Source organism: Enterococcus sp. DIV1083b, from assembly GCF_051713705.1.
Taxonomy (GTDB): domain Bacteria; phylum Bacillota; class Bacilli; order Lactobacillales; family Enterococcaceae; genus Enterococcus_D; species Enterococcus_D casseliflavus.
In genome coordinates this window covers 3302516-3417858 of the sequence record NZ_JBIOQJ010000001.1, presented here as the reverse complement: position 1 = coordinate 3417858, position 115343 = coordinate 3302516, and the positions used below count along the sequence as shown (strand labels likewise).

Genomic DNA, 115343 nt, shown 5'->3' with positions numbered 1-115343 from the left:
GAGAATTACGTGCTAAAAATTCTCGTCGTTTGATCGAAACTTCTGTAAAAGGCATGCTTCCTAAAAACACTTTAGGCCGTAAACAAGGAATGAAACTTCATGTTTATGCTGGCGCTGAACACCCACATGCTGCACAACAACCAGAAGTATTGGACATTACAAACTTAATCTAATAGGAGGGAATTTCATTGGCACAAGCTCAATATATCGGCACTGGCCGTCGTAAAAATGCAGTAGCCCGCGTACGTTTAGTACCAGGTACTGGTAAAATTACTGTTAACAAAAAAGATGTTGAAGAATACATCCCACACGCAGACTTGCGTGAAGTAATCAACCAACCATTCGGTGTTACAGAAACTAAAGGTTCATACGATGTTTTTGTAAACGTAAATGGTGGTGGATACGCTGGACAATCAGGTGCAATCCGTCACGGTATCGCACGTGCATTGTTACAAGTTGATCCTGATTTCCGTTTAGCTCTTAAACGTGCTGGCTTACTTACTCGTGACGCACGTATGGTTGAACGTAAAAAACCAGGTCTTAAGAAAGCTCGTAAAGCTTCTCAATTTTCAAAACGTTAATATATTCTATATATCAACATTTCAAGACATTTTCCATTTATTTGGGAATGTCTTTTTTTTGTTTTGTGGTAACATATAGTATAAAAAATAGAAGGAAGTTAAACAAATGAGGTGAGTTCGTTTAATTTTGAAGAAATGGAAATTATGGATAACAGTGATTTCGAAAACTATTTAATACCTTTGGGACTTCCATCAGAAAATATACTAACTACAAAGTCGTAAAAGAATCAAATATCAGGCAGCTTTTAAACAATAATCCAAAGCATAAATCTCAAAATTCAAAAAATGCAATATAACTTTCGAAATTTAATTGGAAGATTTGTCTCAGCGTTAGATGACTTATGGAATGAGGTTGCTATTAATTTATATAACAAAAATAATAGTGTGTTGTATGAAAATTTTTTTGTGATTCAGCAGTAGGAGATAATTTAAGAGAAGATTATGTTGATATAAATGACTTAATTGATATTAAAGATAGAGTTTTATTAGATAATTGTTTAAAGATTGAGATAAAAACTGATATTGTTCATCAAAAATTAGTTCATATGTTGAATAAGAGGAATAATATTAGTAGCGCTCATCCAAACGATGGACAAATCAAACTTTTTGAATTATTTGGATGGCTTTAAACATGTACCGTGAAAGTAAGATAATTTCAAAAATGCTGACTTGGTTAACAAGTTCTTAAGAAAGCTCGTAAAGTTTCGCAGCTTTCAAAATGCCAATATAGCAACATTTTCAGACGCTTCGCAATTTAGTTTGGTAAATGCTTTTTTGAACTGACAAAAAGCATAATGATCTCAACCTGAAGACTATATGGTTAAGAGATAATTGTAGACAGTTTAGTGAATGACCAAAATATATGAGGAAATTATAGTTTGCATACGCAGTAAATCAATACTCCAAGAAGTCTGGGAAAATATAAATGAGTCAGACCTCAATTATATGAAAATTCACGCTGAATGGTGTTACATATAAAGTAAAGATGGGGTAAAAATGCATCAAGAACTGTAATACTGATCCAAACAAGTTTACTATACCAAAACGCATATTCACGTTAAATTCATATATTCGTAATATATACTTATAGAGTTATTTCGCTAGGATAAGTAGAAAATGGAATAAGACAATACTATATATAAATATATATATAAATGATTGAAGTATTATTTTTAACAAAACTTGATTTTTAGGTTATAAGAAATGCCATAACCTTGTATAATTGGTTAAAAGGAAAGCTATTTTCTATACTAAATAAGAACGGAGTGATTTCATGGGAACAAACAAAGCTAGAGTTGATAAATCTATTAGAAAAATTCTCGCAGGAAAGTCTATTGACGAGGCCAAATCGAGTTTGCCACAAATAACTAGTACGATAAAAAGTAATTTTATTGGCAAAGAAGTTTCTGAAGAAACTTATCAGAGTATTGTAGGTGTTGTAGGTGGAAAGCTTTCAAAACTTTATGCATTGGAAGAAGATGAGTGTGAAGAAATAGCACATAATTTGTTAAAAAGAGAACAATGGATAAACGAGGTAATGGAGCTTGTTGAAGATAATCTGAATGTGGAAATGTCTGAAATATTACTAAAATCATTGCGAATAGCTTTAGCAGAAACTATTAATGAAGAAAAAGATGAAAGGTATTTTATAGAGAAATTGTTATACCGAATTGTGTTCCTGTCATTAGAAAATACAATGCAAGGAGCATTAGAAGGTTTAGATGAAGGATTAACTATCCCGCAAATTAGAAAGGAATTCATTGAACCTCTTGCTGATAAGTTATTTGAAGATGATGTGAGAGAAAATATTTCGAACTTGATTGATGGTAAAATAACGTTGGCTACAGTAAATGAACAGATTGCTGATAAACTTAAAAATTTTGGTGGATTCTAATGGAAACAAATTCTTACTTTCAAGATTTTATTGATGAAGCTACAGATTACTATTATATGAGTGAACATGAACGATGTAATGCCTGTGACATAGTTAACGTAATGCTTGCAGCTTTTGATGGAGATATTTCTACAGGTGGAGATTCAAATAATAAAGCCCCTAGAAAAATAGCTGTTTCAGCAAAAGTATATAATATTGAAAGATGGGAAAGTTCAAAGGATCAATTGATTGAACTTCTTAATTGGGTATCTGGAGATCTGTTTAATGTGATGTTTGAAAAAAACACAAAAATATTTAATATTTTACCATTAGAAATTCCTAGTTCTCAAAAAAAGTGTATAACTCTTTTTTCAGGAGGACTAGATTCTCTAGCAGGAGCATATCATAATTTTTCAAGTAATATTCTAAGTGATTACGTGGGATACGTCAATAAGTCAGAAGAGCAAACACACCAAGTATTATTACAATCTTTTTATAATAAGATTTTTTCTGTCCACGGAAGTGAGATTGATATTAGGAATAAATATCAAAAAGCAAAAACATTTCACTTTCAGTCTACACGATCTTTATTGTATCTTTCATTAGCGATATCGAAAGCAATATCTAACTCTACAAGAGAGATTAGAATGTATGAGAATGGCATCCTATCTTTGAATCCAGAATTTGGAAGATTTACTACAAAAACCACTCATCCTAAAACAATATTTCTTTACAATGAACTTCTTACTGCTCTTGGCTATGATATTCGAATTTTAAACAAGTTTGAGTATAAAACTAAAGGAGAAGTTATTGCAAATATGAATTTTGAATTTAAATCACAAATAAAAAATACTTTTACATGTGGTAAAAGCAGAGCTGGAAGACATTACAAACATAAAGGGCAATGTGGTACTTGTATTCCATGTATACTTAGAAAAATATCTTTAGCTTCGCATGATAATGAGACTTTTGATACTGAATATTTTGTTGGGTATGAAAATATCACTTCTGCGCCAAAGAATTATTTGAAAGATTACAATAACAATGTGGGATATTTTGAAGCATATGTCGAAGCTATTAAAAATGATACAATCTTTGGTGAAATATCTAACAATAAACCGAAATTTCATGAGGATGAAAGTTACTTACAAAAACAAAAAATAATGTTTGATAAATTTGTCTCTGAATACGAAAGGTTTATTGAAAAATATGGGATATATTGATTTGCATGTTCACATTGATTTTTATTCAAAACCATTAGAGTTAGCTAAAGAGTATGAAGAATTGAAGATATACGCTATTTTTGTCACTTACTTGCCGGAAATATTTTTGAAAACTCGATATGAATATGAGAACTATAAGTATGTACGAATGGCATTAGGGTTTCATCCAGATATGGTAGGAGAGTATATTTTTAGTAGGAATGAGTTTGAAAAAGGATTGAAGTATACTAGATATATTGGAGAAGTAGGACTTGATTTTTCTGGATCAAATCAACGATTAAAAAAAGAGCAAGTTGAAATATTTCAACAAATAACTAATCCTAAGTACAACAAAGGTAATATTTATTCAATTCATTCTAGAAAAGCAGAAGTGGAAGTTCTTGAGATACTCAAAAAAAATAATGTGAGAAATGCAATTTTTCATTGGTATACTGGTGGAAAAAAAACGTTGAAAGATATTGCTGAATCGGGTTATTTTTTTTCTGTAAATCATAAAATGCTTTCTTCAAAGAATGGGTTGGAAATCATTCAAAGCATTCCTAAATCACAACTATTGTTTGAAACGGATGGACCATTTGCAAGAAAGGATAAAAAGATTGTTTATCCCCGAGACTTAAAAGAAATTTATGATGATTTTGAGAAGGTAATCCCAGGTTTTGAAAAGATAGTTTTTTCTAATTTTAAAAGGCTGTTATTTCAGAAAGATATTGATCGAATTAACTAAGTCAAAAATTTAAGTATAGTGAAACTTTAGAGTGTTGATTTAAAGTTATTTATTGATAATAAATATTTCATGTTGAACATATTGTAAAAAACAATATATAGGTTTGTGTAATTATAAAATGGAAAAATTCATTTAAAGGAATTGCCAAGATATTTTTTTCTGAGGAAATTTAAGGAGGGAAACTGATGAATTATATAGAATTTAGAGATTATTTTTGTGAGTTCTTTAGATTTGATATAGTGGAAAAAGGAAATGAGACATATTTTACAATACCAAGATTTTCTGATGCTAAGAATTGGTTCTCTGAAAAAAATATGAGAGAAATATATGATAAATTAGAAAATTTTTCTTTTGATCAGGCGACTATGTATAATAGTAAATATATGGAAGTGATCCTAGAGAATGATTCACGTAATTCTTTATTATTCAATTTCAGAAATGATCAAGATGATGAATGTCTAAAATTGAATGATGACCAAAATGGGATTTTATACGAGATATCTACCATTTCTCCCGAATTACTAGTATATCTGATAAAAAGAACTATTGAGAAAATCTTTTTAAAAAAAAGCAAAAAAAAAATGGATTCTCGTTTTTTCAATAGTTTAAGATATATGAGCATACATTCTTCTTATAGCGAAAGAAATAGTGAAGAATTTGAAAATTTATCAATAATTGATTTTCTTTTTAAATCTTTAAGAGGGAGATTTGTTTCGCTCAAAATTGCTTCTGATAAAAATAAATCTTTTGAGTCTTTTGTTAATTTAAAAAATGGTTATATCTTCAATACGATGTATTCAACAGATAAAGCATTGAATGACTGTGTAGAATTTGACTTAGTTCTCTTTTATTCTAGGACAAAAATTGATAGGACAATACAACAATTAGAAGTTGCCCCACTGAAAACATACAATGGGGATATTATTAATTATTATAAAAAAGCTATGTCATCAATAGATCCATATATTCAATATATTTCTTTTTACCATGTTCTAGAGTATTTTTATGATGAAACTTATTTTCGATATCTTGTAAAAGACATGAGAGAGAAAATAACACATCCTGATTTTTCCTACAAGAGTGATGAAGAATTACTTAAACTTGCTAAATTCGCACAGAACAGGCTACGTCAATTTGGTGAAGATGGTCAGGGAAATGAATTAGAATCTTTGAAATATGTATTAAAAGAATTTATAGATATTTCAGATTTAAAGAATAAATTAAGTGTGGACGATGTTAATTACTATTCATGCAGTAAAGTAACATTTTCTGATGGTCCTGTAGTAACTTTTGAAAATGAGAACGGATTTGGACCTATTGCAAAACGAATATACTTTACTAGAAATTCTTTAGTTCATAGTAAAAGTGGAAAAAAAGATTTGACATATCATCCTTATAATCATGAGGTGATATTGAAAAAAGAAGTTCCATTAATAAAAAAAATAGCAGAGATGACTATCATAAATTCTGCTAGTTTGATTTAAAAATAAACAACTATTTAAAAGATTTTATAGAAAAAGCTGCTCAAACTAGACTATAGAAAGAAGTAAAGTATTTAATGGACTATACAAAAGTTGTTAAGACTATTTCAGAACTTCATAACGTTCCAAAAATGGACAAAGAATATGAACTTTACTATGATGAGACTAATAACTCACGTGTTTTTCGTTTAACAGATGATGGTTTTAATTTTAATGAGAAAGCATATTTCATATTAGGAGGACTTGCATTTGAGAAAGGAAAGTATCCAAGTGAGGATAGTTTAAAGAATCTCGTAGAAAAGTTGAAAGTTCAGCAGAATTCCATGGAAATAAAATTTAAGCATATTCAGCAGAAAGCTAAAGTATTTTTGGAATTGATTTCTAAAAAACGTGTTAGAGATTTTATTGAGTGGCTGTATGATAATAAATGCTGGATTCATTATTCCTATAGAGATAATTTTTATTATAGTATAGTTGATATTGTAGATTCACTTGAAGAATCTTCTTTTGGAGGTTTCGAGTTTAATAGAGGGCTAAAAAGTACTTTATATGACTGTATTACTAAAGATAAAGATTGGTTTATTCATTTGATGATTTACTTTGACTATCCTAATATAAAAGATCATAACCAATTTATTGATGAAATATTGAATTGGTTTGAGAGAATAAACCCCGATGGAAATAATTTTGATATTGAATATTTGAGGCAAAGTATGAAAAGTCATAGAAAGGATATTCTGATATTTTTAGAAGGTAATACTGACAGGGTTTTGATTGAAAATTACGCAGATATCTATAGAAATTCAATCCTTATTTTTTATAATTCTATTCATGTGTTCGATGAGGAATTAGAAATACAAAAAATTTTGGATAAAAACACAATTGAAGTGTTTGGAAAAAAAGTTTCATACGAATTTGTTAAATCAGACAATTCAATATTTGTTCAATTATCAGATTTAACTGTAGGAATTCTAAGGATGTGGATGGGATTTTTAGAGAGTCACAGTATTTCTGAGTTAAACGAATTATTCTTAAATTTACCAGTTGCACAAAAACAAACCATAATTCAGTTTCAGAGCTTAATGTACAATTCGCTTTTAGAAAGTTTTGGTTTCAAACATGGCTCTGGTAGCAATCAATTTGAAGAGAAAATAAATTATTTTATGGAATATAATTTCTGATATTTAGAAAATATTTATAGTATCTGTTTCGGCTCGCATATTTTTGTTTAAAAAGTTGACACCATTGATTTCAAATTTCTTGAAACCCACTGAAATTTTCAAATATGAATCACGCTGTATCCATTGATGCTAAAGGGTTTTGAAACTCATTCAAATTCCAATAATCGAACCAGGTCTTAAGAAAGCTCGTAAAGCTTAACAGTTTTCAAAACGTTAATATTCGCTTTATATCAACATTACAAACGCCTTTTGGTTACCACCATCTGGCGTTTTTTTGTTGATTACGAGAAAAGTTGACCCTATAATTCACTCCATTTCCACACAAATCGTTTTTTTTATTTCGATAGGCGATTTCGCCAACAGTTATTGGAACGACATTAGAGACGTTTACATAGGTTTTAGTAGTGCTTGTAACGCTATGTGTCAGAGCTTCTGACATCTTTTCAAGTGACACACCTGATTGACGTGCTAGTGTCGCTACAGTGTGTCTCAATTTGTGTGGAGTCGCATGTTTCAGCTCTGGATGTCTATTTCTAACAGCCTTCATTATACTGTTTAAATAGTCAGCATGTAAACGACTTTTAACATTTTTTTTGGTATCAATATAGGTAAATACATATTGTTTGTTCGTTTGAATGATATTAACATGTGCTAGTTCTTTTGGCTGTTGCAATTTCTAAGAGTGAAGCAGAGTAATCAATTCATTTGGGACTGAGAAGACGGTTTTTTCATTTCCTTATTTTCAATAGTTACATCAGAAGGAGGCTTATCAGTCGAAGTAGTTTGACCAGCTTTATAAGCTTCCCACCAAACATTTTTGTAAAAGTCAGAGAAAAGAATATCTGTATCCACCTCATGAACAGATAGATAACCACCATTTAAGATTTTGTCTATTTTATTACGTGTCTCAAGCTCGAATTTTTTTCATCTCCACTTATTTTAAAACGTTTTTCTAAAGTCTTTGAAACAACCCCAAAAGAAGCTCAGGCTTCTTCGGAAAGATACACTCTAAGTCTGTATATTTCATTTTTGTTTTAGTTATTGTCATGATAAAGCTCTCCTTTGCTTCTGAGCTAGAATGTTATCATATACTAATTATAAAATAACCAGGCATGCTTCTCTAATCCTTTAATCCATTTATGGATTTCGTGTCTATCGAATATAGCAGTTTTGCTAATTTTAATCACAAGCTTGTTCTTTATTTAAGTAAGGCCCTTATAATCCGCCATTGTGTAATTGGTTGTTTAGCTCTTGTTTTATAAGTTCAGTTAGCAACAGTTGAATTTCCTTTATTTGTTCAGCTGGTAGGATTACTTTCATATGAATTACCTCTTGATCCATTTATTGTATTTTAAAATAATAGAATTGAAGAATAGTTTATTATTACTACTTCTTTGATTTCATAGACTTTTTTCCATTGCTTTGGCCGGTGCTAGAAGCAAGTCTTTTGTCATTTTCCATTTCATATTTGTTTTAAATATATCCATGATTTTAACGGGATCATCTTTTTTTGAACAGTAGATTAATAATTATTGTGATTTTATTATATGAAAAAAAAGAATTATTGGGTAAGAATAGCCACGATAGAGTTACAAAAAGCGAATCAAATTTTTAATCAAGAGGTAAATAATTCAGAGTATATCAATGGAAAAATGGTTTTCCAGAAAAATTTTATAACTATTCTGATGTTTATCGTCTTTGGAGACTAATTGATGAAGGCAGTGGCAAGACTCTAAAAGAGGTATACAACCTTCTAGAACAACAGCAATTTTATGAAGATCAATTATCAATTCAAGAAGAAATAAAATATCTACAATAAGATATTGCTTCATCTGCACGAATGTCTGCGATAGCATCTACATCTGTTAATACAGCAAAAATGTATTCAAGGGTAAAATAGAGGAGTATAGTGGAATTATAGTCTGAAAAACTAGCTTACGATTTTCGTGAGCTTTTTTGATTATTAGGTTTAAAATAATGCTATCTAAAGGCATATTCTATGATAAAATCAAATCAGATAATATAAAGTGAATGGTGAATATTTATGGATAGACAAACAAAATATATTTGTAGATTACGGTTTCAGAACTTAATTTACTCATCTGATGCCCAAGCCTTTGAAGATTTATTTGTAAAGATAATGAGCAAAACGTATCCAAATTTTCATTCTGTAAAGCCGCAAGGTTCTCATGGAGACATGAAAAATGATGGTTATATCGGAGAAGAAGGCATTTATTTTCAGGTTTATGGACCAGAGAATATAGAAAAGAGTATATCTGATGCTAGAAAAAAAATAGAAACTGATTTTACAGGTTTAATTAAACAGTGGGATGGTGTCAAAGAATTTTATTTTGTAGTAAATGATAAATATAAAGGTGTAGGCGCAAAGATACACAAAGAGCTTCAAGGATTGAAAGATATTCTAAAAGAAATAGGTCAAGATAATGATATCAAAACAAATTTAATGGGGCCAAGAGATCTTGAGAATTTGATTTTAGAATTGGATTTAGATACAGTGTTTTCAATAATTGGCTATTTACCAGAAAGCATTGACGGAATTGATCTTGATTATGCAGCTTTAACAGAAGTGATAGATTTCATTTTGAAGCTTCCTGTCAGTAGTGGAAAAGATAAGTTAGCTGTTCCAGATTTCAATGACAAAATACTATTTAACTTTGGCAATAACGATGGTAAAATAATTAGTTCAGCAGTCGCTGATAGAATAAGAAGATATAGCGAAAATTATGGAGACATAGAAATTTTCTTTATGAACCAAGGAAATCTTATTCGATCTGAGCTCCAAAAAAGATTTTCAGAATTATATTCTGAGTCCAAAAAAATAATTTTAGATGATAGTGATAATTATCCTGATTTAAGGTATATGTATATGTTAGAGGAATGCCTTCCTTCAGAAGATAAAACTTTTGGAAACATGGTAGCTGTAGAGTCGCTATTTGCATACTTTTTTGAGACTTGCGATATATTTGAGGAACCTAAATGAATTTTACATAAAAAATATAGGGGGGTGAAAGGATTGATTTTACCAGAGAAACATATTTATTTATCTGAAACATTATATGGGTTAGGTGGTCTAATTCTTTCATCATTTAGAAGCTCAGATACTCACTTAACTGTCGATGAACTTTGGGTAAAGCTTGAAAAAAAAAATAAAACAAAAAATTTAATTGTAGATTTAACATTTGATAAGTTTATTTTAAGTATAGATTTTTTATTTTTAATGGGAGCATTAGATTTAAAGGAAGGAGGTAAGCTGAATTTATGCACTTAGTATGGTTGTCTGCTAATAAGTATTCATTTCATGATATTAAATTTAAAAAAGGTATTAACTATATAGTTGGGAAAAAATTTGATAACGAAGTTTTTGATAAAAAATCCACTTACAATGGGGTTGGCAAGTCCTTAATTATCGAATTAATTCATTTTTGCTTAGGGAGTAATAAGATTACTTCTTTTGAAGAGAATCTGAATGAATGGGAGTTTATTTTACAATTTGAAGCTAAGGGTAGTCAGCATACTGTTATTAGGAGCTGTAAAAATCAAAATGATATTTATTTAGATGGTGAAATATATGGATTGAATAAATTTAAATTGAAAGTCATGGAACTAATTTTTGATTTTTCATCGGAGACAGCTATTAGTGAAATTACTTTTAGAACATTAATTTCAAGATTTATTAGAAGAAATAGAGCATCGTACACTTCATACAAAAGTTATGTAAAAAACGAATCGGAATATAGCTCTTTAATAAATAACAGTTATTTATTAGGATTAGATGTAGGATTGATAGAAGCTAAAAAAGATAATAGAAAAAAAGAAGAAGCTCTGAGAAAGACGCAAGCGACTTTGGAGCAGGACTCCATAGTCAAACAATATTTTCAAAACAATGATGATACTGATTTGCAAATATTAGAGATCAAAGACAAAATTGCTGAATATGAACAAACGATTAAAGAATATAGAATTGCTGAAAATTACAATGATTTAGAAGAAGAAGCTACGCAGCTTCAAACTAAGAGAAGAGAACTAGAGAATAAAAGAGTTTTACTTCAAAAGAGATTAAATTCAATAAAAAAAGGACTTAAGTTATCACCTAATTTAACTTTAAATGAAGTTAGTAAGATGTATGAAGAAGCTAATGTTTTATTTCCAAGTAATGTGCTAAAGCGATTGGAAGAAGTGACTACGTTTCATGATCAACTTATATCTGTTCGTAAAAATAGATTGTTACAACAACAAAAGGAAACCTCTGAAAAGATAGAAATTTTAACTAAAGAGATAACGTCAAAAGGTCATCAGTATGATGAAATATTGAAAACTTTAGATACTCATGGTGCATTAGATGAGTATAACGCTGTTATCCAACGTAAGGGAGAACTAGAAAGACAGTATCAAAAATTGTCAGAATATCGTGAAATGTTATCAGAAATTGAATTGGAGCTTTCCAAAACTAAAGAAATTTTTGAAAAAGAGAATACAGATACTTTAAAATATATTCATGATAATCAAAACCTTATTGATAATATTAGAGGGACTTTCAGAGGATTGGCTAAACAATTTTATAATGACAAGCCAAGTGGTATAGAGATAAAGCTAAACAATGGTGATAATCAAAAAAGATTTAATATTGAAGCCAAGATTGTAGGAGATTCGTCTGATGGTATTAATGAGGTTACGATTTTCTGTTTTGATTTAACTCTATTATTACTACGTAATACAGAAATAAGAATGATTTTTCATGATAGTAGATTATTAGCTAATATGGACCCTCGTCAAAGACTAGCTTTATTAGAAGTATTGGAAAATGAAATTGGTTATTCAGATAATAGTGAGTTTCAATATATAGTATCACTTAATCAAGATATGATTACAAGTTTAAAAGAGGTTATTAAAGAAGAAGAATATGAAGTTGTCTCACAGTTGATAGCTGATAATACTATTCTTGAGTTAACGGATGAATCTAGTGAAACTAAACTTTTAGGTATGGATATAGATTTAAAATATGATTAAAAATGATAAATTTTTAACAAGAGATATTTATATAACAAAGTCGAATGACGGTGTGAATTTTTGGTAATTTCTAGCTCAGAATTATATTTTTATGTTAAAGTTTACACTATTCACATGAAAGGGATTCAAACTAGTTGAAATATTAGACTTTGAAAGTTCCGAAAAGCACTGTTTTTAAAGCTTTTTGATGTTCATTCAAACAACCGTTGTTTGAACCAGGTATTAAGAAAGCTCGTAAAGCTTCACATTTTTCGAAACGTCAATTGCCGGATGCGTTGCGAATTTATTCGCTTATAAATCCAGTAAAACTAGCAAAGAGTAATAGAAATCTAAACATATAAAAAGAAGTACTCAAAAATGATTTATTTTGAGTACTTCTTTTTTATGTATTGATATCTTGCTTCTCTCGCAGCTTTTCAACTAGAAATACGCAACCATACCACTATTCTATTTTCGAGATAACTGTTCACTAATCAAACGACTTGTCACTTCAAACGCCGTAGTGATGTTCTTTCGCTCTTCACTAGAAAGCACCTTTCCTGAGAAGGTTAAGTTAGGTTCTTTTTTTAGAAAATCAAGAAACTTTACCATTTGTTTAGAAATATCTTTTTGACTGCTATTTCGATAGTCTAAGAAATTCTTTTGTAAATCAGGGATAGCTTCGGTTTGATTATCAAGAATTAAATCTGTAGACACATGAAATATTTCTGCTAGTTTTAAAATCTCGGTATCTCTTAACGGTCGCTCGCCTCGTTCAATTCTGCCGAGAACATTTTTATTAAGGTTCATTAGCTTTGCTAGATGCGCTTGAGAATAATTTTTACTTTCTCTGAGATTAACCACATTTTCCCCTATTCTTGAGGGTTCGTATAAGTTCTCTTGTTGGGACATAAGTTCTGCACCTCTCATACCTGTTTTATAAAAGCGTATCACAGAATACAAAATAGGTATGTTTTGTATATAAAATAGATTTTACTGTTTAAATATCTATTTTGTTGTGATAAGATGAGTTGTATACAAAATAGATACGGTTTTAATTAAAACTGTTATAGGTTGAAAAATGGAAATGAGACTATGTGCTGGGAAATACATTCGTTCAATCTATTTCCATGGGAATCAGCTGTTGCCAGTTACTTTTTTATCATGAGTTGTCAAATCAATCAGATAATGCAAGTCCATATACAACACTAATTTTTAAACTTACCAAGGAACTTCATGATTAAGGTAAAGTTCAATAGAATATGCTCATAGTCACGAACTGGAGAAGAGTTTCATCACACACCTAAGACTTTCCTAACAGCACCAATGATAAAACTTTGATCGATCATAGTAAGTGAAAGAGAAAGGAGGAATTTTATAAACGTTACCACTTGATTTCCAGACAAAGTTTGCGAGAAAGGCTTAGGCTTTAGTTGATTTTCAACCAAACAATTATAAGGAGGAATTTATGTGAGAAAAAGATTGTGTTTGCTAGGGATAGTTTGTTTTGTTAGTATCCTGTTTCTATCGGCTTGTTCCAATGAATCAAATCATAGTGAGTCTGGCAGCAATGAAGGAAAAGTTTCGCTAACCATGACAGCCTGGGGAAATCCCGCAGAACAAGAAGTATATCAGCGAGCGATTGATGCCTATATGAAACAAAATGAAAACGTATCCATCGAACTTATTCCTGCTCCTGGGGATACGTATGCGCAGCAATTACTCACGCAGTTGCAAGGAAGTCAAGCTCCTGACTTATTTTATGTAGGGGAGGTACAAATGGCGCAACTGATTGCGACTGGACGATTGATTGAATTAACAGATTTCTTGGAATCAGAGGATAGCTATGTCAAAGTTGATGACTTTGCCTCAGGAATCTGGGGACCTGCTCGAAGAGGGGAGCAAATCTACGGTGTTTCTGTCGATTCCAATCCAATGTTGTTGTATTACAACAAAAAAGTGCTAGAAGAAGCAGGACTTGATCCTAACGAACCGCAAAAATTATATGAATCTGGAAATTGGACTTGGGATAATTTCCAAAAGATAAATGAGACGGTCACTGCTAATGGAAAATATGGTCATGTCCTAGAAAATGGTGCACATCACTACTTCAGTTGGTTGTGGTCAAATGGTGGAGAAATGTATGGGGACGATGGTTCGTTTATTTTACCTGAAAATGAACGAGGAATAGAAACCTTTGCTTATTAGACGAAAAATGTAATTGACGGGAATTTCACCTATGCCGGGGCTTTGCCAGAGGGGCAAGGTGGGGATGCCATGTTTATGTCCAACCAAACAGCCTTTGTGTCAGCGGGGCGGTGGTTTACACCAATGTTCAGCGAAAATGAGGCATTAGAGTTTGATTACATTCCATATCCTACTAATACAGGTGAACAAATCGAGCCTAGCTTTATTGCAACCGCGTATTTAGCAGTAGGTGATCATTCAAAAAATAAAGAAGAAGCGTTGCGCTTTCTATCCTACTATACTTCGGAGCAAGGACAACGGGATCGGTTAGAAGATGAGGGGAATGCTGTTCCTTCTGTGACGGCAGCAGATGACATCATTGAAAATGCCACGATACCTGAGCATGCCAACTATTTAATCGATGCAAGAGATATCGGTAAAGTAGAAGACAAACAGGCATTGGTTCCAGGACTAAGTGATCAATTAGAAAGTATTCTGGATCTACTCTTCTTAGGGCAGTTAGAGCTTGATGAAGCTGTAGTACGCTTGGAAAAAACAGCCAATGAATTGATCGAAGCCAATCAACCGTAGCAATACTTATTAGATGAGGAGGTGGTAGGATGAGGAAAAGCACAACAAAATGGGCCTGGTTATTTCTAACGCCACAATTAGTAGGGCTCATCATTTTTTCTCTGATTCCAGTGGCAATAGCAATTGGCTTGAGCTTCATGTCATGGGATGGATTTGGTGCTCGGACGTTTGTAGGGATTCAGAATTATATCAATCAATTTGCCAATCCTGATTTTTGGACAGCAACATACAATACATTGCTCTATACCTTATTCACTGTTCCGATCGGTCTGAGTTTGGCGCTGGTATTAGCGGTCGTTTTGAATAAACGTACTGGAAAAAATGTGTATCGATTGTTCTTTTTCATGCCGGTTGTGACAAGCTCAGTCTCTGTGTCCGTCATGTGGATGTGGATTTTAAATGGTGATATTGGGATATTGAATCAGGTATTGGGGATGATCGGTATCCAAGGACCTAATTGGCTGACGGACACTCGGATCGTGATGCTATCTATCGCTATGTTAAGCATCTGGTGGCAACTAGGGTACAACATGGTAATTTTTTTAGCAGGTATTCAAAATATCTCCAAATCCTATTATGAAGCCGCGGAAATGGATGGTGCCAGTAAGTTGCAGCAATTTTTTAAAATCACCTTACCGATGCTTTCACCAACGACATTCTTTCTATCCATTATGGCGATCATTAGTTCGTTTCAAGTGTTTGACCAAGCGTTTGTTCTTACTCGAGGTGGTCCGGGGAAAGCCAGTTATACACTTGTTTATCACATTTATCAGCAGGCCTTTATTGATTTTCGCTTTGGGTCAAGTGCAGCAGGCGCGGTTATCCTGTTTGTAGCGATTTTGGTTCTTACATTGATTCAATTTTATGCGCAAAAAAGGTGGGTTCATTATGAAGAATAAGAAAATTAGCGTAGGCAAATTGTGCTTACACGGATTACTAGCAATCGGTTCTTTTTTGATGGTCTTTCCTTTTCTCTGGACGATCGGCAGTTCCTTAAAAAATATGACACAGATTTTTGCAATACCACCTGTTTGGTTCCCGAATCCGATTGTCTGGCAAAATTACCTCGATTCATTGCAAGCGATGCCTTTTGGTCGCGCCTATTGGAACAGCTTCTACATTACGATCATCGTCGTTGTTAGTCAGCTTTTCACTGGATCGATGGCTGCTTATGCTTTTGCAAAATTGAAATTCAAAGGTTCCGAGGCTCTGTTTCTGCTATTTTTAGCGACAATGATGATTCCTAAGCAAGTCACCATGATTCCATTGTATTTGATTATGGACAAGCTCGGCTGGTTAAACACGCATTTGCCGTTGATCATTCCTGGTGCTTTATTTAACGCCTTTGCAGTTTTTTTATTGAGACAATTTATTCGAGGAATCCCCAAAGAATTAGAAGAGGCGGCAGTGATGGATGGTGCGAGCATCCCGCGTATTTATTGGAGTGTCATATTACCATTGATCAAACCGGCGCTTGCAGCCATGACGATCTTTATCTTTATGGGCACGTACAATAACTTCATGGATGCATTGATTTATCTTTCAACGCCTGAAAAATTCACGGTTCCTTTGTTGCTAAATAACTTTAAAGGACTCTATGTGACAAATTGGTCTTACATGATGGCAGGTGCCACGATTTCGGTAATTCCAATTATTCTGGTCTATTTGTTTGCCCAACGCTATATTATCGAAGGAATCACATTGACAGGGATCAAGGGATAGATAAAAAAGGATGATTAATAAGTGAAAATCAATCAACTGGCACAGTATCTAGAGTGGGTAATGAAATTTGCGTACCTCAACATTCTCTGGTTAGGGTTTACCCTTTTAGGGGTTGGTCTCTTTGGATTTTTTCCAGCTACGATGACTAGCTTCATTCTGTTAAAGAGCTTCATCGTTGATGGTGAAACCGAATGGACAGCGCAGGACTTCTTTATTTGCTATAAAAAAGTATTTTTTCGTAGTAATAAATTAGGATGCATCTGTTGGTTGATTCTCGGCAGCTTAGGGATCAATTTTCACATAGTTTTAACCTCCGAAGAGCCGCTGTTTATCGGTTTACGCATTCCCATACTATTAGCGATTATTGGTACTTTATCCATGCTTGTCTATGTGTTTCCTATCAGTGTTTATTGGGGAAGATCGATGTATCAGACCTTTTTTTCAGCAGGATGCTTTGCACTGGCATTTCCAGTTCAAACAGCTAAGGTCTTGGCTTTGCTTATTCTCATAGCGTGTATAGGGTTTCTTTTTCCGATGTTTCTGTTGTTCTTTTCTGGAAGTGTATCAATGTATCTAGTGTTGAAAAATTATGTCTTGCTACAGATAAAAATAGACAAACAATCGATGGAGTAAATGTTGCCAATAGGAAAATAGAAGATTGATTTTTCGAGAAAATATGGAAGAGATTGAGAGGAGCAAGTACATGGTTAAAATTACATTTATTGGTGCAGGAAGTACGATATTTGCAAAAAATGTGTTGGGGGATGCGATGCTGACCCCAAGTTTATCTGAGGCTGATATTGCATTATACGATATCAATGAACAGCGGCTTAGAGAATCGGAGCTAATGTTGAGAACGATCAATAAAAATGCCAATCATGATCGGGCAAAAATCCGAACCTATCAGAATCGCAAAGAAGCTTTAACCGACGCAGATTTTGTCATCAATGCAATCCAAGTAGGCGGCTACCAGCCATCTACAGTGATTGATTTTGAGATTCCCAAAAAATACGGTCTAAGACAAACCATTGGTGATACCATGGGGATCGGTGGGATTTTCCGCACCCTACGGACATTGCCAGTGATGCTAGAGTTTGCAAGAGAAATGGAGGAAGTCTGCCCTCAAGCTTGGTTATTAAATTACACCAATCCAATGGCGATGTTGACGATGGGGATTTTGAAAGGAACGAAAATTAAAACTGTTGGACTCTGTCATAGTGTGCAAGTTTGTGTGTCAGAGTTGTTTAAGCAACTTGGGATTTCAGAACAATATAATGCTGATGAATTTCAGTGGAAGATCGCCGGGATCAACCATATGGCTTTTTTACTGGAATTGACAAAAGACGGGAAAGATTTTTATCCAAAAATCAGAGAACTAGCAGCAGCCAAACCACATCCTCATCAAGATTCGGTGCGTTTTGAACTGATGAAACGTTTTGGCTATTACATCACAGAATCCAGTGAACACAATGCAGAATATCATCCTTACTTTATTAAAAATTTGTACCCAGAATTAATCGATAGTTTCGATATTCCGCTAGATGAGTATTTGCGCCGCTGTGAAAATCAAATTAGTGACTGGAATCAGATGAGGGAAAGTATTGTTATGAATGGGGAATTAACCCATACTCGCAGTAATGAATATGCGTCATACATTATGGATTCAATTGTAACTGGTACTCCTTCTGTTATAGCAGGGAATGTTTTGAATAAAGGCCTCATAACCAATCTTCCTGAAGACTGCTGTGTTGAAGTCCCCTGTTTAGTGGACAAGAACGGCATTCAACCAACCTATGTAGGTCAACTGCCTACCCAGTTAGCAGCGTTAAATCGAACAAACATCAACGTACAAGAATTAACAGTCGAAGCTGCATTGACATTGAACCGGTCGAAAATCTATCAAGCAGCTTACCTAGATCCGCATCTCTCTTCAGAACTCTCGCTAGAAGCAATTACTTGCCTAGTGGATGAATTAATTGAAGCCCATGCAGGTTATTTGCCAGAGTACAAATAGAAAAAGTTCGGCTTTAGTCTATTGTTATGGTGCTGGAAGTAGGGCTACATTAAAGCATAGATACAAATTAAAAAAGATGTAGTGGCGGCTTTTTCATCATTCATTTCGAGAATCTATTAAAAGAAGCGAACCAAAAAATTGTAAAATGATTTTTTAGTTCGCTTCTTTTTTGTTTTTGCGTAGAAAATGATCCAACACAAAAAGTCCGTTCGACAGAAGACCTGAGAAAATTTGGACCGAATCTTTCTTTTAATACAAATCGGAAAAGATCCGAAAACAAGTGTGGTGGTATCGTTAGTCCAAAATTGATGACAGAATGCTTTAAATGATTCGTCTGTCGATGTCGAATAACTCAAATTTCCCCTAGTTACGACAGATGACGAAAAGTACTTAGAATATAAGCTTCTTTTGATATATAATGTTATCTAAGGGGATGAATCACTCCTAATTTTTGACATCGACAGAAAGAGGACTATAAAGCCTATTATTTCAATGTGTAGTAGATGCGGGGTTCAAATCTAAAATAGTGGAATGTAAATAAAAGAGATCAAGCTTTTGATATTTATAGAAAAGCGGTTCAAATCTAAAAGAGTGGAATGTAAATCGAAGACATACCAAAACAACTTATGGGAGATCCTAGTTCAAATCTAAAATAATGGAATTTAAAGCTACTTGTTGACCGCTAGTAACAACCGTGTGATCTTATCTAAATCTAAAATAATGGAGCATCAACAGCATTCAATTAACGATCGACTGAATCATCACAACATCACCCTCCAAAAAAGATGGAGGGGCTAGTCACTTTCTCAGCTCAAAACAAACTTTCATCACCAATTCCCTCATTATAAACAATGCAATCCTCCAATAAACCTGCTATCAACCCAAAAACTGTCGTCCCTCCTTCTCAATCAACTCACAAGTCCATTTATCTTCAAATAACGATGCCATCTGTCTTGCTTGCTCAAACAAATCCGTATCTCCGATCGCAAAACTTTTTCGAGCAGTGGCTAACGAGTAGTAATCATAGCGCTTGCTCTTTTTTGCCAATAGCAGGGCTTGATCCGCGGCTTCTTTCGCCTCTTGGTGTTGCTGCTCTTGCAGATAAAGCAAGGCGACATTCAAATGAATCGCACACTGTAAAGACATAGTGTTTTCTAGTGCTTCGTATTTTTTTAGTTGTTGGATCAATTGGCGGGCGATGGCGTGGGCGATTTCAACTGGAAAGAGGTATAAAAGACAATTGATCAGCTTAATATCATCAAGGGTCCAGTCGGAATAAGCTTGAAGTGCATCCCAGGGAACCGTCAAAAGAACTTTGGGCAGGCAAGGAATTTCTTTTTCTGCATTCGTTGAGAGCGCTGTGAGAGAGTCGATTACATACAACAATAAGTCAATGGTTTTACTGACGGATGTTCTTTGGAAAAGTAAACATTGTTCTTTCAAAGCAAGCAATGCTTTTAGATCCTGGTTGGAAAACAAAGAGAAAAATTGATGCAAGATTTGTTGTTTTTCATTTAAACGGTATCCTTGGGCGATGTAAAAAAATTCCTCAAAACCGCAATCGATTCGCGCTAAAAGTGCGATAAAAAGGGTAACGGAGGGCGTTAATTTTTCATTCTCAAATTTAGATAAGGTGGTTCTTGAAAGCAGGTCTTTACAAACTTGCGCTTGCGTGATGCCACGGCTTTTTCTGATTTTACGATACGTGGTTCCTAAATTATTCATAGGCACCTCCTTGAGCAATGTGATTATAGTGTACATAAGATAATTTTACCCGTCAATCTGGTATAGTAGAACTATTAGACAGCTAGGCAACACCAGATAGAGGAGGCCCACAAATGAATCATACAAAATAAAATCCTTTACTTAGCAAATGGCGATCAATAACTAGAAAAACGAGCAATCGTTATTTCTAAGTAAAGGTGGAAAACAAATGAAGAAGAATCAGGGATTTACTCAATTGATCATTGGCCAAACAGTGGCGAATGTCGGGGATACCATTTATATTGTGGCAATTATCAGTTCTATTTTTAGCTGGACGGACTCTGCTTTGGCAGCGGCGCTTGTCCCAGTGCTAGTAACAGGAGGTGGTGTCATTTCCGGCTTTCTCTCACCGGTCATCACGAGTTATTTTCGCTTAGAACAAGTGCTGAAGGTCAGCCAGATGTGCAAAACAGCCTTACTCTTTTTTATGACCGCGTATCTCTATCTGAAAGCTGAAACGATGAATCTATTGGTTTTATATTGCCTTGTCGCATTGATTTCGTTTTTGGACGGCTGTTCAGAACCAATTAGTCGTGCCTTGATCCCGAAATATGTGGAAAAGCATCGCCTCGTCAAAGCCAATGGAATATTCAATTCGATGCTTCAAACAGTCAACATCGGCAGCTGGGCGATCGGAACCTCCTTGCTGCTAGTATTTTCTGTTCATCAGTTGGTTTTATTAGACAGCTTTCTGTTTCTAAGTTCCTCGATAGTATTAGCGTTTTTGCCTAGAACGACTCGAGAAAAAAACGAAAAGCAGCCATTAGGACACCAGTTGTTTATTGGCTGGCGCTGGATTATGAAAGATCCTCTGGTTCGGGTGATCGTTGGTATGGACATGCTGGAAAGTATCGCCAATACAGCCTGGGTGTCCGCGATTGTGTTAGTATTCGTCCGAGAAGTGATGCAGGCACCTGATGCTTGGTGGGGCTATATCAACGCCACTTATTTTGTTGGTGCGTTGCTAGGAAGTGCGCTGGTGATGCGATTTTCCGAGCGGTTTGATAAAAACAAACGAACAGCGATTGTAATGGGCGCTGTCTTGGGCGGACTGATCACCGTTGCCGTTGCCCTATCAAGCGACCGCTTTTTGATTCTAGGACTATCCGTTTTAATCGGGCTCTTTTCCCAGATCAAAAATATTCCACAAGCCTCATTAATCCAACAAAAAGTAGCAGCCGATCGATTGGTTGCCATCTACGCTGCCTCAGGCATCTTAAATTCCGGTGTTTTTGCTTTATTCACCTTGTTGATGGGACAGGTAGCAGATGTTTTTGATGTACGGTGGGTGTTTGTTCTTTCCGGCAGTTTATTGCTTCTAGTGGGGCTGATTGCAGGGAAGCTTAAAGTTAGTTAAAAGTAAGAGAGATAGTAGTCAAGAGAAACTCTTTTTTACTAAGTTCTATAAGATAAAACTAGCTTTAACGGTTAGCTTAGGTAAAGGCACGTACAGGAAGATGAAAAAGTAATCACAGCTAGTTAGGAACAGTCCCTGACTAGCTTTTTGCGTAGTGATCTAAACGCTCTTACATCGAGAATACAATGATTATTGTAGATTTGATCAGTAGCTGATCACAGATCATTCATATGCAAAAGCATTTCGTAGCTGAATGTTGAGATTGACTAAGTATGGGACTGCTATAGGAGGAAAGCGCAAGCGTCTCTATAGAAAACTTGATTACTTGAAAGAAAAGCTTTGTATTGATTTGGAGTAAACTCACAATTTTTTTGAATATCTTTAGTTTTCCGAGATTCCCCTAAAAAGCTCATCTAACAGCTCTTAACCTTATATACATTTACAAATTTAACTCTTATCTTTTCGCTTTTAGTTAGTTAAAAAGCAAAAAATAAATGTGAATCCGAGCTATTTTTAAATAATTAACTAGATAATCTTCCGATTGGAACGGTTAAACAGTGAATGATTGTTAGAAAATAGATTAGGGAATGCAAGTTGTGATAAGTAAACTCATAAAAGAAGAATGCTAGAAAAGTAGAGAAAAAATAGGATTAATGAAATAATCGAGATCCTTAATTTTTAACAATTTTCGTAAACCATAAATGAATTGAAGGAAGCTTAGTGTGAGTGAAAGAATAATTACAAAAAAATATTGACTTAAAAAAATGGCTATGGTAATCTATAAACGAAAATAGTGGGAACGTTTCCAAAAAAGCATCTTCGTTAAATTTTTATTTTTTTAAACAAAAATGGAAACGTTTCTAAAATGTATTGGGAGGAGATTGAATTGGAAAAGACATTGGGACCAGGTGGTGAGATAAGGACGGTACAACGGGATAAAAAAAATATCTCGAAGTGGAAAAAATTAAAGAAACAGTTGCGGCGTGATAAGTGGATGTACTTGTTGCTCTTACCAGGTATCATCATGACGTTTATCTTTAAGTATGTGCCAATGTACGGTGCTGTGATTGCATTTAAAGACTATAATCCTATGCTAGGAATTTTGGAAAGTCCTTGGGTAGGACTAGATCACTTTAGGGAATTTATCAGTTCACCAAATTTTACGCTTTTGCTGAGCAACACATTAAAAATTAGCATTTATGGTTTATTGTTAGGTTTTTTTCCACCAATTATTTTAGCACTGAGCTTGAATCAAATTATCAATAAAAAAATAAAACAGAAAATCCAGTTGATTCTATATGCGCCGAATTTTATCTCAGTAGTTATTATCGTGGGGATGCTGTTTTTGTTCCTATCCGCAAATGGACCTATTAATGGGTTAGTAGAAAAGGTTACGGGGCAACCAATTATGTTCATGTCTAATCCAGCTTATTTCAGAACGATTTATATTTTATCGGGAATTTGGCAAGGAATCGGCTGGTCATCCATTCTTTACACCGCGACGCTGGCGGGAGTCAGTACCGATTTATATGAGGCAGCAAATATCGATGGGGCAAATATTTTACAAAAGATTTGGCATATCGATTTGCCGGCATTGAGGCCTGTAATGGTGATCAGCTTCATCTTGGCCGCCGGCGGTATTATGAATGTAGGATATGAAAAAGCCTACTTGATGCAAACTTCAATGAACATCCCTGCCTCAGAAATCATTTCCACTTATGTATACAAAGTCGGCTTGCAATCAGGTGATTATGCCTACTCTGCTGCTGTTGGTCTGTTCAATATGATTATTAATGTCGTTTTATTACTGATTGTCAACAATATAACCAAGCGGCTAAACGATGGTCAAGGCTTGTAATGAAAGGAGAAAATTATGAATAGTGCTTTATCAAAAATCGACCGTCAAATCTTATGGTTGAATCGAGTGATTGTAACTTTTTTAGTCGTCATCACCATTGTTCCGCTGATTTATGTACTGGTAGCTTCTTTTATGGACCCAGCTACTTTGATCAATAAAGGTATAAGCTTCAATCCGAAAGATTGGACAATACAAGGATATCAACGGGTATTTGCAGATGATTCCATTTTACGCGGTTTTGTAAATTCGTTGTTTTACTCTTTTAGCTTCAGCTTATTGACTGTATTTATTACGATGATCACTGCGTATCCTTTATCTCGACCTAACTTGGCTGGGAAAAAGATTATTATGACTTTTTTTGTCATTACAATGTTCGTTGGTGGCGGCTTGATACCTACCTATTTATTGGTAAAGAACTTGGGCATGTTAGATAGTGTATGGGCGATTATCATACCAGGTGCTATAAATGTGTGGAATATTATCTTAGCGCGTACCTATTTTAGTGCTTTGCCAAAAGAACTTTCTGAAGCTGCTACTATCGATGGCGCCAATGACTTGCAAATACTGTTCAAAGTCATGCTTCCATTAGCTAAACCAATTATGTTCGTATTGTTTTTATATGCCTTTGTTGGGCAATGGAACTCATATTTTGATGCCATGATCTATATCAAAGATCCCGACTTACAGCCGTTGCAACTCGTATTAAGAAATATTTTGATCCAAAACCAACCCTCACAAGACATGGTGGGAGCCAATACAGCCATGGCAGAAATGAAACAAATTGCTGAGTTGATCAAATACGCAACGATCGTCATTTCTAGTCTGCCATTAATCATAATGTATCCTTTCTTCCAAAAATATTTTGATAAAGGTGTTTTAGTTGGTTCTGTTAAAGGATAAGTATTGTTCACTATTTGTATGAATAAAAATTATAAAGGAGATTTTAAGATGAAAGCAAAATGGATGCTGCCAATCGTTTTTACTTCCGTACTAATTTTGGGGGCTTGTGGAGGCTCAAAAGAAAAGAGTACATCAAGCCCTGATTATGAACTAGAAAATGTCTCTTTTCCATTGAAAGAAAAAGTATCTTTAAAAATGATGTCTCAAAGTGCCCCTTTGGCTCCCAATGATCCTAATGACAAATTGATTTTCCAACGGTTAGAAGAAGAGACCAATCTCCATATTGATTGGACAAACTACAGTAGTGATTTTGCCGAAAAAAGAAATTTGGATATCGCTAGTGGGGATTTACCAGATGCCATCTTCAACGCCGCTGCAGGTGACTATGATTTATTAAACTGGGCGGAAAGTGGCGTTATTGTACCGATTGAAGATTTGATCGAAGATTATATGCCAAATCTGAAGAAAATTTTTGATGAAAACCCCGAATACCGACAAATGTCTACTGCACCTGATGGTCACATTTACTCTATGCCTTGGATTGAAGAATTAGGCGAAGGAAAAGAGTCGATTCATACAGTAAATGGGATGGCTTGGATCAACAAGGAGTGGTTGGATAATTTGGGTCTTGAAATGCCGCAAACCACTGATCAGTTGATGACTGTGTTGGAGGCTTTCAAGACGCAAGATCCAAATGGTAATGGTGAAGCAGATGAAATTCCTTTTAGCTTTATTAACAATGGAGGAAACGAAGACTTAAAATTTTTAATGGGGGCATTCGGTCTAGGTGATAATGATGACCACTTAGTCGTTGATAACGATGGCCAGGTACAATTTACTGCTAACAAAGAAGGGTATAAAGAAGCCATCAAATATTTCAATGAAATGAATAATAAAGGTCTTATTGATAAAGAGGCTTTCGAACAAGATTGGAATACGTATGTTGCCAAAGGGAAAGAACATAAGTATGGCGTGTATTTTACTTGGGATAAAGCAAATATCACGGGTGCAGATGATAGTTATGACGTCTTGCCAGTCTTAGCGGGACCAGATGGAACGAAACACGTTACTCGTACGAATGGCATGGGTTTCTCAAGAGATCGTTTCGTAATTACTAGTGCGAATAAAAACTTGGAACTTACAGCTAGGTGGATAGATAAAATGTATGAACCGTTACAGTCTGTCCAAAATAACTGGGGAACCTACGGTGATGAAGCACAGGCGAATATTTTTGAATTAAAGGATGGTATGTTAAAACATTTGCCTTTAGAGGGGACAGCACCGGGGGAACTAAGACAAAAAACCGAAGCTGGAGGACCATTAGCAGTTCTTGATTCTTATTACGGCACAGTCACGACAATGCCAGATGATGCGAAGTGGCGTTTAGATTTGATGCATGACACGTATTTGCCATATATTACAGAAGACAATATCTATCCACGTGTCTTTTTAGAAAAAGAAGAAACAGATCGATTAGCAAAAATTGAAACAGATATGTGGGATTACATCTATCGCAAAAGAGCAGAGTGGATCACCGGCGGTAAAATCGATGAAGAATGGGAAGAATACCTTGCTGAATTGGAACGTGTAGGTTTGGAAGAATGGATTCAAATAAAACAAACTGGCTATGATAATTTTTTGAAGGGAGCACAATAAGTGTTAGTAGAAGAAACGGCGATTTTGGATAAAGCAAATCGATTTATTGAAATGATGCGAGGAAAAGTTAACCCTCAGTATCGACAAAACTATCATTTTTCCGCACCCATCGGGTGGATAAATGACCCCAATGGATTTATATATTACAAAGGGCATTACCATCTCTTCTATCAATACTATCCTTACGATAGTCGATGGGGGCCCATGCATTGGGGGCATGCGCGCAGTAGTGATTTGGTCCATTGGGAAGATCTACCAGTAGCGTTAGCCCCAGATCAACCTTATGACAGCGGCGGGTGTTTCTCAGGAAGTGCAATTGAAAGAGACGGAAAACTATATTTATTTTATACAGGCTGTCAAGAAATTGATGGTATTAGCCATCAGCATCAATGTTTGGCGGTCTCTGAAGATGGTATTCATTTTAGCAAATACAGTGGTAATCCTGTGGTAGCAGAAAAACAGCTAGGTGAGAATGGGCTGATACAAGAATTTCGTGATCCTAAAGTAATTGTTCACAACGATGCTTACTATATGGTAGTAGCTACTAAATCTACACAGTCTACTGGTAGAATAGTGATGTTTCAATCGTCAGATTTGTATACTTGGCACTTTTACTCTGTGTTGCTAGAAGGGACTTCAGAGCAAGGAATAATGTGGGAATGTCCTGATTTATTCCATTTAGACGGACGAGATGTCTTAATCATGTCACCGATACAAATCAAGAAGAACGGACTGGAATATCATAATATCAGTTCTACCATGGCTTGTATTGGTGAGGTAGACTGGGAAACAGGTCAGATGATAGTTGATAATTTCCATGAAATGGATTTTGGAATGGATTTTTATGCACCACAAACAACAACAGATCCTAATGGTGGACGGGTGATGATTGCTTGGATGCAGATGTGGGATCGTACATTGCCTACACATGAGTTAGGCCATCTTTGGGCAGGCTCTATGAGTTTGCCCCGAGAGTTAAGAGTGAAAAAAAATCGATTGGTACAAAAACCCATCTCAACTGTATATAGTCATTTAGTTTATCAACAAGGCAGTGAAAATATCGCAGTGACTGACACATCAGTCGTATTTCGAAACGCACTGTCGGATTCTTCATATTTACATCTAGTCGCAGATTTGGAGAAAGCAGAAGTTTTTACAATTGAATTACTGCGGTCTAAGACGGATTGTCTCAAACTAACTTATGACACTGCTAAACAGGTTTTTGAATTGGATCGTCAGAAACTAGGAAGAGAGCTTACAGGGGCGGAAGAAGAATCTCTGAATGTCCGAAAAGTTGAAGTACCTTTGATTGATAATCAGCTCGTTCTTGAGATTTTTAGAGATACCTCATCAGTTGAAGTCTTTATTAATGGTTTAGAAGTTATGACGGCTACTTTCTATGAGCTGGAAAAAGCTCGAGATATCTTGTTTCATTCGATTGGAGAAAGTCGTATTCAAGCTTTTGAAACAGCGAGTGTGAAATAAATGTTTGATTGCTTAGGCGGTGTATCAATTATTTAATAGGTTTTGAAGGATAATATTTTTAGAAAAGAACAGATAGCTAGATTTCCCATGACTTTGCTATTAGTATTTTGAAAAAATTAGTAATTTATGACAAAATTCATTATACTAAACTTGTGCAGAAATGTGAGGGATCAACTATGAAAGCAACAATGAAAGATGTCGCAAAATTAGCAGGTGTCGGAGTAGGAACTGTTTCCCGGGTATTGAATAACGGTTCTGTTAAAGCTTCTACTAGAGAAAAAGTTGAAGCAGCAATGACAGAGTTAAACTATCAACCAGATTTTTATGCCCGGGGGTTAAAGATGAAGCATACGAATACGGTTGCTTTGATTCTACCCACTGTATGGCATCCATTTTTTGGCGAATTTGCCTACCATGTAGAAACAGCATTAGAAAGACAAAACTACAAGCTTTATTTGTGTAACTCCAGTGGTAATAGTGAAAAAGAACAAGAATATATCCAGATGGTCAGCCAAAATAAAGTAGACGGCATCATTGGAATTACTTATTCAGATATCGATGAATACATTTCGAGTAATCTGCCTTTTGTTAGTATTGACCGTTATTTCACTGAAGAGGTGATTTATGTGACCGCTGACAATGCGGCCGGTGGACGTTTGGCTGCAAATGAACTTTATCGCCGAGGATGTCAGAATGTAGCATATATCGGTGGGTACCAAGAAACACCGAATGAAACGAAGAGTCGTCGAAAATATTTTGAGATCGAGTGCCGTCAACTGGGGATTTCCTATAAAGCGTTAGATATGTTAGAACCTTTAGACCATCTCTCAGAACGTGTAACAAATTTTTTGTTAGAGAATCCCGATATCGATGGGATTTTTACGATCAACGATCCGATGGCATTAGCTGTCATTGGTATGCTTGAAAAAATAGGGAAAAACGTACCAGAGGATGTCCAAGTTATTGGATTTGATGGTCAAAAGATGACAGAAGGAGATCCTTATTTAGTCTCAACGATTGCCCAACCTACAAAGCAAATGGCGGAAGTGGCAGTGGCAAAATTAATTGCTGTCATTAATGGAGAGACAGTAGAAAAACGTACCGTATTGCCGATTGAATTTGGCGAAGGTGGCACAACGAAACCTTTAGTGAGAAACGATTTTGCTTAGTGCAAATACGTTTCTTTTTTTGAAAATGAGTGAATGAAAGGTGTAGATAAAATGTTATATGGCGGGATAGAAGCTGGTGGAACAAAGTTTGTCTGTGGGATTGGTAATGAACAATTACAAGTGATAGAACGGAAAAGTTTTCCTACCACAACACCAGAAGAAACGATGAAGCAAGTGTTTGATTTCTTTGATAAGTACAAAGGAAATATCGCATCAATTGGTGTAGGAGCATTTGGTCCTATTGATATTCAAATCGAATCAAGAACTTACGGATATATCACCAACACACCGAAGTTAGCTTGGCAAAATTATCATTTTGTAGGAGCTTTGGAAAACGCCTTGTCGGTTCCCATCTATTGGACTACCGATGTAAATGCTGCTTGTTATGGAGAATATATGGCAGGTTATGGAAAAGGTAAAAATAGTGTTCTGTATTACACCGTTGGTACTGGTGTTGGTGGTGGAGCTGTAGTGGGTGGGAAAATAGTCGCAGGTTTCAGTCATCCTGAAATGGGACATATGCTCCTACAACGTCATAATGAAGATCAATTTGAAGGAATCTGTCCTTTTCATCATGATTGTTTGGAAGGGTTAGCCTCAGGACCCGCGATTGAAAAGCGCTTTGGAAGAAAAGCCCAAACCATTTCATTTGATCATCCTTATTGGGCGATTGAGGCAGATTATCTTGCTCAGTGTGTGTATAACACAACGTTACTATATGCACCGGAAGTAATAATTTTAGGCGGGGGTGTAATGAAACAGCCGCAACTACTCGAGTTGATTCGCCAAGCGTTTAAAGAAAAAATGGGTTCCTATGTGGATACCCCTACTCTCGAAGAATACCTACTAACTCCAATGCTTGCTGACGATGCAGGATTGATCGGCTGCTTAGCTTTAGCAATAAAGAAGTTGGAACAATAACAGCATGTCAAAGAACGTGTGTAATAGTTTTTAAAACAGTTAGGATAGATAAAAAAGGTTAACTATAATGAGAGCTAGAAAAAAGGATAGCTAATAATAGATGTTCATATGTATCTTTTGCGTAATCGAATGTTGCAAATAAGAATTTTTTCTTTCGTTCTATACTATTGTCTAGTTGACTCAAATTGCTTCTTAATGCTTGATTTTTGTTTTATCATAGATATTCAGTATAGAAATAAACGATGTGAAAATCTATTATTCTTCTCGGTAGTTTATTGCTTCTAGTCGGGATGATTGCGTAGAAACTTAACGTCAATTAAAGCGCATCACGAATAGTAGTAACGAGAACTAATTAGACATTAGAATGTTATAAGAAAACCGTCAGGAGAGTCTACCTGACGGTTTTTATAATTATTAGAAGGCTTGCTATTCCTCACATCTCCGCAATCTTCCGCACCGTATTGATAGTCCGAATCGTAATCTGTTTGCCGACGCTGGTGCTGGCTGTTTTTTTCCACCAATTGGTTTTTTGATAGTCTTTGCGGATGTAGGACCAGAAGACGACGTCTTTGTAAGGGAAAACCTGTTCAAGGTCGGCATTTGGAGCCCCGAGTTTTTCAGATAACACCTCGTAGGTCAGTGAAGGCATCAAAAAGATCAGGTTGTCATAGATGGTTTTATCTTCCGTTCCTGACCAGTCAGGTATATGGGTCAAGCGTTCCTGCAGGTCTCTTTGGCGAATGATATAAATAGCGATATCAAAGGAAAAGTACCGTTTGATCATTGCTTTAATCATTTCGGCAAGGGCTTGTGGATCATCATCTTCGCTAGAAAAAATCACATTGCCGCTATTCAAATAAGTGACCACATTGCTAAACCCCAGTTCTTCAAAACCGGCTTTCAATTCTTTCATAGAAATTTTGTTATTCCCACCGACATTGATGCCTCTTAATAAAGCGATGTATCGTTGCATGGCTAGACCCTCCTTTAAAACGCTTCTTTTAGCTGATTATAGAATGGATGGAGAAGAAGCACAATCCTGGCTTCTCAGCTACCCAAAATACGTGAGCGAGAAGCGATTAATGCAAGCTTATTGGTGGAGTGGCTGTGGCGTACGTATTTTTGCACTGCAGATTAGTAAAAACGAAGAAACAACCTATAGATGGTAATACCCCTCACAAATTTGCTAAAGCAAGCGAATTTGTGAGGGGCACTTTAAGTTGTTTTCTCTATTTCTGGCTTCATTGTTAATCCACCGCAATCCTCACAGACACTGTCTGTACGGGGACATCATAAAAGGGATCTTCTCGTCGGCCTAAAAAGTCTTGGGCTTGCTGAGGGAAGAGGGCGTACATCAGCACGTCTTCTTCGCTTTTGGCATACTCAGCGATTTCTTCCCGAAAGGCTGGCAGTTGTGGTGCCAGTAGATCAGCTGGTCTGACAGTGATCACTTCAGCATCTCCGATAATTGTTTCTTTGATTTCTTCGCTGATGGGTGCTGGCGATTGTCCATAAAATCCTTTGACGTAATCTTTGATCTCACTTGGGACAAGTTTGTAGCGTTCTCCTGAAATCACATTCATCAAGGCTTGAGTGCCGACCATTTGCGACAATGGGGTCACTAGCGGTGGATAGCCCAAGTCCGCTCTGACTTTTGGTACCTCTGCTAGAACTTCTTCATACTTGTCTTGCAATCCTTGTTCCGTCAATTGGCTGAGTAGGTTCGACAACATGCCGCCAGGTACTTGATAGATCAAGGTTTTGGGTTCGATGTCTTTGACTTTCGGGTTCAGTAGTCCTTCTTCGCGGAAACGATCACGAACGGGATTGAAGTGTTCCGCGATCTCAGCGACTTTCTGCAAATCAAGTCCCGTAGCAAAGCCGCAATCTTCTAAGGCGATTGCCACAGATTCGGTTGCTGGCTGACTGGTGCCGCCAGCAAAAGAGGAAATGGCGGTATCAATGATGTCTGCACCGGCTTCCGCAACTTTTAAGTAAGTCATCTCAGCAATGCCGCTGGTGGCATGGGTATGGACTTCCAGCGGCAGATCGACCGCGTCTTTGATTCGGCTGACCAACTCGTAGCCGGTTTGCGGCGTCAAAACGCCTGCCATATCTTTGATACAGATAGAATCTGCGCCGAGGTCTGCCATTTTGTTGGCAAGGTCAACGAAGTAATCCACGGTATGGATCTGGCTAGTAGTATAAGAGATTGCCGTTTGACAGTGTCCACCGGCTGCTTTTGTGGCGCGGATGGCGGTTTCTAAATTGCGGACATCATTTAAAGCATCAAACAAACGAAGAATGTCGATGCCGTTTTCGACCGATTTGGTCACAAAGTCGGTGACGACGTCATCGGCATAGTTTTTGTAGCCTAAGAGATTTTGTCCCCGTAAGAGCATTTGCAGTTTGGTCTTTTTCACTTCTTTGCGGATCGCCCGCAATCTTTCCCATGGGTCTTCATTTAAAAAACGCAGACAAGCATCGAAGGTCGCGCCGCCCCACATTTCCAGGGCATGATAGCCTGCTTGGTCCATGGTTTTTAGAATCGGCAGCATATCGCTGGTAGGCATTCGCGTGGCGATCAGACTTTGTTGGCCGTCCCGCAAGACGGTTTCGGTAAATTGGATTTTTTTCATTCTTTCACTCTTTCCTGAATGATTTTACGGATCTGCTGCTGCATGTCTGCTACGCTATGAGTTCTAGAACGGCCACAAACTTTGGCTTCTTGTTCACAGACGTAGCAGCTTCTTGCAGGCAGTCCAATTTCGGTGCGGCTGATAGGTAAAAGCTGGTCTTGGGTTTTGGTTAAGACATCAAGATCCACCAACCGGCCGTAAGGATGATTGGTCTCAATCTGAACCATCATTCGTTTTAGTTCATAAGGATCTGTGGGCAGTACGAGATAATATTCTGGTCCGGTCTCCAAACTGCGGTAGAGGTTTGCCAGTGGAATTAGTTCCTTGACGACCTCTTCGATTTCCGTAATGAGTTCTTCAAAAACTGCGGTCAATGAGGCAGAATTTTTCACGGGACCAGGAATATTCATGGTGGCAACAAGTAATGCCGCTTTTTCATCCGCAGCGAGAAGCTCCCGTTGAAGGGAGCTTCTATTTTCTCGCGCCTGCAGCATGTCGGTTAGCGTCACAGGGGTTCCTGAAAATAGGGCATCAGACATTTTTGACCACATCAATGATCGTGCCATCGCGGTATTCGATCAAAGCGACGGTTTTTTCCCCGTACTTGATTGGTTCGGGTTGACCGACAATGCTGTAGGCTTTTTCTTTTAATTCTTCAATGGTGTATTGGGGAATATCCAATGCTTCAAAATGGCTGATCAGGTCTTTGCGAGCAGGATTGATGGCGATCCCGATTTCCGTGACGACGACATCAATGCTGGCGCCTGGCGTGACGATCGTGTTGACGGTATCGACGATCGTTGGGATCCGTCCCCGCACGAGAGGAGCGATCACTAAGCTCATTTTGCACGCCATACTGGTATCTGAGTGGCCGCCAGAAGCACCGCGGATCACACCGTCAGAACCGGTGATGACATTGATGTTGAAATTCGTATCAACTTCCAGTGCGGAAAGAATGGCGGTATCTAATTGATTGATAAACGCCCCTTTGCTTAACGGTGAGGCATACATATTGGCATCGATCTCATAATGATTGGCGTTTTTTCCTAACGATTGTGCAGAAGGGTGATCGAAGTCTTGGACATCGATCAGTTTTTCTACTAATCCTTCTTCTAACAGTTCCACCATGGCATTGGTGATGCCGCCAAGGGCAAAGCTGGCTTTGATCTCATCTTGGATCATTGCTTCGCGTAAAAAACGAGAAACGGCTAATGCGGCACCGCCCGTTCCAGTTTGGAAGGAGAAGCCATGTTGGTAGTAAGGCGAGCTGGTGATGACCTTGGCTGCATACTCAGCAATCAGCAATTCTTTTGGATTTTTGGTAAAGCGGGTCGCACCTTTTGCGATCCCTGCAGGATCACCGATGGCGTCGACTTCCACAACATAATCGACATCCGTTTGGGGAATGCTGATTGGGGTATTTGGAAACGGCACCAGGGTGTCGGTGATGATCACGACTTGGTCGGCGTATTTTGCATCGACCATCGCATAGCCCAATGAGCCGCAGGTTGCTTTTCCGACGGTGCCATTAGCGTTGCCATACGCATCTGAGCTAGGCGCTCCTAAGAAAGCGACATCGATGTGGATATCGCCGGCGGCAATCGCACGAGCCCGACCGCCATGAGAACGGATAATGACTGGGGCATCCATAATGCCTTCGGAGATTGCGGCACCGACTTTGTCCCGCAGACCGCTGGAGGTGATATTGGTCACGACCCCAGATTTGATATGTCCGATCAATGGTTCATGGACATTCGCGATGGAACTAGGGGCAATCGCAAGATTCTTGATGCCCATTTTTGCGATCTCGTCCAAAACGAGATTCATGATAAAGTCCCCTTCGCGAAAATGATGGTGGAAGGAGATCGTCATGCCGTCCGTTAGCCCTGTTTTTTCAATGGCTTCACGTATGCTGCCTAAGACCTTGCTTTTGCCTGGCAGGACTGGCTCGATCTTGCGACTCGCTTCTTTGTAGGCATGGATATTGGCCGTTTCATTTTCAAAGACCCCGTATTGGTTGGCATAGCATTCAGGGATGTCTTTTCCTGCTTTGTTTAACACCATAATTACACTTCCTCCTCGGTAATCAATTTCGCTGCTTTGGCAAGGGCGATCACGCGTTCCGCTCGCTCAACGATTGGTTTATCGACCATTTTGCCATTCAAGGAGATCACACCAGAACCTTTGCTTTCGGCTTCGCGAATGGCCCAGATCACTTCTTTGGCCTGTTGGATCTCGGCTTTTGAAGGCGCATAGATCCCATTGACTAGGGGAATCTGCCGTGGATTGATCACTGATTTTCCGTCAAAACCAAGCTGCTTGATGCGAGTCGTTTCAGCGATAAAGCCATCGGTGTCATTGATATCAGAAAAGACGGTATCGATGGCGGCGATCCCTGCAGCTCTAGCTGCATGCAAGATCATACTGCGGGCAAACAACAATTCTTGCCCATCTGGGTAGCGACGAGTCTTCATATTGGTGACATAATCTTCTGCCCCTAAAGCGATCCCGATCAAACGATCGGAAGCTGTAGCGATGTCTCGGGCATTTAAAACGCCTTCGGCAGACTCGATGGCAGCCATCATTTTGGTGGTTCCTACAGGCAGATCGTTTTCTTCTTCTACTTGTGTGATCACAGCGGCAACGTCAATGATATCTTGGGCGGTTTCGGTTTTCGGTAGGCGAATGACGTTGACCCCCGCTAGGACCATCGCTTCGATATCAAGGGCACCCACCGTGTCGAGGCCGTTGATGCGTACGACGGTTTCGATGGCAGAATAGTCAAAGGTTTTTAAGGCAAAATGCACCAGTGTCCGAGCGGAGTCTTTTTCATTCAAGGAGACCGCATCTTCTAAATCAAACATAACGGAATCGGCGCCATACAATGGTGCATCCCGTAGCATGGCAGCATTGGCTCCTGGTACAAACATCATCGTTCTTCTTAAACGTTCCATGTGTCGATCTCCTTCCAAGCATACTGTTCTTGTTCGGCGGCCCGATGAACGGCGGTCAGAGTTCGGGCTTTGATGGTACAGTCCAAGGCGCCTTTATCGGTGGCGGTGATTTTGGCCTGTGTCACGCCTAGATGGTTCAGCGTCTCAAGGATGACGGCGCGAATTTGTTTGCCGAATTGTTTTTCGACACTGCTATCGAGGGTCAGCTCGATGGTTTGGGTTGTGGTAGGCTCGATCGCGATCAAGATATCACTGGATTCAACAGAGCCAGCAACCGCACTTTTTTTGATTTCCACTTATTATCACCTCTAAATATAGTTATGCTGCATTAAAAATGAGAACGTTGTTTCTGGTAAAAATTGCTGCAAAGAAAGTAAATCTTTTTCTGCAATCGCTTTCCGAACGTTTGTAGCCGAAACGGTTGATTGGTTGATCTTCAGACGGTCGATCACGATCAGTTCAAGCTCGGGAGAAAAAACGGCAGCCATGGCCTCGTTGTAGAGTTGGGTCACGGGCGAGTAAGGCTCTGAGCCTACAAAACGCGTAGTGATCGCCAACAGCGGGGCAATTTTTTCTTTGAAGAGGGTTGCATCAAAGGCGGCTTGTTTTTTGGCGATCGCCTCAGGTGCTTGCTCTTTCAAGAAATAACTGGGAAAGACCGCCGAAGAGACGAGATAGTTGTTGGTCGGCAGCACCGTTACATTTGGCAGATGAGCCACACCATCCGTCACCATCTGCAGCCGTTCGCTGGCAGAAAATTGCGAGCGGTCTTCTGATAAAACGAACACATAAACCTGTTCTTTTTGACTCGCAGCCGTTTCGACTAAGTACAAATGTCCTTTAGTAAAAGGATTAGCGTTCATGACGATCGCGCCGTTGTTTTGTCCAATTCGCTGCCGTTGCAGCTGTTGGGCATAGCTTTCAAAAGAAGGAACGCCTTGTTCCATGAACAAGATGTCTTGTGCTGCCAGCACTTCACGAAACCCGAGGGATTCAAAAAACAGGCGGTTTTTCGGTGCTGTATAGACGAAGGACTTGGTGAAGCCTTCGTCTTTGATATGATCGCTAAGGTGTGAAATCAATTGCGTCAACAGCTGTTCGGAGCGTCTTTTTTCACAGACCACCACATACTTGATGATATTGGCATAGCAAGAAGCAGTAGCAATCAAGGTTTGCTGGTCAAAAATGCCGACGGTATAGGCTACTTCTTCACCGACGGCTAAGCCAGCACGGGTGATCAATTTTTGCCATTGCAAAAAGACTTCTGGATCTTTTTGCAGCCAGATTCTTTTTAGGGTATACATACAATGCCTTCTTTATTTTTTTACTGGGAAGAGCTTCGACAAAAGCAAGGATGCGAAGTAGATGATCAGGATCACGACAAAGACGCCGCCCCAACCGAATAACAACAATTCAAATGAAGTCAGTAAATCTTGACTCATAGTTTTCCTCTCCTTTCTAGTGACCTAAGCAATCAGTGCCAGCAGTAAGCCACCGGCGATGACCGAAGCAATCTGTCCTGAAACGTTGGCACTGGCTGCATGCATCAAAATAAAGTTTTGCGGATCTTCATCTGTCGCCATTTTTTGGATGACCCGACTAGACATTGGAAACGCAGAGATACCAGCGGCACCGATCATTGGATTGATTTTTTCTTTACGGAACAAGTTCAGCACTTTCGCAAACAACACGCCGCCGACCGAGTCCATAATGAAGGCAACCAGCCCTAAACCAATAACCATCAATGTATCGACTTGTAAGAATTCTTCATATTGCATTTTCACAGAAATTGATAAACCTAGGAGGATACTAATGATATTCACTAGTTCGTTTTGAGCAGTGATGGACAAACGATCCAAGACACCACATTCCCGTAAGAGATTTCCAAACATCAAAAATCCAACCAGTGGCAATGAAACAGGTGCAATTAACCCTGCTACGATCGAGATCACGATCGGGAACAAAATTTTGGCCGTTTGCGAAACTTCGCCGGCACGATACGACATACGAATTTTTCGTTCATGCTTGGTCGTCACTGCTTTGATGGCAACCGGTTGAATGATCGGTACTAGCGCCATGTAAGAGTAAGCTGCTACCATGATCGCACCCATATATTTCGAGTTCAGCGTATTTGCGACAAAAATCGAAGTCGGACCGTCAGCAGCGCCGATGATCCCGATGGAAGCTGCGTCGTTTAAATCAAAACCAAGCAACACGGCAACGATGATCGTAAAGAAGATCCCGAATTGCGCAGCAGCGCCAAACAACAAAAGAAATGGATTTTGCAGCAAGGGACCAAAATCGATCATCGCGCCAATCCCGATAAACAAAAGCAAGGGGAACAATTCAGTTGAGATCCCCATATCAAACAATACTTGGAACGGGCCAGCTTCTCCGCCAGCACTTAACACACCTGAGTTCGGGAAGTTCACTAACAACGTGCCCAATCCCATGGGTACTAATAAGGTCGGTTCATATTCTTTCTTGATTCCCAAATACATCAATAGACCACCGATGAACATCATAACGATCCGTCCCGGCTCCGATCCTAACCCGACTACACCTTCAATTAACGTTTCCACTACGTCACTTCCTTTTCAATAAATTAGCCGATCGTAATCAGCAGTTCTCCTGGGTTGACCATGTCGCCCGCATTGACTGCAATGGCAACCACGGTTCCTGCTTTTGGTGCCACGATCTCATTTTCCATCTTCATGGCTTCTAAAATCATCAACGACTGGTTTTCTTGTACAGTATCACCTACATTGACCAAGAGACGTAAAATCGTTCCCGGCATCGGAGAATGAATCGGCTCGCCATCAGCAGGAAGCGTAGCTGGCGCTGGCTGTGGTGCTACTTCTGGTTCTGGTGTGCTGACTGCCTCTGGTTGAGCAGGTACCGCTGTGGGAGCCGGTGTTGGCACTGCTGGAGCAGGAGCGGTAGGTTGCGGCGCACCGATTTCTTCCATTTCGACAAGGTATTCTTGCCCATCGATCGCTATTTTAAATTTACGTAACATGTTTTTCCCTCACTTGTTTTCATTTTTTTTGGCTATTTTTTTGATTGTGAACTGAGAATCAGGCAGCTCTCCTGCGGCAATACTGGCAGCAATCAGGGCGACTCGCTTAAATTCAGGATTGCGTTTCTCAATTCTTCGAATGATAAACTGACTTTCAGGGTAACATTCAGCCCCTAGTGCGGCGGCTATCAGACTGACTAATGGATAATCTTCTGCAGGCGCTGGCTGATAGCTCAACACTTCTTGCCAATCAGACGCGGGTGGATCCGTTATCATTTCCTCGGGCTTCAAAGGGGAGCTGACAGGCGCATCAGGTTCATCATGCGTTTTTTTGAACAATCTTTTAATAAGATTCATGGGTTTCTCCTTTCTCAATGATTCGTTCCCTTTCATTATAGAAATTCCCGTTCAATCAGCGAGATTTATTTCGGCTAAAAATTGTTTTTTCAGTGTTCCTTTTTTGAAAAAAGAGCGAAAAACCTTGGTAAACGTTGATTTATCAAAGTTTTTCTTGCGTTAATATTCTATTAAGAACTTTTTAAACGAAAAATAAGATTTGAAAAGAGAAATTGTTTTTTTGCTGTTCTTTTTTTAAACGGGTCTTTTTTTCTATTTCTTGATTGTTTATTCTTAGACGTGTAAAGCATTCAATAACATTATTTCCTTTAAGAAAAGAAAAATATTCACAAACTAGTGACGCTTGTCGCTAACAAATTACGGGCCTGTAATTTTTTAAAATGTTTTTTGATAACGCTTACACATTTCGATGCATGAAAGGAAGAAGAAAATGTTCTTAACGATTTTATCCTATGCTATGATTATTGTCTTCATGTTCGTCATCATGAAGAAAAAAATGTCACCCTTTACATCCTTAGTAATTATCCCATTACTATTTACCCTCGTTGCGATGGTTGCTGGTGTTTCAGAAAAAGGCAATATCGGTGATTTTGTCCTTGAGGGAATCTCCACCACAGCCAACACAGGGATCATGTTGCTGTTTGCGATTTTGTACTTTTCCATTATGTTGGATGCGGGATTGTTTGATCCAATCACGAAAAAAATGATTTATTTTGCTAAAGGCGATCCGATGAAAGTCTTGATGGCAACGGCAGTCGTTGCCGCTGCAGTCTCTTTGAACGGTGATGGAACGACCACGACCTTGATCTGTTGTTCTGCGTTTATTCCCATTTATAAGAAGTTGAATATGAAAATGATGAACCTTGGTGTCTTGATCATTTTGCAAAACACCATCATGAACTTGTTGCCATGGGGCGGACCGACTGCTCGGGCAATGGCCGTGCTGGAAGTCGATGCGGATATTCTTTCTTATCTGCTGCCAGGAATGATTTTGTCTCTGCTCTATGTGGTTTTCTTTGTAGCTCGCAGAATGGGGATCCAAGAACGGAAACGTTTAGGAGTTACCGAGCTGACGAATGATGAGATTTTAGAAATGACAACTGTGACTGATCCTGATACATTAGCGATCCGCCGTCCGAAAAACTTTGTCTTCAACGGTATCTTAACGATCGTCTTGATTGGCTGGTTAGTAGCAAGTTCCTTTATCTCTAGTATCGCTTTACCACCAATCTTGTTATTCCTAGTAGGTACGTGTATCGCATTGATGGTCAACTACCCAATCTTGAAAGACCAGTCGTCACGGATCGGTGCCAACGGCGGCGACGCTGTGCAAGTCGTAATTTTAGTTTTTGCAGCAGGCGTCTTCATGGGCTTGTTCCAAGGCTCAGGGATGGCAACGGCTTTGGCGAATAGCTTCACGCAAATCATCCCTAAACAATTGGCTGGTTTCTGGGGCTTAGTCATCGCCCTGATTTCTGCACCTGGGACCTTCTTTATTTCCAATGACGGGTTTTACTTTGGGGTCCTGCCAGTCTTAGCAGAAGCAGGTCGTTCGTATGGCTTCACCAATATGCAGATGGCCTTAGCCTCTTTAATGGGCCAAGCGTTCCACTTGCTAAGTCCATTGGTTGCCTTTATCTACTTGCTGTTGCGCTTGACGGGCTTAGATATGGGACAATGGCAAAAAGAAGCTGCGAAATACGCACTGGGGATTTTCGTGATCTTCGTCGTTACGATCGTGCTATTAGGTCACATGCCGTTTTATATTCCACAGTAATTTCATACAGAAACTATCGAGCAGGCTGCCATTTTGCTCGGTAGTTTTCCTTGTTTATCGATAAGCTTATTTTTTCCCAAAAATCTCATTTGTTTTTAGTATGATAGGAGTAAATCATGAATCCAATTATTGATGCAGTAAATAAAAATCTGGATCTGACCAAAAATAAACCATTAAAAGATCTGATCTATGAAGCATTCAAAAAAACCATCATTTTAGGAGATATTCCCGCAGGCTCTCGCATCAATGAGAAAGAATTTTCCGATACGCTAAATATCAGCCGAACCCCGATTCGTTACGCCATGACTCAGCTCGTGGCTGAAAAACTGGTGGAGCATGTGCCAAAAATCGGCATCGTCGTAAAAGGGATCAGTATCAAAGATGCTTATGAGATTTACGATATCCGCAAATCATTGGATACGTTAGCGACCATCAAAGCGATGGACTTGATGACTGAGGAAGATTTCCAGGAGATGCGCTGCTTGTTAGAACATGGCGAACAGCTGAATCGTGAGGATGATGTGGATGGGGTCTTGAAAAACTTTTCGGACTTCAATGCGTTTATTTACGAAAAAAGTCAAATGCTGCGGTTAAAAAGTATCGTGCTAGATCTGCAAGCGTACCTCGTGTATTTTCGTGACATTGCGATTCGCTCTTCTAGAAGAAGGGATGCGGCATTGGCGGAACATTGGCTGATTTATCGCGGCATGAGAACCAATGACACGGAACAGATCACGTTGTTGACTCATGAACATTTGGATCACTCCCTGCAATTTATTCTTGCTGAAATGGAGCGAAGAAAAATTGACTGATTCCCGTCTTTTTACCGCCAGCAGCTATGCAGTCAATGCGCTGCATTATGAGGTAGCGTTAGCACCCAAGCCTGGTTTAGTAGATCCTTGCTCCTCTGGTGCGCATCAGGACATGAATGTGTTTACCTTTATCAACAGTATCACTTGTTTGGCGCCTTTTTTTCAGCGCTATAGCCAAGCGGGCTTTGCCCATACAGGCTCGCTGATCCAGCTGTTTGACCAGTTACGAGGGATCGGTCAAGAAGCAGAAGAAGCGATGCTTCGGGCAACCAAAGGCATCAATACCCACAAAGGGGCAAATTTTTCCTTTGCAGTTTTGTTGGGGGCGACAGGAGTCTATTATCAACAAAATGGCAAGGCGGAGCTGACGGCTGAAGATACCAATCAGATCCTGCAGCTTGCCGCTGATATCTGCCAGCATTTGGTCAAGCAAGACCTGCAGCAAATCACCCACAAAGACCAATTGTCTTATGGAGAAAAAAATTATTTGACCTACGGCACGATGGGGATTCGTGGAGAAGCTGCAGCTGGGTATCCAACGGTCAAAAAACTGCTGGAGTACTTGCGGCAGCAACCGCAAAAAACCTCCGTTTCCTTGTTGCGCGGGTTAGTCTATCTAATGAGTGAAACCGAAGACAGCAACCTCGTCCATCGAGGAGGTTACGATGCGATGAAGACCGTGCAGCAGGAGATGCAAAAAATTCACCAAGCCAATCTGTCAGATACAGACTTGCTTCGTGAATTAACGATCTATGATCAAGTATTGATCGCGCGCCATTTGAGTCCCGGCGGATCGGCGGATCTTTTAGCATTGGCGCTTTATTTCTTGCAGCTAGAAGGCGTCTCCTTCTGGTAAAAAGGTATAGCCGATCCCCCAAACGGTTTTTAAAAAGCGGGCGTGCTTCGGCTCATCTTCAATTTTGTTTCGCAGATGATTGATAAAAACCATCACGGTATTGGCATCGAATTGGCCATCTTGCCAGACATTGCTGTAAATCTGTTCTTTCGAGAACACTTGATCTGGATTTTCCATGAAAAAGCGCATTAGCATGATTTCTTTTGAAGACAACTTGATGGGCTGATCATTTTTGAAAAACTGATAGCGTTTTTGGTCAAAACGAAACATGCCGCTGCACAGATCGCCTTCCGGTTTGGCGATCCCTTTTTCTCGCAGCACGTTGCGGCGATCAAGAATCGAAACGATTTGTGCTTTTAAGAGTGCCGGTGAAAAAGGCTTCGTAATGTAGTGATCGGCGCCAATCTCATAGCCGTTGATCATGTCTTTTTCGTCACTTTTTCCGCTCAAAAAAACGATCGGCACCGTGGGGTTTTCTTCCCGAATCAGTTGTGCCAAATGATAGCCGTCATTTTCATGCTCTAAACTGATATCCAGTAAAAAAAGATCAAAGCTGACACGAGAGTTGATCGCAATCGTTTTTTCAACGGAATCGGTCTGGTAGATCAAAATACCCGTCGACTGTAAAGATTTCCAAATCAGCCGCCGAATGGCAGGGTCATCATCAACGATTAAAATTTTTTCATCTCGCAAAATATCCGCCTCCTGTATCAATAGTATTATAGTAAATATGAAAGGGGTTTACAATGAAACCGCCATCAAAGTTTTGGCTGTATTTAAGTGTGGTCGCTACCTTATTCATTACACTGATTGGGCTTATTTTTACCTTTACAAGTTATAAAAGCGCACAAAGACAAGCTGAAACCGTCGGGTTGCGGCAGTTGGAAACGGTCAATCAAGCGGCGATCAAGCTGATCAGCCGCAGTATCGAATCGTACCACATGGCTCTTACCAATTATGCCGATGACCGCCTCGAAGGCGCCGCCTTAGCTGATTTGCAGCGCCCCTTAACGTTACCAGTGATCAATTCTGCGAACAATGCCATGGTCGGATTGTTTTTGATCGACCAACAAGGTCAGGTCATCGCTCAAAATACTGCAACGGCGGTCAATAAACCAGAAGACCCGCCGGTGCAAGAATTGTTATTCAAAGACCCATCCTTAGACAAGGTATTGGCAGGACGGCAGGTACAAAATGGGCAAGTCTATTTTGATGGCAAGCAGGCCTATCTAAATGTGTATCAGTCCTTAACCCTTGACGACAAAGAAGCGATTCTTGTGATGCCTTTGAATCTACAGCGCATGTATCAACATGAATTTACCACCGATCGCAATGTCTCCGGCTATACGATGGTCAAAAACGCCGAGATGCGGATCGTTATGCACCCATCGGACGAACAAATTGGTTTTTCCATCGTTGAAAGCCGCAAAAAAGAATTTCCAGAGCTGGATTTCACCGATCTTGAGCGCTTGGAGCAAGAACAAAGCGACAATGAAGAGGGCACCTCCGTCTATTATTCTTATTGGTGGAACGAAGAAACACTGCAAAAAGTGCTGAAATTGGCTGCTTATCAATGGATCACCATCGGCGACAGTCGCCTGATCGTCGCCAGCAATGCTGATTTTTTGGAGCAAAGCGGTCTCTTTTTACAAGACAACTTGATTTTGATCGGCCTACTAGGTTTGTTGTTTGTCATTATGATTTTATTGACGGTCCTGATCAAAAACTACATGAAACGCAATCAAGCCTATGTCGAAAACCAAGCATTGAAAGAACGACAACGGCTGTTAAAAGAAAAGCACGAAATCGAAAAAAACATTTTGCAAGAATCAAAACTGGAAACCATTGGCTTATTAACGACCTCGATCGTTCATGACCTAAACAACTTTTTGACGCCCATGATTGGTCATCTGCAATTGCTGATTGAGGAAAACCAACACGATGAAGTCTTGATGGAGGACTTGCAAGAAGTCTGCAAAGCAGCAGAAAAAGGCAAAGAGTTATCTAGCAATGTGCTGCGTTTTTCAAAACTCGAAAGTGCCGATAAAACTGTGCAGTCGATCGCCGCCACCTTGACAGAGGCCATCGCTACTATGCGCGCACTGTTGCCAAAAGCCTTTTCCCTTACGTATGATATCCAAGAAGTAGGATATGCTGTCTACGAGAAGATCGATCTGCAAGTCATTATTTACAACTTGTTGATGAATGTATACCAAGCAAATGCCGACTGCAGCATTCGATTGAGCCGCACTTCGACAGAAAGCGCCACCTTTCTGTTTCGTAAGCAAGCTTTCTCCGCGCAACAGGAGTTTGCTTTGATCGAAATCGCCGACAACGGTCCAGGCATACCAGAAGCGATCCAAGAAAAAATCTTTACCCGCTTTTTCACGACCAAGAGTGCCACTGGCGGTACTGGTCTAGGACTCTTCACTGTCTCTTCGATCGTGGAAAAAAACGATTGGCTGATTGATGTTACAAGTACGCCTAAAGGAACCACCTTCTATATTGGTATCCCTCTAACTGATCCCGAAAAAGCCGCTGAAACCAACTGATCCAATGGGGTGGTTTCAGTGGTCTTTTTCTTGGGTATGTTGGAAGGCATTGATTTTTTGCAGGACTAGCAAGACGAGTACCAAAACAAAGATCGCTAAAGCAAAAAATAGGGCATCGTTCGCCATACCTTGCGTCAACAATAACTCGCGCAAAATCGCAGTAATGCTGATCAGAATCAAGTAACGGACGGGAATATGGTGTCCGTCCTTCATATACCGCAGCAACATCAAAATGATTTCTAATAAAATGAATAACGTGGCAATTTCTTCAATCAAAAAGGACAGGTGGGGCGCTTCACTTAAGGGAAAGAGCGTCGTGCTGATCATAAAAATCGCTTTTCCCATAAAAATCAAGACGACAACGACTAAGATCGCCAACATGCTATCAATGCAAATACTGATCACTCGCTCGAACATTCGGGTCAATTTTTCCATTCGCCACTCCATTTCTGCTTTTTCTTTTATTATACAAAAGAAGACGCAGAACAAAGGTAAAAGAACAGAGAAAGAACAATCGCGGCCATATCTTTTTGACCACAAGCTTAACGGTCCTTCTATGAGCGTGTCTTTTGTGATAGCTTTCAATAGCAGAAAGTAGCGAGAAAAATATATTATCTTTTTTCGAAAAAATTAGAATAAGATGAGAATGGATAGTTAAAATATACACAAATTATTACGAGACACTTAGTTTCTTTTTTTGTTACAATGGTTAAATAAAATAGAACGCTGTTGGAATGTTGCTTAAACAATGTTTTTATCGCTATCGAATAGAAAAATAGTCCGATCGCAAGATGTTTATCATTGTTAATAAAGTAACAAGTTGGGCGGAGTTCGCAAGAAAAATGCTGCTTTTCTTATCGTATATGACGGGGATCAGTGAGGAGAAAAGAGCAAGAAAAACGGAGGGAAACAAATGAAAAAAAGTGGATGGTCAAAATGGGTGATTGGGGCAGCCTCATTATTGTTGCTTAGTGCATGTGGTGCCGATGGCGGAACAAAAGCCAGCAGCAGTGCGGCAAGCTCTTCTTCAGAAAGTGAAGTCACTTCAGGTGCTTCCCAACAAGAGTATACCGATCCAGCAGAGTTAAAAGATCAATATGATATCGTCATCGTTGGTGCTGGCGGTGCAGGGATGGCAGCAGCCTTGTCGGCTAAAGATGCTGGAATGAATCCAGTCATTTTAGAAAAAATGCCGATCGCAGGCGGAAATACCTTGAAATCTTCTGGCGGAATGAACGCATCAGAAACCAAGTTCCAAGAAGCCCAAGGCATTGAAGATTCCAATGAACTATTTTTTGAAGATACCCTAAAAGGCGGTAAAGGAACCAACGATCAAGAATTGCTGCATTATTTAGTAGATAACTCTGCTTCAGCGATTGATTGGTTGGATTCAATGGGGATCACTTTAGACAATATCAGCTATAGCGGTGGTGCCAGTGTAAAACGGATCCATCGTCCTCACGACGGTTCAGCAGTCGGTACGTACTTGGTGGATGGTTTGTTGAGAAACATTCATGAGCAAGAAATTCCTTTGTTTGTAAATGCTGATGTGACAAAAATCAATGAAACAGACGGCAAAGTCACTGGCGTCAACGTGAAAATCAATGGCGAAGAAAAAGAAATCGCTGGTGATGCGGTGGTTGTTACTACGGGTGGTTTTGGCTCCAACAAAGAACTGATCGAAAAATACCGTCCAGATCTGAAAGGCTATGTCAGCACGACTTCTGAAGGAAGTACAGGCGATGGCATCAAGATGATCGAAGAATTAGGCGGCGCAACGGTTGATATGGATCAAATCCAAGTCCATCCAACCGTGGTTCAAGATACAGGCATGTTGATCAGTGAAACCGTTCGTGGAGAAGGCGCCATCTTGGTGAACCAACAAGGGGAACGTTTCTACAATGAATTAGAAACCCGCGACAATGTTTCAGCTGCTATCACGGATCTGCCAGAAAGCTATGCCTATTTGATTTTTGACAATGCGTTAGCAGGCAGAGCCAAACAAGTCGATTACTACAAAGAACAAGGCGTAGTTGTAGAAGCCGACACCATCGAAGCCTTAGCTGAAAAAATCGATGTCGATCCAGCAACCTTGAAGAAAACCTTAGATACATGGAACCAAGCAGTGGCAGACAAAGCCGACAAAGATTTCGGTCGTGAAACGGCGATGGACTATGATCTGACGGAAGGGCCATTCTATGCGATTCAAATCGCACCTGGGATCCACCACACAATGGGCGGCGTCAAAATCAATACGAAGACCCAAGTATTGAAAGAAGATGGCACACCAATCACTGGCTTGTATGCAGCAGGTGAAGTGACCGGCGGTATCCACGGACAAAATCGAATCGGCGGCAATGCTGTAGCCGACATTATGGTCTTTGGTCGCCAAGCAGGCGCGCAATCCTCTGACTATGTGAAAGAAAACGGGAAATAAGCGGCTGTTTTTTCCTAAAAAAGACCGTATATAAAGAAAGAAACTTGGAACGAATCCTCTTAAGCGATTAGGAGGAGAATCGTTTCAAGTTTTTTTGTATTTCTCACTGAAAGGACGGGAAACTAGTCATTATAATCTTATAATGATTTGATAATTTATAATTCACATATAAACAAAATGTTTTTGTCAGTAGGGTTTGCTTTTCAATGAATCGGAATCAAGGAATAAACGGATAAGATTGGTTTATTCGATGATAAAAAATTTTAGGAGGCAGAGTATGAAAAACGCATTGGTAAAATGGTCGGTCGGGGTGGCAATCTTACTTGGAGGGACCTTGTTCTTCACGGGAAAACAAGTATTTGCTCATGGTTATGTGGAATCACCTGTCAGTCGGGGCTATCAAGGGTCTTTGGATCGCAATACGTTAGGGTGGAGCGCTGCGTTTGAAAAATATGGCAATGTCATTTCAAACCCACAATCATTGGAAACCAAAAAAGGCTTTCCAGAAGCAGGACCAGTAGATGGTCGTATCGCTTCAGCAGATGGTGGACTCGGACAAATCGGGGACTTTGTTCTTGATGAACAAGGAACCAGTCGTTGGACCAAACAAGACATCAATCAAGGACCATTGCGGGTCAACTGGCATTATACAGCGCCGCATAAGACCACAAAATGGCATTACTATATCACGAAACCAGGATGGGATCAAAACGCGCCACTTTCAAGAGATAGCTTGGAATTGATCGCCACTGTAAATCACGATGGTTCGGCTGCCAGCAATAGTCCAAGCCATACCATTACCATTCCAGAAAATCGTCTTGGTTACCATGTCATTTTAGCGGTCTGGGATGTTGCCGATACGCCAAATGCCTTTTATAACGTGATCGACGTTAACGTTTCTGGTTCAACGGTCATTCCTGAAAAACCAGCAGCACCAGCAAATGTCCGCTCAGAACGAGTGACTAGCAGCACGGTGGCTTTAGCATGGAACGGTCAAACCGATGCGAAAGAATACAACGTGTATCGTGATGGTGCCTTAGTGGCAACGACTACTGAGCCAACCTTTACCGACACGCAATTAAAAGCCAACACAACCTATAACTATCAAGTAGAAGCAGTCGGCTTTACGGCGTTAGTTTCAGAAAAAAGTGCTGCAGTGAAAGTGACTACCTCAGCAGACAATCAAGTCGAAACCCCTTCGACACCAGGCAACCTACACCAAATGAGCGTGACAGACAGCAGCGTGTCCTTAATGTGGCAAGCATCGACTCATACAAATGGGATCGCTGGATATGACGTTTACCGCAATGGCGTCAAAATCGCTACAGCCAAAGGAACAACCTATGAAGACACGAATCTAGCAGCGGATACAACCTACAATTACCAAATCAAAGCAATCAGTAAAACGGGCGAACAATCCGCCTTTAGTAACCAGCTGAGCGTGAAAACCAATGCCAAAGAAGAAACGGAAACACCTGGAGGCGGGGAGTCAGAATACCGTGTGTGGAAACTAGGAACTTTCTCTGCACCAGAAGTGTATACAAGCGGTGAAATCGTGAGCCATAAAGGCAGCAACTATGTCGTGATCAACACCCACTCAAATTACGGGGACACAACATGGTCTCCTGATCAAGCACCAACCTTGTTTCAGAAGCTGTAACCCTTGAATGAATCAGTAACGCAAGAGCAGTGCGGTGGCACTGCTCTTTTTGACTCTTTTATGAGGAGGAAATGATTGAACCTTTGTTTGATTCGTGCAACCAATTGGACGAATTCGTTTGAGGAATGCAAAAAAGTGCTGCTATGCGTCATGCGCAGCAGCACCTGTTTTTTTGTTTTAGATCAAGAATAGAAGAAACGGATCAAGATCCCACCTAAAATCAGCACGATCGCACCACATAAACGGTTGGCCATTTGGGCAAAAGCAATCATTTCCATTCTATCAGAGGCAGACAATACAGCGATATTGCCTGTTCCCCCCATGGAGTTGTTGATCATACCGGCGCCAATTGCGGTTTCAACGGGGTACATCCCCAATACCATCCCGAAGAACCAGCTGGCAGCCCCCATAGATACGACACTGGTTAGGCAAAGCACGACAAATTGCCAAGTAAAGGCAGATGCCAATGTTGACAGATCAATCAATGCCAAACCAATCCCCGCTAAGACCGCATGGGTCAAATTCGTCATCACAACATTGTTGAACATCACCACAGAATCTTCGAGTTTCTTAGGGACAATGTTCAAGGCTTTCAGAATAAAGACAATCACGATCATAAAGGCATACTCGTGAATTTTAGGGAAAAAGTCACTTAAAATCGCACCAACGACCAACAGTGAGAAGGAAAAGAGCATCCCGACCCCGATTTGTTGGGCATCAAGCGTAATTTTTGGTTTTTCTAATTCTTCTTTCGTGGCATTGATCAAGGTGCCATGGCCATTGTATTTGGTTTTAGCAAAAGCTTTGGCGATAAATAAAGCACCAATAATGGCAAGAATATTCCCGAAAGTAACTGCTGGCGCTAATTGAGAAAAGATGGCAGCTTGATTGCCGTTTGCCAAGCCATCGGCATAAATTTGTGAAAGTGGGGTGATTCCCGCTCCCATCCCGCCAGACATCATTGGTAGAGAGACATACATCACCGAATCAGCAAAGCCATTGCCTAGCAGCATACCGACAAGGCCGACGGAGAAAAAGCCTACTACCATAGTGATCAAAGCAACGGGAATGAATTTCGTAGAAGCTTTCACCAACAAATTACGGTTCATACCTAAAATCGAGCCGCAAATCAAAGCGGCAATATAGAAATCAAGAAAGCCAAAACCGCCCCCCATGAAGTCACTGACCGCGTCAATGACTTTCGTGGGTACGAGATGGAAGGAGGCTAAAAGGGTGGCACCAAGCAGGGTAAAAACTGACCCGCCGCCAAGATAAGAATTCATGATCGGGAGTTTTTCCCCAATGAAATACAGCAGGTGTCCTAAGGCAACCAGTAAAATGGTGATCCCAACCATATTTAATGGTAATTTGTCTAAGGCAATCGCACTGAATATGACAACCATGAAAAAGAGATACAAGGGAAGACTAATTCCCGAAATCGTCATCGTTTTTAATTTATTCATTTTTCAGACCTTCCTAGTATGTTGGATACCATTTAAGATTTTGGACAGCTTTTGCCATATCGGTTTCTTGCGCTTGGGCTAACCCTTGTTCTTTGGCTTTGTTGGCAACTGCTTCAGCCACTTTGATAGAAACGTCCGCAACGTATTCAAATGGTGGAAGAACTGGTGCACCAGGTTGGCTCAAATCAACCAAACCACTTAATGAGTGAGCAGCGGCACCAATCATTTCGTCGGTCAAGAGAGAGGCTTCTGAAGCCAACATACCTAATCCTAGACCAGGATAGATCAAGGCGTTGTTTGCTTGACCGATTTGGTAGTCGACCCCTTTGTATTGGATCGTTCCTGAAGGGACACCGGTTGCTACAAAGGCTTTTCCATCAGACCATTCGATTACTTGTTCAGCCGTTGCTTCTAATTTTTTGGTTGGATTCGAGATAGGGAAAATCACTGGACGAGCAGTGTTTTCACACATCGCTTCCACAACTTCTTTGGTAAAGGCACCCGCATTGGTTGAAGTACCGACCAAAATCGTTGGTTTTGCGACTTTAATGACATTGATCAATTGTGTCATATCGCCAGCATTGGCAAAGTCAGCTCGTTTTTTGGCAAATGGTTTTTGTGCAGGAGTCAAATCGGACATATCATCGAACAAAAGCCCTTGTTTGTCAACCATAAAGAAATGATTGTAGGCTTCTTCTTCTGAAAGACCTTCGCTGACCATTTCCGCATGGACACGGCTGGCAATCCCGGCACCAGCGGAACCACCGCCATAACATAAGTAGACTTGATCCGTTAATTTTTCACCTGTAATATCCAGTGCACCGAAGATACCGCCCAGCACAACGATTCCCGTTCCTTGGATGTCATCGTTAAAAGTTGGAATTGTTTGTTTGTATTTGTCCAAAATCGTTGCAGCATTTGAACGGCCAAAGTCTTCCCAATGCAAGTAAAGTTTAGGGAACAATGATTCTGCCGTTTGAACAAATTGATCGATGAATTGGTAGTAGGCATCACCGTAGACACGTTCTTGACGATTGCCTAGATACAAATGATCCTCTAACAATTCTTTACGGTTGGTACCGGCATCGATCACGATTGGTAAAACAGAAGCAGGGTCGATCCCAGCAGCAGCTGTATAAATCATCAATTTACCGACAGAAATATCGACACCTTGGACACCCCAGTCACCAATCCCAAGAATCCCTTCAGCGTCAGTGGCTACGATCAAGCGAATGTCCCGATCGCCAGCGGCATTTTTCAACGTTTCTTCGATATTCTCTGGATGATTGATATCTAAGTACGCTGCATATTGAGGATCCACAAATAGGCGGCTGTAATTTTCAATGGTGTCAGCAATCGTTGGATCATAGACGATCGGATTGAATTCAACGATATGTTGGTTGAACAAATAGTAGAACAATGTCCGATTGGTATTAAAGATCTCCATTAAAAAGTGACGTTTTTCAATGTCGGATTCTTTGGTGACATATTGTAAATAGGCTTGTTCTGCTTGTTCTTCGATCGTTTGTACGTGAGGGGGCAATAAACCGATCAACCCTAGTTCTTTTCGTTCTTCTTGCGTAAACGCGGTTCCTTTGTTTAAAAATGGGTTATTTAAAATGTCATGTGCTTTCATTATGTTCCTCCAATGGATATATTTTGAGTACTCGTTCATTTCCATTAGCTACTTTAATCCTCGGACAGAATTATAGTCAACTATCGGTGGTATAATAAAAATTATTTATAACAAAACCGCTGCTAGTTTAAACCGGTTAAGGGAGGAATCAGACGATGAATATACGAGATTTAGAATACTTTAACGCTTTGGCAGATATGCTTTCTTTTACGCAAGTGGCGCATAAATTTGCGGTCAGTCAACCAACCGTCAGCTACGCTGTCAAACGCTTGGAAGAGCATTATGGCTGTGATTTGATCGCTCGAGAAGCCTCTCATCGCTCCATTTCATTGACCACGGAGGGGGAAATTTTGAAGGCTCATGCACAGTATATCTTAGATGAATTTGTGACCTTGGACCGAGCCATCGACCATGCTAAAAACAATCGGACCCACATCGGTTTGCCGCCAATCATTCGTTCCAAAGTCTTTTCGAAACTCTTAGATGAAAAAGAGATCATCCGCTTTATTTCGAAGTTTCACTTAGTATCTGGGGGATCCAATGAATTGCTTTCAAAACTATTATCAGGAAAAATCGATTTTAGCTTGCTGGGCAGCGTCAATCCCCTCGTCCACCCGAATCTACAGGTGAAGTTGCTGCATCAGCAAGAGTTTTTTATCTTTGTGTCAAAAGAAAACCCATTGGCAGGAAAAAAGGAAATCTCGTTTGAAGAAGCTGCCGAATATCCCTTTATCTTACTGGAGAAAGGCTATACCCATATGCGCGCCTTTCAGAATTTAAGTGAGAAATCAAAGAAGAAGCCAGAAGTCCCCTTTTATTTTTCAGACGTCCAGACGATTGGTCAGCTGGTCAGTTCCAATATCGGCATTACCTTGATGACGGAATTTCCCGTGTTTCAAGAAATGGAAGGCTTAATGAAAATACCGCTAGTCCCTGAAGATAAGGAAATTTTTTATATTCAATATGCCTATCTAAAGAGTGCGTTGTTGAATCAAGAGGTCCAAAAGTTGATTAGGATCTTGGATGAGCTGTCTTGGGAGGAGGAAGGGTGAGGAATGGGGATTTCTGGCGGTAAGGTCAGAGAAAAATGGTGTCGGCATGTGTTCTTGAGGTAAGAAAAATCTTTCAAAGTAGATAAAACGAGTGAATGGTTCCTTTAAACGATGAAACGAGAAAAATCTTCATTTATTTTAGCCCTTTTTATCGCATGAAAAACGCTAAAAACCTTGATAAATATCGGTTTTTAGCGTGGATTTTTGGTATAATAGTAGGACAGTAAAGTTTGTGACGGTGGCGCTTTTTTTGAAAGTGAGGTGGTGCATTATGAATGTACTATCGAAATCTGAAGAAAGGAGCAGTCTTTTGCAAGGTGTAGATATAATCGGCATTTTGTTAGCAATAGCGCCTGTTTTATTAGCCTTTATTGGTTTAATCGAAGCATGTGTGAAACTAGCAGATACGATTATAAACACTCGTTCTTCTAAGCGTAAAAGCAAGAAGAAACGAAAAAAGAGTGCAAAAAAATAACCGTCCTCTTTGGCCAGGCGACGATTATTTTTTAACAATTAATTAAAACTGGCCACCGTTTTAAACGGTGCTGTAGGGGAGTTGTTGACGCAACTCCTCTTTACATAGTAATTATAGCAAGATTTCGGTAAGATATCAAACATTGACGCTACAGACGTGCCTTGCACGTCTTATTTTTTGCCCTCCTAAGTCGTGGAGGGCAAAAAAGATCGCTTTTCTTTCTTAAAAAAGGTCTAAGTACCACCATTGTTCCGAAATTTAACCATCCATTTTCTCGGTATTCTTAATCCATCAGGTACTTGAAATACCTTTCATGCGCATGAAGAAACTGAGTGAACAATGGAAAATGCTGAGACATGAAATAGAGTTACTGTTAAATAATGAATTATATTTTGTCTATCTGAATTTTGTTTTTTGAAATTTCCAAAAAATAATTATCAATATAAACCTTGATTTTCTCAAAGTTTCTCTCTAAAAATAAAATTGTAGGTACCTTAATAACAGGTAGATTACGTTCATTAATGAATGCGCCAAAGGAATCTGGGATAACAAGTATATCGACAGTATCTTTATCTTCTGGGTAATTTGCTGTTACATTATAATAATTAGAAAAATAAGCTAATAAATCATCTATATTACGTTTAGCGTGGGTAGCAAATATTGTAGTCGTTCCTATACCAGAATTGGAAGTTAGCATAAAACATATTTTCGTCATAGTTTAATCTCCTTTTTTTATAGTATAACGCTAAATTTAAATTAACGAAAGAGATTTCAATATCATGAGGATGAATCAATTTACACAGTGAGATAAAAACGGATATTGCTTCTTTAGGTAAATACTAAGTGTCATGAAAATAGTGTTTGAAGCAAAATTAATACGTTTTTCAATAATAAAAATGATGTATACAATTAAAATAAAACGTTTTATTAGAACGACCTGTTAAACATTAAATTATTTATAACCAATGAATTAAGTTGACAAAAGGTAGTCTAAGACCTTCTCAAAATCGATAGAGGTGAGAACGTATGTGTTAAAAAAAGAGGAAATGAAGAACATCCCCAATATCGACTGCAGCAGTGACTGATACCTCAGAAAAAACAGTCATAAATTATAAAGAATTGCTAAGGATTTGAACTGAATCTATAGATTTTTAATACCTAAGTCACGATAAATTCGTATTGTTTTCTATATGAATCACTTGCATAAATGCATTTTATAGCATAATGTGTTAGGTAACGTGCATGAATGTTTGAAGAGATTCTAGAATGACTACTTGGGGAAGTATTTCAGACTCTATCATAAAAATAGTGTCAGTAACAATATCGAGTTTAGTTTCTAACTAAATTCACAACTAAAAAAGGGACTTTACGACAGTTTAGACATGCATATCTAATGTGTGCTAAATGATTGTAATTCCTTTTTTTAGTTTACATAACATAAACTATTCAAATATGTTTTTTCAAAAATTGAAGAAGACAACTTGAGTCTTAGTTTCATCTCCCTGAGGCACGTCTATATCATAAAAATGACAAAAGAAGAAAAAGTATAAATCTTATCGATTATTTTATTGATTTAATATACAAAATTATGATATTCATGCGTATTCATTCATTTATAATTTAGTTCCCCTTGCAAAAGTAAACCGCTTTCTATAAACTAGAAGGCGAATAGAAATCAAAAAAATAGGCACTTCGTATCGGTGTTGGTAGCACCAATACGAAGCCCTGATCAGTCACAATCTTTACACGGATGACCAATCAAGTTGCCATAGTTGATACCCGTAGGCATCAACGTGTTTATTGTACCGAAAAAACGCCTTCATTTCTAGTAGGAGTATGCATTTTTTTCGATAAAAACACAAGAAGCCTAACGCTTATTTAGCTATCTCACAGGCATTGGACAAATCCGTCCAATGCCTTTTTGCTGTGAATCACTACGATTGACTCACGGAGTGAGACAGAGTAGATGATGAACAGTACTAGGCGAGCGCAAGGGAGCGTATTCCTAAAAACTATCGGTTCCACAAAATGGTACCTGCGCAGTACCATTTCCGCTCCCTAAGTCTAAGTATCTAGCTAATACGAGGACAACGACCAGAAGTTGGCAGAAAAATAGGCAGTCATAGTTGATTCTTTAGGCGAAGAACGACGTTGAATGGAGAAAAAGAAATACCATTGCCAATAATGGTCAAAATAAGCGTTCATGGGTCAGCCTTTTATTCTAGATAAAAAAGGAAATTTTTGATTTCTATTCGTAAGTGTGAACAATCTTCTCACAAAAAAGTCAAAACAGCTAAAGGAGAGAATATGGATAACTACGAAGTGAGTTTTACCCTGATTCTACACGCGGGAAATGCAAAATCAGCTGCCATGATGGCGATTGAGGCAGCACGCGAAGGAACCTTTGAAGAAGCACAACGTTTATTAGAAGAAGCCAAAAATGAGCTTCAGCAAGCCCATCAATGTCAAACCGATTTGGTGCAAGCGGAAGCTAGAGGAGAAAAAACGGAATTATCTATTATATTGATACATGCTCAAGATCATTTAGCAATGGCAATGACTGCCACAGAACAAGCAGCAGAATGGCTTTACTTATACCAAAAAATTTCTGAATTGCAAGGAGGAGTTTCATCATGAGAATTATGTTAGCTTGTGCAGCGGGAATGTCCACTAGTATTTTAGTTGCCAAAATGGAGGAAGCCGCAAAAGAACAAGGAAAAGACTACAAAATTTGGGCGATTGATCAAAGTTTGATTGAACGAGAATTAGGTAACTTCGATGTCTTGCTTTTAGGACCACAAGTACAACATACGATGCGTAAAGTGAAAAAGATCGTCAATGATACAGTGCCAGTAGCAGTCATCAAAGCAGTCGACTACGGTCGGGGCAATGGAGCAGCTGTCTTGAAGCATGCGGAAGAGTTGGTAAACGGAGGACAAGGATGAGTGCTTTCGACAAATTCGCTGACGGGGTCAGTATCATTGCAGAAAAAGTAGATGATAACAAATATTTAGGTGTCGTAAAAAATACCTTTACAGTTTTGATGCCCTTCATTATCGTAGGCTCTTTTGCAACATTGGGTAATTCATTGTTAACGAGCGAAACCACAGGGCTGGCACAGTTTTCTGCCCTAAGCTTTTTAGCCGTTATGGAACCAGCCTTTACCGCCATCAACTTTGCGACGATGAATACCATGACATTAGCCGTGATCGTCATTTTGGGGTGGATTTTAGGTGAGCGAAACAATGAGAACGGTATCATGTGTGCGGTGGTCTCCTTGAGTGCCTATGTTTCAGTCGTACCCCAAGGGCTTGAAACGGTCGTTGATGGAGTGGCAGGAATGGCTGCAGGTCTGCCAGTAGATACTTTGAATGCTGGCGGACTGTTCATTGGTATGATTTTGACGATGGTTACCGTAGAATTCTTTTGCAAGCTGAATAAGATCGAGCGTCTGCAAATCAAAATGCCACCGAGTGTTCCTAGCGCCATCAGTAAGTCTTTTAGTGTGCTGATACCAATTTTCATCACGCTGTTTGTCATCGCTATTGCTGGAAGATTGTTTGAATTGGCGTCAGGTCTCTATATCAACGAAGCATTGTACCGCTTCTTGCAAGCCCCGTTGGAAGGGATTTTGCAGCATCCAGCTGGGATTATTGGTTTAGTGATTATTTCCCAAGTTTTTTGGTTAGTCGGAATCCATGGCGGACTCGTTATTTCTCCGATTCGAAACCCAATTTTGATTGCAGCACTAGCCGCCAATATTGCTGCCTTTGAATCAGGACAAACGCCAGATCAAGTCATCACGATGGGCTCTTGGGTAACATTCTTAGTAGCCGGCGGTGCGGGATTGATTCTTTCTCTCAATATCGGATTACTGATGTTTTCGAAAAAAGATGACCTGCGAGCCGTCGCCAAAATTGGCTTAGTTCCTTCTTTATTTGGTATCAGTGAACCCGTTGTGTTCGGTTTGCCGCTAGTATTGAACCCGATTTTTGCGATTCCCTTTGTTCTAGGAAGTGGACTCCCGGCGGCGATGTTATTAGCTGCCAATCAGTTTGGACTAATTGGCTCGAACATTGTGGATGTACCTTTCGGCTTACCGATCATTGTCGGTGCCTTTCTTGGATGGGGAATCAATGGAGTCATTTTACAATTGCTGATTATTGTAGTCGGGGTGTTCATTTATTTACCATTTATTTTCTTGAGCAATCGCCAAAGTGAGTTAGCTGAATAGTAAGAGGATTCTCAAGATGAGTCTGTTTAAGAATACAAGGGAATAGAACGAAGGAGGAGTTTCATGACAAAAAGTTATTTTCCAGAAGGATTTCTATGGGGCGGTGCGATCGCAGCCAATCAAGCAGAAGGGGCATGGGATGTTGACGGCAAAGGCATGTCAGTTGCAGATGTAGCACTATACAAGCCTGACGTTTCTGTAGAAGACTATAAGAAGCAGTGGCATGTCGATGAACAAGCCATTGCTGAAGCGATTGCCGAAAAAGGAACCGGTAATTATGCAAAACGTCGGGGCATTGATTTTTATCACCGATATAAAGAAGATATCGCACTGTTTAAAGAAATGGGCTTTAAGGTACTGCGAGTGTCGATCGCATGGACGCGGATTTTTCCTCGGGGCGACGAAGCAAAACCAAATCAAGTAGGATTAGCATACTATCGAGACCTTTTAACTGAGCTGAAAGAGAATGGTATTGAACCATTAGTGACGCTTTCTCACTATGAAATGCCGCTGCATCTAGTCACCGATTATCAAGGGTGGGTCTCTCGAGAAGTCGTTGATTTCTTTGTCAAATTTTGCAAGGTCGTTTTTGCCGAATACAAAGATCTAGTGACCTATTGGTTGACATTCAATGAGATCGATAGTGTTTTTCGTCATCCGTTTACGACCGTGGGCGTAGTCGAAGAGCGTTATGAAACAAAACAAGCCGCAGAAGCCGCCATCTACCAAGCCTTGCATCATCAATTTGTGGCAAGTTCGTTGGCAACTAAGTATGGGCGTTTATCAAACCCACAAGCAAAAATCGGGGCGATGGTTACCAAGCTCATGACCTATCCAGAAGATTGTCATCCCGAGAATATCGCTTTAGCAGAAAAAGCCAACCGAGAAAATCATCTGTATTCTGATGTACAAGTCTGGGGAGAATATCCGAAATGGCTTTTGCGAGAATGGCAGGAAAAAGGCATTGAAGTGGCGATGGAAAACTGGGATTTGGCAACAATCAAGGAATACACAGTAGATTTTCTTTCCTTCAGTTATTACATGTCCCTAGTAGTTTCAAAAGATGCCGAACAGCGAGAAAAAGTCAGTGGCAACATTGCGACAGGGGTGAAAAATCCCTACTTACCGATGACAGAATGGGGCTGGCAAATTGACCCAGTCGGACTCCGAATCTCATTGCTTTCTCTCTATGATCGCTATCGGATCCCTTTGTTTATTGTAGAAAACGGCGTGGGCGCAGCAGATGAAATCGATGAAAAGGGAGAAATCAATGATCAATATCGCATTGATTATTTCAAAGCCCACTTTGAACAAATCAATTTAGCTCTAAAAGAAGGCGTTGAACTGATGGGTTATACCTCATGGGGCTGCATTGATATCGTCAGTGCCTCGACTTCGCAAATGAGTAAACGCTATGGCTTTATCTATGTTGATGCTGATGATGAAGGAAATGGCACCTACGATCGGAAGAAAAAGAAATCCTTTGATTGGTATAAAAAGGTGATTGCGTCAAATGGGAGTGATTTGGCATAGGGGGTTAAGACGAATTTCGCAGGCTAGGAAACCTTCCTTTCTTTCTCTGTTGGTCTAAGCAATCAGTCTTTATGAATTTGGTTTTGAAATTAGGAGAAATTCGGATAGTATTTCTACTTGGAATGATTGTAAAAGGAGAGTACAGAGAAGTTTTTCTCGGTATTCTCCTGCTTTTTTTGAGAACAGAAACAACAAGCTTATGCCATGCACCCATTTTCTAAGAGTGAGTAAAAAAGTAAATCAAGCCCATTATTGTTGCATATGCAACAATAATGGGCTATTATAGTGCTAGATAGGGAGGGGATAGTTCGTGGAGGATATACTTCGTGAGATAGGTTCGATCAGTAGAATGTTGGAATCAATTGCTAATATTGAATTTAAAGAGCTTCAACTCAGTAAAGGGCAATACATTTACTTAGTTCGTATATTTGAAAATGAAGGAATTATTCCTGAACGATTAGCCGAACGGATCAAAGTTGATCGCACAACTTTGTCACGGGCGGTAAAAAAGTTAGAGGAAAATGGTTTTATCCTAAAAGAGTCAGATAAAGAAAATAAAAAAATCAAACACTTATACACAACTTCCAAAGGAAAACAGGCAGTTCAATTAATCATAAGAGAAAATAACTATTCAAATAAAGTAGCGATTCAACAGTTATCTGCTTTAGAAAGAAAAAATCTTGCGGAAATGCTGGCAAAAATAAAATCTTCGGTAGAAGTTGATTGGGTCAACGTCAAGAATGGGATCAAAAGAGACTATTGAAGGGAGAAGGCAGATGGAAAGCTTACACTTGGTTGAATGCACAGAACGTGACATTGATATTCTGAAACAGGTAAGTATTGAAACGTTTACGGATACATTTAAAGATCAAAATAAAGAAGAAAATTTGATGGACTACATCAATTCAAGCTATACAACAGAAAAGTTAAGGGAAGAGATCACTGAGGATGAAAGCCATTTTTATTTGATAGAAAAATCGGAAGAAACCATTGGCTATTTAAAGCTAAACGTGGGCAATGCTCAAACAGAAAGCATGAAAGAGAACGCTATGGAAGTTGAGCGGATTTACATTCGATCGAAATTCCAAAGAAGCGGATATGGAAAATACCTCATCCAGTTAGCTGAATCTATAGGAAAAAAATGGAACAAATCATACATATGGTTAGGTGTGTGGGAAAAGAACTTCAACGCACGTTCTTTTTACGAGCACATGGGCTTTCACAAAGTAGGGCAACATTCATTCTACATGGGAAAAGAAGCACAGGTAGATGATATTTTGTTAAAAAGGATATAGCGATGATGGCTGCTGAAAAAACAGATATCCTGAAAAATAAAGGACATGAATTTGTTCAAATAAACTAAGTAGGAGTGTAGAGAAAGTGAAGAAAATAATGATCGATCAAGAATTTTGGGCGCTATTTCCAGAAGCCCAAATCAACTGCCTTGTTGTAAAAAATATAAACAATGTTGCCGATGCCGCACAAGAGACGTTTTTTACTAACTTGCTAAAAAGTAGTAAAGAGCAAGCAAAGCGCTACTTAACGACCGACACCTTCAGTGAAAACCAGGTGATCCAAGAATGGCGAAGTGCTTTTCAGCAATTTAAAACGAAAAAAGGGGTACGCTCTTCCATCGAAGCACTGTTGAAACGGGTGAATCAAGAGAGAGAATTTTATCCCATCAATCCCTTAGTAGATATCTATAATAGTATTTCCTTGAAATATGGTGTCCCTTTAGGCGGAGAAGACCTCGATACAATCGTTGGCGACCTTCATTTAGGCGTTGCAAAAGGTGGCGAATCTTTCTTTCCCTTAGGTGCAGATACTGATTCCCCAGCTTTAGAAAATGAAGTCATTTACTATGATGAGAAAGGTGCAATTTGTCGATGCTTGAATTGGCGGGAAGCCCAACGTACGATGCTAACAGAAGAGACCACCCGTGCTGTTTTATTCATCGAGTCGATCAATGAAACGCAACGGGCTCGTGCAAATGAAGCAATCAAAGAGTTAAGTCTGTTGATTCAAGAATATTTTAACGTAACAGGTGATGATTATGTGCTAAGTAAAGAAAGTCCTGAAATCATTTTGTAGAGGCGAGCTTCTTGTCTCTTGGATCAGGATGTGCACCTACTTTTTCTCGATTTTGCATACGATTCTCTCATTTTGATTGCTCGGTCATCGTGAAAATCTTGACCCAAATACTCGGATGTGCAATAATTAGGTGGAATTTAAATAATGACATTAGATTTGTTCGCCGGAATAAATCTTATTGAAGTCAGAAAAACTAACCTTAGGCTTTTATGGTTAGTTTGTCTGACTTCTTTTTTGTTTTAGGAGGTATAGGCAGATGTTAAAAGAACAATTGAAAGAATACGGAAAGGGCCCTAACCAGTCGGGACTTTCCAGTAAAGAAGCAGAAATGAAGCTAGAAAAATATGGATTTAATTCTATAGAAAGCAAAGATGAGAAGCACTTTTATGACTATTTGAAAGAGTCGATGAAGGATATTACCATCTTGATTTTAATCGTTGCAACGCTCTTATCTTGTTATGTTGCTTTTCAAAACCATCCGGATGATTTTACGGAACCGATAGTCATCTTTTCAATTGTCATTCTTAATCTATATTTGTCGATTCGACAGCAAAAAAATGCGGAAAAATCAATGAGTGAATTAAATAAGATGAGTGTTCCCGTAAGTAAAGTATTCAGAGATGGGGTGTTAAAAGAGATTGAAAGTTTGAACATTGTTCCTGGTGATATTGTTCAGTTGGCGTTAGGGGACCGTATTCCAGCAGATGCTACGCTTTTAACGAGTAGTAATTTCTTTGTTGATGAATCGTTTCTAACTGGTGAAAGTGAACCAAGTGAAAAAGATCCCACCTATATTTCTTCTAGTGAAGATTCTTTAGGGGACAGAAAAGACTTGGTTTTTTCTGGCTCATTGGTCGTCACAGGAAAAGCAAACGTTCGAGTTGAAAAGACAGGAATGAATACGGAAATTGGTAAAATATCGAGCTTATTAAGCAAGGAAGAAACAACCGTAGCACCTCTACAAATAAAAATGCAAAAACTTGGGAAAGTTCTAGGACTAATCGCTATTCTCTCTGGCTTTCTAGCGATTGCTATAGGAATCAGCAAAGGATTGTCTTTAGAGACCAGTATCATGACCGCAATATCCATGGCTGTTGCTGCTATTCCAGAGGTTTTGCCAGTCGTAGTAACAATCTCTCTAGCAGTTGGGATGAGGAATACGGCACTGAAGAAAACCATCGTTAGGACTCCTTCAACAGTGGAAACCGTTGGAGGTGTTTCAATCATCTGCTCAGATAAAACTGGAACGATTACGGAAAATAAGATGACCGTGAAAGAAGTTGCCACGATGAAGGATAAACTGACTTCTTGCTTAGAAATAACAGAAGAGAAGGAAAAAAATCTCTTATTTCTCTTCTATCTTGCTAGTTCGATGGAAGAAAATACAACAGTAACTAGTAATCCAACAGAGTTGGCGATCAGAAAAAAACTGGCATCGATCTTCACTAAAGAGGAACTAGGTAAAATCGCTTCAACCTTTGAACAGATTCATGAAGTTCCCTTTGATTCAAAACGAAAAAGAATGACTGTCTTATATAAAGTAAACAACCAGTATGTTTCTGTCACAAAAGGGGCTTTTGATCGCTTGGATCTCATTGATGCGAACAACCCCACCTACGTGAACAAGCATGATGAGTTGGCCAATCAAGCATACCGTGTTTTGGGCGTTGCTTATAAAAGATACGATGAAAAACCTACACGTCTTACTGAAGAAATTCTTGAAAGTCAGCTAGAGTTTGCAGGATTTGTCGGGATTATCGACCCGGCTCGACCCGAAAGCTATACGGCTGTTTCTATTGCAAAACAAGCAGGGATTCAAACCGTAATGATCACAGGGGATCACTTACTGACAGCAAAGAAAATCGCAGAGGATGTAGGAATTCTCACCGATGGGAAAAAAGCAATGACCGGAGCGGATTTACATGAAATGAGCGATGAAAAATTAGCTCGTGTGATTGATGACTATCGAGTCTTTGCTCGTACTTCCCCAGAAGATAAAATTCGAATCGTAAAAGCATTCCAAAAAAACGATGAGATTGTCGCTATGACTGGCGATGGTGTCAATGATGCACCTGCATTAAAAGCAGCTGATGTAGGGATCGCAATGGGAGGTGGCACAGAAGTAGCAAAGGAAGCCTCTGATATGGTTTTAGTAGACGATAATTTTGCGACGATTGTGCAGGCGGTTGAAGAAGGACGACGGGTATACAGCAATATCAGAAAATCATTATATGCGATGCTTGGTTGCAATATTTCTGCACTGACGATCGTTTTAATTTCCTTGCTCGTTGGGTGGGGAGCACCTGTTACAGCGGTTCAATTGTTAATCATAAAAGTAGTTGCAGATGGAATCCCAGGAATGAGTCTTAGCATTGAACCAGTCGACAAAAAAGCAATGAAGGAAGCCCCTATCACTAAATACACAAGCATTTTTGCGCAAGGATTATTGGTAAAAATTGTAGAAATCTCAATTGTTTTTACAGTCGTCACATTAGGCGCGATTCTAATTGGACGTCTAGAATCGATAGAGGTTTCGCAGACAATGACATTTATTGTATTGGGATTATCAACTATTGTGCACATGTTTAATTGTAGAAGTAAAGAATCTATCCTGAAGCTGCGTTTTTTGAGCAATCCGTTGTTAGTAATGACAACCTTCATAGGTGCATTGATCATTATCTTGTTAGTAACGATTCCATTCACGCAAACCATTTTTGGCTTTGTCTCTCTTCGTGCAGTTGACTGGCTATGGGTAATCGGATTATCCATTTTTCCTTTAGTGTATATTGAAGTGAAAAAATACTTTGGTTTCTTCTAATAAGAATGATAGATAGAAAATCTTCTATTAACAAATTTTCTTGAGAAATGAGGGAGGGCAAAAACTCGGAAATTTTTGCTGCTCCTTTAATTATTTACAGATGCTTATAATTTCTGGCTTGATAGTATTTAGAAGATATCAGAATGCACAGCAACTATTGTTGTAAGGAAGGATTCGGTAGTATGTTTCAGGCAAATCGCCAGAAATAGCCATAAAATCCCCTCTATTCTACTCTCTTTTTCAAGAATTCCTGTTAAATGATAGGTTTTATGTCAAAATGAAGGGTAGAAATGGATGAGGAGTGGTTGGAATGAAAGAAACGATATTAGCAATGAAGCTGAAAGAATATAGAGAAAAAAACAAGCTAACGCAAAGTATGCTCGCAGAATTATTAGAAGTAAGTGACAAGACGATCTCAAAATGGGAGTTAGGTGCTACGTACCCTAGCAAAAAAAATATGATCAAAATAGCCGAAGAATTGGATATCTCATTAGAAACATTACTTTTGGAAGAAACTAAGAAAGACAATGATGATTTAAAAGTAAGTATCAAGTATGGGGTGATTAGTTTTTGCTTGATCTTTTTTGCCACGATGATCATAACTTCGTTCAATCAAGACTTCAGCACGATTATGAATCTTTCTATTCAAGAAAAATTTGGTGTATTGTTAACCACCGCTTTAAAACTATTGAGTATCTCTGTGCCGCCAGCGATTATCATTGGCTCCGTGTTTTATTTTTATATCTTCCCTAAAAATAAAAAAGAGAACGAACCATTTCCTCGATTTCGACGGAAATGGTAGATTAGATTATAGGAATCAAGTCATGGACAGAAAAACAGCATTTTAGATAAAAAAGAGTACTCAGTCTGGCTGGTGTGAAAAGCGCATAAATTTTACAAGAAGGAGAGAGCAGGATGGGACTATTTGGTAAAAAGAAAGAAGTCAGAAATTTAACGAAGGAAGAAGAAGCAGAAATCAAAGAAGAAATGGCACGACAAATGCTTTCAAAAAACGAAAATGATATTGGCATGGTCAAGAAAATCAAAGATCTGACAAACATGAGCACAGGACAAGCGAAAGAGCTATTCCTGAAATTCAGGGATGAGTTAACCGAGAGATAGCGGATAGGTGATCAGCCAACAACAGCCTTTCAAATGCGAGGCAGATTCGCTTCATTGACAGCTTATGCGGTTGAAAAGGATGTTGTAATCTGGTCAGTTAGTTTTATAAAACTCGGTTACGCCGTAGCACTTCTATTACAATCAAGATTTTTTTCTTCTACTGGAGGGCACAACGATGTCGAAAGATTTAAAAAAGGTTTACAGTATTACGGTTATTCAGGTAGTGATTTACGTGATTGCATTCGCCATGGCTTTTCTTAATCGCGGGATCTCACCGAACTGGCCCTTCTACTTGGTCCTAGTAGGAATATTAGTAGGATTTTTTATCCCCCAAAAATATCGCTCCCAATTTTCTTCGACTGCTCCGGGTATTTTTTTAAAGAACCGTACGAGACGTACAGAAAATATAATCGAACTGACCGTCACTTGTTTCGTCATTTTTCTGGTTATTTATTTAAATCTTGTCTAGAGGGGGTGTGACTATGAATACTATCAAAAAGAAGCGGCGGTTAGGATTGGTGGGTCTTTATTTACTTTTGGCTATAGTGTCCTCACTTATACGACAAGTGAAGTACTATGGCATAACGGCGATACTTATGATCATTCTCACTTTCCTCGTACTGGTCATTTTATGGGGGTCTTTGCTTCGTCACAACGTTATTGGTGTCACTTGGACAAGTATGACTTATGAACCAAATCTTCATAAAAGTGAACGGGTGTTTTTGTTTAGCCTCGTTACTTTGGTAGCGCCGGTTCTTAGATTTCATGACTTGACTGTCTATGATTTAATCGTTTCTGTTGTAGCTATATTGCTAGGGATAGTTGGTTTTGTAGTAAATGAGCATCGTTTAAATCGGAAAAAACAAAAGGCTTAGTAGAATTTTTCATTTGACCTCAGAAGTGACCGTTTTTATGCGGTCGCTTTTTTAATGAAATAAATGATCTTTTAAGCGCAATGAAAATAAATCAGATCACGGTGATCCGCACCGTGCTTTCTTTATTTTGAACCGCTTTTTATAGAAACATACAGAATTCTCTAGTCTTCAACAACAACGGCTGTTCCGCTGGCTGTCACCACAATTAACATAATATCTGAATTTACAAATTGATTGTAGCTGATACGCGTATTGACTATGGCGTTTGCCGATAAGCGATGCGCTTGTTCTTTCAATTCCACGAGAGCTAACTTTCTTCCTTTAGAATATTCATCAGAATAGGTAGTAGATTTTCCACCAAATATCCCTTTTATCCCACTTATGGCATCCATTACGATGTTCACGGAAATCACTTGTTCATTAAAAATAGCTCCTTTTACTTCACTGATTTTTTGGTCTGCAATGGTCTCGGTTGTTACTAAATACATAATAGATTCCTTCTTTCACAATTTCATTTCTACAGTAAAAATAGTGGTGTTGTTATAGGCTAATGAGCAATAGACGTTTTCAAAAAATAAGAGTTGATTTTGAGAAATATCTCTGACAGACAGCAGTTTGTCCGTTAAAAAAAGGTCGATATTTTGTTTGATACAATCTTCCGTCTCCACGATAAAACTCATACTTGCATAAGTCCCTTTAGTAAAAGCAAATTCCCCTTCTTCCTTTTTACTTTCAAGACAAGGGATATCTTCATTTTCACGATGAACATAAAAAATTTGATCGAGAGAGGATAGATTCATATTATTGGCTTTTATCAAATCCACCTCGCCATTTTCCACAACTGATTCTGGAAAAGAATGAAAATAACGATCGGACCTCTCGAAGAAACTTATTTCGTTTAACTTGTAGGAATTTTGGGCTTCGATAACGGCGTGTACGGTATTTTTTATAGCCAGCAATTCATCGATCTTTTTTTGGATCGTTTGTTCGGCTTCAGTAAAAAAAGGTGCCATGTTTGATTGGGTCAAAATGGTTTTGATGGAACGAAGCGAGTAACCAATATTTTTAAAAACGAGAATCTGATAGAGTTTGTAGACATTTTCTTCATCAAAGAAAAAATACCCGTTTTCATTCCGTTCCTTTGGTGTGAGCAATTCGATATCAATATAGTGTCGAATGGTGTGTTTCGAAATAGAAAACAATGATGCTAGTTCACTTGTTGTAAGTAATTTCATAAGTAGCCTCCTGAGGATAAGTATATCGTGTCGGGTAACCACACAGTCAATAGCTTATGAAAAAATATGGAATATATCTTCTTCTAAAACACAATTCTCGTACACTGTTATACCAAAATGTCAGTTCTCTAGTGAGAAGCATCCAAAGTCTGCAGTTCTAATATTTTAGTTCCATGAAAAAAATAGAAATTCCTATGCACAAAAAAAAAGGATAATAGAAAAAGTACGTTTATAGTTTTGGATTATATAATTATAAGGATGAGATGGTTAAGATGAAGAAATAATAGATAGTAAGCCTCCCTTGAATTGTAGGTTACGCACTTGTGATATAGACATTATAAATCATAGCATTTAGCAAATAATTTTATGTAATAACCGTTGTTAGGTGCTTTTTTTTAATAAATTAAAATGCCGTAGTTTAATGCTAAGATGCCGTTTGTTAAATCGAAATGAGGAGAAAAAATGAAAAATAAACATATGCACCTTTTTTTAGTTGGATTATTGTTTGGGTCAATTGTAATGAATCCAGTACAAGCATTGACAGATACGCTCGGAATAGCACCCGCTCAGGAACAAGAAGCTGCCAATCTTTTATCGGAACCTTTGAACAGCTTTGAAAAAAGTGAAAATCAGGAACCGTCGCCTGATAACAAAGATGTATTTTCTGAAAGTGAAGCTAATGAAAACCTTTTGGAGAATGAAACGTCAAGCAGTCTAGAAGATGATGCTGCTATGAATGAGGAGCAATCGGATAACAGTAAAGAACTATCTGAAAGCCAGTCATCTGAATCCAATACGAGTGAAAGTATGAAAGATAATGCTGACCAGAATCAAATACATAAAAAAGACTCAAAGATGCTTATGGCTCCAATGGAAGCTTCAGAAACGTTCACTTATGATTTAACAGTCGAATATGATCCTCTTAAGTTTAAATCTTTGGTAATCGATTTACCCATTCCTGAAAAATATATACAGGATGAACTATATTTTCGTCTTCTGTTAGGTGGAGATGACGGAAATTTTTACGAGTACAAATCGGATCAGCAATATTTCATGACAGGTTCATCACATAGCAATCCAGTAATAGGAGTGAACACTTTACAAATGTCATGGAGTAATTTCACTCAAGGTTGGAGCCCTGATGATTATGAATATTTTGGGTTTACTGTGGTTATTCCTTACAAAGATGCTAACGGGAATGACCTATTTACAGCTGCATACAATATCCGTTTTACAAACAGCCACTTAACTATTCAGTATGTAGATGAATCAGGTCATGAAATCTACCCTTCACGTCGAATTGATGATAGTAGAAATCAGCCCTATAACGTTTCAACTAGCGACTATATTCCACAAATTCCAGGATATGAGCTAGACACAAGTAAGTTGCCTTCTAATGCTATTGGAGTATTTCAACGTGGTGAATTTACTGTTACCTATGTTTATCAGAAAGTGCAAATTGATTATACCGATATTTTGATTAAAGATAGTACTATTCATACACAGGACACATGGTCACCGATCGATAACTTTATCGAGGCTTCATCAAAAGAAGGGAAACAGCTAACTTATGAGGAATTTTTGGCAAACGGCGGGATTGTCTCTGGTACAGTAGACACACAGACAGCGGGTACTTATACGGTTCGTTATACTCTCAATAATCTAACCAAGGATGCAACAATAGTTGTTAAGCCTCGGCTGACCGCCATAAATGTCTCTGACTCAACAATCTATGTGGGTGATCCATGGGAAGCAGAGGATAATTTTGAGAGTGCATTAGACAAAGATGGCAACGATGTTGATTTTTCAGCCCTAACGGTCGATGCCAGTAAAGCAGATACGAGTAAAGCCGGCAGTTTTGACGTCACGTATACGTACGATGGTGTAACCAGTACAGCGATTGTTACGGTCAAAGAAAAACAAACTGCGGTGAACGTCCATGATTCAACGATCTACGTGGGGGATAGCTGGGAAGCAGAGGATAACTTCGATAGTGCGTTGGATAAAGATGGTAATCCGATAGATTTCCAAGAACTGACGGTCGATGCTAGTAAAGCAGAAACAAATAAAGCAGGTACTTTTGAAGTCACCTATACGTACGATGGTGTAACGAGTACAGCGATCATTACGGTCAAAGAAAAAATGACAGCCGTCAACGTCCATGATTCCACGATTTATGTGGGTGATTCATGGCAAGCAGAAGATAATTTCGATAGTGCGTTAGATAAAGATGGTAACGACGTTGCACTTTCAGATCTGACGGTCGATGCTAGTAAAGCCGACACAAGTAAAGCAGGGACCTTTGAAGTCAAGTACACGTATGATGGTGTAACGAGTACAGCGATTGTTACAGTCAAAGAAAAAATGACAGCCGTCAATGTCCACGATTCCACGATCTACGTGGGGGATAACTGGGAAGCAGAAGATAATTTCGATAGTGCGTTAGACAAAGATGGCAACGATGTTGATTTTTCAGCTTTAACGGTCGATGCTAGTAAAGCCGACACGAGTAAAGCAGGCAGCTTTAAAGTTACCTATACGTATGATGGTGTAACGAGTACAGCGATTGTCACAGTTAAAGAAAAAATGACAGCCGTCAACGTCCATGATTCTACGATTTATGTGGGAGATAATTGGGAAGCAGAAGATAACTTCGACAGTGCGTTAGATAAAGATGGCAACGATGTTGCACTTTCAGATCTGACGGTCGATGCCAGTAAAGCAGATACGAGTAAAGCAGGCAGCTTTAAAGTCACGTATACGTATGATGGTGAAACGAGTACAGCGACTATCACGGTCAAAGAGAAAATGACAGCCGTTAATGTTCATGATTCTACGATCTACGTGGGAGATAACTGGGAAGCGAAAGATAATTTCGATAGCGCATTAGACAAGGATGGGAATTCAGTAGATTTCCAAGATCTGATTGTCGATGCTAGTCAAGCAGATACAAGTAAAGCAGGCAGCTTTAAAGTCACTTATACGTATGATGGTGTGACCAGTACAGCGGTTGTTACAGTCAAAGAAAAACAAACTGCTGTCAATGTCCATGACTCCACGATTTATGTAGGAGATACTTGGGAAGCAAAAGATAATTTCGATGGTGCGTTAGATAAAGATGGCAACGACGTTGCACTTTCAGATCTGACGGTTGATGCGAGTCAAGCAGATACAAGTAAAGCAGGCAGCTTTGAAGTTACCTTTACGTACGATGGTATAACCAGTAAAGCGATCGTGACAGTCAAAGAGAAAATGACAGCCGTTAATGTCCACGATTCTACGATCTATGTAGGAGATAATTGGGAAGCAGAAGATAATTTCGATAGTGCATTAGACAAAGATGGCAACGATGTTGATTTTTCAGCCCTAACGGTCGATGCCAGTAAAGCCGACATGAGTAAAGCAGGCAGTTTTGAAGTTGCCTACACGTATGATGGTGTAACCAGTAAAGCGATTGTCACAGTTAAAGAAAAAATGATAGCCGTCAACGTCCATGATTCTACGATTTATGTGGGAGATAATTGGGAAGCAGAAGATAACTTCGATAGTGCGTTAGATAAAGATGGCAACAATGTTGATTTTTCAGCTCTAACGGTCGATGCTAGCAAAGCAGATATGGGTAAAGAAGGAACCTTCAAAGTTACCTATACGTATGATGGTGTAACGAGTACAGCGATCATTACGGTTAAAGAGAAAATGACAGCCATCAATGTCCATGATTCCACGATTTATGTGGGAGATAAATGGACGGCAAAAGAAAATTTTGACAATGCATTAGACAAAGCAGGAAAGAAAGTCGTGTACGAAGACTTGACAGTAGACGCCAGTCAAGTTGATCCGAGCAAAGCAGGTAGCTATGAAGTATCGTATAGTTATGATGGAATTACGGTAACGGCTACAGTCACAGTAAAAGAAAAACCTAGCCAAGAAAAACCTGCAGATGATTCAACGCATGCGACACCAGAACAAGAGAAAGAGAATCAGAAAAAAACAACTCCTGATAGTAAGAAACATGTAACACTTCCTAAAACAAATGAAAATAAATCAGTAGTTGAATTAGTAGCAGGTGTCATAATTGTGCTTCTGACAGGTGTAATTTTCTTTTGGAAAAAAAGAAAAGCGAAGAAAGTGTAATGTCTAAAAAATAAAGTATGCGGGATTTATTTCCGGGTACTTTATTTTATTTGAAAAAGACTTCAGCCAAGTTTCTCTTTCTTACTAGGTTAGAGAGAGAAACCTTCACAGAGGCCATGTAGGTCACATAAAATCAACTCCCGAGCAACAGAAAGTAGATGATGAATCTATTAAATTTACTGTTAAGAAATGACTTTTACGAATTTCTTTATGAAATTTTTTTAAATCATTCGATACAGTGTACGGGACCATAAGACCATTTATTTATCCATAAAAATGAAGACTATAATACCCTGGATTTTGTTACATTTCTTGTATAATTTATTCGCTTTATTACTCTCTCTAACATGGAAAGAAGCTAATCAAAGGATCGTTTCTTATAATTAGCTTCTTTTTTATTACTTAGCTATTGTGGATAGATACCATTTTATTTACTTATCCTAGATAGTTTTCTTATCTTAACTTTTTGTTTATCTGATTTTTTTATAACGATAACCAAGAGTCTCTTGGCATAATACCAATTTTGACTCCGATACTATTTTCATCAAAAATAGTAGAGCAGGCTCCTGATAGAATCGTTTCTTCTGGAAAGCTAACAAGTGTGGATGTCCGTGCCGCCAGAAGAGCTATGGATAGATTTTTCATGTAAATTTATTTCATAGAGAATCATATCTTCTTACATGAAGGATGTTAAGAAGATACTGACACCATTCTCATCAAAGAGAGGGTCACCTTTCAATAACTAATTATATTAAGTAGGAATTTTCGGTAGTAAGGTTAGCGCAATTGATCAATCATCGCATGCCTCTCTAAAATCACCCTTCGATCAACTCTACCAGCACATCAGCTGTTTCTTGCGGATGGCTGATTGGAAAATGATGACCCAATGGCAGATCGACTATTTTAGTCGTTTCTCTTGGCGGTAAATAGCTTTTATCCTCGGTTCCCCATATGATCGGAATTGAAGGGTCTATTCTTTGGTGAAGGGTCATTTCTTTTAACAACCGATTTAGTTGAAGTGTTGTGTTGACTATCCGTGAAGAACGAACACTCTTCTTCACTCTTTTTAAATATTCACTAGAAGAGGCTGCTTCGTCTATCAGCAGTCCTTTTTTTGTAAAATAGGCGAGTAGTTGTCGTTCAGAGACATGCTTTAAAGCTAGTTTACTGAGCCATGTTGCAGGGACCGAATCGGTTTTGTGGACAGGTGGTTGTAAAAGAATCAGTTGATCGTTCTCTGAAAAGAAGCGCTGTTCAGCGGCTGTTAGTAACAAGGCAGCACCAAAAGAATGGCCGATAAAGACAGAGCCATCAGGCAGGATATTCTTTAGTGAGCGTATCAACTCAAGATATGGTGTCAACAGCTGTTGCTTTTTAATAAACGGAGATCTTCCGAATCCTGGTAAGTCTGCAATGATAATTTTTCTGCCTGTTTGTTTATTCAATGCTAGTCCCAGTTGAAAGAGATCGGTGCCATCGCTAAATAAGCCATGCAAAAGCACGAGAGGAGTAGCAGAGCCCTCCAATTGATAGACCGTCGCTTCGTTGACAGCTATGCGTGTGTAGGGTGTTAGGCTTTCTTCCCCATAGGTCAAGCGAAAATCAATGTCAGCTACTGCTAATGGGATGTTTGATGCTGCGATTTTTTTAATCAGTTTCGGCTCAAAATCGCGTTTTGTCAGCCGATTGTCAAACGTTCTATTGGTTAAAAAGTTTAAACTGCTTTCAGGAATCCCCGTTAATTTGCTTCCGCCAGCTGCCATAACGAACTTGAGTAAACCAAAAGGAACAGTCAGACGAGGTTTGTTTCGATTAAGACTTTCAGAAATCAGTCCCATCAGTTGAACGATCTCTTTATCGGCGTGTTTATCGGCAACAAGGGGATACGTCATTTCGTCTTTTGTCTCATTGAATATGGTTTTGACAATAAATTGTGCGAGTACATTTTTATTGATCAACGGCAGTCGATAGTCGGTTCCTCCGGGGATAACCGGTAAGGCTCCACTTCGGATTATTTTTATAAATAAGCCAAAGCCTTCGAGCTGTTCGGTGCTGCCTGTTTGCTCATCACCGATGACGGTTGGCGGATTGATTACTGCTAAAGGAATATGGTGCTTTTTCGCTTCTTGTCGAATATAAATATCAGATAAAAACTTCATCTGCTCATAGGGCGGGGTTCCAAGTAACGCTGGATGCACCTCTTTGAACACATCCGTCGTTTCCCAGACAGAAGAATCATCCGTGAATGGGCTCATGTACCCAGCTACGTGGATGATCTTTTTCAATTTGTTTCTCTTGTTGATTTCTGTTGCAAGTGTCATGAGGTTTTTGCTGCCTTCTAAAAAGGAGCGCTTCGCGGCTACTTCTGATAAGGTGATATCCATCGGACCGCCGCAGTGAAGAATCATGTTGCAGTTCATCACTCGTTCTTGGTCGATCGCATTTAAGCCTAAGTTCTCTTTTGTTAAATCGCCTGTTACCAACACTATTTTTTCAGGGGCTAATGCTTGCAATGGTCTTGCTTTCGCTGGATTTCTGACAAGTAATGTTAAGAAAACATCTTCCCTTGCGAGTTGTTTGACGATTTCTTTGCCAATAAACCCAGTTGCCCCGATAATTAAAATATTCATTATTTTCTCCTTTTTTAGAACTATTTAGTCCTAATTTTATATAAAAAAATTACTCTTAAACGAGTAATTTAAATAAATTTTTGGCTGTAGTAGTGAGATACTGACTCTCTTTTTTTACTTCTGCTAAAAAGAGTGCCCCTTCAAGGTTATTCACAAAAATCTCCGCCGTTTCTTTGACGTTGATGTCTTCACGAAATGCTTTAGTATTTATTCCTTCTTGAATCAATCCCTCGCAGATACGCGTTAAATAATCAAAAAAATGATTGATTTTTTCTTGGACCAGCCGATCATTTTTCGGTGCTTGCATAATGAAAGTAATGAAGGGACAGCTGCCTTGATAGTCCCGCTCTTCAATTTCTTCAGCTAAACTTTCTAGAAAGGTCAGCATTTTTTCTTCCAAAGTTAGATTGGTCTGTTTCAAAATGTCTGCTAGTTTTTCTCGGTATACAGTGATCCAAAAATCAATCACTGCTAGTAATAATTCCTCCTTGCTTGAGAAGTGGTAATAGACATTTGATTTTGACACACCGCTTTGCTGCACGACCTCATCCATACTGGTATACGTGTAGCCGACTTTGAGAAAAAGGCTGGCGGCTGTTTCGATCACTCGGTTTTTATTTGAATGTTTATAATTTGTCATAATAGAACTATATAGTACTAATTGAGTCTTGTCAATTTTTTGTTTACCTGATTCATTTTCTTTTTATTGTTGTAAAATTAATGTTAAAAAATAATTTAAGGTTCTTTTTTTAATGGTTGGTATGTATAATAAGAACATACAGTAAGAAAGTGTATGCTGAAAAGAGGACCCTTATGAAAAAATTTGCACTCGGCGTTTTTTGTTTCAGTCTTTTTATCACGGTCGTTGGCTTTTTTTTACAGACGATTTTGATCCCTATTCAAGATTTTGACACAATCAGCAAAGAAGAACTTAAGAATATCCAACTTGATCTTGCTATTAATTATCCATTAGGAACTGGTATGCTCTATGTCGGGCTTCCTTTGTTAGTATGCTCGAGTGGTTATTTGGTTTTTTGTTATTTTAGAGATAGGAAGAACTGAAGCTTATCTTGAAAAAATGCTTAAGAGGAACGCAATATAATATGATGTACGTTTGTATTTGAATGAAAAGGTAACTATTGTTTGTTTGGATCTGTAATGTTTGAGGAAATACTAACTAATTAAGGAAGTGCTTTATGAAAATAAATGATGTTTTGCATAGACGCCAGTATACGATTAATTTATCTTCTAATACTCCACCGCTTGATTTAGCTTCTTTAAGTAATATGGGGGTCTGGAGTAAACCAAAAGAGAAACACTATATATTGACTTTGACACACAATGACGATCCCATTAACGATTCTTCTATGTTTGAGAAAATTTTTAAGGAGCGTACTGGATTACAGTCAAAAGATTTTATATATGAAGCAAAACATGGACCGATGACCCTACAACGTGCTGTTGATTCGACTTGGTTTTGAAAATATAGAGTTTTTTGAATAGATGCAATAGCACAAATGCATGAAATCATGGCATTGAGATTATTTTGAAGGAATTGAAAATAATGAATTTTTTTAGGGAAGCAGGTCTGAATAGCTATGAACAATCACGAAAAGAATCGAAAACAACATTCAATTAGCAATCTATCTAGTAATTCCTTTAACGTAATGAATACAAAATCTGATCCTTCACAAACTGGATCACCAATACCTTTTCAAAATGGCGACTTTTCATCAGTTGATCGAAACATTCATTCTTCAAAAACAGTCGCTGAAATGCTTTGTTTCTATTTAGCAGGTAGTATTATTGCGGCAATTGGGTGTTATTTGTATATTAAGCTGCCCTTATTTGCTAATTTACTTGAGAATACGATTTTATCTTTTGCTATTACTTTTGGGATTATCATCCTAAGCTTTGTTTTGTCTCATTTTATAACGAAAGTACTTACTGCTCATATCAGAAATAAATGACCAATATGAAATGAATTGTGAGGATAAATAGATGTATTCAAATTACCAGAAGCTGCCGCACTATTTAAAAAAGTGGTATGCATTATTTTATATTTTACCATTGATGCTTCTCTTATTTGTTAATGCCCTAACAGCTTGGTTATCTTTTCCCCTAAACATAGGAATTCTATTGATTCTTTATGGAGTAAGTTGTTTGATTGCTACCAAGGCGTCTCAAGGTAAAAAAGAATGGTTTGTTCTAGATGGAATCACTTTTGGGATTGCCTTGATCACTCTTTCTATCATTTAATTGAAATAAAGGGGTAGCCTTTGATGCAGAGATAATAGTGGAGAACCGATTATTGCGCATGTCGTCTCTTCTTTCGTTGTGCTGGCAGCAACCATCTTGATATAAAAATTACTGTGCAGTGGCTGCCTATAAGCGTAAAGGAATTGAGGATGGCTTGGTTGTACGCCTAGAAGCTCTAAAATTAGGTTGATTGAAGCCGATTTGAGAGTTCAGATAAGCGTTACGGGCTTGCTATTTTTTGCAGTCGTTATATACTGATGTCTATACTTCATGTTTTCGTATGTCGTCATCATTTCGGTAGTATTGCTGATATGAAAGACCGCAGCAAAAGTGAGCGAATAGGAGGAAGTAGTGATGCAGCAAACAGAAGAAACTGAATTATTTGTAGAATGCCCAGTGGCTAGCGTCCAGAAGGTCGTACGCGGCAAGTGGTCCATGGTCATCTTGTCCTTTTTACGGCACAAAACGCTTCGTTTCGGTGCGCTTAGTCGTAAAATGCCCATGGTGACCCAAGCAAATTCGACAAAGGAATTGCGCATGCTTGAAAGCTATGGCCTCATTCATCGTGAAGTCTATCCGCAAGTGCCGCCAAAAGTTGAATACTCACTGACCGAAATGGGGCATAAATTCATGCCAGTTTTGGATGCCTTAGAAACATTTGCTTCTACCTATGAGTCAGAAAACGAAAAAGTAGTCAATCCTTGAAGCGTTCAAGGATTTTTTTTGTGCCTGAAATCCGTATGATTACACAAATCTATTGAAAACGATAGTACCTATCAAAAAATATGGTACTTTTTATTATTGAGGTAACAGGTCATAATGAAATCATCTTAAGAAAGAAGGTTTTTTTTATGAAAAAAATGATACTGAATCAATATGGCTCTGTAGATGTTATGCAAATGGTTGAAACTGCTATCCCTGAGCCAGCTGCTAAACAAATTGTGATCAAAACCGCAGCGATCGGCGTGAATGATCCTGATATTGTTATTCGTGCGAATGGACCATTTCCAACGATGCCAAAAGAATTGAAACCTGTGCTTCCACACTCTTTGGGACAAGACTTTTCTGGTATCGTAACAGCTGTCGGAGATGATGTGACCCGCTTTTCAGTAGGTGATCATGTGGTTGGGATGGCGTTTATGAGTACATATTCTGAATACATTTTGTTAGACGAGTCAGCAGTTGTTGCTGCTGTACCGAAGGAGCTGGTCTTGGTGCCGTTAGGTGGATTTTTCCTTGGCGTAGCCACAGCTTATGGTGCAACCATTCGTGATGGTCAAGCAAAAGCTGGACAAAAAGTGCTGATTCATGGCGGTGCTGGCGGTGTCGGGTCTAAAGCTGTTCAGCTGGCAAAACATGCCGGGGCGTATGTCATAGCAACAGGCAGCGCTGAACAAGCTGACTATATGAAGGAGTTAGGGGCAGATGAAACGATCGATTATCAAACAGAAGATTTCACAAAATTGGTTTCTAATGCCGATTTAGTGGTTAATTTAACTGGTCATAAAACATTGGAGAACAGTTATCAAGTAATCAAAAAAGGCGGGCGCGTCACTTCTGTTCATGCGCCAATCAACCAAGAAGAAACGGAGCGTAGAGGAATTACTGGTATGTATTCTATGGGGTTCATGACTGTTGAAGAGCTGGAAAAAGTCATTGATCTTTATGCGCAAGGAAAACTAGATGTCCTTGTAGACAAGACATATCCCTTTGAATTAGAAGCAATCAAGCAAGCTCACCTTGATTTCCAAGCAGGCGGAAATACTGGCAAAAAGATCATTGTCTTTGATAAATAGGGAGTAGTAAATAGAAATCGTACAATAGAGATTTTAAGAGCGAGCGTAACAGAACACTGTCCGTTTTTTAGCTACAAGCACAGTGCTCCAGAGAAATGAGTTTAATCGATGGATTCTTCAGTTACTTGATCAAGGCAGAATTTCCAAAAATTTTGTAAGAATTACCATGAAAAGAGACAAGATACAACTCAGTAAGAACCAATACAAGTCCGCTTCCTTTCGAAACGGAAGCGGACTTGTATTGGTTTCCTTCAATAAAAACCCTATTAGTTTTCAGTATCTAACATTCGATTCATAAACCATTCCACTTGTTGGGGGGCATCGTGGTCAAAGAATGCGGACTCTTTTTTATCTAAAGCGGCTATTTTTTCAATGTCTTCCTGGGAAAGCTCAAAGTCAAAAATAGCAATGTTTTCAGCCATCCGTTCTGGACGAACTGTTTTTGCTAAAGCGACGATCCCTCTTTGCATCAACCAGCGAAGCACAACTTGACCAACCGTTTTGCCATATTGCTTGCCAATTTCTGCTAATGTCGGATTGGTAAATAGGTCATGGCGTCCTTCTGCAAAAGGTGCCCAAGCTTCAACTTGAACGTCGTATTTTTCATGCCATTCCTGATCTTCCACTCGTTGATTCCAAGGGTTCACTTCGATTTGATTGATTTGAGGTTTCACCTCATTCAAGCCGACAAACTCGATCATCTTAGCTGATTTGAAATTTGAAACGCCAATTGTACGTAATTTCCCTGTTTTTTGAGCAGCAACCATTGAGCGCCAAGCACCATAAATATCTCCATATGGTTGGTGAATAAGGTAGAGATCAAGATAAGTCAATCCCATTGTTTCAAGCGAATGCTCAATCGTTTCTTTAGCTTTATCTTCGGAAGCTTGGAGAATAAATAATTTAGAGGTAACAAAAAGTTGTTCTCGAGTGACTAGACCTTCACTGATAGCACGCTTGATTCCCTCGCCGGTTTCTTTTTCATTTCCATAAATAGAAGCAGTGTCGATCAGGCGATACCCAGCTTTGATTGCTTGGTAAACAGCTTCAGCTGTTTCTTCCAAAGGAATTTGATAAACGCCAAATCCTAGTTGCGGCATGGTGACACCATTATTGAGTATGATTGTTTGCATAGTGTTTCCTCCTCTAATTTTCATTACATGTTCTATCCTAAACCTTGGAGTTAGGTCTATAGCAAGTAAAAGATTTTATTTCTTTCGTTCCCATAATTTTTCCACTTTATCAGGAGTCATATTTCCTGCTTTGAATTTTGCGATATGCTCATCATACGTTTCTATCTTATAAATAAGCAGGTCTCGTACTTCCTGCATTTCTGCTAACTTTTTCTCTAATTCTTCGAGTTGATCGGCTAAAATCTGTTTTTGGGCTTTTTCGACATTTTGCCTTTCACGAACTTGTGCCAATTGAGCAAATTCAATTAGCGATTCGATGGACAATCCTGCATTTCGTAAATGTTTTGCTAGATAGATCCAGTTTAGATCATTCGTTGTGTACACCCGATAGCCACTCTCATTGCGTTGGACAGGTGGAATCACACCGACTCGTTCATAATAGCGCAATGTGTCTACGCTCAAATCAAACATTTCCGCTGCTTTTTTTATATTCATCGTTGGTTCTCCTTATCTTTTTCTATAAGTAATCATAAACCCTGAAGTGGACTCTAGGGCAAGTGGTTGAAAATTATTTATTTAAAAGAATATATTTTGTTCGTCAGGACGACTATATAGGAAGAAAAAGCTTCAAGCATTTGTATTTCAACAGATTGATTTGAGCAATCATCAGCATTGAAAGCTCCTTTTTTAGTGTGTTTCAAAGCATATCATGCTCTCTTAGTATTCAGAAATACATGCATAGATGATTGTTTTGTTATCTATATGAGCAAGGCATTTATCATCCATAGATTTTAAATAAATCCATCTCATGTTATGATGATGATGAAAATTTTTAACTTGGATCAAGGAAACAATCGGTTCTTGTTATGAAAAACGAAAATAAGCTAATGAGAGTGTGAATATCTATGAATATAAAAGAAGTAAGTAGTATGAATCAAAAGTTAGAGCAACAATTAATTGAAGTTTGGGAGAGTTCTGTTAAGGCGACGCACACCTTTTTGTCAGAGACCGAAATCCAAGCCATTAAGCAATACATTCCAGAGGCATTGCATCATGTGTCACATTTGATTATCGTAGAAAGTGAAAATGAAGAGCCAGCTGGCTTCATGGGGATCTCGGATCGAAATCTTGAAATGCTTTTTATAGCAAATGAACAAAGAGGTAAGGGACTAGGGAAAAAACTCTTGGCTTACGGGATGGAAAACTATGCTGTAAATGAACTGGGAGTAAATGAACAGAATCCTCAGGCGAAAGGATTTTATGAGCATATGGGATTTGAGGTATACAAAAGAAGCGAGTTAGACGAACAAGGAAACCCTTATCCAATTCTGTATATGAAGAAAGTTGATAACAAGTAGCTGTTAAAAATTATTTGTGTTTGCGGGAAATATGTAAGAAGGGGTCGAGACATATATAGCTAGTCACGACCCCTTCTTTGATTGCTATTATCCTTATTAATAAGTAAAGTAAGGATCAAATGATTTTCTCTTAACTAGCTTTCTCTTCTTTTTTTATCTCTTCTTTTTTCTGATTTGAAAATGGTGTATCAGTCTCTTCAGGTAAGATGATTGGTGGATGATGGGAATGCTGATTACTTCCACACATGGTGATGATTTGTTCTTTTGAAGCTTCAGAGATTACTTTCATTGTATACCTCTCCTTTCTTTTATATTTCCAGATGACATAAGGTAGGCCTATATCATCTAAATTCATGATTTATGTAACTGAATTAGCTCATCAAATGAACCTAGAAATTCCTGATTTGTTGAGTGAGTAACGACAATGATTATTTTATCTGTAAGTGAGCAGATTAAGTCACTGATAATCATCTCGTTTATACTGTCTAGACCAGATGTTGGTTCGTCAAAAAGAATAACATCGGAATCTTTAAAGATTGCCCGAGCAATCTCAAGCCGTCTAAGCTCGCCGCCAGAAAGAAAGTTTATCCATGTATTATCTTGCGTATCGGTTAAATCATTGTTATCAAAGCGATCATCTAATCCACTTCGTTTTAAAACATCAACGATTTTTTCAAGTTCGTATTCACTAAAAATAGAAACGTTGTAAGCAATACTCGTCTGGAAGATAGCAGTTTTTTGTTGGACAAGTGCGACTTTCTCATAAAGGGAGTCTCTAGATAGCTGATTCATCTCTTGCTGGTCAACCAATACTTGATGATCGTCGATAGGGTAAATTCCCGCTAAAATATTCAATAGTGTCGACTTCCCACTACCGCTTGCGCCAGTGATAGCATATTTTTTTCCACGCTCAAATGTTTGAGTAAAACCATTAAAAATCAAACGATTTCCATGATGGAAATGCAGATTTTCAATCGATAAAGTAGTTATTGGTTCTGCAAGTTCAAGTGAGCGATTGGGCTCATCATCATCGGTACCATCAATGAAAGCTATAAGATCGTCCGCGACCTTCTTGCTCGCTAAAATATCTGTAACTGATGTACTGAAATACTCTAACGGCCCGGCAATCGTACTCATTAGTGTAGTCATCGCAATAAGATCGGGAATGGTGATTATTTTGGCAGCAACAAAGAAGCCACCAACGATCCATGTCCCCGAATAAGCAAGATCCCCAAGTCCAAAAGAAATTGCATAAGTCAGTCCTTGTAAGGTTTCAAAAGTGATACTTTCCTTTTTTAATCGTTCACTACTGTTAGTAAAAATTTTCGTATATTTTGGAAAACCTTTGCCGACACGTAAGGTCATGTATCCTGAGAGAAGTTGGTCAAATAAACTAAGTGTACGATCTTGCTCCAGAACAACGGACTTGCGACGATCACTAAGGATTCGCTTAGCGAAATAAGGGGCTAGCAAAGGACTAAAAGCTAAGAGCAGCATAATCAATGAAAAAGAAGTGTTTAATTTTAGTGTGAATAAAAGAGAGAATAGAAAGGTAAAAATGCTTAAAATCAGTCCAAATCCGGGCTTTAAAAATTCTAATTCAACGACTTTCATTTCATTTGCCAACTTTGAGAGATACTCGTTTTTCTCATTTTTAAGAAATAGTACCGGATTCATTCGAACGATTTTCTGCGAGAGACTCTCTCTCAGTTGATTCATTATTGATTGAACTAAGATGGATTTACTTCTTCTTGGAATAAAATCGCTCATCGTGTTCAATAAGATGTAAAAGAAGGCGAATATACCAATAAATAAAAGTCTTTTTACATCTCCTGACATAGCAACCTCAGTGATTTGTCTATACACCAAAGCAACCCCAACTTGAATGAGCGCTACGATTGCGCATAAAATCACATGCAAAAAGAAAAGTGAGCGGTTTCTTTTTAATATTTTTTTCATTCTCTCCCTCCTATGTAAAAACTATATCACAAATTAAAAAAAAATTGAAATATTATTTTGTGAAATGTATAATTATTGAAAAAGGGGGTTAGGTGATGCGTTTTTCACGGTATGTCGATATCATTGAGAACGGTAACGAGACTATTCTTTGCAATACATTAACGCAAGAAATAGTTACTGTTGATTCAAAAAAAATGAAAAGTAAAACGGAGATTTCGAGCGAAATAAGTGAAGATGAACGAAAATATTTATTTGAAAATGGATTTATACACGGTGATTTGGAAAGTTATAAACAGAAAACAATTAATTTAAAGAGAGACTTAGTTACTATCACTATAAATATTACAGAAGATTGCAACTTTTCGTGTACTTATTGTTACCAGAATGATTTCCTTTCTAAAAATGTTATTACTGATCAGACGATAAATAATATAATGCAATACATTTTAGACATTGCTCAGCTAGGCGTTCGGAGACTATATATCTATTTTTTCGGGGGCGAGCCACTTCTTTATAAAAAAAGAATTCTCGCAATTAAAAGTAAGATTGATCAAATTGCGTCAGAGAAATCACTCTCAATTTCTTATGGTTTAGGAACAAACGCCTATCTACTCACTCCAGATTTTGTAAATCATTTTGATTCTTTAATTGTCGATACTACACTAACATCTAGAAAAGATCATGATAGAAATAGATCTCTTAAGAGTGGAAGCAGAACGTATGATAAGATTTTTGAAAATCTAGCGGTAGCATCTAAGAGCGGACGTGTTAAAATCCATATTGGTTATAATACATCTGATAAAAATACAGAAGAGTTTCAGTCTTTTCTCGTTACGATCCGCCAAAGTGATATCAAAGCCCATATCAATTGCTATTACATTAATAACTATGAGTTTAATGAAAATTATTTCAATGCATTATCCTATGAGAAATATCTAAAGTGGGTATCTTCAACTGCAATTGATCACCTAATTGAAAACGGTTTCCTGGTGAATATCTCTCCATTTTCTTCGTATCGCTTTGAGTGCGATGCGTATAATCCTTGGTCTGTAAAGTTTTTCTCTGATGGATCTATAGGGTTATGTAATGCAACAAATTTTTATGAACGTAGAATAATAAAAAGTTTTCCAGAATCATCTTCTTTTGCAGAAGATGTTCAATATAGCCTTTATGACCAAAAGAGTGTTCTTCCGAAAAGCAACAATCAGTGTAATTCATGTGAATTAATTGCAGTGTGTCGAGGAAAGGTACAGTGTGATACTTCATGTAACCCAAACTATTCAATTGATAGAGAAACATTCATACGTTCTTTTGTAAAGCATACAAATCTAGGTAACAGGAAATTTTTTACCCAATTTAATTAGGAGTGATTTTATGAAATTATCGCAATATACGATTGTTGAAGAAGTGGATAATGAAATACTTTTGTACAATTCGGTATACTCTGCTATCGTTTTACTAACTCAAAGCGAGTTCCATGATCTACAGACTTTTATTAATAACGATAACTTGGAGAAAACAGAATTATTCTCTTATTTAGAAAATCAAAATATCATTGTTTCCGATGAGATTGATGAAGAAGCAAGATTAGTGTCTGTGGCAAATGAAAAACGATATAATCCTAGTCAAGTAACTTTCACAATTGCCCCTACGATGAACTGTAATTTCTCCTGTTTTTATTGTTACGAGCAAGGGTTTAGACAACATACTATGACTACTGAAACTGCTAAGAAAACAGCCGAGTTTATTCTTAAAAATGTATTACCCCATCAGTCATTGAAAGTAATTTGGTATGGAGGAGAGCCTTTGATGGGATTGAACTCTATTAAAGTTATAAGTGAAATAATAATGAAAAACGAAAAAAAATATAAAAGTTTCAACGCAGAAATTGTATCCAATGGTTATTTGCTAACAGAAAAAGTTGCACAACTTTTAAAAAGTTATCACGTTAATTATGCTCAAATTACTCTGGATGGGGATCAGATAAATCATGATTCTAGAAGATGTTTAACAAATGGGAAAGGGACATTTGCAAGAATATTACAGAATATAGTTAAAACTCTAAAATATATTCCAGTAACTGTAAGAGTAAATATAGATAGGGAGAATAATCATGAAGATGTTATTCGTTTGATGAACTCGCTGGATAATTTTAATTTACTTAAGAAAGTTGGCTTTTATCTTGCGCCGGTAGAGGATTTTGATACCTACAAAACACCCACATGTTATACATCCCAAGAGTTTTCGAAAGAAGAAATAATGGTTTATAAAAGTCTTTTGGAAAGAGGGATAAATATTGTTGCCATACCACGGACAACGATTGGGTTCTGCGAAGCTATCAATCGAGACGACTATGTAATCGACCCTAATGGATTTTTATATAAATGCTGGGTTCATATTGGTAAAACGATTGGACGAGTAGGAGATATCTATACAGGAATACAATTGAACAGTGTGCATAAAACATTTACAGAGTACAAATTTTTTTCGAAAGCGAAATGTTCAAGTTGTAAAGTTCAACCTTTGTGTTTAGGAGGCTGTCCGTTAATTCGAATGAATACAGGTGAGTCGAAGTGCGTTAGCTATAAGTACAATATTGAAGAGCATATAAAAATGGCTTCGGCAAGACTAATATAATCTGGTGGAATATTTTTGCTTCAGAAGATTGATAAGGTCTTCTTAAAAAAATAGCTTAGTTAAATAAGGTTACTATGTTACATTGTGAATAGAATCTATACTTACTTATGAAAATAGAAAGCGTAACTCAATTTTCTCATTCATATTGTAATAAATGATTTCTCATATTAAAATTTTTATAAGAAAACTAAATAGTGAGCAAAGCTCACCCCAAGCAGCCCCCGAAACTGTTTTTCGGAGGCTGCTTTTGGTTTGGGGGGCTTAGCTAGCTAAGCAATGATCGATCACTAAAAAGTGATCAAAACAGAATAGGCAATTTTTTGTTTTCAATCAAAAAATGTTGATCGTTTTATCAAGCAGAGGATGGCACAAGTAAGTGGAAAGTAGGTAGTGGCTATTTTTTGTGTTCAGGATGGGGAAGTAGATTTGTCTAGGATACACGTGAGGATAAACGTTTGAGGATCATTTGTTTTTGACTTACCTATGTGCCATCACTGCGAAAACCCTGTGGATGAAGGCGTCGTGTACGACACCAGATACTCGGATGAGAACTAAGGACGGTTGATTGCCCGTGCCTGACACGCTTTTTCTAACCGCAAAGTCGTAAGGGCTGAAAAGCTGCAACGCTGAGTAAGTTGGCTGCTCCGTGCGGTTTTTGGTGTTTTTTGAACCCTACAAGCTGCTATTGCTCCTCGTCTATTCGTCGCAAGCTTGGAAGGCTTTCTCAGAAAATGCCCGTCAGCTGTCAGCACGTTGTCTTTTGCATCAGGAAGCATCAGCGTTCCAACAAACCTTTGTGACCCAGAAGGAAACCACTCATTTTGGGCAACTTTTATCCGAGAAATCGTTGCGCTAGAAGTATGTCCGTCCGTACTTTCCAGAAAAAAGGCAGCTGAAAGTGGGCGGATACCCAACAAAAAGGCGGTTATGACGACCACAAGCGCTCTCAAAAAACTCAGTCCTTTCTTTTCAATGGTCATTGTTCTTATCTGCACTTCATGATAGCACCGAAACGCGAAGTAATTTTCGCGTTTTTTTGTTTTTAAAATAAAAAATTAGATATTCGCTTTTTTTAGATAAATGGTATACCTGAGATGGAATAAAAATAATAAAAGAAAGGACAGGATTTACAATGAAAAAAACATCATTAGTTGCAGGTTTCGTTTTAGGTGTAGGCGTTTTGTTCACTCTAGGTGCGTGCTCAACAGTGGAAGAGTCAGGGGAAGTGGTCTCTGGGTCAGGAACCGAAACGTTGATCAGTGATTCTTCAGATGAGGTGATCGTGGGAAGTGAAAAATTGAGTGATGACGGGTATTTTGAAGAAATCGTAACCAAGGGAATCGATCCGAAAGTCAAAGATGTTGTTTGGTATGAAACGAATTATGAAAATGCTGGTTGGGATCACATTCGCTTTTTAGTGAACCATGTAAAAATTGTGAATGTAGAAGCGTTCAAACACAAAGACAAAGAATACAAAACATTGCTTTCACTGAAATATCAATTGTTTAATGAAGATTCGAAAGACAAAAAAATCAAACCTGACAAAGCATATTTGGTGTTGAATGATGGCAAGAAAATTGAAGCGGAAGTATTTGTGGACTATTTAGATGATGAAATTTTGACCCATGACAAACACAAAGATGGCTTTATTCACTTTAAAGTAGCGCAAGAACAAAGTTTGCCAGCGATCAAAGCAATCGAAATCGAATTTAAAGCAGATGGCGATTTGACACATACGTACCATATTGATCTTTCTTCCGCTGCTGAAAAATAGTATCTAACGATAGGAGGTTGAAAAAAATGGATGCTAGCAAGAAAAAACTATCATTGTTGAGTTTTTTTGCGATAACTGCTTCAATGGTGATGACGGTATATGAGTATCCAACCTTTGCGACATCGAAGATGAATCTAGTTTTTTATTTACTCGTCGGCGGTTTCCTCTGGTTTATCCCTGTAGCCCTTTGCTCTGCGGAGATGGCTACTGTAAAAGGATGGGAAAAAGGGGGACTCTATACCTGGGTCTCAAAAACATTAGGCAGAAAATGGGGCTTTGCTGCCATTTTCTTCCAATGGTTCCAAATCACGGTAGGCTTTATTACGATGATTTACTTTATTGTCGGGGCGCTTTCCTATGCCCTAAATTGGCCGGCTCTTAATACCAATGTTTGGCTGAAGCTGATTGCCACTTTAGTGATCTTTTGGTTGATTACGATCTCGCAATTTGGCGGAACAAAAAATACTGCGAAGATTGCCAAAGTAGGGTTCTTTGTGGGGATCGTCGCAACTGGGATCATACTTTTTATCCTAGGAATTGTCTACATTGCTCAAGGAAATCCCATCAAAGTTTCCTTTGGCTCAGGCGCTTGGATTCCTGATTTTACGAAAATCAATACGCTGGTCGTTTTTGTTTCCTTTATTTTGGCCTATGCAGGGGTTGAATCTTCTGCCAGTCACGTAAAAGACATGGACAATCCTGGGAAGAATTACCCGAAAGCCATTTTGATTTTAGTCGTAGCGACGATTCTTTTGGATACGCTCGGCGGAGCAACGGTGGCTGCCACGATTCCCCAAAATCAATTGTCTCTTGATACTGGTGTGATTCAAGCCTATTCTTATTTGATCCATCATTTTGGCGGCGGGGAATGGCTGGTTCGTTTGATTGCCGTGGTCATCTGTTTAGGTGTCATTGCAGAAATTGCCGCTTGGGTAGTCGGCCCATCAACTGCGATGCTTGAAGCAGCTGAAAATGGCTTGCTGCCAAAACAAATGGCAAAAGTCAATCAACACAATGTCCCAATCAACATCGTTTTGGTGCAAGGCATCATTGTTTCTATTTGGGCGGTTGTTTTGACATTAGGCGGCGGGGGCGCCAATCTATCCTTCTTCGTTGCGATGGCTTTGACGGTCTGCATCTATCTGGTTGCTTATGTTCTCTTGTTTCTTTCGTATATTAAGTTAGTCAAGGAAAAAGACGACTTAACAAGAACGTATCATATTCCTGGTGGGAAAAATGTGAAAATTGGTGTTGCGATGGTTGGTTTGCTTGTTTCTATTTTTTCTTTCTTTATTTCCTTCTTTCCACCGAGCGATATTGGATCGGGAAAAGGCGGAACCTATTTGGCCATCTTGATCATCAGCTGGCTGATAATTGTCGTGATACCGTTTGTCATCTATAAATACGTAGGTGAAAAAGCAAGCGATAAAAAATAAAAAGCACAACCTATGAGGAGGAGAGCTGCATGTTATTTAGTAAAAAAAATCGAAAAGAAGCCCAATATTTGGAACCTATCTATGGGAATGAGGCAATGGATCGGGCGATCCCTATGTATAAATTGCCAAAAGAGTCCTTGGTACCGCGGGACGCCTATGAATTAGTCAAAGATCAATTGATCGATGAAGGGGTCTCAAGACAAAATTTGGCGACGTTTTGTCAAACCTACATGGAACCAGAAGCAGTCAAAATCATGAGTGAAACCCTTGATAAAAACGCCATTGATAAAACCGAGTACCCACGGACAGCAGAAATTGAGAACCGCTGTGTCAACATGATCGCTGATTTATGGCATGCCCCAGAAGCGTCTGATTTTATCGGTACATCAACGGTAGGCTCAAGTGAAGCCTGTATGCTAGGTGGATTGGCCTTAAAATTTGCTTGGCGCAATCGGGCAAAAAAACTTGGTTTAGATATCAATAAACGAAAACCAAACTTAGTGATTTCTTCTGCCTATCAAGTCGTTTGGGAAAAATTCTGTGTCTACTGGGACATTGAAATGCGGACGATCCCTATCGATGAAGAACATGGCAGCATCAATGTCGATAAGGTCACGGACTATTTAGATGAATATACGATCGGGGTCGTCGGCATCTTAGGGATCACTTACACTGGACGATACGATGACATCAAAGCACTAGATAAGAAATTAGAGGAATACAACAAACACACCGACTACAAAGTCTACATCCACGTGGATGCGGCTAGTGGTGGATTGTACACACCATTTATGGAACCAGAGCTTGAATGGGATTTCCGTTTGAAAAACGTTCGTTCCATCAGTACGTCTGGACATAAATATGGGTTAGTCTATCCTGGTATCGGTTGGGTGCTTTGGAAAGAAAAAGATTTCCTTCCAGAAGAATTGGTCTTCAAAGTAAGTTATCTTGGCGGTGAAATGCCAACGATGGCCATCAACTTTTCAAGAAGTGCCAGCCAAATCATCGGACAATATTACACCTTTATCCGCAATGGGTTTGAAGGCTACCGCTTGATCCACAAAAAGACCAGCGATGTTGCCCAATATTTGGCAAAAGAGATTGAAAACATGGGCTACTTCGATATTTATAATGATGGGTCACGGTTGCCGATCGTCTGCTACAAATTAAAAGAAGATGCCGATATTTCTTGGAATCTGTATGATTTGACGGATGAATTTGCCATGAAAGGCTGGCAAGTCCCTACCTATCCATTACCTGATAATCTATCACATATCAATATCCAACGTTTTGTCTGCCGGGCAGATTTAAGTATGCAAATGGCAATGGATCTGGTGCAAGACATGAAAGAAGGAATCGAGCGATTGAACAAGCGACCAAGCCGTCATGTTTCATCCGACCAAACCTATGGCTTTTCACATTAAGAAACGGTATCGCTAGAAACCCGTTCATTGCTTTTTTCAATGAATAAAAAGACCCTTTATGAAACGTTTTTTGCAAGACTGAATGAACAATGGTTTATAGAAAAATCAAAGGCGGTTGCATCGACTGCCTTTGATTTTTTTGTTTGTAAGAACGGGTAAGCACTTGACAGTGTCGTTTTTTAAGAGAAAGTAAAAAAACAGTGCTTGATAATTTCATTTATTGACATTTCTGGCTTGTGATAGTATTAATTATTATGGTCTAAATATATTTTTTTAGAGAAGAACGTTTTACATAAACAAAAAGGAAATCTTAGAACGTTGTCGTGAGGGAATTATTAGGGAAATTCGTCTTGCATCGAGGGTTTTTGTTTGTCAGTCATGGTTTGTTGGGGAGTAAGTGAAGGAAAAGTATGTGTAGAAAGGGCCTGTTTTTACTGCGCTTGTTTGTTTCATAAGTAACGTACTGCTATCTTTTTCTGTAAATTGGTTGTAACTATTCTGAATGAATATAGATTTACACTGGAGGAAAAACAGTCATGTATAAAGAAGACTTACTGGATAAGGACTTGAAATTAGAGTATATCTTGCTCAAATTTTTGTATTTATCGACGGGTCATATCAAAAAAAGTGATGCTTGTCGGGAATTAGAGATTACGATGCCAACCTTGACGAAACTATCAGAAAATCTTCAGCAACAACTAAAAAATGAGAAGGTCTCTTTTGCAATCAACCGTTATACCCTTGATTTGCAAGTAAACGACAGCGTCTCATTGGATGATTTGACCGACACGTTATTGAAAAAATCTGTAAAATATCAAATTATCCATTATTTGTTTCAACATGCAGGCTATGATGCTTTCGTATTAGCTGATGAATTAAAAATAAGTGTGGGGACACTGAATCGTGTGATTGCAGAGTGCAATCAGCTGCTGCAGCATTTTGAATTAAAGATAAAGAACAAAAAGCTAGCGGGAACGATGACGCAACGCATTTATTTTTACTATAATTTTTTAAAAATGGGGGAAACAGCGATCGATTCTGTTTTGATCGATGACCTGGTGGCGGAGCTAGCGAAAAAAATAACCCTCTCGATTGCGCAACAAAAGCAGTTGAAGATCTGGCTATTTGTGATCATGAAAAAAGTCACGCCTCACACAACCTTGGGAAGCTTAAGTCCGGAGGAACAAATCAAAATCAATCGCTGCCAAGAAATGCCGATTTGTCGCTTTATTCGACAGGCCTATGTGTCGAAAAAAAGCATCTGTTCAGTAGACGAAGCCAAGATCGTCCCCTTCTTTATCTGTCTTTTTCTCGTTACGGTAGGAGGAATTCCTTACGAGGAGCTTCGCTTAGGGTTGTATACCAATAAAAATCCTGTTTTTGAGATTACCGATGAAGTGATGGCAGCGATCCAGTCCATTTATTGTCTTGAAGCCTCGCATACGACGATCGATATTAAAGCCAGTGTCTTCTCCTTGATTGCACAAGTCTATTACTTTCATGGGGTAAATTACTCCATTGACAGAGTCACCTTGAATTATTACCACAAGCTATTTCACAATTCCTTGCGAGATCAAGTGATTACAGACATCCTGCAACACATTATTGCACCAACCAACTTGTTTACGCCCACGAAACTCAACTACCTCAAGAAACGTCTGGTCTTTTTAATCTATCTGTTATCACCGAAAGAGGAATATCGAGTACGGATCGGAGTCTTAAATATGGGCTCCAGTCTTTTGGCAGATGCTTCCATTTACTTGTTAAAAAATGAACTAAAAGGGAAACAAAATGTGACTATTTCTCCTTATAACAATGAGGAAGAATACGATTTGCTGATTTCAAACGCCCGTGTCCCTCAACTTGGCAACAATTATGGTCAATTTTATCAAGTGACTGCCATCGGTGCCGATTTAGATGTCAATCAGGTTTCTGCGATCGTCGATCAAATTGCTTACTCTAAGTACCATTCTTTTGTGGTGTGAGCCATCACTTGTTAGTTAAAAAGCAGTGAGTCAACGAATAGGTGATTCGCTGCTTTTTCAATTATCTGCGAAGGAGGGAAAGGAAAAGGAGCTTGAATTGCTCTTATCATTGATGACGGAATGAAAACAGGGATCAGTCAAGCAGCTTTCTGCTAAATAAATGTGCCCAGTATCCTTGTATAACGTATCGCAACAGAGCAGAAGACATCAATGAAACTAACAGAAGGGATTCAAAATGCTGATTTTGGAAGGAGGTAAAAAAGACCCACATAGAGATGTGAGTCTGGCATCGTTAGTTCTGATTTTCTAATTTCTCTAGAACCTTTTTGGGAATTGCGTCTTTTTCAACGCCATTCGGGCCTTTTATTGTACGCTTTTCACTGATCACCGCTTTTACATAAGAATTTGGTGTTAAGGGTTTTGCGTTATCTTCTGATAATGAAACCTCAAGGGTTTGGGTGCTGCCATCTTCTTTTACAAAGTTTAATGTGTAATCGTAAGAATACCAAGGAGACTGGTCGCCGATGCCGCTCTTACTTTCGTGTTGGACTTTAGGCGGAATCTCAGACGGGACATACGCGTAAGCTGTTTGTCCTGAGTAGGTGGATTGATAATATTCATATCCTTTGTATCCAACAAACCCTAAAAGTACGACTAAGATGAATCCGATTATTTTTTTCATATAAACCATCCTTATCCTCAAATATGGAGCTATTATAACAGAATGGTTCTATAGATGACCTTTCATCAGACGAACAGTTTTGCAAGGAGAAACATTGCTAGCCAGTCGTGAAAAAGCAGGGAACGCCGCTAGTAAAGGGTTCGATCTATGAATCGTCAGGGGATTGGTACTTAGAGCGACTAGAAATAAGAGGAGAAGTAGACAACAAGACCTTAATTAAAAAACACAGCATGGAAAATACTTCTTTTATGTATGCCCAGCAGCAGACAGCTTGATGAGACATGCCGCTTGTTTTTTCACTATAGAAAGGTGAAAAATAGCGCACCAGTTTAATAAAAAACCAGCAAAGGCGCTCCGTAAGAGACCGTCTTTGCTGGTTTTTTTTACCGAAAATGCTTGAGAGCAGTCCATGGCAGCTTTTTATGGTTCGATTTTACTATACAAATCGAGGGCTCTTTTTCTGGCTTCGTTGTGGTCAACTACAGGCAACGGATAGTCGGTGCCTAAAACTACTTTTAGGTCGGCTTGTTCTTCGTCAGTCATCAAGTAGGGTTCATGGATGAATTTTAGCGGCAACTGGGCGAGTTCGGGAACAAATTGTTTGATAAACGTCCCATCCTTGTCGAATTTTTTCCCTTGTGTAATGGGGTTGAAAATTCGAAAGTAAGGAACCGCATCGGTGCCAGTCGAAGCTGCCCACTGCCAGCCGCCGATATTGCTGGCAGCGTCGTAGTCGATCAATTGTCGAGCAAAATAGGCTTCTCCTTGCCGCCAATCGATCAGTAAATCTTTGGTTAGAAAGGAAGCGACGATCATCCGTAGACGGTTATGCATCCAACCAGTTTGATTCAGCTGCCGCATCGCGGCATCAATGATCGGATAGCCGGTTTGCCCTGCTTGCCATTTGGTTAGCTCCTCTTCATTCTTTCGCCAATCCATGTTTCGATATTTCTCAATGAGTTCATAGTTTTTTTGTTCAGGATGGCTGAAGTAGATCATATGATAAAAATCTCGCCAAGCCAGTTCTTTTAAAAAGGTCGCTTTGCCAGTGCTGGATGGCATTCTTTGGCAAGCGGCCCAAACCTTCCGAATGGAGATTTGTCCAAAAGACAAGAAAGGGGACAGGCGGCTCGTTCCTTTGATCGAAGGGAGATCACGGTCTTTTTCATAGGCGGCCAAACGCTTTTGCACAAATGCCTGCAATTGTTTATGCGCATAGTCTTCCCCAACGATCGTTGAAAAATCGGTCTTTCTATTTTCTAGCAGCTTAGTAAGCAGTGTTGTCCCTGCTTTGAAGTGAGGGGCATCATCAAAATGAACGGCTTTTTCAAAATCGAGGGCCTGCTTTTGATACACCGGTTTGGGCAATTGAATCCATTTCTTATAGTAGGGGGTAAATTTTTTGTAATACGTCCCATCCTCTTTGGTGACTTCTGTTGGTTGATGCAGATGATGGTCTTCAAAAGAATGGACAGTGATGCCTTTTTTCTCGACCAATTCTTTTATGTAGAGGTCGCGTTTACGACCAAATCCACGGTTATCAAAGTTGAAGTACAGTTGGCTCCATTCTGGATAGCAAGCGAACAATTGATCAAAGGCTTCTGTCAAAGTCCCTGTCAATAGGTGGATCGTCAGATTTTGCTTTTTGGCAGCCTCGATAAAGTGAGCAACTGCGCTAAAAAAGTAATCATGGCTTGGCGCCTCGGGGAGAAACTGCTTGTCATTGAGATGAAATACACACAACAAATGGTCGTTTTCTTGAAGAGACGCAAGCGCCTCAGTCAGTGCCGTGTTGTCCTCTAAGCGTAGATCCTTTCTAAACCACATCACATGAATTGCCATACAAACCTCCTTGATAGTATAACCGTGCAAAAACGATCGGATTTCGTTTATAGTAATGGAAAGATGGGATTTATTCAAATTTGGCGATTGCTTTAGCTAACCAGAAATCTTGGCAAGCGTGCGTGACTATAGAAAACGTATGGAACATGAAGATGCGTCGCTTTTCAATAGCCGATCTTGTAAACAAAAAAAATCGAACACAGAACAAGAGTCTGCGTTCGATTCTAGCAATCAACAAAATTATTTCATTTTCCGTTCATCTGGCACGATGTCTGCTTTTAACAACCATTTGTGGAAGAACCATTCTGCCACACCAATCAATACTGCTGGGATCAATACTAGCATCCAGATGTCATTTGTATAGTCCATATAAGTCAGATACAGCCATAGGATAAGGGCTGCTGCGCCGGCATCTGCAACCGTTGCCGCAATGTTACCGATCTTTCGCAAAATGACCAAGTCGCCTAGCACATAGATCATCACCACAATGATCACACCGACGATCGTCGAGTCCATAAAACTGACATCGTAAATCCCTGACAACACAATCCACAAAATCGCCCAAATCATTAGTGCTTTGACAACCAACGCTTTTAGATGTTTCATTTCATACACTCCTTTTTATTATTTATTCCAAAAGCAAGAAGGTCATTGTTAGTGATAACCTTCTATTTCAAGGCTATCATCTGACATTTTTTGTGTCAAAAAAAATGATTGGAATGGTTTTTTATACTATTTTAAGCATAATTGCTTGACGAATAGTCGTAAATAGTTTAAACACTTTAAGGAATGATCAGTGGGATCAATTTGTGAAACGAAAGAAGAATAGAGGGGATTTTGTAAGGAGATAAAGTATCGGTACAGTATTTACTGGAATCAAACAATTTAGCAAGGCAATTTAAATGGAGCGACCCGCCAAAGTCAGATTTTGATCTGCTTTTCGAGGGTCGCTTTATACCGTCTTCTTATTTATTTTCTCCTAACAGCTCGAAAATAATTGATCCCGGTTCCTGCAAATACTACGAAACTAGCCAATAGAAACAAGAATCCTACGGGAATCAGGTAGAAATTTTCATGTAAAATGCCGGTTTGATCGATATATTCCACGGCGCTTGCTTTGATGAAGAAGCAAGCAAAGCCGAATAGTAGTAAAAATGTTCCGATCAAGGTCGTGATCAAATTGAGTTTGGCGCGTCGGGTCTCGCTGCCGTCTTTGATTAGTTTTTCAGTGATCTTGTTCACTTGAGTTCCTCCTAAAATCAATTCATCAAGCGAGAGTTCAAAAATCGTGGCGATGGCAATCAGCATTTCTAAATCCGGTAGATTGCGATTGTTTTCCCAGTTCGAAACGGCTTGTCTCGTCACGTGTAGTTGAGTGGCAAATTGTTCTTGGGTCAAGTTATTTCTCGTACGTACTTCTTTGATTTTTTCGCCAAATTCCATCTTTTCTTCCTTTCGCTGATGTGACTTAAGCATAGTCGAAACCCTCGTTGGTTCCAAGAAAGCAGGGCTTGCTGCTTGATAAATCAAGGGAAAGTGGTGCTTGCGTCGCTTTTTTGTCCGCTCTTGGTTAGGGCGGGAGCCAATCATCTTTAATAATCAAAGCGATCAGCTGCTAAGTAAACGATTTGATGTGTGTTATTTTTACAATGTATCTTTTCTTTTATTATAGCATTGTGATCGAGGGGAGGGAAATGTGGGATACAGGCCTTTCGCTGCTTGATCGGTAGCTGTCCGACAGCTGTCGAGAGTATCGAGCGGGGAGCAGCGCAACAGCAAGGTTCTTTTCTTAAAGAAAATCACTTAGTTGACAAATCGCGAAACATCTTGTTTAATATACCCCTAGGGGTATATGAAAGGAGCAAGAAATGTTTTCACTATTTAAGCGCATACCAAGTATGTCAACAGCAGATTTACAAAAAGAAGGAGCCAAAGAATGGACGGTTTTGGATGTACGCACGCCGGCGGAGTACCGCAGCGGGCACATTGCCTATGCGAAAAATGTACCGTTAAATAAGATTGCTGGATTTACTCAAAAAGGCGACAAGAAACTGGCAGTCATTTGCCAATCGGGGATGCGAAGCAAACAAGCAGCCAAAATCCTAAGTAAAAAAGGTTTTGATGTGGTCAACGTTCGTGGCGGAATGAATCAATGGCGCGGAACAACCAAAGGAGGAAAGTAATGATGGAAAAAATAGTTATTGTCGGTGGGGTAGCAGGGGGAATGTCGGCAGCCACGCGCTTACGTCGGCTTAAAGAAGCAGCGGAGATCATTGTTTTTGAAAAAGGTCCTTTTGTCTCTTTTGCGAATTGCGGGTTGCCGTATGCCATTTCTGGTGAGATCAAAGAGCGAGATGCCCTATTGGTCCAAACACCTGAAGCATTAAAGAAACGGTTCAACTTAGATGTGCGACCTTTTCATGAAGTGCTGTCGATCGAGCCAGAGGAGAAAACGGTGACGGTCAAACATGGCGAACATGTCTTCACGGAATCTTATGATGCGTTGATTTTATCGCCGGGGGCAAAACCGCTAGTACCAGCGATCAAAGGGCTAGAAGAAGCAACCAACGCCTTTTCTTTGCGCAATGTTCCTGACTTAGACCAAATCATGGCGCATCTTGAAGACAAAAAGCCTCAAAAAGCCACGATCATTGGCGCTGGGTTTATTGGGTTAGAAGTCGCTGAAAATTTACATAAAAAAGGCCTCGAAGTAACGATCGTAGAAAAAGCACCCCACGTATTGCCACCTTTGGACGAAGAAATGGCTGCGTATGTCAAAAATGAATTGATCAAGCAAGGGGTCAAAGTTTTGACCTCGCAGTCAGCGACCGCTTTTGAAAAAGCAGGGCAAGAAATCGTTCTGGAAGATGGCACGGTCCTGACTTCAGATCTCATGATTCTTTCGGTTGGTGTCCAACCAGAAACGGATTTGGCGAAACGTGCTGGTATTGAATTGGGACGCCGGGGGGGTATCTTAGTAGATGAGCAATACCAAACCAGCAAGAAAGATATTTACGCGGTGGGTGATGCCATCGTTGTGAAACAACAAATCACCAACGAAGACACGCTGATCTCCCTGGCTTCACCAGCCAATCGCCAAGGTCGGCAAGTAGCTGATGTGTTGGGAGGACTGGCTCGCAAAAACAAAGGCAGTATCGGGACTGCGATCGTGCGCGTATTCGATCTTGCAGCAGCTTCCACAGGGTTGAGTGAGCGCAGCGCCAAACTGGCAGGGCTAAATCCCCAGGTGGTTCATCTTTCAGGCAAAGACCATGCAGGGTATTATCCGGATGCGACGGATATTTATTTGAAACTGATTTTTGATGCGGATACTGGAAAAATCTACGGTGCGCAAGGCATCGGTGCCAAAGGAGTCGATAAACGGATCGATATATTGGCAACAGCGATCAAAGGCGGCTTAACGATCTTTGACTTGCCTGAACTGGAATTCACCTATGCACCGCCTTTTGGCTCAGCCAAAGATCCAGTGAATATGCTTGGCTATGCAGCGATCAATCTGGCGGAAGGAATCAGTGAGAATATTCAGTGGCACGAATTGACGGATGCCTTAGAAAACGGTAAGCAGTTGTTGGATGTTCGTTCAGAGATGGAATTAGCCAATAATGGACGTTTTCAACAAGCGCTCCACATTCCGTTAGATGAATTGAGGGATCGGTTGTCTGAATTGGATCCAAGCGTTTCGTATGTCGTTACGTGTCATAGCGGATTGAGAAGCTACATTGCCGAACGCATCTTAAAACAAGCGGGCATCAATTGTCAAAACCTCGATGGTGCCTTTTCGTTGTATAATACTATTAAGCCGGAGATGATTATTCATGATTAAAGCAATATCTATGGAGGAATTTGCCCAAAAAGAAAAACGTGAACCACTTGAGATCCTTGATGTCAGAGAAGTCGATGAGTTTGCACAAGGACACATCAAAACAGCACAAAACCTACCGTTGAGCGAGCTGACAGAACAAATCAGCGACTTAGAGAAGGATAAAAACTACTATGTCATCTGTCATTCAGGGGCTCGTTCGCAAATGGCATCTGAGTTTTTGAGCCAGCAAGGGTTTCAAGTGACCAATGTCCTCGGCGGCATGTCAGCATGGAGAGGAGAAATCAAACGATGACCGCATGCAACAAAGATATCTTGAATCGGTTAAAACGAACCGAAGGCCAGTTGAGGGGGATTCAAAAAATGATCGAAGACGAGAAAGAATGCGTCGATGTCATCACGCAATTGTCCGCCGTCAGTTCCAGTGTTAACCGTATTATGGGGATCATTGTCGCTGAAAATTTGAAAAATTGTTTGGAAAATCCAGACAGCGACACGGAAACCCAAAAGCAGAAAATCGATCAAGCCGTTCAGCTGATCGTGAAGAAATAACGGGATTTTTGAAAGGTTTGTCGCGTTTTTTATCATCCTATGGAAAAGGTTCAGAAGAGCAGCATGTTCTTCTGAACCTTTTTACTCTTCATCAGTGATTGCTTGTCGACACCAATAGAGGAAATAAGCGGAGATTGTCGGTATGTTTTGTTTTTTAATTACGAAGGAATATACACCGAGAAGGCTGTATGGTTAAATGGAGGGAGAAACGTCAAAACGCCCGATGGGTCGTTGAGTATATGTAGCGACCAACGATCGCTTTTCTTGTGACTAAAATCACAATAAGCGAGTGGGTGTTGCGCAGTTATGACGAATGAGAGAGGAGAGCTTTTTGAACAAAAAAATACAGTCTTTTACATTGCCTTTGATTGCTTCCAATTTGTTTCAAATCATTATTGCGCAAGTTTCATTAGCGATTATTTCAAGAAGATCCACGGAAGCATTGGCGGCGATCGCACTGATCGACGGGTTTCTCTATGCTTTTGCGGGTATCTTAGGTGCGATTGGTCTAGCTTTTAATATTTATGGCGCAAAGGCAGTCGGACAAAGAGAAGAGACGCAGTTAAATGATTATCTGTCGTCGGTTCTTTTTCTAGTAGTCGCGATCGGCGTGAGCTTTTTCCTGATTTTCCTGCTTTTTGGACACGGCATTTTGCAGGTTGTCTACGGATTTAGTGGGGAGCTGCTAAGGACCGCAACATTGTATCTTGCAATCATGTCTCCCTATATTTTACTTACGTTAGTCACGTTTGTTTTTACTAGTCTTTTAAAAATTGAAAAGAAAACGAATTACATCCTCGGCGTTTCCATTATTAGTGCGTTGGTACAGGTGTTGCTTAGCTATCTATTGATAAATGGCAATCTCGGTTTTCCCGCAATGGGGGTCTTAGGCAGTGGCATCGCAAATATGCTTGCGACTTTGTGCTTGCTGGGGATTTATGGGGTTCTTTTACGAGAAAGTCTAGCCAGGGGGCTGAAACAAAGACCACGAAAACGCACCTTTTTATTGAAAAAAGCGGTCCCCTTAATGATTCAGGAATGCTTTGAAGGCTTAGTCTTTATTATTGCTTTTGAAGCTTTCGTCTCACGATTGGGTGTCAGTACGCTGGCAGCCTATGCGATCGGCAGCCAAGGATTGATGATCGCACGGTTGCCTGCTTTGATGTATGGCAACGCAGTGACCGTCTTTGCTAGTGAGGCGAATGGACAGAAAAACCGTCAGAAGATTTTAGCAGTGGGGAAAAGTGCCTTCGTTTCTTCTTTTGTGGCTTATGTCGGAATCGCCAGTCTGATCTGGGTCTTTCGTCCTGCTTTTTTTCAGTTGTTTACTACAGATGTCGCTGTTTTAGACTTGTTGCCAGCTATTCTACCAATCATGCTGGGGATAATGCTCGTCAGTCCGTTATATGAAATCACAAAATACCTATTACAAAGCTTGGAGTGCAGTCGCACGGTTTGTGTGTTGACAGGATGCGTCAACAGTCTGGTTTTAGTGGGAATCATGGTCTTTTGGAGTAGTGGGCAGCTGAACTTTTTCTTCCTCTACTGTCTATACGGCATGAATTTCCTGATTCTCGGTGGTTTCTTTGCAGGGCTGTTTTATTGGACGATCAAGCGGCGTGATCCTCAGGGCAAAGGACGCCTTTGAGGGTTAAAAAAGCGAAGGTGCTGCTGAGCCTTCGCTTTTTCGTCGCCTACAATTGGACAGGGGGATTAATTGTGGCTGACTTCTTCGTAAAAAATGGCGTTGCGTTCTGCAATCAGTTGGGTTTCCCTTCGCTCTAATTCAAGAAAGGTTTCGTCTGCCAGCAATTCGGCAGCAGAGTAGCCGGCAGCCAAGAAATTTTCAGCATAGCTCAATTTTTGATTCGTAATGTTTCTTCGTTGCTCGGCAATAATGAGTAGCTGTTTTACATTCATATACACACTCCATTCTTTTATAAAAAGCAAGTACTAAAAAGAGGACAGCTAAGGCAGTACTTGCAAGTCAACGGTGAAGGTAGGGCTGCGCGCTTGCTTGGCTATTCATCGTTCATGAGGAGAACGTCCGGTTTGTTTCTGATCAAACGGGTTTATACGGAAGCTTTGTACTAAGTATAAAAAAATTTCCCCCGAAGCAACAGAACCTAGTCGTTTACATAAAGCAACCATTGGTTTACATTCTTTGGACAAGCGGGTGTTACAAGAAAATCAAGTAATTTTTCCAAGAAAACGGTGGGCTTTGACGACAAAAAAACCTGCGACCAGCTTGAATCGGTCGCAGGTTTCTTAGATTAGTAGAAATAGCTTAAACGGTTTGTTTTGCTGGGCGCAGCAAGACTTCGCTGATCGCCACATGTTTGGGCTGTTGAATGGCATAAACCACTGCATTTGCTACGTCTTCTGGCGTTAGGCTGTTGCCTTCTACGCGAGAGGTTTCTTTCAAGGCTGCTTCTAGTTGAGCATTGCCGACGGTTTCAAACAATTCCGTGGAGACCATTCCCGGAGAGACGATGGTTGAGCGAATGCCATGTTCACGTTCTTCTTGGCGCAAGCCTTCCATAATTGCACGAACTGCAAACTTTGTCCCGTTGTACACGGCAGAACCCGGGTAAATGACATGTCCGGCAACTGAGTCAGTGGCGATGATCAAACCGTCTTGCTGTTTTTGCATGATGGGCAGCACAGCGCCGATCCCGTTCAATACCCCCATGATATTGATATTCAGCATTTTTTGCCAGCTGTCATAGTTCAACTCTGCCAAGTTTCCTTGAGGCATGATGCCAGCATTATTAAAAAGGACATCAATCCGACCAAAGGAGGTCATGGCTAAATCAATGACTTGCTGGACTTGTTCGCGATTGGTGACATCGGCTGTTTGATACAAGACATTTTCTCCTAATTTTTCAGCCAGTGCTTTGATGCGCTCTTCACGGCGGGCAGCGATCACTACTTTTGCCCCTTGTTCGGCTAGTTTAACGGCGGTTGCTTCCCCAATTCCTGAAGATGCTCCCATAATTACGATAACTTTTTCTTTGATTTCTGTCATTTGTATTTCCTCCAGTGAATGATTTTTTTCATCGAATCCTGCTACTGCCAATGGCGAACCTATGAGACGATAGGTGATTGACAGTTCAGTGCTTGCGGTGTATTTTAATTGTAGAACTTGAAGTTAGGTTTAGGTCAAGCGATAAACAAAATTTTTTTTAGGAGCGATGCAAGTGAGTTACTCGATTGGCGAAGTATCACAAACGACCAATATCCCCATCTCGACTCTGCGTTATTACGATCGAGAAGGGATGTTTCCGAAGCTGGCCCGCAGTAATGGCGGCATTCGGGTGTTTTCAGAAAAAGAAGTAGCGACGATCAAAGTGATCGATTGTTTGAAGAATACTGGCATGCCCATCAAAGACATCAAGAATTTCTTGGATTGGGGCGAGGAAGGCGATGCGTCTTTGCAGAAACGGCAGCAGCTGTTTCATGAACGTCTGGAAGAAGTCACAAAGCAAATGGCAGCCTTGCAAGAAACCATGAACACGATCAAATACAAATGCTGGTACTACGATACCGCGATGGCAGCAGGCACCGAAGCGGTGGTAAAAGAGTTGCCGCTAGAAGAAATACCCGAAGAAGTCCGAGCATACAAACTGTAAGCCCATCGAAAAACCACCTGCTGTTTTTGCAGGTGGTTTTTCGATTCTACTGGTTTTTCTGGGAAAATCAACCTTGCCAGTTGCGGTTTTCTAACGGCAGTTCGGTAGTCCCATGAAAATTGGGTTTTGTTCGTCGGCAGTGTTACTCAATAACGCCTACAGGAATCAAATAGCGGGGTTCATTTTCCGGTGGCAGCTGCAGCAGCTCTGTAAGTTCATGATCTGTGAAGGCGCCGATCGGCACAGCACCTAAGCCTAACGCTTGGGCTTGTAAAAGGACATTTTGGGCGGAATGACCGACTTCGATATAGGCATAACGTTCGATTCCTCGGTCCCCATAGCGCTCGATCAGTCGTTCATAAACCACTGTATAAAGCAATGTGGCAGGTGCCCGTTGGATTGCTGGCTGGTCCAACGAACCTTCCGCCAGTGCGGTCCGAAAATCGCCGGTAAGAACTTTTGCTAAGGTATGCTGCTCAGGTTGATACAGATACAGCCCTGGCTCAAGCCCCGTTACCTGTGTGACTACGACATAGAGGTCTAAGGGATACAAGGCACCAGCCGAAGGCGCTGTCCGGCGACCATCTTCTGTAGTGACACCGGCAGCGGCCCATAAAAGCTGTGCCAGCTGTTCTTGTGTTAGCTCAGTGTCTAGAAAATCCCGTTGCGAGCGCCGCTCGAAGAGAGCTTCCGCCACACTGGTTTCCCCGTCTAAGATTGGTTGCGGCAATGGAAAGGTTTCATAGGAAACCGCTGGTTCAGAAGAAGTGGCGGTGTTGGTAGTCGGTTGTTCTTCAATTGGTGCCGTATCCGCACTGCAGCCAGTGAGGAGTAAGCCCAACACCAAAAGAGCGCCTAAATGAACAAAGCGAAATCGTTTGTAACGGGTCATGTGTTTTCCTCCTTTTTCTAAGGACTTCGTGTTATTTATAAGTATAACAAGGATTGCTTTTCCATGCGCTTTTATTCACAAACAGGTGAGCAGTGACAAGCGTATCAGCTCAATCAGGTCATAGGAAAAGCAGACTTTTTAATATTTTCTAAAGGCTTAAAAAGTATTTGCCATCGAGACATCATCAAGATTCTGTTATGGCTCTTTCAATCAATGATCATTGAAAAAAAATAAAGCAGACGTCTAAGTGTTATCTAAAGGAAGAGAATCATCAGAAGATGGAGAACTGCCCTTTAAGGAGCTTTCTGGAATCAATAAAGCCCCTTTGTCTCTTGCGACAAAGGGGGCGGGGCTAACTATTCATTTCTGCGACTTCTTCCTCCATATCAAATTCCAACTGTTTGGCAGCGTTGAGCTGGTCGCTATAGTAGCTGGCAAGCTCTTCAGCAGATTGCGGTGTTAGATTGTTGAAGGCAAAAGTCACATAGGTGCCATGATCCTCCAGACAGATCGAATTGATGGTGAAGCGGTGTTTGTCATCATAAAAGGTATAACTTTCGCCTGGTACGAATAGTTGCTCGGGATGAGTACGGATACGGAAGCCGTTGAAACTCATTTGATACATTTCGAACGTCTTCGCATCATAAGAAAGCTGACGATTGATGGCGATACTCAAGGCTTCACTATCACTTTCGATAAAACGGTTTTTCCCGATCAAAATGGCATAAAACAAGCCATAGAGGTTATAGAGCGACCAAACCAAGGTCACGATATAGCCGAATTCATAGCCTTCTCCTCGGTACAAACGATACCCAGCCACCAGACAGGCAAAGGAAATCCAAGTAAAGAGGATGATGTGGGGCAAGACGGTCCGCCAATCAAAGGCGTTGCTGCCGACGATCTCTTTTTTGGTCACGTTGAATTTTTTCTGTGATTTCATAAATTCTTTGATCAATGCCCCAGTGTGGATAGGAGCGACAAAGCAATCATAGATGTGGGAGCTTGTCAGGTTCCTGATATTAGGGACATACAGCCGAAACGACAGGGAAATCATAATGAAAGGCGGTAAAAAGAACAGCAACAATTGGTGATTGTTGCTTCTGACGATAAAGATATCAAAAACCATAAATAAGGTTGGTGCCAATAAAAAGATGATTTTTTGGAAAGAGGTAAACCAATACAAATAGGAGTTGTAATAACAAAGTTTTTGCATGAACGACAATCCTTTTAAGCGGCGCGGTTTGAAGTGGTCAAAAATTTGTTTCGTTCCTTGCGCCCACCGAGTCCGTTGTGAGGTCAGCTCTTTGGCAGTGTAAGGAGTGATCCCCAAGGCATAGGCTTTATTGATAAAAATCGTTTCATAGCCGGCGTCTTGTAAAAGCATCCCAGTCGCCATATCTTCGGTGATACTGCTGGTAGGAACGCCGCCGATCTCTTCAAGGGCACTGCGACGAATGATGGCATTGGTACCGATATGGATCAAAGCATTCTCACGAGAAAGTGCGGGTTCTAGAAAGCGCATGAATAATTCCTGTTCGTTGTACATGGATTTGCGCAGTAATTGAAAAGGATCTTTGTTATAAAATGTTTGTGGATATTGCACCAATGCAACTTTAGGATTGCGGAAATAGTCGACAGCTTCAAAAATAATGTTCTTTTTGACGATAAAGTCAGCATCCAGAAGCAAAATCAAGTCACTGCTGGTTTGGGACAAGGCATAGTTGATATTCCCAGCTTTAGCATTGGCATTTCCTTCGCGGGTCAAATAGCCGAGGTTCATTCGCTCGGCCATTTCTTTTAGTTCCTCTCGATGGCCATCATCGCAGATATAGATTTTTTTGTTGGGGTATTTCAAGGCTTTGACAGCCAGTGCGGTGGCGATCACCAGCTTGATGTCTTCATTGTAAGTACAAATAAAAGCGGCGACACTTGGCAAGAATTCTTCTGCTTCATCTCCCTCGTAGCGGTATTCTTTTGAGAGCTTGTTGGAAAAAAGGTAAACAAAAAAGCCATAGACAAACAAACCAATGACTTCTGCAATATAGAGAATGATCCCAAATACTAGTGAAGCAGAACTATCCATAGGGATCGTGAAAAACAAACGCCAAACCAAGTAAATAAGCAGAAAAGCAATCGTGATCTTCGAAAACAGCTGTTTGATTCGATTATTTTTCTTTGCCAGAAAATACAACAAGAAAATGACCAAAAACAACCCAGATAAATAAACCAATTCCAAACCAATCTCCTCCTTTGTTATACTAAAATAGTAATAAGTTTTTAAAAATAAATCAAAGTAAACGATTGCATGTTTTTTAACATGTAAGAAAGAAGAAGGAGGACAAGTACGAAGAAGCGAAAAAAAGGCCATACAAAAACCCTCCAGCAACGAATTGCTGGAGGGTTTCATTTAATTGGCAGCTGCCAATGCTGCTTGGTTTTGTTTGGCATGATAGGCTTCCACGTCTAGGATTGCCTGTTTAAACATTTCTCGCGTGATCTCATAAGGCACGTGGACGATGTCATTGGTGGTCATTGCTTTGTCTAAGATTGCCTCAAGATCGCTGGTGTCGTTAAGGCCCATATCCGCTAGGCAAACCGGCAGTTTGTTTTCCTTCATAAAGGCGTAGATGCGCTGGAAGAGGGCATCTTGCTGATCGAGTTGCAACAAGGCCAAAACGCCGTAACTAACGGATGCGCCGTGTAAATAGTCTTCCATTTTTTCCAAAACGGTCGTTCCGTAGTAAAAGGAATGGGCAAGGGCGGAGTTGTAATCATTGATGACTAAGACGGAAACTAAGCCGGTGGTTACGATGATATCCAAGACGACTTGCTCAATGGCATAAGACGGCTGATTGGCGGCACTGTCTTTCAAGGCTTGTGTGCCGTATTGCAATAAGCGTTCCGTGCACATTTTGCCGATTTGGATGCCTAACCCATCGGTGTAATCTAACTGATCGCCCCGCGCTGAAAATGTCGATTCGATCTCTTTGGAGAGGGCATCGCCGATTCCTGCCCATAAGTACTTGTCGGGGGCTTGGGCGATGATCTCACTGTCGATAAAGGCATGGGTCGGCGGTTGCGAAGGGAAAAACAACCCTTGCATCTCGCCGTTTTCTTTATAGATGACACAAACCGCGGTGACTGGTGAGCAGTTGGAGCCAATCGTTGGGAAGGTGAAGACTGGTTTGCCAGCTTTTTCCCCAACCACTTTGACGGTATCGCAAACGCGGCCGCCACCAACGGCGAATAGAACATCGGCGGCTTGGACACTTGGAGTAGCGAACAGCTGATCGACGTTTTCATAGGTCGAGTTGCCGCCGTACCACAAGGTATCCGTCACTTGGACTGCTGACGTTAAAGCGGCTTTAATCTTGTCTTCAGCTTTTTCAAGGGCGGTTTTTCCGCCGATGATCACGGCATTGGTGCCGTATGGTTTTACGATGTCATTTACTTTTTCGTAGGCGTCCGCCCCGATTGTGTAGTTTGGCAAAAAGATACTTTGACTCATACTTTTCTCCTTCTTTCTTGGCCACGAGATTGGCTAAAATTGGTCCGGTAATTTGATGGATCACCATGCCGACTGCGGCAGGGGTAACGGCTGCAGCAATGGCGGCAAAGTGGGCATTGGCTAACGAGATCGCTAGGCCAGTATTTTTCATTCCTAATTGAAACATGATGGATTTGGCTTGGGTAGCACTGACGCCCATCACACGGCTCAGACCATAGCCTGCGCCGTAGCCGATCAAGTTATGGAGCAAGACTAAGAAAATCACGATCAAGCCAGATTGGACGATGACGGCACCGTTGCGAGCGACAGTTCCTGCAACGATCAATAAGATACTGACGGAAGAAATCAACACAAATGATTGCAGAAATCGCTCGATGTGCTTGGCAATGAGTTTGTGGACGATCACCCCTAAAATGATCGGCAAAAGCACCATCTGCAAGACAGACAAGAGCATTTCCCAGAAGGAGATCTCGGTGTACTGACCAGCCAAGACATAAACCAAAAAGGGTGTAACGACGGTCGCTAACAAGGTCGATACCGTGGTCATGGAAACGGTGAGGGCGACATCGCCTTTGCCGATGAAGGTCATGACATTGCTAGCGGTTCCGCCAGAAACGCAGCCTAGTAAGACAAAACCGATGATCAAACCGGAAGAAAGACCAAACAGCTGCGCTAAGCCGTAAGCCACCAAAGGACTGATGGTGAACTGGAAAAGCACCCCTAAGATGAATGCTTTGGGCTGTAAGACGACCATTTTAAACGCAGCAACGTTTAGAGTCATCCCCATACAAAACATGATGATGCTTAAAAGAATCGTTGTACGAGGCGGAATCCATAAGAAGGGTTGCGGGAAAAAATAAGAGACGATCATCAATAAAATCATGATGTAGATCAAATACTTGTTTACAAAAGCAGCGATCGTGTTGACGGTTTTCATAATAAAAAATCATCCTTCCTTTTTCTGCTTGACCAATCAAGTGTCCAAACAGAAGGGGTCTTTAGAATAAGTGCAGTGCATAACCGCGGGGAATCGGCAGCAGTTGGTCAACGAGCGTTTTGGATCTATCTGACATCAAGGTGTCAGCTTGCAAAAGGCCGCTTTCTTGAAAATGGGTATAAAAAAACACTCCATCTCAAGAAGCTGTTCTTCTTTTTGGATGCAATGTGAATAGGGACTCTTTGAATGTATAAAATCAAACAGTCCCGACTATAATAATAAAATAATTCGTTTGCTAACATTGGTGCGGGTCATATACGCCACCGTCCTTTGCTTTATTTTGAATTTTCTAAATATTTAAATTATTTCTACCTAGTCTACAAAAGAGTCAACGCTTTGTCAATCGTTTGAGAAAATTTTTTTCATTTTTTTGGGTGTTTTTTTAAAAACATGGGTTTCTATGGGGAAAAACAGCAAGAATTGGTTTGTGCTGTGCTTTTTTCCCCTTCGTTTAGAAACAGAATAGTTGTTGGATCTTGGTTTTTGTCCTACGATGATACTAGCAAGAGTTGGAAAAAGAAACGAGAGGAGCAAAGAAAATGAAAATTTTTGTCGTTGGTGCTACTGGACGAGTAGGCCAAAAATTGATCACCTTTCTAGAAAAACAAGGACACATCGTTTATGCTGGTGCGCGCAGCAGTGAGAAAATCACAGAAACGGAGACGATCAAGCCCGTGTTCTTTGATTTACACACGGAACCGGAAGAGATGGCGGCGAAATTCGCAGATGCGGAAGCGGTATACTTCGTGGCGGGTTCCCGAGGCAAAGACTTGCTGCAATCTGATCTGTATGGTGCGGTCAAAGTGATGCAAGCCGCTGAAGCAAAAGGAATCAAGCGCTACATCCACCTTAGCTCAGCCTATGCCTTAGAACCTGAACAGTGGCAAAGGGAAGGCATGGCGTCATTGATGGATTACACGATCGCCAAATTTTTCTCTGATCGCTGGCTGATCGACAACACCGCACTAGACTATACGATTTTGCAGCCGGGTGCGTTGAAAGAAACACCAGGATCTAGTTTGATCGAGATCAGTGAAACGACCTCTGGTGCGATCCCCATCGAGGATGTCGCCGTCTTGTTAGGTGAAATGCTGGAACGTCCAGCAACTTATCAAAAAGTCATCAAAGTCCAAGCTGGGGAAACCCCCATCAGCGAGTCACTGGATCAGCTTTAAGGCGAGCCTTTGGGCTTGAAGAGAATGTACTGAAGGAGCTGCACGGCGACGAATCGTTGGCGTGCGGCTTTTTTTGTGAAGAAGCCAGCCACTTTTCATTTTTGAAAGCGGTGACTCTTGACTTTGGAAAAATAGTTTGTTACGCTTATTGCTAACTTTAGAGGGGGTGGTAAACGAATGTCAAGCGACTCGAGTGACGGTGAGCAGAAACACTATTTTGACTTGCCTTACTTTTTAATTGAATAGGAGACAAACAACAGCGCGTTATTTAGGAGCAGTTTCTAAATAAGGGGCTTATTTGTGTTATCCATCAATGAAAAAGAAAAGGAAGAAGAAAAAAATGAATAAAAAAGAGTTTCAGTTATCAGTGTCAGAAACAATCGAACAGTATCAGGTGCCGTCAATCGATCAAGGATTAGATGAGGCGCAAGTAACCGAGCGGTTAGAAACCTACGGATTGAACCAATTAGCGGTTAAAAAAACCGCCAAGTGGCGTTTGCTGCTGCGACAATTCCATAACACGATCATCTACATTTTGATTTTCTCCGCCATCTTAACGCTGCTGATGGGGCATTTCTCTGATGCCGTGATCATTGGCATCGTCGTACTGGTCAATGCGTTGATCGGTTATTACCAAGAAGCCAATGCTTCCGATGCGTTAGAACGAATCAAAGAGATGCTATCAGCAGAAGCCACGGTCTATCGGAATGGGATTCGGCAAGATATTCCAGCTGCCGAAGTCGTTCCAGGGGATGTCGTATTCCTAGAAGCTGGTGACAATGTGCCCGCAGATCTGCGGATCATCGAAGCCGACAACTTGCGTATCCAAGAATCCGCCTTGACTGGTGAAGCCGATTCGGTGGAAAAAATAACAGATGCCTTAATGGATGAAGCAACTCCATTAGCGGAACAACGGAATTTGGCGTTTGCTTCGACTTCCGTGACGTCAGGAAGCGGGAAAGGGATCGTGATCGCTACTGGCGTCAAGACTGAAATTGGGAAAATCTCAGCTGAAGTCAATCAAACGGAAGAACGAAAAACGCCATTGATGAAAGAGATCGATGGACTGGGGAAAGGCATCACCTACGTGATCATGGGCGTGGCGGTCTTGCTATTTGTCGTCAGCTTGTTCCAGCAAACCTATGCGATCTCTGTCTTATCCTTAGCCGTTGTCACCATGATCGTCGGCTCGATCCCAGAAGGATTGCCAGCAACGACCTCGGTGGTTTTGGCGATGGGTGTCAGCGACATGGCAAAAAACAAGCACACCATCATCAAAACGCTGCCAGCGGTTGAAACGCTAGGCTCAGTGGATGTGATCGCGACGGATAAAACAGGTACCCTGACCAAAAATGAAATGACGGTCAAAGACATCGTATTGGCTGAGCAGGAATATGAAGTGACGGGTGACGGCTATGCGCCGGTGGGAGAAATTCGTCCAAAGCAGGAGGAGGTCCACGCGCAAGACACCTTGCAGTTGTTTTTGGAAGCTGGTTACGAAGCCAACGATACGGTACTGGTCCCAGAAGGAAATCACTGGACGATCAATGGGGAACCAACAGACGGCTCCTTTTTGACGCTGTATCATAAGCAGTTTGCCTATCCGCAAGCACCTGCTTACCAAGAGCTGGATATGCTGCCCTTTGATTCGGACAACCGCTACATGGCGAAACTAGTGGCAAACCCTGCGGGGGAACGCTTGCTATTTGTTAAAGGCTCCCCAGATAAATTGTTTGAAATGGTGCAAAAACAAGCGGCGCCTTTTGATGAAGCCTATTGGACAGGCCATGTCCGCCGCTTGTCGGCAGAAGGCAAACGAGTGGTAGCGGTGGGCTATCAGAAAGTTTCGATCGATCACATTGATGAAACGATTTTTGAGCAAGGGCTGCAATTACTAGGGATCGCTGGGATCATCGATCCGCCGCGAGAAGAAGTGATTGCCTCCCTGAAGGAAATGAACCAAGCCGGTGTTCAAGTGAAAATGATCACTGGCGATCACCCTCTGACCGCCAAAGCGATTGGGGAAAAGCTTGGCTTAGCGGATGAAATTCACGTCGTGACTGGTGCCGAGTTGGATCAGATGAGCGAAGCTGAATTTCAAGATGCTGCCTTGACGAATCAAGTCTTTGCACGAACCACGCCGAAAAATAAATTGGACATTATCAAAGCGCTGCAAGCTAAAGGCAAAGTCACGGCGATGACAGGGGACGGTGTCAACGATGCCCCTGCGTTGAAGCGGGCGGATATCGGTGTAGCGATGGGGATCAGCGGCACGGATGTAGCCAAAGATTCTGCTGATATGATCTTGACCGATGACAATTTCGGTACCATGTCCTTAGCGATTCGCGAAGGACGCAGGATCTATGACAACATCAAAAAGAGCATTCTGTTTCTGTTGCCGACATCTTTTGCCGAAGGGCTGATCATTGCCTTTACGATCATGATGCAAAAAGAATTGCCGCTGCAGGCGACACAACTGCTGTGGATCAACATGGTTTCTGCTATTACGATCCAGTTTGCGTTTATCTTTGAACCAGCAGAGTCTGGGATCATGAGCCGCAAACCGCGAAAGACAGGCAATAAATTGTTGAATCGCCACGATATTTGGCAGATGGCGTATGTGTCGATCTTGATGGCAGTCATCAGTTTGATCGCTCATGACTGGCTCTTGCTGCAAGGCGTCAGCGAAGCCGTTGCTAGTACCATGATGGTCAATATCGTGGTCTTAAGTAAGATTTTCTATTTATTCAACATCCGTACCAGTGCACCAGCGTTTTCTAAAGCTTCCTTCACCAATCCAAAAGCGTTCGTGATCATTGGTGTGATGCTAGTTCTGCAACTGTTATTGACCTATGTTCCATTTATGCAAAGCGCCTTTCATACGGAGGACATGTCCTTGATCGGCTGGGTCATCTCAGCAGCTTCTGGGATGGTCGTCTTACTCGTGACGGAGTTTGATAAATGGCTTCGTTCGAGAAAAAATATTTAACCTAGGTTTTCTTGTGTTTTTTTACAGGCAAAATCGCCTTGCTGCAGCTTAGTAAAATGGCGGAACGACAAGGGGTTTCTGCTGTCGCTGCTTTTGGGTTGCCAAAAGAAAAAGCCAAGAGGAATTCCTATCGGCTTGTAATCAGGCCTATTGACAAACAAAAATGGTCGGGCTAAAATGCACATGAATTGAATAGTATTCTTCGGGGCAGGGTGTAATTCCCGACCGACGGTGACAAGCGCAATGCTTGAAGTCCGTGACCCGCATAGCTATGCGGTGGAGCCAGTGTGAATCTGGCACCGACAGTGAAAGTCTGGATGGGAGAAGAGAAACCACAAAATTTCAAGGGGCGCAGTGCGTCTAAAATTGATTTTTTGCCGGTCTTGTTTGTCTATGCCTCGTGAGATTCTCACGAGGCATTTTTTTATTGAAAGGAGGAAGGAAGATGCATAACGAATACATGCGTTTGGCGATCGCAGAAGCCAAAAAAGGGCGTTACCAAACCTTTACCAATCCGCTAGTGGGCGCTGTGATCGTCAAAGAGCAACGGGTCATTGCCAAAGGGGCTCACTTAGTCTATGGGCAGCCCCATGCGGAACGAAACGCCATCGAACAATGCCATTCCTCCGAAGACCTAATCAATTCGACTTTATACGTGACGTTAGAACCTTGCAACCATCAAGGAAAACAGCCGCCTTGCACCCAGCTGATCATCGACAGCGGCATCAAAAAGGTAGTCATCGGCCAGTTAGACCCTAACCCGATCGTGGCAGGACAAGGCAAGCGCTTTTTAGAAGAACAGGGCATCGACGTGTTGGTGGGCATCGAAGAAACAGCGGTGCGCCGTTTGAATCCACACTATAATTTTTACCATCAGCATCAGCGACCTTACGTGGCGTTGAAGCAAGCGATCACTTTAGATGGCCGGATCGCTCATGATGCGTTAACCCGCAGTGCGATCACTGGTTCAGCGGTTTGGCAAAACGTCCATCAAGAACGTGGAGACTATCAAGGAATCTTAGTGGGCAGTCAGACGGTGTTGACGGATGATCCCACGTTATTGACCACGGTTGAAACCAGCTTTCCGCCGATTCGCATCGTGTTAGACCGTCGGGGGCGAACGCTGTCGCAACCCCATTTGGCAATGTTTGCCGATGATTCGGCACCTGTGTGGATTTTTACGCAGCAGACAACTGTCAGTGATTTGCCAGCTCATGTGTCAGTGATCCAGCTGGAAGAGTTGACAATTGTTGCATTGCTGAAGGAGCTTGCCGCACGACAGGTCCAATCGCTATACGTAGAAGGAGGCGCTGCGATCCATGATGCCTTTTTAGCCAGCGGACTGTGGCAAGAAAGCATTACCTATGTGGCGCCAAAGTTTCTTGGGGGCAATAGTCTCGCAAGTTTTACCAGTGAGCGTACCCCGAAACAGCTGCAGCAGCTAACAGAGGTGACGGTGACTGCAGTTGGGGAAGATGTTTGCATCCGAGGAAGGAGACCAGAGGAATGTTCACAGGATTGATTCAGGAAAAAGGCCGCATCAAAGAGATCCGCAAGCAAAGCCGCACGATCCAGCTAACTTGCAGTGCGTCCGAAGGATTACTGGCGGATTACCAAATCGGAGACAGTATGGCGATCAACGGGACGTGTTTGACGGCGATCGCCAAACAAGCGACGACGTTTACGGTGGATATCATGCCAGAAACCTTTCAACGAACGACCTTTAAACAACTCTCGGTGGGTGCCGAAGTCAATTTGGAGCGAGCGATGGCAGCAACGCAGCGTTTTGAAGGCCACTTTGTCGCAGGCCACATTGATGTAACGACCCGTTTGATCCAGAAAAAGCAGTTGGAAAATGCCTTGATCTTGACGTTTGCTTACCCTGTCAGTGTGCAAGGGGAAATCATTCCGCAAGGGTCGATTGCGATCAATGGCGTCAGTTTGACGGTTACCCAAACGACGGCACAGGCATTTTCCGTTAGCTTGATCCCCCATTCCAAAGACCAGACGACGCTGGGGCAGTTGAAACAAGGGGAGTGGGTCAATATCGAGACGGATATGATCGGGAAATATGTCAAATACCAACGAAAATGAAAGAAGGCAGACGATGCATAAAGTAGAACAAGCAGTGGAATGGTTAAAAAAAGGCGGCTTAGTGATTGTCGCCGATGATGAAAATCGGGAATCAGAAGGAGATTTGATTGGGATCGCTGAATACGCAACGCCAGAATCTGTCAATTTTATGGCGACTTATGGCCGCGGCTTGATCTGTGCACCCATCTCACAAGCGATCGCTGAAAAGCTGGCATTGCCTGAGATGACCGCCAATAATACGGATGCCTTTGGCACCGCGTTTACCATCAGTGTCGATCACGTGACGACGAGTACGGGAATTTCTGCGAAAGACCGGGCAGTGACGATTGAAAAATTGGCTGATCCAGCGTCACAAGCTGCGGATTTTTATCGCCCTGGCCATATCTTCCCATTGACCGCTCAACCTGGCGGCGTGTTGGAACGCAGAGGACATACAGAAGCGGCTGTGGATTTAGCAAAGCTTGCTGGCAGCGTGGAAGCAGCCTACATTTGTGAGATTTTAAATGAAGATGGCACGATGGCTCGGGTCCCAGAATTGAAAAAATTAGCAGAAAAATGGCAGCTGCCGTTTTTGACCATTGATGAGTTGGCGGAATATCTACGAGGAACCACGCCTATCACGGTGGATCTGCCAACGGCTTATGGGGCGTTCCAATTGACCTTATTTGAAGATGAGTTCGGCAATGAACACCTTTTACTAGCCAAAGGCGAGATTCAACATACTACCGAGCCGCTGTTACTACGGATCCATTCAGAGTGTTTAACAGGCGACGTCTTCGGCTCTCATCGCTGTGATTGCGGCGAACAGCTGCAAGAAGCGATGCGGCAGATCGAAGCAAAAGGCCGCGGTGCGATTTTGTATCTACGCCAAGAAGGCCGCGGTATTGGCTTGCGGAACAAGCTCCGTGCCTATCAGCTGCAGGAACAAGGCATGGATACTTATGAAGCAAATATTGCATTAGGGTTTGCAGCAGATGCCCGTCATTACACGTTTGCCGCCGATGTTTTACGTTCCTTAGAAGTGCAGGAGATTCAATTGATGACCAACAACCCTGACAAAGTGAAGGAATTAGAAAGCTTAGGAATTAAGGTAGCAGAACGAGTACCGCTGGAGATGCCTGCGCATAAAGAAAATAGCAGCTATTTGAAAACGAAGAAAGAAAAGTTTCACCATTACCTATCTATTTAATCAACCAAAGGAGAATGAGCGATGACAGTATTTGAAGGAACGTTTCAGGGAGAGGCAGTCAAAGTAGGGATCGTAGTCTCACGATTCAACGAGTTTATCACTTCCAAGTTAGTGGAAGGCGCCAAAGACAATTT

General features: G+C 40.0%; 104 protein-coding genes, 2 pseudogenes and 1 riboswitch (2 of these 107 running past the window's edge). Of the genes and pseudogenes, 67 read left to right on the top strand and 39 right to left on the bottom strand.

The genetic code is table 11. From position 1 onward, the window contains the following. The 7 genes from rplM to IGI69_RS16135 form a co-directional block, all read left to right on the top strand. Positions 1-173 carry the 3' portion of a 50S ribosomal protein L13 gene (gene rplM, locus IGI69_RS16165; RefSeq protein WP_301280258.1) on the top strand. Its footprint begins 274 nt before the window's first position, so only the last 173 of its 447 coding nucleotides appear in the window; its start codon lies beyond the left edge, outside the window; it ends in the stop codon at positions 171-173. A gap of 15 nt (positions 174-188) precedes the next feature. Next, positions 189-581 (top strand): 30S ribosomal protein S9, encoded by a 393-nt coding sequence (gene rpsI / locus IGI69_RS16160; protein ID WP_003128901.1) that lies wholly within the window; start codon positions 189-191, stop codon positions 579-581. A gap of 1273 nt (positions 582-1854) precedes the next feature. After that, complete coding sequence (locus IGI69_RS16155; RefSeq protein WP_086338821.1) at positions 1855-2475, top strand: hypothetical protein; 621 nt, start codon at positions 1855-1857, stop codon at positions 2473-2475. Next, positions 2475-3677 (top strand): hypothetical protein, encoded by a 1203-nt coding sequence (locus IGI69_RS16150; RefSeq protein ID WP_086338820.1) that lies wholly within the window; start codon positions 2475-2477, stop codon positions 3675-3677. Before IGI69_RS16155 ends, IGI69_RS16150 begins: the two co-directional genes overlap by 1 nt. Continuing rightward, positions 3664-4401 (top strand): TatD family hydrolase, encoded by a 738-nt coding sequence (locus tag IGI69_RS16145; RefSeq protein WP_197525958.1) that lies wholly within the window; start codon positions 3664-3666, stop codon positions 4399-4401. The genes IGI69_RS16150 and IGI69_RS16145 overlap by 14 nt, the downstream gene beginning before the upstream one ends. Positions 4402-4586: 185 nt before the next feature. Next, entirely contained in the window at positions 4587-5885 is a 1299-nt protein-coding gene (locus IGI69_RS16140) for a hypothetical protein (RefSeq protein ID WP_086338819.1), read from the top strand. Positions 5886-5959: 74 nt separating this feature from the next. Next, positions 5960-7063 carry a DUF3800 domain-containing protein gene (locus IGI69_RS16135; protein ID WP_086338818.1) on the top strand — a complete coding sequence of 368 codons (1104 nt, stop codon included), beginning with the start codon at positions 5960-5962 and terminating at the stop codon, positions 7061-7063. A 328-nt stretch (positions 7064-7391) separates the two neighbouring features. Here the strand turns inward: IGI69_RS16135 and IGI69_RS16130 are convergent. Further along, positions 7392-8111: pseudogene (locus tag IGI69_RS16130) on the bottom strand (tyrosine-type recombinase/integrase); the annotation flags it as partial. 996 nt (positions 8112-9107) lie between these two features. Between IGI69_RS16130 and IGI69_RS16125 the strand changes: the two are divergent. Genes IGI69_RS16125 through IGI69_RS16115 form a run of 3 tightly spaced genes read left to right on the top strand, consistent with a single transcriptional unit; the run spans position 9108 to position 12091 of the window. Further along, positions 9108-10064 carry an ABC-three component system protein gene (locus IGI69_RS16125; RefSeq protein ID WP_086338817.1) on the top strand — a complete coding sequence of 319 codons (957 nt, stop codon included), beginning with the start codon at positions 9108-9110 and terminating at the stop codon, positions 10062-10064. A 33-nt stretch (positions 10065-10097) separates the two neighbouring features. Further along, positions 10098-10352 (top strand): ABC-three component system middle component 6, encoded by a 255-nt coding sequence (locus tag IGI69_RS16120; protein WP_086338816.1) that lies wholly within the window; start codon positions 10098-10100, stop codon positions 10350-10352. Beyond that, the gene (locus tag IGI69_RS16115; RefSeq protein WP_086338815.1) at positions 10343-12091 is read left to right on the top strand and encodes a DUF2326 domain-containing protein; all 1749 of its coding nucleotides are present in this window, start codon (positions 10343-10345) and stop codon (positions 12089-12091) included. Before IGI69_RS16120 ends, IGI69_RS16115 begins: the two co-directional genes overlap by 10 nt. 447 nt (positions 12092-12538) lie before the next feature. Here the strand turns inward: IGI69_RS16115 and IGI69_RS16110 are convergent, their stop codons facing one another. After that, on the bottom strand, positions 12539-12982 hold the full coding sequence (locus IGI69_RS16110) for a helix-turn-helix domain-containing protein (protein WP_254907868.1): 444 nt from the start codon (positions 12980-12982) through the stop codon (positions 12539-12541). Between the two features lie 681 nt (positions 12983-13663). Here IGI69_RS16110 and IGI69_RS16105 point away from each other — a divergent pair. The 5 genes and pseudogenes from IGI69_RS16105 to IGI69_RS16085 all read left to right on the top strand — a co-directional run bounded on the left by IGI69_RS16105 (position 13664) and on the right by IGI69_RS16085 (position 18584). Beyond that, positions 13664-14848 (top strand): annotated as a pseudogene (locus tag IGI69_RS16105) (ABC transporter substrate-binding protein). A gap of 29 nt (positions 14849-14877) precedes the next feature. Next, entirely contained in the window at positions 14878-15747 is an 870-nt protein-coding gene (locus tag IGI69_RS16100) for a carbohydrate ABC transporter permease (protein WP_005233036.1), read from the top strand. After that, the gene (locus IGI69_RS16095) at positions 15737-16570 is read left to right on the top strand and encodes a carbohydrate ABC transporter permease (RefSeq protein ID WP_005233037.1); all 834 of its coding nucleotides are present in this window, start codon (positions 15737-15739) and stop codon (positions 16568-16570) included. The genes IGI69_RS16100 and IGI69_RS16095 overlap by 11 nt, the downstream gene beginning before the upstream one ends. Positions 16571-16591: 21 nt before the next feature. Continuing rightward, the gene (locus IGI69_RS16090) at positions 16592-17203 is read left to right on the top strand and encodes a YesL family protein (RefSeq protein WP_086338812.1); all 612 of its coding nucleotides are present in this window, start codon (positions 16592-16594) and stop codon (positions 17201-17203) included. A 70-nt stretch (positions 17204-17273) separates the two neighbouring features. Then, the gene (locus IGI69_RS16085) at positions 17274-18584 is read left to right on the top strand and encodes an alpha-glucosidase/alpha-galactosidase (protein ID WP_086338811.1); all 1311 of its coding nucleotides are present in this window, start codon (positions 17274-17276) and stop codon (positions 18582-18584) included. Positions 18585-19460: 876 nt separating this feature from the next. On the opposite strand, the gene IGI69_RS16080 is transcribed toward IGI69_RS16085, so the two are convergent. Next, on the bottom strand, positions 19461-20309 hold the full coding sequence (locus tag IGI69_RS16080) for a helix-turn-helix transcriptional regulator (protein ID WP_254907867.1): 849 nt from the start codon (positions 20307-20309) through the stop codon (positions 19461-19463). Between the two features lie 208 nt (positions 20310-20517). Between IGI69_RS16080 and IGI69_RS16075 the strand changes: the two genes are divergently transcribed. From IGI69_RS16075 to IGI69_RS16045, 7 genes are all read left to right on the top strand, one after another. Beyond that, positions 20518-21705: an MFS transporter gene (locus tag IGI69_RS16075; RefSeq protein ID WP_086338809.1), complete on the top strand. Its 1188-nt coding sequence runs from the start codon at positions 20518-20520 to the stop codon at positions 21703-21705. Positions 21706-22570: 865 nt separating this feature from the next. Beyond that, a complete protein-coding gene (locus IGI69_RS16070; protein WP_086338808.1) occupies positions 22571-23563 on the top strand; it encodes an ABC transporter permease in 993 nt (330 codons plus the stop codon). Between the two features lie 15 nt (positions 23564-23578). Then, positions 23579-24463 carry a carbohydrate ABC transporter permease gene (locus IGI69_RS16065; RefSeq protein WP_010748894.1) on the top strand — a complete coding sequence of 295 codons (885 nt, stop codon included), beginning with the start codon at positions 23579-23581 and terminating at the stop codon, positions 24461-24463. Positions 24464-24511: 48 nt separating this feature from the next. Then, on the top strand, positions 24512-26119 hold the full coding sequence (locus tag IGI69_RS16060) for an ABC transporter substrate-binding protein (protein WP_002323465.1): 1608 nt from the start codon (positions 24512-24514) through the stop codon (positions 26117-26119). Next, a complete protein-coding gene (locus tag IGI69_RS16055; protein ID WP_086338807.1) occupies positions 26120-27604 on the top strand; it encodes a glycoside hydrolase family 32 protein in 1485 nt (494 codons plus the stop codon). Positions 27605-27780: 176 nt separating this feature from the next. Next, on the top strand, positions 27781-28773 hold the full coding sequence (locus tag IGI69_RS16050; protein WP_002323463.1) for a LacI family DNA-binding transcriptional regulator: 993 nt from the start codon (positions 27781-27783) through the stop codon (positions 28771-28773). A 51-nt stretch (positions 28774-28824) separates the two neighbouring features. Then, positions 28825-29694, top strand: coding sequence for an ROK family protein (locus IGI69_RS16045; protein WP_086338806.1), 870 nt, complete (start codon positions 28825-28827; stop codon positions 29692-29694). A gap of 433 nt (positions 29695-30127) precedes the next feature. Here IGI69_RS16045 and IGI69_RS16040 read toward each other — a convergent pair whose 3' ends face one another. The 11 genes from IGI69_RS16040 to IGI69_RS15990 all read right to left on the bottom strand — a co-directional run bounded on the left by IGI69_RS16040 (position 30128) and on the right by IGI69_RS15990 (position 38663). Then, positions 30128-30667 carry a DUF1697 domain-containing protein gene (locus IGI69_RS16040; protein ID WP_086338805.1) on the bottom strand — a complete coding sequence of 180 codons (540 nt, stop codon included), beginning with the start codon at positions 30665-30667 and terminating at the stop codon, positions 30128-30130. A 274-nt stretch (positions 30668-30941) separates the two neighbouring features. Next, positions 30942-32333 carry an oxaloacetate decarboxylase subunit alpha gene (locus IGI69_RS16035; protein ID WP_086338803.1) on the bottom strand — a complete coding sequence of 464 codons (1392 nt, stop codon included), beginning with the start codon at positions 32331-32333 and terminating at the stop codon, positions 30942-30944. Next, on the bottom strand, positions 32330-32872 hold the full coding sequence (citX, locus tag IGI69_RS16030; RefSeq protein WP_325844050.1) for a citrate lyase holo-[acyl-carrier protein] synthase: 543 nt from the start codon (positions 32870-32872) through the stop codon (positions 32330-32332). The genes IGI69_RS16035 and citX overlap by 4 nt, the downstream gene beginning before the upstream one ends. Further along, positions 32865-34397, bottom strand: coding sequence for a citrate lyase subunit alpha (gene citF / locus IGI69_RS16025; protein ID WP_086338801.1), 1533 nt, complete (start codon positions 34395-34397; stop codon positions 32865-32867). The genes citX and citF overlap by 8 nt, the downstream gene beginning before the upstream one ends. Positions 34398-34399: 2 nt before the next feature. Beyond that, positions 34400-35287: a citrate (pro-3S)-lyase subunit beta gene (citE, locus tag IGI69_RS16020; protein WP_005230463.1), complete on the bottom strand. Its 888-nt coding sequence runs from the start codon at positions 35285-35287 to the stop codon at positions 34400-34402. Then, positions 35275-35583: a citrate lyase acyl carrier protein gene (gene citD / locus IGI69_RS16015; protein ID WP_005230465.1), complete on the bottom strand. Its 309-nt coding sequence runs from the start codon at positions 35581-35583 to the stop codon at positions 35275-35277. Before citD ends, citE begins: the two co-directional genes overlap by 13 nt. Positions 35584-35595: 12 nt before the next feature. Next, entirely contained in the window at positions 35596-36591 is a 996-nt protein-coding gene (gene citC / locus IGI69_RS16010; protein WP_074934203.1) for a [citrate (pro-3S)-lyase] ligase, read from the bottom strand. A 12-nt stretch (positions 36592-36603) separates the two neighbouring features. Further along, a complete protein-coding gene (locus IGI69_RS16005; protein ID WP_008381833.1) occupies positions 36604-36729 on the bottom strand; it encodes an OadG-related small transporter subunit in 126 nt (41 codons plus the stop codon). A 24-nt stretch (positions 36730-36753) separates the two neighbouring features. Next, positions 36754-37869 carry a sodium ion-translocating decarboxylase subunit beta gene (locus IGI69_RS16000; protein ID WP_438741420.1) on the bottom strand — a complete coding sequence of 372 codons (1116 nt, stop codon included), beginning with the start codon at positions 37867-37869 and terminating at the stop codon, positions 36754-36756. Between the two features lie 23 nt (positions 37870-37892). Continuing rightward, positions 37893-38306: an acetyl-CoA carboxylase biotin carboxyl carrier protein subunit gene (locus IGI69_RS15995; RefSeq protein WP_086338800.1), complete on the bottom strand. Its 414-nt coding sequence runs from the start codon at positions 38304-38306 to the stop codon at positions 37893-37895. 9 nt (positions 38307-38315) lie between these two features. Continuing rightward, on the bottom strand, positions 38316-38663 hold the full coding sequence (locus tag IGI69_RS15990; protein ID WP_254907866.1) for a hypothetical protein: 348 nt from the start codon (positions 38661-38663) through the stop codon (positions 38316-38318). A gap of 430 nt (positions 38664-39093) precedes the next feature. Here IGI69_RS15990 and IGI69_RS15985 point away from each other — a divergent pair, with 430 nt between their 5' ends. The 3 genes from IGI69_RS15985 (at position 39094) to citG (ending at position 42108) form a co-directional block, all read left to right on the top strand. After that, a complete protein-coding gene (locus tag IGI69_RS15985; protein ID WP_010748906.1) occupies positions 39094-40440 on the top strand; it encodes a CitMHS family transporter in 1347 nt (448 codons plus the stop codon). 116 nt (positions 40441-40556) lie between these two features. Next, entirely contained in the window at positions 40557-41252 is a 696-nt protein-coding gene (locus IGI69_RS15980) for a GntR family transcriptional regulator (RefSeq protein WP_005230494.1), read from the top strand. Then, positions 41245-42108: a triphosphoribosyl-dephospho-CoA synthase CitG gene (gene citG / locus IGI69_RS15975; protein WP_254907865.1), complete on the top strand. Its 864-nt coding sequence runs from the start codon at positions 41245-41247 to the stop codon at positions 42106-42108. The genes IGI69_RS15980 and citG overlap by 8 nt, the downstream gene beginning before the upstream one ends. Here citG and IGI69_RS15970 read toward each other — a convergent pair. Then, a complete protein-coding gene (locus IGI69_RS15970; protein WP_005230498.1) occupies positions 42085-42801 on the bottom strand; it encodes a response regulator transcription factor in 717 nt (238 codons plus the stop codon). The two genes, citG and IGI69_RS15970, sit on opposite strands and share 24 nt — an antisense overlap. A gap of 53 nt (positions 42802-42854) precedes the next feature. Here IGI69_RS15970 and IGI69_RS15965 point away from each other — a divergent pair, with 53 nt between their 5' ends. Continuing rightward, positions 42855-44660 carry a sensor histidine kinase gene (locus tag IGI69_RS15965; protein WP_086338797.1) on the top strand — a complete coding sequence of 602 codons (1806 nt, stop codon included), beginning with the start codon at positions 42855-42857 and terminating at the stop codon, positions 44658-44660. A gap of 15 nt (positions 44661-44675) precedes the next feature. Here IGI69_RS15965 and IGI69_RS15960 read toward each other — a convergent pair whose 3' ends face one another. Next, entirely contained in the window at positions 44676-45095 is a 420-nt protein-coding gene (locus IGI69_RS15960) for a phosphate-starvation-inducible PsiE family protein (protein WP_074934197.1), read from the bottom strand. Positions 45096-45573: 478 nt separating this feature from the next. Here IGI69_RS15960 and IGI69_RS15955 point away from each other — a divergent pair, with 478 nt between their 5' ends. Beyond that, on the top strand, positions 45574-47097 hold the full coding sequence (locus IGI69_RS15955) for a flavocytochrome c (RefSeq protein ID WP_010748911.1): 1524 nt from the start codon (positions 45574-45576) through the stop codon (positions 47095-47097). 277 nt (positions 47098-47374) lie between these two features. Continuing rightward, complete coding sequence (locus tag IGI69_RS15950) at positions 47375-48757, top strand: lytic polysaccharide monooxygenase (protein WP_034858718.1); 1383 nt, start codon at positions 47375-47377, stop codon at positions 48755-48757. Positions 48758-48939: 182 nt separating this feature from the next. Here the strand turns inward: IGI69_RS15950 and IGI69_RS15945 are convergent, their stop codons facing one another. Beyond that, on the bottom strand, positions 48940-50220 hold the full coding sequence (locus tag IGI69_RS15945) for a 2-hydroxycarboxylate transporter family protein (protein ID WP_005230514.1): 1281 nt from the start codon (positions 50218-50220) through the stop codon (positions 48940-48942). A 13-nt stretch (positions 50221-50233) separates the two neighbouring features. Next, positions 50234-51895 (bottom strand): malolactic enzyme, encoded by a 1662-nt coding sequence (locus IGI69_RS15940; RefSeq protein WP_276525021.1) that lies wholly within the window; start codon positions 51893-51895, stop codon positions 50234-50236. 116 nt (positions 51896-52011) lie between these two features. On the opposite strand from IGI69_RS15940, the gene IGI69_RS15935 reads away from it, so the two are divergent. Together IGI69_RS15935 and IGI69_RS15930 are read left to right on the top strand one after the other, a co-directional pair. Further along, complete coding sequence (locus IGI69_RS15935; protein WP_086338796.1) at positions 52012-52908, top strand: LysR family transcriptional regulator; 897 nt, start codon at positions 52012-52014, stop codon at positions 52906-52908. Between the two features lie 271 nt (positions 52909-53179). Beyond that, positions 53180-53383 carry a hypothetical protein gene (locus IGI69_RS15930; RefSeq protein WP_086338795.1) on the top strand — a complete coding sequence of 68 codons (204 nt, stop codon included), beginning with the start codon at positions 53180-53182 and terminating at the stop codon, positions 53381-53383. A 385-nt stretch (positions 53384-53768) separates the two neighbouring features. On the opposite strand, the gene IGI69_RS15925 is transcribed toward IGI69_RS15930, so the two are convergent. Next, complete coding sequence (locus IGI69_RS15925) at positions 53769-54098, bottom strand: hypothetical protein (RefSeq protein WP_010748124.1); 330 nt, start codon at positions 54096-54098, stop codon at positions 53769-53771. Between the two features lie 1361 nt (positions 54099-55459). Next, a complete protein-coding gene (locus IGI69_RS15920) occupies positions 55460-55588 on the bottom strand; it encodes a hypothetical protein (RefSeq protein ID WP_016608541.1) in 129 nt (42 codons plus the stop codon). 36 nt (positions 55589-55624) lie between these two features. Here IGI69_RS15920 and IGI69_RS15915 point away from each other — a divergent pair, with 36 nt between their 5' ends. The 12 genes from IGI69_RS15915 to IGI69_RS15860 all read left to right on the top strand — a co-directional run bounded on the left by IGI69_RS15915 (position 55625) and on the right by IGI69_RS15860 (position 66056). After that, complete coding sequence (locus tag IGI69_RS15915) at positions 55625-56020, top strand: PTS lactose/cellobiose transporter subunit IIA (protein ID WP_270288130.1); 396 nt, start codon at positions 55625-55627, stop codon at positions 56018-56020. Then, complete coding sequence (locus IGI69_RS15910) at positions 56017-56328, top strand: PTS sugar transporter subunit IIB (protein WP_005233157.1); 312 nt, start codon at positions 56017-56019, stop codon at positions 56326-56328. The genes IGI69_RS15915 and IGI69_RS15910 overlap by 4 nt, the downstream gene beginning before the upstream one ends. Further along, on the top strand, positions 56325-57617 hold the full coding sequence (locus IGI69_RS15905) for a PTS sugar transporter subunit IIC (protein WP_016608539.1): 1293 nt from the start codon (positions 56325-56327) through the stop codon (positions 57615-57617). The genes IGI69_RS15910 and IGI69_RS15905 overlap by 4 nt, the downstream gene beginning before the upstream one ends. Before the next feature lie 63 nt (positions 57618-57680). Continuing rightward, entirely contained in the window at positions 57681-59150 is a 1470-nt protein-coding gene (locus IGI69_RS15900; protein ID WP_086338794.1) for a glycoside hydrolase family 1 protein, read from the top strand. Between the two features lie 310 nt (positions 59151-59460). After that, positions 59461-59913, top strand: coding sequence for a MarR family winged helix-turn-helix transcriptional regulator (locus IGI69_RS15895; protein ID WP_016608537.1), 453 nt, complete (start codon positions 59461-59463; stop codon positions 59911-59913). Positions 59914-59926: 13 nt separating this feature from the next. Continuing rightward, on the top strand, positions 59927-60445 hold the full coding sequence (locus tag IGI69_RS15890; protein WP_034858711.1) for a GNAT family N-acetyltransferase: 519 nt from the start codon (positions 59927-59929) through the stop codon (positions 60443-60445). 97 nt (positions 60446-60542) lie between these two features. Beyond that, positions 60543-61241, top strand: a complete 699-nt coding sequence (locus tag IGI69_RS15885) for a B3/B4 domain-containing protein (RefSeq protein WP_016608535.1) — start codon at positions 60543-60545, stop codon at positions 61239-61241. Positions 61242-61497: 256 nt separating this feature from the next. After that, on the top strand, positions 61498-64059 hold the full coding sequence (locus tag IGI69_RS15880) for a cation-translocating P-type ATPase (protein ID WP_086338793.1): 2562 nt from the start codon (positions 61498-61500) through the stop codon (positions 64057-64059). Between the two features lie 310 nt (positions 64060-64369). Continuing rightward, positions 64370-64861 (top strand): helix-turn-helix domain-containing protein, encoded by a 492-nt coding sequence (locus IGI69_RS15875; protein ID WP_016608533.1) that lies wholly within the window; start codon positions 64370-64372, stop codon positions 64859-64861. 113 nt (positions 64862-64974) lie between these two features. Then, the gene (locus tag IGI69_RS15870) at positions 64975-65181 is read left to right on the top strand and encodes a hypothetical protein (protein ID WP_005230526.1); all 207 of its coding nucleotides are present in this window, start codon (positions 64975-64977) and stop codon (positions 65179-65181) included. A gap of 175 nt (positions 65182-65356) precedes the next feature. Continuing rightward, positions 65357-65650 carry a hypothetical protein gene (locus IGI69_RS15865; protein WP_086338792.1) on the top strand — a complete coding sequence of 98 codons (294 nt, stop codon included), beginning with the start codon at positions 65357-65359 and terminating at the stop codon, positions 65648-65650. 13 nt (positions 65651-65663) lie between these two features. Continuing rightward, complete coding sequence (locus IGI69_RS15860) at positions 65664-66056, top strand: hypothetical protein (RefSeq protein WP_086338791.1); 393 nt, start codon at positions 65664-65666, stop codon at positions 66054-66056. Positions 66057-66217: 161 nt separating this feature from the next. On the opposite strand, the gene IGI69_RS15855 is transcribed toward IGI69_RS15860, so the two are convergent. Together IGI69_RS15855 and IGI69_RS15850 are read right to left on the bottom strand one after the other, a co-directional pair. Further along, complete coding sequence (locus IGI69_RS15855) at positions 66218-66544, bottom strand: YbjQ family protein (RefSeq protein WP_086338790.1); 327 nt, start codon at positions 66542-66544, stop codon at positions 66218-66220. A gap of 15 nt (positions 66545-66559) precedes the next feature. Continuing rightward, positions 66560-67291 carry a MerR family transcriptional regulator gene (locus tag IGI69_RS15850; RefSeq protein ID WP_086338789.1) on the bottom strand — a complete coding sequence of 244 codons (732 nt, stop codon included), beginning with the start codon at positions 67289-67291 and terminating at the stop codon, positions 66560-66562. A 462-nt stretch (positions 67292-67753) separates the two neighbouring features. Here IGI69_RS15850 and IGI69_RS15845 point away from each other — a divergent pair, with 462 nt between their 5' ends. After that, the gene (locus IGI69_RS15845; RefSeq protein WP_431399502.1) at positions 67754-71425 is read left to right on the top strand and encodes a bacterial Ig-like domain-containing protein; all 3672 of its coding nucleotides are present in this window, start codon (positions 67754-67756) and stop codon (positions 71423-71425) included. 815 nt (positions 71426-72240) lie between these two features. On the opposite strand, the gene IGI69_RS15840 is transcribed toward IGI69_RS15845, so the two are convergent. Beyond that, positions 72241-74055 carry an alpha/beta fold hydrolase gene (locus tag IGI69_RS15840; protein ID WP_086338787.1) on the bottom strand — a complete coding sequence of 605 codons (1815 nt, stop codon included), beginning with the start codon at positions 74053-74055 and terminating at the stop codon, positions 72241-72243. A gap of 55 nt (positions 74056-74110) precedes the next feature. Next, on the bottom strand, positions 74111-74695 hold the full coding sequence (locus IGI69_RS15835) for a TetR/AcrR family transcriptional regulator (protein ID WP_086338786.1): 585 nt from the start codon (positions 74693-74695) through the stop codon (positions 74111-74113). Between the two features lie 173 nt (positions 74696-74868). On the opposite strand from IGI69_RS15835, the gene IGI69_RS15830 reads away from it, so the two are divergent. From IGI69_RS15830 to IGI69_RS15810, 5 genes are all read left to right on the top strand, one after another. After that, positions 74869-75117 carry a hypothetical protein gene (locus IGI69_RS15830; RefSeq protein ID WP_086338785.1) on the top strand — a complete coding sequence of 83 codons (249 nt, stop codon included), beginning with the start codon at positions 74869-74871 and terminating at the stop codon, positions 75115-75117. Between the two features lie 134 nt (positions 75118-75251). Next, positions 75252-75536, top strand: a complete 285-nt coding sequence (locus tag IGI69_RS15825; protein ID WP_086338784.1) for a hypothetical protein — start codon at positions 75252-75254, stop codon at positions 75534-75536. A 117-nt stretch (positions 75537-75653) separates the two neighbouring features. Continuing rightward, a complete protein-coding gene (locus IGI69_RS15820; RefSeq protein WP_005230536.1) occupies positions 75654-76025 on the top strand; it encodes a hypothetical protein in 372 nt (123 codons plus the stop codon). Positions 76026-76668: 643 nt separating this feature from the next. Then, the gene (locus IGI69_RS15815) at positions 76669-77019 is read left to right on the top strand and encodes a winged helix-turn-helix transcriptional regulator (RefSeq protein WP_086338782.1); all 351 of its coding nucleotides are present in this window, start codon (positions 76669-76671) and stop codon (positions 77017-77019) included. 146 nt (positions 77020-77165) lie between these two features. Further along, positions 77166-78110, top strand: a complete 945-nt coding sequence (locus IGI69_RS15810) for an NADP-dependent oxidoreductase (protein WP_438741408.1) — start codon at positions 77166-77168, stop codon at positions 78108-78110. Positions 78111-78376: 266 nt separating this feature from the next. On the opposite strand, the gene IGI69_RS15805 is transcribed toward IGI69_RS15810, so the two are convergent. Both IGI69_RS15805 and IGI69_RS15800 read right to left on the bottom strand, forming a co-directional pair. Continuing rightward, the gene (locus tag IGI69_RS15805) at positions 78377-79243 is read right to left on the bottom strand and encodes an aldo/keto reductase (protein ID WP_034858704.1); all 867 of its coding nucleotides are present in this window, start codon (positions 79241-79243) and stop codon (positions 78377-78379) included. Positions 79244-79318: 75 nt separating this feature from the next. Then, positions 79319-79738, bottom strand: coding sequence for a MerR family transcriptional regulator (locus IGI69_RS15800; protein ID WP_086338780.1), 420 nt, complete (start codon positions 79736-79738; stop codon positions 79319-79321). A gap of 410 nt (positions 79739-80148) precedes the next feature. Here IGI69_RS15800 and IGI69_RS15795 point away from each other — a divergent pair, with 410 nt between their 5' ends. Continuing rightward, complete coding sequence (locus IGI69_RS15795) at positions 80149-80601, top strand: GNAT family N-acetyltransferase (protein WP_086338779.1); 453 nt, start codon at positions 80149-80151, stop codon at positions 80599-80601. Between the two features lie 130 nt (positions 80602-80731). Here IGI69_RS15795 and IGI69_RS15790 read toward each other — a convergent pair whose 3' ends face one another. Together IGI69_RS15790 and IGI69_RS15785 are read right to left on the bottom strand one after the other, a co-directional pair. Further along, the gene (locus IGI69_RS15790) at positions 80732-80890 is read right to left on the bottom strand and encodes a hypothetical protein (RefSeq protein WP_008380281.1); all 159 of its coding nucleotides are present in this window, start codon (positions 80888-80890) and stop codon (positions 80732-80734) included. Between the two features lie 62 nt (positions 80891-80952). Further along, positions 80953-82560 carry an ATP-binding cassette domain-containing protein gene (locus IGI69_RS15785; RefSeq protein ID WP_016608512.1) on the bottom strand — a complete coding sequence of 536 codons (1608 nt, stop codon included), beginning with the start codon at positions 82558-82560 and terminating at the stop codon, positions 80953-80955. Positions 82561-82655: 95 nt separating this feature from the next. Here IGI69_RS15785 and IGI69_RS15780 point away from each other — a divergent pair, with 95 nt between their 5' ends. Further along, entirely contained in the window at positions 82656-83924 is a 1269-nt protein-coding gene (locus tag IGI69_RS15780) for a radical SAM protein (RefSeq protein ID WP_016608511.1), read from the top strand. 10 nt (positions 83925-83934) lie between these two features. Next, positions 83935-85197, top strand: a complete 1263-nt coding sequence (locus tag IGI69_RS15775) for a radical SAM/SPASM domain-containing protein (RefSeq protein WP_016608510.1) — start codon at positions 83935-83937, stop codon at positions 85195-85197. Positions 85198-85748: 551 nt separating this feature from the next. Here IGI69_RS15775 and IGI69_RS15770 read toward each other — a convergent pair. Next, positions 85749-86177: a hypothetical protein gene (locus IGI69_RS15770; protein WP_016608509.1), complete on the bottom strand. Its 429-nt coding sequence runs from the start codon at positions 86175-86177 to the stop codon at positions 85749-85751. A 152-nt stretch (positions 86178-86329) separates the two neighbouring features. Here IGI69_RS15770 and IGI69_RS15765 point away from each other — a divergent pair, with 152 nt between their 5' ends. The 4 genes from IGI69_RS15765 to IGI69_RS15750 all read left to right on the top strand — a co-directional run bounded on the left by IGI69_RS15765 (position 86330) and on the right by IGI69_RS15750 (position 91816). Beyond that, positions 86330-86971 (top strand): hypothetical protein, encoded by a 642-nt coding sequence (locus tag IGI69_RS15765; RefSeq protein WP_015510550.1) that lies wholly within the window; start codon positions 86330-86332, stop codon positions 86969-86971. 26 nt (positions 86972-86997) lie between these two features. After that, the gene (locus IGI69_RS15760) at positions 86998-88407 is read left to right on the top strand and encodes an amino acid permease (protein ID WP_016608508.1); all 1410 of its coding nucleotides are present in this window, start codon (positions 86998-87000) and stop codon (positions 88405-88407) included. Positions 88408-88436: 29 nt separating this feature from the next. Then, positions 88437-89831: a glutamate decarboxylase gene (locus IGI69_RS15755; protein ID WP_016608507.1), complete on the top strand. Its 1395-nt coding sequence runs from the start codon at positions 88437-88439 to the stop codon at positions 89829-89831. A gap of 536 nt (positions 89832-90367) precedes the next feature. Continuing rightward, positions 90368-91816, top strand: coding sequence for a helix-turn-helix domain-containing protein (locus tag IGI69_RS15750; protein WP_010748935.1), 1449 nt, complete (start codon positions 90368-90370; stop codon positions 91814-91816). 292 nt (positions 91817-92108) lie between these two features. Here the strand turns inward: IGI69_RS15750 and IGI69_RS15745 are convergent, their stop codons facing one another. The 4 genes from IGI69_RS15745 to IGI69_RS15730 form a co-directional block, all read right to left on the bottom strand. Next, a complete protein-coding gene (locus IGI69_RS15745) occupies positions 92109-92507 on the bottom strand; it encodes a YxeA family protein (protein WP_010748936.1) in 399 nt (132 codons plus the stop codon). A gap of 411 nt (positions 92508-92918) precedes the next feature. After that, the gene (locus tag IGI69_RS15740; protein WP_086338778.1) at positions 92919-94340 is read right to left on the bottom strand and encodes a cryptochrome/photolyase family protein; all 1422 of its coding nucleotides are present in this window, start codon (positions 94338-94340) and stop codon (positions 92919-92921) included. A gap of 240 nt (positions 94341-94580) precedes the next feature. Further along, positions 94581-94946, bottom strand: a complete 366-nt coding sequence (locus tag IGI69_RS15735) for a DUF2512 family protein (protein ID WP_086338777.1) — start codon at positions 94944-94946, stop codon at positions 94581-94583. 363 nt (positions 94947-95309) lie between these two features. Continuing rightward, positions 95310-95783, bottom strand: coding sequence for a DUF3955 domain-containing protein (locus tag IGI69_RS15730; RefSeq protein ID WP_086338776.1), 474 nt, complete (start codon positions 95781-95783; stop codon positions 95310-95312). A gap of 425 nt (positions 95784-96208) precedes the next feature. On the opposite strand from IGI69_RS15730, the gene IGI69_RS15725 reads away from it, so the two are divergent. From IGI69_RS15725 to IGI69_RS15705, 5 genes are all read left to right on the top strand, one after another. Further along, positions 96209-96523 (top strand): rhodanese-like domain-containing protein, encoded by a 315-nt coding sequence (locus tag IGI69_RS15725; RefSeq protein WP_005230579.1) that lies wholly within the window; start codon positions 96209-96211, stop codon positions 96521-96523. 2 nt (positions 96524-96525) lie between these two features. Continuing rightward, entirely contained in the window at positions 96526-98184 is a 1659-nt protein-coding gene (locus IGI69_RS15720; protein WP_086339152.1) for an FAD-dependent oxidoreductase, read from the top strand. Beyond that, a complete protein-coding gene (locus IGI69_RS15715; RefSeq protein ID WP_010748942.1) occupies positions 98177-98476 on the top strand; it encodes a rhodanese-like domain-containing protein in 300 nt (99 codons plus the stop codon). Before IGI69_RS15720 ends, IGI69_RS15715 begins: the two co-directional genes overlap by 8 nt. Continuing rightward, positions 98473-98733: a metal-sensitive transcriptional regulator gene (locus tag IGI69_RS15710; RefSeq protein ID WP_005230585.1), complete on the top strand. Its 261-nt coding sequence runs from the start codon at positions 98473-98475 to the stop codon at positions 98731-98733. The genes IGI69_RS15715 and IGI69_RS15710 overlap by 4 nt, the downstream gene beginning before the upstream one ends. Positions 98734-99064: 331 nt before the next feature. Next, positions 99065-100381 (top strand): MATE family efflux transporter, encoded by a 1317-nt coding sequence (locus IGI69_RS15705; RefSeq protein ID WP_086338775.1) that lies wholly within the window; start codon positions 99065-99067, stop codon positions 100379-100381. A gap of 65 nt (positions 100382-100446) precedes the next feature. Here the strand turns inward: IGI69_RS15705 and IGI69_RS15700 are convergent, their stop codons facing one another. Next, positions 100447-100653 (bottom strand): hypothetical protein, encoded by a 207-nt coding sequence (locus IGI69_RS15700; protein ID WP_086338774.1) that lies wholly within the window; start codon positions 100651-100653, stop codon positions 100447-100449. 367 nt (positions 100654-101020) lie between these two features. Beyond that, the gene (locus IGI69_RS15695) at positions 101021-101761 is read right to left on the bottom strand and encodes an SDR family oxidoreductase (protein WP_086338773.1); all 741 of its coding nucleotides are present in this window, start codon (positions 101759-101761) and stop codon (positions 101021-101023) included. 166 nt (positions 101762-101927) lie between these two features. Between IGI69_RS15695 and IGI69_RS15690 the strand changes: the two genes are divergently transcribed. Then, complete coding sequence (locus IGI69_RS15690) at positions 101928-102365, top strand: MerR family transcriptional regulator (RefSeq protein WP_005230594.1); 438 nt, start codon at positions 101928-101930, stop codon at positions 102363-102365. 142 nt (positions 102366-102507) lie between these two features. Here the strand turns inward: IGI69_RS15690 and IGI69_RS15685 are convergent, their stop codons facing one another. The 4 genes from IGI69_RS15685 to IGI69_RS15670 form a co-directional block, all read right to left on the bottom strand. After that, positions 102508-103257: a SagB/ThcOx family dehydrogenase gene (locus IGI69_RS15685; protein ID WP_086338772.1), complete on the bottom strand. Its 750-nt coding sequence runs from the start codon at positions 103255-103257 to the stop codon at positions 102508-102510. A 352-nt stretch (positions 103258-103609) separates the two neighbouring features. Then, positions 103610-105493 carry a glycosyltransferase family 2 protein gene (locus IGI69_RS15680; protein WP_086339151.1) on the bottom strand — a complete coding sequence of 628 codons (1884 nt, stop codon included), beginning with the start codon at positions 105491-105493 and terminating at the stop codon, positions 103610-103612. Positions 105494-105664: 171 nt separating this feature from the next. Beyond that, positions 105665-106765: an iron-containing alcohol dehydrogenase family protein gene (locus tag IGI69_RS15675; protein ID WP_017144437.1), complete on the bottom strand. Its 1101-nt coding sequence runs from the start codon at positions 106763-106765 to the stop codon at positions 105665-105667. Continuing rightward, the gene (locus IGI69_RS15670; protein ID WP_010748949.1) at positions 106701-107702 is read right to left on the bottom strand and encodes a bile acid:sodium symporter family protein; all 1002 of its coding nucleotides are present in this window, start codon (positions 107700-107702) and stop codon (positions 106701-106703) included. Before IGI69_RS15670 ends, IGI69_RS15675 begins: the two co-directional genes overlap by 65 nt. Before the next feature lie 599 nt (positions 107703-108301). Here IGI69_RS15670 and IGI69_RS15665 point away from each other — a divergent pair. The 6 genes from IGI69_RS15665 to ribH form a co-directional block, all read left to right on the top strand. Continuing rightward, positions 108302-108937, top strand: a complete 636-nt coding sequence (locus IGI69_RS15665; protein ID WP_086338771.1) for an NAD(P)H-binding protein — start codon at positions 108302-108304, stop codon at positions 108935-108937. Between the two features lie 340 nt (positions 108938-109277). Continuing rightward, positions 109278-111926 (top strand): HAD-IC family P-type ATPase, encoded by a 2649-nt coding sequence (locus IGI69_RS15660; protein WP_086338770.1) that lies wholly within the window; start codon positions 109278-109280, stop codon positions 111924-111926. 194 nt (positions 111927-112120) lie between these two features. Next, positions 112121-112259, top strand: a riboswitch (FMN riboswitch). Positions 112260-112371: 112 nt separating this feature from the next. Then, entirely contained in the window at positions 112372-113448 is a 1077-nt protein-coding gene (ribD, locus tag IGI69_RS15655; protein ID WP_086338769.1) for a bifunctional diaminohydroxyphosphoribosylaminopyrimidine deaminase/5-amino-6-(5-phosphoribosylamino)uracil reductase RibD, read from the top strand. Then, on the top strand, positions 113433-114020 hold the full coding sequence (locus tag IGI69_RS15650; protein WP_005230617.1) for a riboflavin synthase: 588 nt from the start codon (positions 113433-113435) through the stop codon (positions 114018-114020). The genes ribD and IGI69_RS15650 overlap by 16 nt, the downstream gene beginning before the upstream one ends. Next, positions 113998-115209 (top strand): 3,4-dihydroxy-2-butanone-4-phosphate synthase, encoded by a 1212-nt coding sequence (ribB, locus tag IGI69_RS15645; protein ID WP_086338768.1) that lies wholly within the window; start codon positions 113998-114000, stop codon positions 115207-115209. The genes IGI69_RS15650 and ribB overlap by 23 nt, the downstream gene beginning before the upstream one ends. Before the next feature lie 21 nt (positions 115210-115230). Beyond that, on the top strand, positions 115231-115343 hold the start of the coding sequence (gene ribH / locus IGI69_RS15640) for a 6,7-dimethyl-8-ribityllumazine synthase (protein ID WP_086338767.1). The gene runs 361 nt beyond the window's last position; only the first 113 of its 474 coding nucleotides appear in the window; it begins with the start codon at positions 115231-115233; its stop codon lies beyond the right edge, outside the window.

Excerpts from the sequence above, each read along its gene's own strand:
- IGI69_RS16155 (WP_086338821.1), top strand. The coding sequence starts at position 1,855 with ATGGGAACAAACAAAGCTAGAGTTGATAAATCTATTAGAAAAATTCTC.
- IGI69_RS16150 (WP_086338820.1), top strand. The coding sequence starts at position 2,475 with ATGGAAACAAATTCTTACTTTCAAGATTTTATTGATGAAGCTACAGAT.
- IGI69_RS16145 (WP_197525958.1), top strand. The coding sequence starts at position 3,664 with ATGGGATATATTGATTTGCATGTTCACATTGATTTTTATTCAAAACCA.
- IGI69_RS16140 (WP_086338819.1), top strand. The coding sequence starts at position 4,587 with ATGAATTATATAGAATTTAGAGATTATTTTTGTGAGTTCTTTAGATTT.
- IGI69_RS16135 (WP_086338818.1), top strand. The coding sequence starts at position 5,960 with ATGGACTATACAAAAGTTGTTAAGACTATTTCAGAACTTCATAACGTT.
- IGI69_RS16125 (WP_086338817.1), top strand. The coding sequence starts at position 9,108 with ATGGATAGACAAACAAAATATATTTGTAGATTACGGTTTCAGAACTTA.
- IGI69_RS16115 (WP_086338815.1), top strand. The coding sequence starts at position 10,343 with ATGCACTTAGTATGGTTGTCTGCTAATAAGTATTCATTTCATGATATT.
- IGI69_RS16110 (WP_254907868.1), bottom strand. The coding sequence starts at position 12,982 with ATGTCCCAACAAGAGAACTTATACGAACCCTCAAGAATAGGGGAAAAT.
- IGI69_RS16100 (WP_005233036.1), top strand. The coding sequence starts at position 14,878 with ATGAGGAAAAGCACAACAAAATGGGCCTGGTTATTTCTAACGCCACAA.
- IGI69_RS16095 (WP_005233037.1), top strand. The coding sequence starts at position 15,737 with ATGAAGAATAAGAAAATTAGCGTAGGCAAATTGTGCTTACACGGATTA.
- IGI69_RS16085 (WP_086338811.1), top strand. The coding sequence starts at position 17,274 with ATGGTTAAAATTACATTTATTGGTGCAGGAAGTACGATATTTGCAAAA.
- IGI69_RS16080 (WP_254907867.1), bottom strand. The coding sequence starts at position 20,309 with ATGAATAATTTAGGAACCACGTATCGTAAAATCAGAAAAAGCCGTGGC.
- IGI69_RS16075 (WP_086338809.1), top strand. The coding sequence starts at position 20,518 with ATGAAGAAGAATCAGGGATTTACTCAATTGATCATTGGCCAAACAGTG.
- IGI69_RS16070 (WP_086338808.1), top strand. The coding sequence starts at position 22,571 with ATGTATTGGGAGGAGATTGAATTGGAAAAGACATTGGGACCAGGTGGT.
- IGI69_RS16065 (WP_010748894.1), top strand. The coding sequence starts at position 23,579 with ATGAATAGTGCTTTATCAAAAATCGACCGTCAAATCTTATGGTTGAAT.
- IGI69_RS16060 (WP_002323465.1), top strand. The coding sequence starts at position 24,512 with ATGAAAGCAAAATGGATGCTGCCAATCGTTTTTACTTCCGTACTAATT.
- IGI69_RS16050 (WP_002323463.1), top strand. The coding sequence starts at position 27,781 with ATGAAAGCAACAATGAAAGATGTCGCAAAATTAGCAGGTGTCGGAGTA.
- IGI69_RS16045 (WP_086338806.1), top strand. The coding sequence starts at position 28,825 with ATGTTATATGGCGGGATAGAAGCTGGTGGAACAAAGTTTGTCTGTGGG.
- IGI69_RS16040 (WP_086338805.1), bottom strand. The coding sequence starts at position 30,667 with ATGCAACGATACATCGCTTTATTAAGAGGCATCAATGTCGGTGGGAAT.
- IGI69_RS16035 (WP_086338803.1), bottom strand. The coding sequence starts at position 32,333 with ATGAAAAAAATCCAATTTACCGAAACCGTCTTGCGGGACGGCCAACAA.
- citX (WP_325844050.1), bottom strand. The coding sequence starts at position 32,872 with ATGTCTGATGCCCTATTTTCAGGAACCCCTGTGACGCTAACCGACATG.
- citF (WP_086338801.1), bottom strand. The coding sequence starts at position 34,397 with ATGGTGTTAAACAAAGCAGGAAAAGACATCCCTGAATGCTATGCCAAC.
- citE (WP_005230463.1), bottom strand. The coding sequence starts at position 35,287 with ATGGAACGTTTAAGAAGAACGATGATGTTTGTACCAGGAGCCAATGCT.
- citC (WP_074934203.1), bottom strand. The coding sequence starts at position 36,591 with ATGTATACCCTAAAAAGAATCTGGCTGCAAAAAGATCCAGAAGTCTTT.
- IGI69_RS16005 (WP_008381833.1), bottom strand. The coding sequence starts at position 36,729 with ATGAGTCAAGATTTACTGACTTCATTTGAATTGTTGTTATTCGGTTGG.
- IGI69_RS15995 (WP_086338800.1), bottom strand. The coding sequence starts at position 38,306 with ATGTTACGTAAATTTAAAATAGCGATCGATGGGCAAGAATACCTTGTC.
- IGI69_RS15990 (WP_254907866.1), bottom strand. The coding sequence starts at position 38,663 with ATGAATCTTATTAAAAGATTGTTCAAAAAAACGCATGATGAACCTGAT.
- IGI69_RS15985 (WP_010748906.1), top strand. The coding sequence starts at position 39,094 with ATGTTCTTAACGATTTTATCCTATGCTATGATTATTGTCTTCATGTTC.
- IGI69_RS15980 (WP_005230494.1), top strand. The coding sequence starts at position 40,557 with ATGAATCCAATTATTGATGCAGTAAATAAAAATCTGGATCTGACCAAA.
- IGI69_RS15965 (WP_086338797.1), top strand. The coding sequence starts at position 42,855 with ATGAAACCGCCATCAAAGTTTTGGCTGTATTTAAGTGTGGTCGCTACC.
- IGI69_RS15960 (WP_074934197.1), bottom strand. The coding sequence starts at position 45,095 with ATGGAAAAATTGACCCGAATGTTCGAGCGAGTGATCAGTATTTGCATT.
- IGI69_RS15955 (WP_010748911.1), top strand. The coding sequence starts at position 45,574 with ATGAAAAAAAGTGGATGGTCAAAATGGGTGATTGGGGCAGCCTCATTA.
- IGI69_RS15950 (WP_034858718.1), top strand. The coding sequence starts at position 47,375 with ATGAAAAACGCATTGGTAAAATGGTCGGTCGGGGTGGCAATCTTACTT.
- IGI69_RS15945 (WP_005230514.1), bottom strand. The coding sequence starts at position 50,220 with ATGAATAAATTAAAAACGATGACGATTTCGGGAATTAGTCTTCCCTTG.
- IGI69_RS15940 (WP_276525021.1), bottom strand. The coding sequence starts at position 51,895 with ATGAACGAGTACTCAAAATATATCCATTGGAGGAACATAATGAAAGCA.
- IGI69_RS15935 (WP_086338796.1), top strand. The coding sequence starts at position 52,012 with ATGAATATACGAGATTTAGAATACTTTAACGCTTTGGCAGATATGCTT.
- IGI69_RS15930 (WP_086338795.1), top strand. The coding sequence starts at position 53,180 with ATGAATGTACTATCGAAATCTGAAGAAAGGAGCAGTCTTTTGCAAGGT.
- IGI69_RS15925 (WP_010748124.1), bottom strand. The coding sequence starts at position 54,098 with ATGACGAAAATATGTTTTATGCTAACTTCCAATTCTGGTATAGGAACG.
- IGI69_RS15920 (WP_016608541.1), bottom strand. The coding sequence starts at position 55,588 with ATGAACGCTTATTTTGACCATTATTGGCAATGGTATTTCTTTTTCTCC.
- IGI69_RS15910 (WP_005233157.1), top strand. The coding sequence starts at position 56,017 with ATGAGAATTATGTTAGCTTGTGCAGCGGGAATGTCCACTAGTATTTTA.
- IGI69_RS15905 (WP_016608539.1), top strand. The coding sequence starts at position 56,325 with ATGAGTGCTTTCGACAAATTCGCTGACGGGGTCAGTATCATTGCAGAA.
- IGI69_RS15900 (WP_086338794.1), top strand. The coding sequence starts at position 57,681 with ATGACAAAAAGTTATTTTCCAGAAGGATTTCTATGGGGCGGTGCGATC.
- IGI69_RS15890 (WP_034858711.1), top strand. The coding sequence starts at position 59,927 with ATGGAAAGCTTACACTTGGTTGAATGCACAGAACGTGACATTGATATT.
- IGI69_RS15885 (WP_016608535.1), top strand. The coding sequence starts at position 60,543 with ATGATCGATCAAGAATTTTGGGCGCTATTTCCAGAAGCCCAAATCAAC.
- IGI69_RS15880 (WP_086338793.1), top strand. The coding sequence starts at position 61,498 with ATGTTAAAAGAACAATTGAAAGAATACGGAAAGGGCCCTAACCAGTCG.
- IGI69_RS15875 (WP_016608533.1), top strand. The coding sequence starts at position 64,370 with ATGAAAGAAACGATATTAGCAATGAAGCTGAAAGAATATAGAGAAAAA.
- IGI69_RS15870 (WP_005230526.1), top strand. The coding sequence starts at position 64,975 with ATGGGACTATTTGGTAAAAAGAAAGAAGTCAGAAATTTAACGAAGGAA.
- IGI69_RS15865 (WP_086338792.1), top strand. The coding sequence starts at position 65,357 with ATGTCGAAAGATTTAAAAAAGGTTTACAGTATTACGGTTATTCAGGTA.
- IGI69_RS15860 (WP_086338791.1), top strand. The coding sequence starts at position 65,664 with ATGAATACTATCAAAAAGAAGCGGCGGTTAGGATTGGTGGGTCTTTAT.
- IGI69_RS15855 (WP_086338790.1), bottom strand. The coding sequence starts at position 66,544 with ATGTATTTAGTAACAACCGAGACCATTGCAGACCAAAAAATCAGTGAA.
- IGI69_RS15850 (WP_086338789.1), bottom strand. The coding sequence starts at position 67,291 with ATGAAATTACTTACAACAAGTGAACTAGCATCATTGTTTTCTATTTCG.
- IGI69_RS15845 (WP_431399502.1), top strand. The coding sequence starts at position 67,754 with ATGAAAAATAAACATATGCACCTTTTTTTAGTTGGATTATTGTTTGGG.
- IGI69_RS15840 (WP_086338787.1), bottom strand. The coding sequence starts at position 74,055 with ATGAATATTTTAATTATCGGGGCAACTGGGTTTATTGGCAAAGAAATC.
- IGI69_RS15835 (WP_086338786.1), bottom strand. The coding sequence starts at position 74,695 with ATGACAAATTATAAACATTCAAATAAAAACCGAGTGATCGAAACAGCC.
- IGI69_RS15830 (WP_086338785.1), top strand. The coding sequence starts at position 74,869 with ATGAAAAAATTTGCACTCGGCGTTTTTTGTTTCAGTCTTTTTATCACG.
- IGI69_RS15825 (WP_086338784.1), top strand. The coding sequence starts at position 75,252 with ATGAAAATAAATGATGTTTTGCATAGACGCCAGTATACGATTAATTTA.
- IGI69_RS15820 (WP_005230536.1), top strand. The coding sequence starts at position 75,654 with ATGAACAATCACGAAAAGAATCGAAAACAACATTCAATTAGCAATCTA.
- IGI69_RS15815 (WP_086338782.1), top strand. The coding sequence starts at position 76,669 with ATGCAGCAAACAGAAGAAACTGAATTATTTGTAGAATGCCCAGTGGCT.
- IGI69_RS15810 (WP_438741408.1), top strand. The coding sequence starts at position 77,166 with ATGAAAAAAATGATACTGAATCAATATGGCTCTGTAGATGTTATGCAA.
- IGI69_RS15805 (WP_034858704.1), bottom strand. The coding sequence starts at position 79,243 with ATGCAAACAATCATACTCAATAATGGTGTCACCATGCCGCAACTAGGA.
- IGI69_RS15800 (WP_086338780.1), bottom strand. The coding sequence starts at position 79,738 with ATGAATATAAAAAAAGCAGCGGAAATGTTTGATTTGAGCGTAGACACA.
- IGI69_RS15795 (WP_086338779.1), top strand. The coding sequence starts at position 80,149 with ATGAATATAAAAGAAGTAAGTAGTATGAATCAAAAGTTAGAGCAACAA.
- IGI69_RS15790 (WP_008380281.1), bottom strand. The coding sequence starts at position 80,890 with ATGAAAGTAATCTCTGAAGCTTCAAAAGAACAAATCATCACCATGTGT.
- IGI69_RS15785 (WP_016608512.1), bottom strand. The coding sequence starts at position 82,560 with ATGAAAAAAATATTAAAAAGAAACCGCTCACTTTTCTTTTTGCATGTG.
- IGI69_RS15780 (WP_016608511.1), top strand. The coding sequence starts at position 82,656 with ATGCGTTTTTCACGGTATGTCGATATCATTGAGAACGGTAACGAGACT.
- IGI69_RS15775 (WP_016608510.1), top strand. The coding sequence starts at position 83,935 with ATGAAATTATCGCAATATACGATTGTTGAAGAAGTGGATAATGAAATA.
- IGI69_RS15770 (WP_016608509.1), bottom strand. The coding sequence starts at position 86,177 with ATGACCATTGAAAAGAAAGGACTGAGTTTTTTGAGAGCGCTTGTGGTC.
- IGI69_RS15765 (WP_015510550.1), top strand. The coding sequence starts at position 86,330 with ATGAAAAAAACATCATTAGTTGCAGGTTTCGTTTTAGGTGTAGGCGTT.
- IGI69_RS15760 (WP_016608508.1), top strand. The coding sequence starts at position 86,998 with ATGGATGCTAGCAAGAAAAAACTATCATTGTTGAGTTTTTTTGCGATA.
- IGI69_RS15755 (WP_016608507.1), top strand. The coding sequence starts at position 88,437 with ATGTTATTTAGTAAAAAAAATCGAAAAGAAGCCCAATATTTGGAACCT.
- IGI69_RS15750 (WP_010748935.1), top strand. The coding sequence starts at position 90,368 with ATGTATAAAGAAGACTTACTGGATAAGGACTTGAAATTAGAGTATATC.
- IGI69_RS15745 (WP_010748936.1), bottom strand. The coding sequence starts at position 92,507 with ATGGTTTATATGAAAAAAATAATCGGATTCATCTTAGTCGTACTTTTA.
- IGI69_RS15740 (WP_086338778.1), bottom strand. The coding sequence starts at position 94,340 with ATGGCAATTCATGTGATGTGGTTTAGAAAGGATCTACGCTTAGAGGAC.
- IGI69_RS15735 (WP_086338777.1), bottom strand. The coding sequence starts at position 94,946 with ATGAAACATCTAAAAGCGTTGGTTGTCAAAGCACTAATGATTTGGGCG.
- IGI69_RS15730 (WP_086338776.1), bottom strand. The coding sequence starts at position 95,783 with ATGGAATTTGGCGAAAAAATCAAAGAAGTACGTACGAGAAATAACTTG.
- IGI69_RS15725 (WP_005230579.1), top strand. The coding sequence starts at position 96,209 with ATGTTTTCACTATTTAAGCGCATACCAAGTATGTCAACAGCAGATTTA.
- IGI69_RS15720 (WP_086339152.1), top strand. The coding sequence starts at position 96,526 with ATGGAAAAAATAGTTATTGTCGGTGGGGTAGCAGGGGGAATGTCGGCA.
- IGI69_RS15715 (WP_010748942.1), top strand. The coding sequence starts at position 98,177 with ATGATTAAAGCAATATCTATGGAGGAATTTGCCCAAAAAGAAAAACGT.
- IGI69_RS15710 (WP_005230585.1), top strand. The coding sequence starts at position 98,473 with ATGACCGCATGCAACAAAGATATCTTGAATCGGTTAAAACGAACCGAA.
- IGI69_RS15700 (WP_086338774.1), bottom strand. The coding sequence starts at position 100,653 with ATGAATGTAAAACAGCTACTCATTATTGCCGAGCAACGAAGAAACATT.
- IGI69_RS15695 (WP_086338773.1), bottom strand. The coding sequence starts at position 101,761 with ATGACAGAAATCAAAGAAAAAGTTATCGTAATTATGGGAGCATCTTCA.
- IGI69_RS15690 (WP_005230594.1), top strand. The coding sequence starts at position 101,928 with ATGCAAGTGAGTTACTCGATTGGCGAAGTATCACAAACGACCAATATC.
- IGI69_RS15685 (WP_086338772.1), bottom strand. The coding sequence starts at position 103,257 with ATGACCCGTTACAAACGATTTCGCTTTGTTCATTTAGGCGCTCTTTTG.
- IGI69_RS15675 (WP_017144437.1), bottom strand. The coding sequence starts at position 106,765 with ATGAGTCAAAGTATCTTTTTGCCAAACTACACAATCGGGGCGGACGCC.
- IGI69_RS15670 (WP_010748949.1), bottom strand. The coding sequence starts at position 107,702 with ATGAAAACCGTCAACACGATCGCTGCTTTTGTAAACAAGTATTTGATC.
- IGI69_RS15665 (WP_086338771.1), top strand. The coding sequence starts at position 108,302 with ATGAAAATTTTTGTCGTTGGTGCTACTGGACGAGTAGGCCAAAAATTG.
- IGI69_RS15660 (WP_086338770.1), top strand. The coding sequence starts at position 109,278 with ATGAATAAAAAAGAGTTTCAGTTATCAGTGTCAGAAACAATCGAACAG.
- ribD (WP_086338769.1), top strand. The coding sequence starts at position 112,372 with ATGCATAACGAATACATGCGTTTGGCGATCGCAGAAGCCAAAAAAGGG.
- IGI69_RS15650 (WP_005230617.1), top strand. The coding sequence starts at position 113,433 with ATGTTCACAGGATTGATTCAGGAAAAAGGCCGCATCAAAGAGATCCGC.
- ribB (WP_086338768.1), top strand. The coding sequence starts at position 113,998 with ATGTCAAATACCAACGAAAATGAAAGAAGGCAGACGATGCATAAAGTA.